Here is a 98,576-nt window from a genome sequence, read left to right as displayed (position 1 = left end):
AGAACGAGTGAAACGTTATATTCTTCCAGAAAAAAGAAAACGGCCCAAAAGTAGGACCGTTCGAATTTCAAAAACTCGGTACACCATTAAGTCAAAGCATGCTTAACTGAATGGTGTTAACTGAAAAGTGGCTTTTTTTTGCTTTAAAGCATGCTAAATTAGCTGAAATTTATAAATGGAGAAACCAGTTGGAATTTTTATACGAATACGGTTTGTTTTTTGCTAAAACAGTTACTTTTGTTATCGCTATCGCAGTTGTTTTAATGCTAATAGTTGGCGCTGCAGTTAAGCCAAAGGCCAAAAAAGGTGAAATACAAATTGATGATATATCAGAGCAGCTAGTTGAACTTAAAGAAAGTTTTTTACAAAATACGTTGGGTAAAAAAGAGCTTAAAGCGCATCAAAAACAACTTAAATCAAAGAGTAAAAAAGCAGATAAAGATGAGCCTAAACCTCGTTTATATGTAATTGACTTTGTGGGTAGTATGGACGCTCACGAAGTAGAAAGCTTACGAGAAGAAATAACGGCTATTATCTCTATTGCCGATCCAAGTAAAGACAAAGTACTTATTCGTTTAGAAAGTGGTGGCGGTGTTGTACATGGCTACGGACTTGCTGCATCTCAGTTACAGCGTATTAAAAGTGCGGGTATCCCTCTAAGTGTTGCAATTGATAAAGTGGCAGCAAGTGGTGGTTACATGATGGCGTGTGTCGCGGACGAGATACTTGCAGCGCCTTTTGCAATAGTTGGATCTATTGGTGTGATAGCTCAAATACCTAACTTTAATAAAATATTAAAGAAAAATGATGTTGAATTTGAGCAAATAACAGCAGGTGAATTTAAACGCACACTTACTTTATTTGGTGAAAACACAGATAAGGCCCGTGAAAAATTTCGTGAAGAAATTGAACAAACACATGATTTATTTAAAACGTTTGTAAGCACTCAACGTCCAAGCTTAGATATAAGCTTAGTTGCGACAGGTGAGCATTGGTTTGCAACTCAAGCGATTGATAAAGGCTTGGTAGATGTTATAAAAACAAGTGATGATGCATTGCTAGAGCAGCAACATGAGCGCCAAATTTATAAGATTAAATACAAAGTTAAAAAAGGGTTGAGCGATAAGCTAGCTCTTGGCTTGAGTAGTGGTGTAAATAAAGTGGGAATAAACTTACTTTCTAAGTTTAAGTCGTTAAATCCTTAGATTAGAATCTTTTTCAGGATTCAGTTTAATTATTTTTACTCGAAAAAAAACCTTGATGGATTGCATCAAGGTTTTTTATAGCTATATAAATGTAGCTTATGAATCAATAGATTTATGATAATCTTCTAAGTCTTTAGCTGCATTAGGGTCGTTAAAGATGCTCTCATCTAGCTCACCTTCAGACTTGGCAACAACACAGGTAACCATACAATCGCCGGTTACATTAACTGCTGTACGTGTCATATCAAGTAATCTATCTACACCGATAATAATTGCAATCCCTTCTACAGGTAAGCCAACTTGGTTAAGTACCATTGCCAGCATTATTAAACCAACACCAGGTACGCCTGCTGTACCTACAGAGGCAAGTGTTGCTGTTAATATAACCATTAAATAATCAGATATTGTCAAATCGACACTAAACACTTGTGCAATGAACACGGTAGCCACACCTTGCATGATGGCAGTGCCATCCATGTTAATGGTAGCACCCAGTGGGATAGTAAATGAGGCAACCGAGTTATTAGCACCTAACTTTTTAGTAGCAGTTTCAAGTGTAATAGGCATAGTTGCGCTTGAGCTCGAGGTACTAAATGCAAATAAGCATGTGTGCTTCATTTTTGCTAAGAAAATAAGCGGGTTTAAGCCCGTTAATATTTTTAAAAGCAATGTGTAGTTTACAAAAGCATGTAATAACAGTGCAAGCACTACAACGCCAAAGTACTTCGCTAAGCTCACAATTAAGTTAAGCTCAATTGTTGTAAACAGTTTTGCCATTAAAAAGAACACGCCATAAGGGGCAATATTCATTAAAAGCGTAACTAGTTTTAAAATCACAGTGTTTAAATCTTCAAATACGGTAGCAACACGTTTTCCTGCTTTACCACTTAATGCCATTGCTACACCAAATAAAAGTGCAAACACAATAACTTGAAGCATATTGCCTTTGGCCATTGCTTCAAAAGGATTTGTAGGAAACATATCTATAATTACACGTGCAAGGGTAGGTGCTTCTTTAGCATCGTAGGTTGCATTAGATGGCAAGCTTATACCTTCACCAGGGCTAAATAATAAGGCAAGTGTAATCGCCACTGTTATAGCAATAGCTGTAGTTAATAAATATAAACCAATAGATTTACCACCTAGGCGGCCTAGCTTTTTAGGGTCGCTTAAGCTACAGGTACCACAAACAAGCGATACAAAAACAAGAGGCACAACTAACATTTTCAAGCTGGCAATGAATATTTGACCACCAACATGGAAAATACCATCAACAAAAAAGGCTTTAATTGGCAAAGAGAATAACCCAAGTGGTATTAGATAATCGTCTTCACCAGCTAATATAGCCTGAAATATAAAACCTACTGTAACCCCAAGCGCCATACCAATCATGATGCGAGTGGTTAAACTCATTGAACGGATTTTTGACATATTTCCTGATCTACATTTTATAAATTTGCCATAGACTACCAGCAAGGAAATATTTACTACAGAAAAAGTTAGTATTTATTTAAAAATATTTTGCACAAAAAAGTAATAAAAAACTGTGATTTTAGACTAAGTTATAGGTTAATATTAAGTGTAAATTAATTTTAATTATAATAACAACGCTAGGGAGAGGTTCATGCCTTTAATGCGACTGCTCGGCATTTCATTGCTAAGTTTTTTACTCACAGCCTGTGGTGGCGGTGGGTCACTTGAAAAAGACGGCTCTATTAGTGATGGTGATTCCACGACGGAAACATCAACCTATACAATAAGTTTGAAAGGTTATTTGAAAGCGAGTGATACTGAGTCGAATAGTGTGACTGTTAATGCTCCTTTAGAATTAAGAGCTAGTTTAGTTAATGAAGATGGTGATGCAGTGTCTGGCGAGCGTATTACATTCACGTTAGCGGATTCTATTGGTTTACTTGACCCAGTCTCTGGCACGGTTTTAACTAACACTGAAGGTGTAGCATCGATCACTCTTACGGCAGGCGATACTGCGGGGGCGGGTATTATTACTGCTACCTATATTAACGGTGTAGACACCTACAGTGATTCGTTTGGATTTGCATCAGATGGTTCTGAGAATGATGACTCAAGTGTGAGTGGAAGTATTGAACTAGATATTTCAATTTTAGATATTACTGGTTCGCCATTTACAGCTGAAAATCCAGTCAGTAAAGATAATAAAGGGACGGTTACCGCTACCTTGTTAGATGAAGATGAACCTTTACAAGGCCAGCTAATTTCTTTTACAACTAACTACACAGGTAAAATCACACCTGTGTTAGGTACGGCATTAACAGACGGGAGTGGTAAAGCTTCCGTAACGCTCAGTAGCGGTGATTCAAAAGGTGCGGGCCAAGTCGTTGCCATCTATACGGATGAAAGCGGTAATAGCATTACTAAAGTTGCAGGCTTTATTTCAAATGGTGATGATGCACCTGTGGAAAGTGCTGAAGCAGAGCTTGATATCAAGTTATTACAAGGCTGTACAAGTGATTGGGATGCTAATCGCAACACAACATCCCTCGAAAGCACATATCTAGCATCTGGTTGTAATGTTGTAAATCAATTCTCTTCTGATGAACTTATTGACGTTATGATTAAAGTCACAGATACAAGTTCAGGTGATGGTATTGATGGCATTATAGCTGAGTTATCTACAGACCTTGGTGCCTTGTTACCAGAATCAGGTAAAGCACTAACAGATAACTTTGGTTTTGCAATTTTAAAATTACAGCCAGGAGCAAACAGTGGTGCGGGAGAAGTATCTGTTACTGCTAAATCAGTTACTGCTTCAAAAGCATTTGAAATCGCTACAGCAGAATTAAGTGTTGAAATTTCGAATGGTTTATATAATAAATTAGATGATGCTGGCAATGTGATTGATAACGAATTTGTGCCGCTAGCAGCTGGAGCTACAACGGTTATTTCAGTAAATATTTATGATGCAAATGGAGATTTGTTTGTGACTCCACTAGATGTTGAATTTACATCTGGTTGTGTTGAATCTGATCTTGCTGTTATGGATGATACTGCAACGAGTATTAGTGGTATTGCAACAGCGACATACCGAAGTAATGGCTGTAACACATCACAAGGCGATACGGTTACAGCGACAGTGCTTACTGGTGGTACACCAAAAGTTGTTACAGTTAATGTACCTGTATCGGCTGCCGCAGTAAGCTCGATTGAATTTGTTGAAGCATCAGAAAATGTAATTGCACTAAAAGGGACTGGTGGAGTTTCTCGTAAAGAAATCAGCCAACTTACGTTCAAATTAACAGATGAAATAGGTAATACTGCTAAGCAAAAGCGCTTAGACTTTCGTTTAAGCTCGACTAATGGTGGCATATCACTTTCTGAAGTTACAGATGCAACCGGTTATTCGCATGCTAGTGTTTCAACAGACTCTGAAGGTTTAGCACGTATTCAAGTGAACTCTGGTTTTGTTCCTCAGGGTGTGCGTGTGCAAGCTTGCTACATCCCAGACGAACTTATTCCAGCTGACCAAAACGACAACGTTACATGCTGGAAAGAACTTTATGATGAGTGTCTTCTTGATGACGCAGAGCGTGATGTTAATGTTTCATGCCCAACCGGAGAACTCTCATTAGTTTCATTAGATGAGCAAGTAATAACAGTATCTGATTTAGTTTCGATTAGTTCGGGTTTACCTGATGGCAATAGTTTCACTGCTGCACCAACTAACTTCAATATTGAAGCGTTAAATTATACCGGTGATATTGAAGAAGTTAATGTTTATTTAGCTGATCATTTTAACAACCCTGTTCCTGATGGTACATCGGTATACTTAACAACTGAAGGGGGTGCTATTGGTACCATTGATGGTACAGAGTTTAATGCGCAGCTTGAGTGTAATACAGTCGACGGTCAATGCGTCGCTCAATGGCGTTCACAAAACCCAAAACCATTCACAGATGCAAAATGGGGCAATAAGATTAACAGCATTAACCCTAAAAGTGAAACTAATGAACTTAACTGTGATCTTTACTTTGGTTCTGCAGCACCTTGTATGGCCGGTATTTTAAATGCTGCTTTCAATGAAAATGGCGTCCCGCTTGGTGGTCGTGCAACAGTGCTTGTTACCGCTAAAGGTCAAGAATCGTTCATTGACATTAACGGAAATGGGCGTTTTGATACCAACGAATATTATAGTGGCTATGATCTAACAGAAGCATTTATCGATCACAATGAAAACGGTGTTTATGATGGCTTAGCTGGTATTTATGATCCTGTTACAGCGACAGTGATAAAAGCCGCTGATAACTGTCAAGAAGGCGATAGTGATGATCCATGTAGCCCAGAGAATACAAATGCTGGACATTTTGAAGAAAACTGGGATATTGACCTCAATGGTATGCACACGCTAGCTGATGGAAAATATAATGGTTTAGTATGTAAAGCGGAAGCAACAACACCAACTGATGGTGACACATTTGAAAGTCTGTGTACTAAAGAACTAGTTGATATTCGTGATTCTTTTGAAATTATTATGTCGGGTAGTACCGCATACAGTAGATTTGTGGTAACAAAAAGTGAACTACGTAATCGCTTTGCTGAAGCATTAGAAGAAACAGTTATAGATGACCCTACAGTATTTACTGATAACGCTATGCAGCTCGCGCAGGATATCGAAGAGTGTAATTATATCTATCGTCAAGCAGATACTCAGTCTGGCGCTATTATCTTGAGATTAGAAGCAACTGATAATACAGATTACTGTGATGTGGGTTCAATTAACATAACTACTGCAGATTCAGGGAATCAGCTATCAGCGTTAACTTTCGCTGTTTATTACTCTGATATATATAATAACCCAATGCCTGCAGGTACCAGCGTAGCTATATCTACTGATAATGGTGAATACAGCGGTACAGATGGTTTTGATATTCGCAATTCAAATGCAACGTTTGCATTTGGTGAAGCTCTATCAGTTAGCCGCGAAGCAGAAGGAAATGATAAAACTGAAGGCTTCTTAACCGTCGAATTTACGACAGGGAAAGGCAACATTTCAACAGCTCAAATTGCAATAAGTGATGATAGTTGATTGCTAATGAGTAGTTTAAAATAAAAAATGCCAACCTTTAGGTTGGCATTTTTGTTTCTGTTCTATATATTCCACATCAATTAATCTAAAAACACTAGTTTGTTTAATTTAACGACAAAAATTGTTCGTTTATTCAGTAAATACTGAAAAGTTTGTATTAAAAGCTTGTAACAACTAGTGTTTGTAGATATACCTATAAATATTCGCGCCGCTTATGTCGGCAAAACACATTTTCAATATTTGGTTAGAAATAGGCAACTATGGGCAAATCGCTAGTAATTGTAGAGTCTCCTGCTAAGGCTAAAACAATTAATAAATATTTAGGTAATGACTTCATCGTAAAGTCCAGTATTGGGCATGTACGAGATTTACCTACTTCAGGTTCGAGCAAAGCTAAAGTGCCGGCAACTAAAACGCCAGCAGAAGTTCGTAAAATGGAACCTGAAGAGAAAGCAGCGTATAAAAAGCAACGAGATTATACAAACTTAGTCGCGCGTATGGGTATAGACCCAAACCAAGGCTGGGATCCGCATTACGAAATACTGCCTGGTAAAGAAAAAGTTGTTCAAGAATTACAAAAGCTGGCTGAAAATGCAGACCAAATATATCTCGCAACGGATTTGGATAGAGAAGGGGAAGCAATTGCTTGGCACCTTCAAGAAATCATTGGTGGTGATCCTGCTAAGTATAAGCGCGTAGTTTTTAACGAAATTACTAAAAACGCAATACAGCAAGCGTTTGAAACACCTGGCGAGCTTAATACTGATATGGTTTATGCTCAGCAAACACGTCGCTTTTTAGATCGTGTTGTTGGCTTTATGGTATCACCTTTGTTGTGGGCTAAAGTGGCCCGTGGACTTTCTGCAGGACGAGTTCAGTCTGTTGCGGTACGTTTATTAGTAGAGCGTGAGCGTGAAATTAAGGCGTTTATCCCTGAAGAATTTTGGGATATTCACGCTGACGTTAAAAATACTGAGTCTGAGTTACGTTTAGAAGTAGCCAAACAAGCAGGAAAGCCTTTTAAGCCTGTAAATGAAGCTCAGGCTAGCGCAGCGGTTAAAAGCCTTGAGAATGCAGAATACAAAGTAATTAGCGTTGAAGAAAAACCAAGTAAAAGTCGCCCAAGTGCGCCATTAATTACTTCAACCATGCAGCAAGCAGCAAGCACACGTTTAGGTTATGGCGTTAAAAAGACCATGATGCTTGCTCAGCGTTTGTATGAAGGCGGGTATATTACGTATATGCGTACTGATTCAACTAATCTTTCGAAAGATGCCGTTGAAATGTGTCGTGAGTATGTAACAAACGAGTTTGGTGCTAAATACTTACCAAAAGATCCAATTAGCTACAGCTCTAAAGGCAATGCACAAGAAGCGCATGAGGCAATACGTCCTTCAAGCGTTACCGTGTTATCTGGTCATGTTGAAGGTGTAGACGCCGATGCTAAAAAGCTGTACGAGCTAATTTGGCGTCAATTTGTAGCGTGCCAAATGGTACCTGCTGAATACGATTTAACAACACTAACTGTTGCAGCTAACGACTTCCAGCTTAAAGCGAAAGGCCGTGTGCTCCGCTTTGATGGTTGGACAAAAGTACAACCTGCAATACGTAAGAAAAACGAAGAAGATCAATCACTACCGGCTGTTAAAGAAGGTGAAGTCCTTACTTTAATCGAACTTGATCCTAAGCAACATTTTACTAAACCGCCAGCGCGCTTTAGTGAAGCAAGTTTAGTAAAAGAGCTTGAAAAACGCGGTATTGGTCGTCCATCTACTTATGCGTCAATTATATCAACGATTCAAGATCGTGGTTATGTACGTGTAGAAAACCGCCGTTTCTTCGCTGAAAAAATGGGTGAAATAGTTACCGATCGCTTGGTTGAAAATTTCACTGATTTAATGAACTTTGATTTTACAGCTAAAATGGAAGGCCGTTTAGATGATATCGCTGAAGGCGAGCGTGTATGGACTCAAGTTCTAGATAAGTTTTATGCTGATTTTTCAACGCAATTAACTGTTGCTAAAGACGAGCCAGAGAACGGTGGCATGCGTCTTAACGAGATGGTTGAAACCGATATTGAATGTCCTACGTGTAGCCGAAAAATGGGTATACGAACGGCATCAACTGGTGTTTTCCTAGGGTGTACTGGTTACAGCCTTCCGCCAAAAGAGCGTTGTACTACAACAATGAACTTGGTGTCGGGTGATGAAGCAGTTGCAGCTGATGTAGAAGATGTAGAAACTGAAAAGTTAATGCAGATGAAGCGTTGTCCTATTTGTGAAACTGCAATGGATTCATACCTAATCGACGAAACCCGTAAATTACATGTGTGTGGTAATAACCCGGCATGTAAAGGGCATATAGTTGAAGAAGGTACCTTTAAAATTAAAGGCTATGACGGACCAATTATCGAATGTGATAAATGTGGCTCTGACATGGAACTTAAATCGGGTCGTTTTGGTAAGTATTTTGGCTGTAATAATGACGAGTGTAAAAACACACGTAAACTACTTAAAAGTGGCGAAGCTGCTCCACCAAAAGAAGATCCTGTTCACATTACTGAGTTAGAGTGTGAAAAGTCAGATGCGTATTTCGTATTACGTGATGGCGCCGCTGGTATATTCTTAGCTGCAAATACTTTTCCTAAGTCTCGTGAAACACGTGCACCTAAGGTAGAAGAGTTAAAACGCTTTAGAGACCGTATCTCGCCTAAGTTTTATTACTTAGCAGATGCACCTGCTAAAGATCCTGATGGTAATCTTGCTGTTGTACGCTACAGCCGTAAAAATAAAGCTCAGTATGTTATGACTGAAGTTGACGGTAAAGCTACTGGCTGGACTGCTCATTATGAAGCAGGTAAATGGACAGAAGAAGCGAAGAAAAAGGCAGCACCTAAAAAGAAAGCTGCTGCAAAAAAGGCACCAGCTAAAGCAAAGCCTAAAGCGAAAGCTAAAAAAGAAGATGAATAAGCACGTTATCGCTTATTCATAACTTTTTATAGGTTTTAAAAAACCATAAAAAAACCGGAATGCACAGCTTGTGTCTATTCCGGTTTTTTTGTGCCTAGTTAAATGTTTTCGCAACGGCTTTATTAGCAGTACATTCAACTAAGCGTATTGGAGATACCAATTTTATTAAAAAATGGTCATTATATTGCACTAAATAACCCACTCACTGCGTTAAAAAACATTCATATAAAACAACTATATGTCATGCTATTTCACTTGCTATTGAGCTATTTTCTTAGCGCTAAAATAGATCACTAATTTAATGCAATTGGTATGATTAAATCTTAACAGAAGATACTTTTTTATAGCCTTCAGATTCAAGCTCATCATTTACGCATTTTAATACGTAGGCATTTAGCTCTTCATTGCTTACGTCATCATCTTTAGCCCAGTTAACACACATTTCTGTGTATTCTTTTACCATTTCGGCTGAAGCTGTTGGCGCATCGTCTGCTACCGCGTAAGTCGCAGATACTGCAAATAGTGGAGCTACGATTAATGCTAGCAATGCTTTTTTCATTCGTTTATTCCTAAAAAAATGGTGTGATGACTGATTTACCCAGTTTAAGATTAGGTTTAAATCAGTAGTGCCCAATCCAGAACAACTCTGTTGGTATACTGATTTTTAAACGAAAACGAAATAAAAGATAACGAAATTTTTTTATCGTGAGGATGAGTAATTTACTTGTCAGGATTTCGCAGCTTTGTGTTGCAGTGGTTTATAAGCTAAGGTCGCTTTTTTAATTAAAAGACAAATCAATGTCATCACACACCCCTAATAAAAAACCACGCCAAGCTAATAAAGTAGAGCATGCATTAGAATCTTTTATTTTTAAAGGGCGTTGGCTACTAGCCCCATTTTTTGTGGGTTTACTATTTGCAGTTGTACTGTTGTTAATAAAGTTTTTTAAGCAGCTTTATTTAATGGGTATTGCGACATTTACAGCAACAAATCAAGAGTTACTTGTCGGTATTCTAACTTTAGTTGATACGGCATTATTAGCGGGGTTATTGCTGATCATTATATTTAGCGGTTACGAGAACTTTGTTTCTAAGCTTAATATTGATAATCATGAAGACAGACCATCTTGGATGGGAAAAGTTGGTTTTTCAGGTCTAAAGATGAAATTAATAAGTGCGATAGTCGCTATTTCTGCTGTTGAGTTATTAAAAGTATTTATAAACTCAGGCGCATATCCAAGTGATGAGCTACTTTGGAAAGTGACTATTCATGTTACGTTTGTAATGTCAGGCGTTTTATTTGCTTTAACTGACTACTTAAACAGTAAAACCCAAAGTCATTAGAAAAATTAAACGCACAAAAAAGCCCAAGTAATTTACTTGGGCTTTTTATGTTTAGAGCTTAGCTGTAATATTAAGTGTAATTATTGATGTCATTAACACTTTGCATAAAAGCAAGCGAAAGGCTCAAGCGTAAGTGTGTCTTGGCTTAATTTTGCGCTGTGGTGGCTAAGCTCATTATATTCTTTAACGATTGATGTGGGCATATCAATACTTGTTTGTTGAGAGCTTAGATTAAATATGCACAGCATTTTTTTCGGTCCAAGCGTTCTATAAAAAGCAAGCACAGGCTCAGGCGTTTCAATAAACTCAATATCACCCTCTAGTAAAACAGTTTGGCTTTTGCGCCACGCCATAAACTCACGATAGGCGTTTAAAATTGAGTTGCTATCATTAGTTTGCACAGCGACTGATTGCTGTTTGTGTGCATCATCAACAGGTAGCCAAGGTTTTACGTCACTAAAACCCGCATGAGGTGAATCAACTTGCTCCCAAGGCATTGGCGTTCTACAGCCATCACGCCCTTTAAAGTTAGGCCAAAATGTAATGCCGTATGGGTCTTGTAAGTCTTCAAAGGCAACAGATGCTTCACCTAAACCAAGCTCTTCACCTTGGTACATACACACACTGCCACGAAGGGAAGCAAGTAGGGCGGTTAGCATTTTACATTGCTGAGGGTTTATTTCGCCATTTTCACTCCAGCGACTTGCTACGCGCTCTACATCATGGTTGCTAAATGCCCAACACGGCCAACCCTCAGTCATACGTTGTTCAAGAGTTTGAACCGTAGTTCTAATATATTCACTTGAATAATCATTTGTTAAGAGCTCAAAGCTATATCCCATGTGCAGCTTATCGCCACCTTGGGTGTACTGCGCCATTGTCGCCAATGAATCTTCTGATGAGATTTCGCCAAGCGATACAGTACCTGGGTATTTATTAAGTAATGTGCGAATGTCTTGCATAAACTCAATATTTTCTGGCTGAGTGTTGTTGTAGTAATGATACTGAAATGCGTATGGGTTATCTTCACTAAAACCACGACCCTGGCGCTTATCTTTTGGTTTAGCTGGGTTATCGCGAAGTTGTGCATCGTGATAACAAAAGTTAATAGCATCTAATCTAAAGCCATCAACGCCTTTTTTAAGCCAAAACTCTACGTTATCAAGTACAGCTTGTCTTACGTCAGGATTATGAAAGTTTAAATCGGGTTGTTCGGTTAAAAAGTTATGCAAATAATATTGCCCACGGCGAGGTTCCCACTGCCACGCGCCACCACCAAAAATAGACAGCCAATTATTAGGTGATGTGCCGTCATCTTTAGCTTCAGCCCAAACATACCAATCCGCTTTATCGTTATTTTGATTTTCGCGGCTATCTGTAAACCATTGGTGTTGATCTGATGTATGGCTTAGTACTTGGTCAATTATAATTTTAATGTTGCGATCGTGGGCTTGGCTAATAAGTTCATCAAAATCGTTTAAATCACCAAAAAGCGGGTCAATGTCACGGTAGTCACTAATATCGTAGCCAAAGTCTTTCATCGGCGATTTGAAAAAAGGTGAAATCCAAATTGCATCAACGCCTAAGCTTTTAATGTAATCAATACGATTAATAATCCCTTTTAAGTCACCAATACCATCGTTGTTGCTATCTTGAAAGCTACGCGGATAAACTTGATAAATAACCGCACCTTTATACCACTGCTTTTGGGTCATGCTTTTCTCCGTCATTCCACACAGTATTTAGACTATTCTTCATTGTGATTACGATTAATCACGTTATTTTCAAAAAGCATACGTGAAGCCTGTAATTCTGTAAAAAGTCTGCATACGTATGCACTAAAAATAATGCAATAAAATTATTTAAAATAAGCGCTTAGCGCATCTTTAGCGGTGTTCGTTTTGTGTGTTTAATGTTTACCAATTATGTTATTCATTAATTTTTTAGTTAAATTTAACCTAACAGTTTGTACTATAAAGGAAATATACCCTTGGTTTTACTAGAAATGGTCTGACCAATTTAACACTTAGTAAATGTGCAATTATTTAAACGTTATATAACAGTGCCAATTAATTTCATCTTGTTTACATTCCAGTAGAAAGGCTATTAGTTTTCTACAAAATAGATTTAATCTGTCATGCTCTTTCAGTGTTTTTTGCTTTGTTTATTTTTAATAAAATCATATGGTTAAAATTATATGTGTGTAATGTATGTTAATGTTAGGCTACATTGAAATTGTTGAATACGTATGCATAAAGTTGTTAATAAAATAAATCTGGCGTTAATATTCATCCTGACAACAAAATTAGCTCGCCTTGTTTAACTATCACTTAAACATTGAACGCGGGTATCACAATATGGGTAACGGGAAAACATTATGTCTATGTTCAAACCAAGTATATTAACTTTAGCATTAACAGCTGCAGGCTTATCAAGCTTTGCTACACAGGCTGCTCAAGAAGATACAATAAAAAAAGATGATGTAGAAGTTATCGAAGTTAAAGGCTTTCGTGGCAGTGTTGTAGAATCAATCAACACAAAACGTTTTTCTACACAGGTTGTAGAATCTATTTCTGCAGAAGATATAGGTAAGCTGCCAGACTCTTCAATTGCTGAATCAATTGCACGTTTACCAGGCTTAACAGCTCAGCGCTTAGATGGCCGAGCAAGTCGTGTCTCTATCCGTGGTTTTGGCGAGAATGAAAGTGGTACTACGTTTAATGGTCGTGAACAAGTATCGATTGGTGATAACCGTGGTGTAGAGTTTGACCTTTACCCATCAGAAATAATGAGCGGTGTAACTGTTTATAAAACGCCAAATGCAAGTATAGATGCTGAAGGCATTGCCGGTGTTATTAATATGCAAACCGTGCGCCCTTTAAGTAAAGGCGAGCGTGTTGTGCAAGTAAATGGGCAGTATGAGCAAACCAGCTTTGGTAAATTAAATCCAGACGGTAATGATGACGGCTATCGAGGCACTATCTCATACATCGATCAGTTTGCTGACGATACAATTGGTGTTGCCTTTGCTTTAAATACAATGAGTTCACCAAATCAAGAAAAACGTTGGAACTCATGGGGCTACCCAGAATTCACCGAAAATGGTAACGATTATTCAATTCTAGGCGGCGCTAAACCATTTGTACGTTCATCAACCCTTGAGCGTGATTCGGCAATGCTAGTACTTGAAGCCGCCCCTACAGACAAATTAAACATGACGTTTGATGCGTTATATGTAGATTTTACAGATGAAAAAATTCTACGCGGTATTGAAGTTCCATTTGCATGGGGTCAAGGTAGTATTGATGCAAATAGTGTTGTAGTTGATGAAGCATCTGGCTTTATAACAAGTGCAGTAACACAAGGCCAACGTGTAGTAGTTCGAAACGATTATGAAGAACGCGAAGCGGAACTTACAGCTTTTGGTTTTAATACTAAATATGATATTGACGATTCGTGGTCAGTAGAGTTTGATGCAAGTTATTCACAAGTAGACCGTAAAATCTGGAGTGTTGAGAGCTACTCAGGTACAGGGCGTGGTGATGCTCGCGGTGTTGCAGATAACTTAGGTTATACATTTAATGGTGGAAATACCGGCGCAAGTTTTACTCATGACTTAGATTATAGCGATTATGGTTTAATACAGTTAGGTGGCCCGCTATCGTGGGGTGCAAGCTCTGCACTTAACGATAAATATGGTTTAACTGGTACTGAGTATGAAAACCAAGCGCAAGATGGTTTTATTAATGCACCGACCATTGAAGATGAGCTGTCAACATTAAAAATAGCGGCTTCAAAGGTATTAGAAAACGAGTACATAAGCTCTATTGAATTTGGTATGTCTTACAAAGAACGTGAGAAAACAAAAGATTCAGAAGGTTACTTTATGACGTTATCTAGCTTTTCGCTTGATAACCCAGGCATGCTTAATGTGCCAGAACAGTACCGTAACGGAAGTGTTGATTTAGGCTTTATAGGCATGGGCGATATGATTGCTTATGACGTAAATGGCTTAGTTAACGACGGTTATTACGACTTACTGGCAGAGAGCTTAACAAATACAAGTCATGCGACTAAATCGTGGACTGTAAAAGAAGAAATTACTTCTGCATTTGTTCAAGCTAATATTAATGCTGAAGTAAGCGGCCTTGCATTAACGGGTAACGTGGGCGTGCGTTATGTACAAACTGATCAATCATCACAAGGTAATGCATTTAGTACTGTTGATGGTGTGGTTGTTACATCACCTACAAACATAAGTCATGATTACTCGCACGTATTACCTAGCTTAAACTTGTCACTTGCGATTGATGAGCAACAAACGATACGTTTTGGTGCTGCTAAAACAATTTCTCGTGCACGCTTAGATGAAATGAATTCATCAGTTAATGCTTCATATAATCAAACACCTGATGAAAATGGCAACTATTGGTCTGTATCGGGTGGTAACCCAAATTTAGAACCTAAAGAAGCAACCGGCTACGATTTTACTTACGAGAATTACTTTAGCGATGAAGGTTACTTCTCTGCTGCGTTTTTCTATAAAGATTTAACTCAGTGGATTTTTGACGGCACGTATGCAATTGATATGTCAGGCGTAGCTGACCCTTCAACAGGTGAAGTTCCTGCAACAGCATCAGGTACAGGCAGCGGTAAAATAAATGGCGGCGGTGGCGATTTATATGGTTACGAGCTTTCACTAGCGTTACCATTTAAAATATTTCATCCATCTCTTGAAGGTTTTGGTTTAATTGCCAGCCATACTGGTATTGAGTCTGATATTGAAGATCAAAACGGTAACGATTACGAGCTACCAGGTCTTTCGGATAAAATTCAAAGCTTAACAGTTTACTACGAAATGCATGGTATGCAATTACGTACCAGTATGCGCAAACGCAGTGCCTTTAAAGGTGATGTATATGGTTTAGGTTTTAACACTGAACAAGTTGATATTTTAGGTGAAACTATTTGGGATGTTCAAGCAGGTTATGACTTCTCTGAGGCCGGTATTGAAAGCCTTGAAGGTTTATCTGTTCAGTTTCAAGTACAAAACTTAACTGAAGAACCGTTTACGTCACTTTCTGGCGATAATGCTCTACAAGTACGTGACTACCAAGATTACGGTCGTACTTACTTGTTAGGCTTTAGTTACAAGCTATAATAAAAGTTGTGTGTAGAAGCCCTTGTGATTTGTTTTACAAGGGCTTTTTTATAGCTAGTTTATCAAACACTGATTAATACCAATTCGCTTAATTAAGTTTATTGAGCGCTGTATTAAAGCGTGGGCAATAATATGAAACCAATAAAACATGTCGTAATTGCAGGCGGTGGTACCGCAGGGTGGATAACAGCAGCACTGCTTAATAAAGTGTTAGGTAAAGTAATTAATATCACACTAATAGAATCATCAGCTATTGGTACGGTAGGAGTGGGTGAAGCAACGATACCGCCCATTATTCAACTTAATAACGCGCTGGGTATAAACGAGCAAGATTTTATTAATGCCACTAATGCTTCAATAAAATTAGGTATAGAGTTCGAAAACTGGAAAACGCCAGGGCATAGCTACATGCATGCGTTTGGCTCGTTAGGTAAAGATTTTCCCTTTTGCGATTTTTATAACTTTTGGGTAAAAGGTCAAATTACGGGTTGCGAAGACGACTTATGGGATTTTTCACTCAATTACCAAGCGGCTAAACAGCATAAATTTGCACCCCTCAATACAATTCCTAATACCCAACTACCTGGGCTGAGTTACGCATATCATTTTGATGCGACGCTTTACGCTGAATACTTAAAAAAGTTGGCTATATCGCGCGGTGTTAAACACATAGATGCAAAAATAAGCCATGTTGAACAATGCGATACAGGCAATGTTAAAAGCCTAGCACTGGATAACGACAGTCAAATTAGTGGGGATTTATTTATAGATTGCACCGGGCTGCGTGCACTATTAATTGAACAAACACTAAATACAGGGTTTATTGATTGGTCTCATTACTTACCATGCGATAGTGCAGTAGCCGTACAAACAAAAAGTACTCATGAGCTTAAGCCCTATACGCGATCTATTGCACATAGTGCTGGTTGGCAATGGCAAATACCACTGCAAAATCGTATTGGTAATGGCCTTGTTTATTGCAGTAGATACTTGTCAGATGATGATGCTAAGCAGTTACTGCTAAAAAGCTTACCCGCTGAGCCAATTACAGAGCCCCGTATTATAAAATTCAAAACAGGTCGGCGTTTAAAGCAATGGCATAAAAATGTGGTGTCGGTTGGCCTCTCAAGTGGTTTTTTAGAGCCGCTAGAGTCAACCAGTATTCATTTAATTCAAACTGCGGTTACGCGTTTAATTAAGCTATTTCCACACAACGGTATTAGCGATGCGTTAGTAACGGAGTTTAATAAACAAAGCGTTATTGAATTAGAGCACATACGTGATTTTATTATTTTGCATTATAAACTCACCGAGCGAGAAGACTCACCGTTTTGGCGTCAATGCATGCAAATGGATATACCAAATTCCCTTACCCATAAACTGAATTTATTTAAACACACAGGCAAAGTAATACGTGAAGATGATGAACTATTCGCCGAAGTTGCTTGGCAGCAAGTCATGATAGGGCAAGGGCTTATCTCTGATGACTATAACAGTATTGTTGATTCACTAAGTGATGATCAACTGAGCGATTTATTCTCTACTTTAAAAACGTTGATCAGCTCAACTGTAACGCAGTTACCAACTCACCAGAATTTTTTAGCCAGCATTAAAAAGGTATAACAATGCGATTTTTAAACACACTTTTACTAGTAAGCGTATGTAGCTTACCAAGCTTTAGTTATGCACTTAATGTAGAGCCTGCCAATTGGTGGGTAGGCATGAATAAAAATAACATTACAGTTCTAGTGCATGAGCAAAATATAGCTAACGAAGAATTTAAATTAGATCAGTATAAAGGGGTTGAACTTAATAACGTAACACGCACTGACAACCCTAATTATGCTTTTCTACATTTAAATATTAGCGATAACGCTAAAGCGGGAACGCTTCAATTTAAGAGTAGCGATCCAGTACATAGCTTTGAATTTCCTTTACTTACCCGAGATAAACACAGCGCGCAACGTCAAGGTTTCACAAATGCAGATGCTTTATATTTAATTAACCCAGATCGCTTTGTAAATGGTGATGAAAAAAACGATACAGTTAGAGGTATGCTAGAGAGTGAAAATACAAGCTTTAAAGGCGGGCGACATGGAGGGGATATTCAAGGTGTTATTAACGCATTACCGTATTTAAATAATTTAGGTGTAACACAGCTTTGGCTTACTCCAGTGCTTGAAAACAACATGCCAGATTACTCTTATCATGGTTACGCGATTACAGACTTTTACAACGTTGATCCGCGAATGGGATCAAATAATTTATACAAAACGTTATCAATAAAGGCTAAAGAGCAGGGCATTGGGCTTGTTATGGATATGGTGCTTAATCACTTTGGTGCTGAGCACCCGTGGATGAAGGATAAACCAACTCAAGATTGGATTAACTTTAATGGGCAGTTTGAAAATGGTAAAAATGCCACAAGCCATGCGCGCCAAACAATTCAAGATCCACACGCAAGTAACTACGATAAACGCCAGTTTAGCGATGGTTGGTTTGTCGCTAGCATGCCCGATTTAAACCAGCGCCAACCATTATTAAATGAGTATTTAATTCAAAATGCAATTTGGTGGATTGAATACGCAGATTTAAGCGGTATTCGAGTTGATACTTACTCTTACTCAGACAAAGCATTTTTAAGTGATTGGACCAAGGCCATTATGGATGAATACCCACACTTTAATATTGTTGGCGAAGAGTGGACTTCAAACCCTGCAATAGCGTCGTATTGGCAGCGCGGTAAAGTAAATCAAGATGGGTATGTGTCAAGCTTACCCAGTGTGATGGACTTTTCGTTGCAAGAGGCGGTAATTCGAGCTTTAAATGAAGACGAGGGTTGGAGCACAGGCTGGGTTAAAGTATATCAGTCATTAGCTAACGATTTTTTATACCCAGACACCAATAACATTATGGTGTTTGCTGATAACCACGATATGAGCCGTGTATATACGGAGCTTGGGCAAGACTTAGCTAAAACTAAAATGGCGATGACTTTGTTTTTAACAACGCGCGGCATTGCTCAAATATATTATGGAACCGAAATATTATTGGATAATACGCCGAGTAAAGATCATGGTGATATACGCATTGATTTTCCAGGTGGGTTCAAAAATCAAAACGCTAATGCGTTTACTGGAGTCGGGTTAAGTAAAAATCAGCGCGATATGCACGAAACTATAAGCACGCTACTTAACTTTAGAAAGCAAAGCCCGGCGCTTGCAAAGGGTAAGCTCGTTCATTTCAGTCCGAACAATGGTGTTTATAGTTATGCTCGCGTTAGTGATACGCAAACAGTATTAGTTTTTATGAATAAAAACAAAGTAACACAAAAGCATAATCTTGATTACATGCAAGAAGTTATACCAAAAAATGCCAATGCGCAGGCATTATTCACACAACACACTTTTAAACTAACTAACAGTATTAACTTAGAGCCAATGACTGCTACGGTATTAGTGATTAATACGCCGTGAATGTTTAAGTGAATACGTATGCAGCAACTGTATGCTTGCTGCAGATATCTTTAGTATAAAGCTATAACACTACTGACAAAAAGACACACAATGAAAAAATCAGTTTATGTACCTGCATTACTGTGCAGCGCACTTATAACAAGTGCGTGCTCAGACAATAATGAAACCGAACAACAGCAAGCGCCTAAACAGGCGCAAAATGAGTTAACAAAGCCTGTTGTATACCAAGTATTTACACGCTTATTTGGTAACACACAGACCGCGAATGTGCCCTGGGGTACAAAAGAGCAAAATGGCGTAGGTAAATTTGCCGACTTTAACGATGCTGCACTTAAAGGTATTAAAGAATTGGGTACGACCCATGTTTGGTATACCGGTGTTTTACATCATGCGCTAGTGGGCGATTATACCGAGTATGGGATTACGCAAGACGACCCTGATGTAGTTAAAGGCCGTGCAGGTTCACCTTATGCAATAAAAGATTACTACGACGTAAACCCAGATTTAGCTATAAATGTGACCAATAGAATGGGTGAGTTTAGTGATCTGATTGAGCGTACTCATGAGCATGGCATGAAAGTGGTTATAGATATTGTACCTAACCATGTGGCTCGTAATTATAAATCAGTAGCAAAACCCAAAGGAATAAAAGACTTTGGTGAACAAGACGACACCAGCAAAGAGTACGATAAAAATAATAACTTTTATTATGTCCCGGGTCAGTCTTTTCAGGTTCCAACATCACAAAGCTATACAGTTTTAGGGGGTAATACTCACCCTTTAGCTGACGGTTTTTTTGATGAAACGCCAGCAAAATGGACGGGTAATGGTGCGCGTGCACCCAAGCCAGATATTAACGATTGGTACGAAACCGTAAGAGTGAATTATGGCGTTAAGCCTGATGGTAGCTATGACTTTCCTGTATTACCTAAAGAGTTAGAAAACCAAGATTATCGCGCTCATTATGCGTTTTGGCAAAATAAAGAGCTTCCTAATAGTTGGTATAAATTTAGAGACATCACTTTGTACTGGCTTGATAAAGGCGTAGATGGCTTTAGGTACGATATGGCCGAAATGGTGCCGGTTGAATTTTGGAGCTTTTTAAATTCATCAATAAAAATGCAAAAGCCCGATGCGTTTTTATTGGCTGAAGTTTACAACCCACAAATGTACAGAGCGTATATTCAGCAAGGAAAAATGGATTACTTGTATGACAAAGTCGGCTTTTACGACACATTAAAAGCCATTATGCAGGGTAAGCAAGCTGCTAATACTATTTTTGCAGCCCAAAGCCAAGTGGCTGATATTGAAGCGCACATGCTGCACTTTTTAGAAAATCACGACGAACAACGCATTGCGAGCACTGATTTTGCAGGTGATGCACGCTGGGGTAAACCAGCAATGGTCGTTTCTAACTTAATGAGTCGCGCACCTACTTTATTATATTTTGCCCAAGATGTGGGTGAGGACGGATCTGAAAACGCAGGTTTTGGCACATCTACTCGCACCAGTATTTTTGACTATATTGGTGTACCAGCGCATCAAGCATGGATGAACAACGGCAAATTCGACGGCGCTAACTTATCGAGCGAGCAAGCATCACTTCGTGATTATTATAAATCAATAATGGCTCTCAATAGTTTGCCCGCTGTTGTAGGTGGAACCATGTCAGAGCTTTCACTTAGCAATAGCGAACGCGTTGTTGGTTTTGTACGCTCGCTGGGACAGCAATCTGTTTATGTTTTTAGTAATTTTAGTGAGGAGCCACAAACGGTATTAATTAATTTAACACCAGAGCAAGCAAATACCTTTGAGCGAAATAAACCGCTACACGACTTACTTGAACAAAACACGGTAAAGATCATCACTGACAAAGAAGTTACAAAGCTTATGCTTTCGCTAGATGCATTTAGTAGCGCAGTTTTAACTAATAAGGCTAATCATGAATAATCAAAATAATAATTATGACAGCAACAAACCAAATCTAAGTTTTTGGCAAATATGGAATATGTGCTTTGGCTTTTTAGGTATTCAATTTGGTTTTGCACTACAAAACGGCAATGTGAGCCGTATTTTTCAAACCCTAGGCGCACAAGTGGATGATATTCCTATTTTATGGGTTGCAGCACCGCTAACGGGCTTAATAGTGCAACCAATAATTGGTTATTGGAGTGATAAAACATGGGGGCGTTTTGGTCGTCGTCGTCCATTCTTTTTCATAGGGGCGGTACTTACTACTATCTCACTCTTTATCATGCCGCATTCACCAACCCTTTGGATTGCTGCAGGTATGTTATGGATTATGGATGCCTCAATCAATGTCACTATGGAACCTTTTAGAGCACTTGTAGGCGATAACCTGCCAGAAAAACAACGCGCTACAGGTTACGGGTTACAAAGCTTTTTTATTGGTATTGGTGCGGTATTAGCCTCAGCGCTACCATGGATGATGACCAATTGGTTTGATGTAAGTAATACCGCTGCGCTAGGGCAAATTCCTGAATCTGTTAAATATTCATTTTATTGGGGTGGAGTCGTATTGCTAGTCGCAGTTCTTTGGACAGTTATGCGAACCAAAGAATATAGCCCTGAGCAATTAGCTGCTTTTGAAAAGCAAAGCGCTCAACCTACTACAAGCAAACTGGTTGATATTAACTTTAATAAAGGCGCCATTATTTTTGTAGTGTTGGGTTTAGCAACCCTTGCATTAGTAATGGGCTTATCGCTTGAAAAAGAATTATACCTATTAGCTGGTGGTTTATTAGCGTTTGGTATTGTGCAGTGGATTGCAGCAGCGCTTAAAAGTACTAACAAAATACAAGGCGGTTTTTACCAAGTAGTACAAGATGTATTTACCATGCCAGAGGCAATGAAGCAGCTTGCTTGGGTGCAGTTTTTTAGCTGGTTTACGTTGTTTGCTATGTGGATATACACCACAGCCGCAGTAACAAGCTTTCATTACGGCAGCAGTGATGCAACAAGTAAAGCCTTTAACGATGGGGCTGATTGGGTCGGTATTTTATTTGCAGCTTACAATGGCTTTGCGGCTATTGCCGCTATGTGTATTCCATTCTTAGTTAAAAAGATGGGCTTAAAAGGCGCACATTGCTTTAACTTACTACTAGGTGCATTGGGCCTTGCGAGCTTTATGTTTATAACAGACCCAAAAATGCTTCTTATTCCAATGATAGGCGTTGGTTTTGCATGGGCTTCTATTTTATCGCTTCCTTATGCAATGTTAAGTAATGCACTACCGAGTAATAAAATGGGCGTGTATATGGGTATTTTTAACTTCTTTATTGTTATACCGCAATTGCTTGCCGCTAGTATTTTAGGGCTTATTTTACGCCACGTATTTTCTAACCAGCCTATTTACGCATTATTAATTGGTGCTGCATCATTCGTTGTTGCTGCGATTGCTGTAATGCGCGTTAAAAATTCAAACTAAGGGTCACACAATGAAAAAATATAACCTTATTACCACCGCTCTTTTAACTTTGGGTTTAACAGCCTGTGGTGCACAAAATACGAATAACGAAAATATTGACGCTACAGTTTCAGCAGCTCCTGGCGCACCAGGTGCTGAACCATATTGGGCTTACGCGGGTAAAACCGGAATTGGTACTTCTTTTGAGCAATACCAAAACGGCCAATATAATAACAACGCTGCGACAGGTGAAGTATCAAAAGTATGGTTTTCAATTGCCAAAGGTATGATCACCGAAACTATGTTTGGACTCATTCACCAAGCTCAAATTAAAGATATGCAGTTTGTAGTAACCGGTAAAGATTTTACAGTCACTGAAGCTGACGACTTAGACGTTACAATTGATTACTTACATAAAGACGATAAAGGCAGACCACTATCGCTTGCTTACAAAGTAACAAGTACAGATAAGAAAGGGCGTTTTACCCTCGAAAAACACATATTCACCGACCCTGACGGACAAACATTGTTTGTACGCAGTATTTTTAATACATCACTTAAAGGCGTGAAAGCGTATGTTGCTGTTAATCCTTATATAAACAACAACGGCTTAGGTGATTTTGCAAAAACCACTGAGCAAGGCTTAGTAGCATGGGAAGATGATAATTTTTTAACGTTGCAATCATCTACGCCATTCAAAATGCAAAGTGTAGGCTTTACAGGTGTGAGCGATGGCATCACCTCACTTAAAAAACAACACACACTAAGCAAAAAATATTCAAACACCGGCGATAAGGCCGGTAATGTCACTCTGCTGGCAGAGCTTGGTAATATCGATAGTAATACCACATTTGATTTAGCACTAAGCTTTGGTAAAACGCAGCAGCAAAGCCAGCAACAAGGTGCACAGAGCTTATCTAAAGGTTATCAAAATGTGCTTGATGCCTACAACGGTAAAGGTGAAGCGCTAGGTTGGGAAGATTATTTACAAAGCCTTGAACCATTAAATACAATGGTTAAGCAAACAGCCGATGACGGTAAATTGCTTTACACCAGTGCAATGGTACTAAAAGCGCAAGAAGACAAAACTAATGCGGGTGCGCTCATTGCCTCACTTTCTAATCCTTGGGGTGAAACTGTTTCAGCCAAAGAGGGTTCGACTGGTTACAAAGCAGTATGGGTTCGTGATTTTTATCAAGTAGCTATGGCATTTATGGCCTTAGGCGATACAGCGACTGCAAAAACGGCCTTCGAATACCTTGAAAAAGTACAAGTTACTAGCAAAACCCCGGGTAACAATGGTGATACAGGATGGTTTTTACAAAAAACACATGTTGATGGTGAACTTGAATGGGTAGGGGTACAGCTAGATCAAACGGCTATGCCAATTATGCTTGCGTGGAAGTTACATCAAGCAAACGTACTAAGTGATGACGAACTTAAAGATTGGTACGCACGCATGCTAAAACCGGCAGCTGACTTTTTAGTTGATGGCGGAAGAGCTAAAATTTTATGGAACGACATGCAAATCACTCCACCTGCTACACAGCAAGAGCGCTGGGAAGAGCAAAGTGGTTATTCTCCCTCTACAACGGCTGCCGTTGTTGCTGGCCTTATAACAGCCAGTGACATAGCAACACTCAGTGGTGATACTCAAAATGCAGATCGTTATTTAGCAACGGCTAAAAAGTACAACAGTGATATAGAATCGCAAATGTTTACCACCGAAGGTAATTTAAAAGGTGATAGCACCGATGGCGAGTATTTTATTCGTATAGGTCAAGACACCGACGCTAACTCTAATACTAAAATTAACGCCAACAATGGCCGTGAAGGTTTTAACAAAAAGCAGATTTTAGACGGTGGTTTTTTAGAATTAGTCCGCTATGGAGTAAGAAGTGCCAACGATTCAAGTATAGTTAAAACCCTGCCTGAGTATGACGACGAAACGCTTGAAGATAACTTACAAGTTAAATACAGCTTTAACTTTACCGATGGTAGCGGCACATTTGCAGGCTATCGCCGTTATGGCAACGACGGTTACGGCGAAGATGAAACCACAGGTACTAATTACGCCGAAAGCGGGATCAACACGCCAGGCCAACGTGGTCGTGTCTGGCCATTTTTTACAGGCGAACGCGGACACTATGAAATAGCGGCCGCAAACGCAAATAATACGCTAGATGATGCAAAACAAGCGGACATTAAAAATAGTTACGTAAAAGGCTTAGAGCAGTTTGCTAATAGCGGCATGATGCTACCTGAGCAAGTATGGGATGGCGTTGGCGTAAATAAAGCAGGTTATGCGTTAGGCGAGGGCACAAACTCAGCAACACCTCTAGCTTGGACACATGCAGAATACATTAAGCTTGTACGCTCACTCAGTGATAAACAAGTTTGGGACTATTATCCGGTGGTTGCCGAATCGCTTAAAGACTAATATAAAACATGCTGTAGTTATTAAAAAAGGCTTCTAAATAAATTTAGAAGCCTTTTTGTTATGTTGAAGTCTTATTAGGATATTTAATTTTTAACTGCTACTTTTTCGAGAAATTAATACAGGTGGGAGTAAGGTACTTTGCACTTCTTCACCACGTATCAGCTTTAATAAGTTCTCTACGAGCATTTGCCCTGCAACAGTGGTGTTTTGCTCTATCGTCGTCAGCGGTGGGTTTACATAACTAGCAATGGCTATGTTATCAAAGCCGACTACCGCAACATCTTTTGGCACGTTAATATTTGCTTCTTTAAGTGCACGTATAGCCCCAATAGCAATTAAGTCGCTTGCAGCAAATAAGGCGTTAAATTTAATATTATTAGCGATAAGCGAACGAGTGGCGTGATACCCAGATTCTTCGGTAGATATAGCATTAGCCATTTTTCGCTCGTTTATTTTAACGTTGTTAGCCAGTAGCTCATCTTTAAAGCCCTGAAAGCGACTAAAGAATTCAGGGCTATGATCAGATGCATCCCCAATAAAAGCGCAATCAGTTCTACTGTGAGCAATAAAGTGCTCAGCGGCGAGCTTACCGCCACCGTAGTTATCACAACAAACAGTTAAATCTGGGCGATTATCAACCGTTGCCCCCCAACAAACAAACTTAGTGTTTTGTTCAAGTAAGGTGTTAAATTTTGGTTGGTAATCAATGTAATCGCCATAACCGAGTAAAATAATACCATCGGCTCTGTGGCTATCTTCATAGTCTGCTTGCCAATCAGCACTGGCCGATTGAAATGATACTAATAAATCGTAACCTTCTTTAGCGCAAGCACGGGTAATGCTGCCAAGCATGGCTAAAAAGAAAGGATTAATTTGTGATTCATCAGAAGTAGGGTCTTCGAAAAGAAGTAATGCAAGTGTGCTGCTTTGTTGTGTACGCAAGTTGCTGGCATTTTTATCAACTTTATAATTAAGCTTTTTAGCTATATCGAAAACACGCTTACGTGTTTCTTCATTAACAAGATGGCTGTTACGTAAAGCGCGAGATACAGTTGATTGAGATACCCCTGCATAGTGGGCAATATCAAATGAGGTGGCTTTACCTTTCATTGTTACAACTTAATTAATTTGATAAATAATTGTGTCATTTTCGTTTATTAATGAATAATTTCAAGCTTTTTGTGAATTAACGTATATTTTTATTGATAAACGGCTGACACCGGTGTCATAATATAAATGTTTTATCATTTTGTTGTCAAAACGTATTCGCTGTTTATATATTTTATAGGCAGCATTTTTTACTGTGATAGCTACTTTGAGGTGATAGCTCAAAGTATAAATAACAATGGTATACCATTGTAAAATAATAAGCACGAGTCGCTTAACAAAAGAGATAATACTATGAGCCTAAACTCTTCTGCCCAATTTGATCCCATCTTAGTTGCTGATGTTGGGGGCACTAATGCCCGCTTTGCTTTAATAACTGCTTTTAATGAACATACTAACCAATTTGTAATAGAGCACATTAATATTTTTCCTAGTGCTAATTTTGGTTCACTTGAAAGTGCGCTTGAGCAATATTTACAAACAGTCTCGCATATTACACCTAAACGCGCATGTTTAGCCGTTGCAGGTCCAATAAAAGCTGGGCAGGTACATTTAACCAATTTAGGTTGGCATTTTAGTGTTAGTGAATTTAAAACTCATTTTGATTTACAGCAACTAGAGGTCATTAACGATTTTGCTGCTTTTGCATATGCGGCTCCTTACTTAGATCCTAAACAAAATGTCATTGTTAAATCAGGCCAAGCTGATGATAATGCAAACATTGGTGTTATAGGTCCCGGTACTGGTTTTGGTGCCGCGTGCTTAGTTAGAACGTCGCAATCTACCGCTGTTTTAAGTTCAGAAGGGGGGCATATATCGCTTGCACCAGTTAATGAACTCGATACTTTACTATTAAATGAATTACGTAAAGATCATCCCCATGTTTCTATCGAAACTGTATTTTCAGGCCCTGGCATAACGCATTTATACAAAGCGATGTCTGCGGTTAAGGGTGTAACAGCTAAAAATTTAGATGCTGCGCAAATAAGTAGTCTAGCAAATAGCGGTGAATGTGCTGTGTGTGATGCAACGCTTAATCAATTTTGTGATTGGATCGGCAGTGTAGCTGGCGATTTAGCCGTTGTTTACGGTGCTTTAGGCGGACTATTTATTGGCGGTGGAATACTGCCTCGTATGCAAGCAAGACTTCTTGAGAGTCGTTTTGTTGAACGATTTTCTCAAAAGGGTATTATGTCGCAATACGCAGGGCAAATTCCTGTAATACTTGTAACACAAGATAATATTCCACTAATTGGTGCCGCAGCGTGTTTGCACAACAGCAAATAAGGAGCTTTCCTTGTTCGCATTTGGAAAAATAGAGTGATGAAAAAAGTAACAATAAACAGTGTGGCAAGTCATGCTGGTGTTTCTAAAAAAACCGTATCACGCGTTTTAAATAACGAGCCTAATGTTAGTGCTGCAACCCGAGAAAAGGTGCTTGCGGTATTTAAAGAACTCGATTACACCCCAAATCCAATTGCACGAGGCCTCGCACAAAATCGTAGCTTTATTATTGGGTGTCTTTACGATAACCCAAGTAAAAGCTACATTACTCGCGTGCAAACGGGTGCTCTAGAAGCATGCAAAGAAAATAACTATAATTTATTGATACACCCTTGTGAGTTTCGTGGTGAAGCCCTTATAAATAATATTGAGCAATTACTACAGACTTCTCGATTAGATGGCATTGTGCTAACACCTCCTTTTGGTGATTTTGCTGAGCTTGTTGCTTTTTTAAAATCTAAAAAAATTCCTTACGCAAGAGTTGCGTCAGCTTTACTTCAAGATGATTCTATTTCAGTTCGTAGTAATGATGAGCAAGGCGCATTTGAAATTACTGAGCATCTAATTAGCCTTGGGCATAAATCTATAGCGTTTATTAAAGGGCACCCGGATCACAGTGCCACGCAACAACGCTTTAAAGGCTACAGGCGTTCACTTGCAAGCCATGGAATAGAGTTTGATGAGCGCTTAGTAGAGGAGGGTAACTTTAGTTATCACTCAGGTGTAGATAGTGCACGCAGTATTTTAGATTTATCTCCTAGGCCAACAGCTGTATTTGCATCAAACGATTACATGGCGGCAGCGGTATTAAAATTAGCTACCCAGCGCCAATTAAAAGTGCCTGATGATATTTCAATAGCTGGCTTTGATAATGCACCCATTGCACGTCATATTTGGCCTGGTTTAACGACTATTGCACAGCCCGTTGAAGAGATGACTAAACAAGCCGTAACTCAACTTATTTCACACATCGCTCAACCGCAAGAACAGCCGTATCAGGTAACGCTTGAGTCACGCTTGATTACACGCGAGTCTACCTCTGCGATAAAATAGTGAGTTAAAAACACTTTCACAGTAGCCCGAATATGAGTGACGCTTATTCGGGCTTTTTTTTGCTCTGAACTTGCTAAAATATACTTTGTGCCTAAAAATCAATTAGGTCATTATTCGGTCATGTTAAAATATTAAACTATTTTTGTTACCCGGGGTTGACACCGGTGTCATTGCTATGCGTTAATACAGTGACACCGGTGTCAGGGCTGTTGTGAGAGGCTCCCTGGTAGCGTACCTTTGAACGGGTAAATCAAAGATGCTCAGTACAGTTATTTACGTGGAGTCTGTAGTTGCTACTGAGCCTTTATCCTCTAACTAATAGAGATGAGTTAAATTATGTTACATCCTCGTATTCAAGAAGTTACCCAGCGCGTTATCGAACGCAGTAAAAATACCCGTCAAGATTATTTAGAACGTATTTCGCACGCAAAAAAACAAACAAGAGTTCGTGCCGGTTTAGGTTGCGGAAATATAGCCCATGTTATGGCTGCATGTAGCAGTGATGACAAAGCGCGCTTAAAGGCTGATGAGCAGCCAAATCTTGCTATTATCAACTCATATAACGATATGCTATCGGCTCATGTGCCATACAAAGACTACCCAGATTTAATTAAAGACATTGCTACCAAATACGATGCTACAGCACAAGTTGCTGGTGGCGTTCCTGCAATGTGTGATGGTGTTACGCAAGGGCGTGACGGCATGGAACTTTCGCTTTTTTCTCGTGATGTAATTGCTATGTCTACGGCAATATCGCTTTCACACGATGTGTTTGATGGCGTTTTTTGTTTAGGCGTTTGCGACAAAATCGTCCCGGGTTTATTAATTGGTGCATTGTCGTTTGGTCATTTACCTGTGTTCTTTTTACCAGCAGGTCCAATGCAATCAGGTATTCCTAATAAAGAAAAAGCACGTATTCGTCAAAAATTTGCACAAGGTCTAGTAAGTCGCGAAGACTTATTAGAGGCTGAAAGCGCGTCTTACCACAGCGCAGGTACTTGTACGTTCTACGGTACTGCAAACTCAAACCAAATGTTAATGGAAATAATGGGCTTGCACCTTCCAGGTAGTTCGTTTATTAATCCTTACACTGAGCTTCGCGATGGTCTTACAGGTAATGCTGTAGAAACTATGCTTAAGCAGCTTACAGATGATAAAGAAAGCCCGTGTTTGGCCGATGTGATCAGCGAAAAAACGATTATAAACGGTTTAGTAGGTCTTCTTTCTACAGGTGGTTCTACTAACCATGCAATTCATATTGTTGCGATAGCAAAAGCGGCGGGCATTCAGGTTACGTGGAAAGATATGTCTGATTTATCTGAAGTTGTACCACTACTTACACGTATTTACCCTAACGGCTCTGCAGATGTAAACCACTTCCAAGCAGCCGGCGGTATGGGTTTCTTAATGCGAGAGCTAGCAAGCGCTGGTTACTTACACACAGACGTTAAAACAATGCTAGGCGATGGTTTAGCACCTTACATGACAGAGCCTCGTTTGGATAAAGACGATAGTCTGATCATGAGCAACTCAACCGGCCCAACTAAAGTTAAATGGGTAGATTGCCCAGCAAATTCTCATGACGAAGAAGTACTTCGTCCAGTGAGTAACCCTTTTAGTAAGCAAGGTGGTTTGCAACTTCTAACGGGTAACTTAGGTAAAGCTGTTATTAAAGTGTCAGCTGTTGCTATTGAACATCAGGTTGTTACTGCTCCTGCGAAAGTGTTTAGCTCACAAAGTGCTCTGCAAGATGCATACACGCGTGGCGAATTAAACCAAGACTTCATTGCCGTGCTAAAAGAGCAAGGCCCTAAAGCGAAAGGTATGCCAGAGCTACATAAATTAACGCCAGTAATGGCAACGCTTCAAGATGAAGGCTTTAAAGTAGCCATTGTTACTGACGGTCGTATGTCGGGTGCATCAGGTAAAGTACCAGCTGCTATTCACTTAGCACCAGAGGCAGTAGAAGGCGGCATTATTGCTAAAATCCGAGAAGGTGATTTAGTGACACTTGATGCGCCAAACGGAATATTAAAAGTACACGTTAGCGACGAAGAACTTGCTAAACGTGAAGCAGAACTTAGCCTGCCAAGTGCAACATTTGGTACAGGTCGCGAATTATTTACTGGATTTAGAAATATCGTAAGCAGTGCCGATTTAGGCGCGAGTGCTTTTGGACTTGAATAAATATTAGCCATACTGGGTAATGAGGAACAAGTAATGAGTATTGAAAAAATCTTAGCATCGGCACCCGTGGTGCCAGTGGTTGTAATCGAAAAATTAGAAGATGCAGCACCACTTGCAAGAGCGTTATATAACGGTGGCTTAAAAGCCTTAGAAATAACACTACGTACACCTATTGCTGCAGAAGCTGTAAAGCTGATGAAAGCAGAAGTACCTGAAGCCTATGTAGGTACTGGTACGGTAGTAGATAAAGCAAGTTTTGATCTTTCGGTTGCCGCAGGTGCAGATTTTATGGTGAGTCCAGGTGTGAGCGATGAGCTTATTGCTTTGGCTAAAACATCAGATATACCATTTTTACCAGGCGCTGCAACTGCAAGTGAAGTTATGCAACTTGCGTCGCATGGTTTTAAGTATTTAAAATTCTTCCCTGCAGAAGCTGCAGGCGGAACAGCAATGCTTAAATCAATCGGTGGCCCATTACCACATATTACTTTTTGCCCAACTGGCGGCATTAGCCTAGCAACTGCACCGAACTATTTAGCGCTTAACAACGTTATTTGTGTTGGTGGTACGTGGATGCTAGATAAACAACTAATTGAAAATAAAGACTGGCAAGCAATTGAAGCGCTTGCTCGCCAAGCAAGTGAACTTAAATAGGAGTCTAAAATGATTAATGTAGCAATTAACGGTTACGGCCGTATCGGTAGAAATGTTTTACGTGCACTTTATGAGTCAGCTCAAAACAGCGAAATTAAAATTGTAGCAATTAACGATTTAGCACCAGCTAACGTAAATGCACATTTAACGCAATATGACTCAGTTCATGGTCAATTTTCAAAAAAAGTAACACTTGAAAATAACACCATGTTAATTGACGATGACGTAATTACGTTAACGCAAGAACGCGACCCTGCAAATTTACCGTGGAAAGCACTAAACGTCGATATCGTTTTAGAATGTACTGGTTTTTTCACTAAACGTGATGACGCTGCTAAGCACATTACAGCGGGTGCTAAAAAAGTAATCGTTTCTGCTCCAGGTAAAGATATGGATGCAACAGTGGTTCATGGTGTAAACAGCGATGTAATTAACGCTGATAGCCAAATCATCTCAAATGCATCGTGTACTACTAACTGTTTAGCACCACTAGCAAAAGCAATAAACGACACAGTAGGTATTGAAAAGGGGAGTATGACAACGATTCATTCTTATACGAATGATCAAAACCTATCTGACGTATACCACCCAGATCTATACCGTGCTCGTAGTGCAACTCAATCTATGATCCCAACTAAAACAGGTGCTGCGGCAGCTGTTGGTTTAGTACTACCAGAACTTGCTGGTAAATTAGACGGTATGTCGGTACGTGTACCAACAATCAACGTATCTTTAGTTGATTTTACGTTTATTACTAAGCGCGATACGACTGCAGAAGAAATCAATGCAATCATGAAAGAAGCGTCAACGGGTTCAATGAAAGATATTTTACAATATAATGAGCTTCCGCTTGTTTCTATCGACTTTAACCATAACCCAGCGTCATCTATCTTTGATGCAACGCAAACTAAAGCCGATGGCAATCTAGTTAAAGTAATGGCTTGGTACGACAACGAATGGGGTTTCTCAAACCGCATGTTAGACCAAGTTAAAGCATTAGGTGCGTTTTTATAATACAGCCCTAATGATGTAAAGTTTTAGCTTTATCCAACCAAGCCACGCATTGCGTGGCTTTTTTGCGTTTGGTTTATCTGTATATTTGCAACTCAGACTATGGAGGGAACTATTTGTATTTTTTATACCCTAAATTTTGTTAATATGTGGGTGTGTAAATCAATGGAATTTCGTTGTATTTAATCAACTCAACGAAGCAAGGAATAATAAAAATGATCAGAGCTTTATCACGAAAGGTATTTCGCACAAATCATCTTCAGATAGGTGAGGGCAACATAAGTGGCTACATAGCCTGCTTTTTAGCAATACTGAGTTGCTTAGGCGTATTAGCGTTTCACTTTCCGGAATACTTAACCACACCAGAACTACGCAAAAGCTACGATGTTAGTTTTTTGCGTCAGCTTATGTTTGCAGCATTGCTAATATCTGGCAGTTTAGGGTTACTTAACTTTGTACGTAATACTAATAAGCGTTTAGGTGCTACAGCATGGTGTTTTATTACATTAGCTATTATGTTTGGCGGCCCTAACGTTGAGGTTAACGAGTTTGCAACGAATACACCCTATATAGGGCTTGATTGGTTTATTTTAGATTTACTCGGTTCAACACTTATATTTATTGTGATTGAAAAGCTATTACCGCATCGAAAAGAGCAAAAAATATTGCGTAGTGAGTGGAGAGGTGATTTAAACCACTTTTTTGTAAATCATTTAATTATTGGTTTTGTATTACTTGTTACTAACCATTTTGTACATTATGGTTTTGGTTGGGCTGTATCATCAACAATTCAAGGCGTTATTGAACAAATACCATTTGTTGCGCAGCTGTTTTTAATAATACTCGTGGCTGATTTAATGCAGTACTGGGTGCATCGTGCCTATCACGAAATTCCTTTGTTATGGCGCTTTCATGGCGTACATCACAGCGCTAAAGAAATGGATTGGTTAGCGGGTTCTCGCCAGCATATTCTTGAAATACTAATAACACGCAGCTTAGTGCTTACACCGATATTTGTACTTGGATTTTCACAGCAAATAATTAGTTTGTACGTAATTATTGTGGGTTTACAGGCAGTGTTTAACCATGCAAACGTAAGAGTTAAATTTGGTTGGCTTAAATATTTTATGGTCACACCGCAGTTTCATCATTGGCATCATGCGTCAGATAAAGCCGCAATTGACCGCAACTACGCTGCGCATTTCTCGTTTTTAGATTATGCGTTTGGTACTGCTGTTAAAGGTCAAAAAGAGTGGCCTGAAGCATATGGCGTAGTTGGGGATTACATGCCGGTAGGTATGCTTAAGCAACAGGTTTATCCGTTTAAGCGTACTAAATGAGTTTGCTTAATTGAATAAACATAAACTAAAAAAAGAGCAACGTGTTAAACGTTGCTCTTTTTTATGACTCTACTCAATTATATGTTCAGCTCTTCTAATAACTCAGTAAATGTAGGTCTTTGATTTAATGAAGGTTGCATAGCACACTTTGCCATATCGGACATTTCACCAAATAGCTCACTTTGCCTATCATCGCCGGTTACCGTGCCTAATAAGTCTTCAATTAAACAGCCCAAAGCTCTTACTTCTATCCACTCTAGTTGCTTTTGTTGATACTCACTTAGCATCGTTAAATTAGTTGCAGCACCAAAATCACCAAACAGAACGTCATGGTTTTGGTTAACCATAGTGTTATGCGCATAAATGTCGCCGTGACTTACTTTACGAACATGTAAGTGATGCAGTGTATTTACCATTTGCTGTGCAATTTTTAAAATAGCGTGAGTTGAGTAATGGCAATCATCATTAAAGGTATCACGCGTACAGGTTTCAAGGCTTGGAGGCAGGCCTAAATTAGTAAAGCTTTTATCTATTAGCTCCATCACTAAACCTAGCTGATCACTTTGCTCTATGTAGGCAAGTACCTTAATTAAATTAGCGTGATCGCCTGCTTGTAAGCAGCAATTTACTTCATCAAGCGGGTAGCCGTCGCTGGTAATTGCACCTTTAAATAATTTAATCGCTACAGCGCTATCAGCAGCTTGTGCTAAATGAATAACGCCCGATGCACCTTGGCCAATAACATGACTAAGTGTGTAATCGTTAAGAAGTTTATTTTCTAAGCTGCATTTTGTAAGGCATTGGGCTTTATTAAAATTGTTACCGGCAAACGCAAGCCAAGCAAGTTTAGGCAATTCAAACAGCCAGTCGTCTACGTGTGTTAAGTTATTAGCAGAGAGCCTAACAAGCTCAAGATTTTTGCACTGCGCCATACTACTTGGCAGTTGCTTAAGTTGATTGCCCGCAAGCGCGAGCTTTTTAAGCTGTGTGTAATTACCAAAGTCTTCAGGCAATTCGCTTAACGTATTATCGGTGAGTATGAGCCACTCAATATTTTCTGGCAGGCTGTTTAAGGCAAATTCAGAAATTTGGTTACCTTTAAACGCAACCATAATTAGAGCAGGGCATTTAGCTAAAACCTTAGGAATATGCTTAAACTGATTAAACGATAAAAACAAACGCTTAAGGTGTATTAAACAGGCAAATTCATCAGGCAGTGTTGATAAGTTATTATTTGATAAATCGAGTACTTCGAGCGTGTCAGCTAAGCTAAAAATTTCTTCCGGGAATATTGTTAACTCTTCTACTAATTGCAGGTGAGTAGCACCAGCAATTTTGCCACTTTTAAGCTCTTTAAGGGAGTTCATATTTATACCATGTTCTAAAAATGAAAAAGCCAACATAGCTGTTGGCTTAAAGTCGTTCTAACTTACTAAATCGCTCTTTAGAATTGCGCGTTATGGTAAACGTTTTGTACGTCATCGCAATCTTCTAACATGGCTAAAAAGCGTTCCATAACTTCAACGTCTTCGCCCTCAATCGGCGTTTCAATTTGTGGCACAAAGCTAATTAGGTCTTCGTCAAATTCAGTCACGCCCATTTCTTCAAGCGCTGTACGTGTGTTGTTGTACTCTGTGTGAGGAGCAAAAACAGTAACTTTACCGTCATCAACTTCTACGTCAGTTACATCAACATCAGCCATCATTAATGCTTCAAGTACTGCTTCGTCGTCATCACCGTCAAATACAAAAATAGCAAGGTGATCAAATAAATGTGAAACAGAGTTTTGAGCGCCAATTTTAGCATTTGCTTTGGTAAAACAAACACGTACATCAGCAAAGGTACGCTTGTTGTTGTCTGTTAAACAGTCAACAATAATCATACAGTTACCAGGGCCGTAACCTTCGTAACGTGTTGCTGAGTAGTCTTCGCCGCCGCCACCTTTTGCTTTGTCGATTGCGCGGTCAATAACGTGTGCTGGTACTTGGTCTTTTTTAGCGCGTTCAATTAAACGACGTAATGATAAGTTACCATCTGGATCTACACCGCCGTTTTTAGCACAAATATAAATTTCTTTGCCGTACTTAGAATAAACTTTAGTTTTAGCACCCGCAGTCTTAGCCATTGAATCTTTTTTGTTTTGGTAAGCTCTTCCCATCTGCGTTTCGCCTTAATATATGTAAATAATAGAATAAAATTATAATGCGTATTCTAAAGGTAAATGCATTCAAGGGCTAGTAAGTATTAAAGCCGATTAAAACTGTAGCGTTTAAAGTCCATCTAAAGTGTATTATATTGAGGCGTTTTGGCGCTGATTTAAAGGGGGTTTTCAGAGCAAATTTAATCAAATAAAAAGGCAACTTATTTAATGAGTTGCCTAATTGAGTAATAAAATTAAACGAGGCAAATTAATAGCCTCATATATTACTTACCAAATACGTACACGTTCATCTTCAGGAAGGTATAACTCATCGCCTGGTTTTACATCAAACGCTTTGTACCATGCATCGTGGTTACGCGGCGCTTGTGCTCTAAAGCGACCTGGGGCATGTGTGCCACCACGCAGTTGGTTAAGCATGCTTTGCTCAGTACGTTTTTCTTTCCATACTTGTGCCCACGCAAGGAAGAAACGTTGATCCCCAGTAACGCCGTCAATAACAGGCGCTTCTTTACCATTTAAACTTAGCTTGTAAGCGTGATAGGCCATTGATAACCCACCTACATCACCAATGTTTTCGCCAAGGCTATTTCGACCATTAACAAAATTACCTTCAATTGGCTCGTATTTACTGTACTGCGCAGCCAGTTGATCGGCTTTTTTGTCAAATGCAGCGCGGTCAGCATCAGTCCACCAATTACGTTGCACACCGTTTTCGTCTGATTTTGAACCTTGATCGTCAAATCCATGACCCATTTCATGACCAATTACAGCGCCAATACCGCCATAGTTTACAGCCGGATCGGCATTTGGATCGAAAAACGGCGGTTGTAATATCGCAGCCGGAAATACAATTTCATTAAACGAGCTATTGTAGTAAGCGTTTACGCGTTGTGGCGTCATGCCCCAGCGGTTACGGTCTGTTTTTTGTAGCTCTTTTTCAACACTTTCTGCGTGGAAAAACTCACGCATGTTTTTCACATTACCAATCAAATCGTTTTTAGTAATGCTTAAACCTTCATAAGACTGCCAAACATCGGGGTAACCAATTTTTGGTACAAATGCAGCAAGCTTAGCGCGCGCATTTACTTTAGTTTCATCGCCCATCCATTCTAGATTATCAATACGTTCACCAAGGGCTGTACGTAGGTTTTCAACCAGCTCTGACATTTGTTGTTTTGATGACTCAGGGAAGTAACGCGCTACGTATATTTTACCAATAGCAAAACCAAGCGAACTTGTGCCCGACATTTCACTTATTGCACGTTTCCAACGAGGGCGAGGCTCTTGCTGTCCGTTTAGTTCTTTACCAAAAAAAGCAAAGTTAGTATTAAATACGTCTTCTGATAGTAAACCTGCGTTACCGCTAATAGCGTGATACGTTAGGTAGTCTTTCCATACTGCAATATCTTCTTGATTGATTAGCTCAATCATCGCTTTTATAGGTTCAGGCTGAGAGACATTTAACTGAGGTACTTTATAACCTGTTTGCGCAAAATATAAATCCCAGTTAAAGCCAGGGTAAGCAGTGCTTAAATCGGCGCGTTCAATTTGGTTTAGCGTTAAATCACGATTACGGCGCTTTTCGCGAGGCCAGTGACCTTGTGCAATTTTGGTTTCAAGGTCTAAAATAGCTTGAGCACGTTCAGTTGCATTTTCAGTGCCTGCAAACTCAAGCATGTCAGCAATGTGGGCAACATAAGCTGTACGGGTTTTAACAAAGCGCTCAGCGTCTTCAAGGTAGTAAGAGCGATCTGGTAAGCCTAACCCACCCGCACCTAGTGACATTTCATATTTGTTAGGGTCTAGGCGATTAAACCACATACCGCCGCCAAAAGGGGCTTTATTACCGGTTAACCAAGACTTACCAAACATTTCAGCTAAATCGTCAGTCGACGATATATCACTAATTTCACTTAACAATGGCTTGATAGGCGCTACACCTAGTTTATTAAGTGTTTCGGTATCCATATACGCATTGTAAAAATCAGCGACGAGTTTTTCTTCTGCGTTTAAATCTTTACGTGCGGCTATTTCTTCAATAATAGCTTTAACATCGTCTTCACTGCGCTCAGCTAATCCTGAAAATGCACCGTAGCGGGTTTTATCTGCAGGCATTACGTAGTTGTCATACCACGTGCCACTGGCATACATAAAAAAATCATCGCCTGGTTTAACGGCTTCGTTACGTGCTGTTAGGTCAACACCAAAACTACCTAACTCTGCTTTTTCTGTTACTGCTGCAGTGGCTACTTTAGGTTGTTGCTCGTCTGTTTTTGTTGTTTGCGGCTCTGAACAACCGGTAATAAATGTGGCAGCTAGTGCTGCGGCAATTAAACTCTTTTTCATTACTTACTCCTGAGTATCACTGATTGAATTAAAGCAGCAGTGAATCATTTTTATTGTTACGAATATTTAACTTATCGATTGTTATTGATATTAATCATACAAACAAACCTTTTGAGGTGAATCACCACAGTGCTCGATAAAACTAATATAGAGGAAAAGAGAAAGGCTAATAGGCGCTATAAAAGCTTTATTTAGCTCGAATACTTGAAAGTATCCGAGCTAAGAGGGGGCACACACTATTTATTTTTTATGCTGAAGCTCCCACATACGGGCATATTCTCCGGCGAGTGTAAGTAACTCGTCGTGCTTACCTTGCTCAATAATTTTTCCGGCTTTGAGCACAATAATAGTGTCTGCATCGGTAATAGTAGAAAGGCGATGAGCAATAACAACGCTCGTATGGTTACTGGCAACTTCACGCATTGCTGCGAGTATTGCTTGCTCAGAATGAGAATCGAGTGCAGATGTTGCTTCATCAAAAATTAAAATAGGGGACTTTTTCAAAATAGCGCGTGCAATGGCAATACGTTGTTTTTCGCCGCCAGATACTTTTAAACCACGTTCACCAACCAGCGTTTTATCGCCTTTATCAAGTGTTGCTATAAAGTCTTTTAAATGCGCCATAGCAATGGCTTCGTCAATTTCAGCATCGCTTGCTGATGGTCTACCGTAAGCGATATTTTCACGAATTGTGGTGTTAAACAGCACAGTGTCTTGCGGCACAATAGCAATGGCTTTTCGTAAACTATTAAGTGTTACTGAGTTTATTGCTTGATTATCGATACTAATTTCACCGGCGCTTACATCATAAAAACGATAAAGCAGTCGCGCTAATGAGCTTTTACCAGCTCCGCTGGCACCAACAATGGCTACTTTACTGCCTGCTTTAACGCTAAAGCTAAGGTTATTAAGAATAGGGCGATGGGTATCGTAACTAAAATTTACATTATTAAATGTTATTTCACCTTGGCTAATATTGAGCTCTTTAGCATTAAGTGCATCGGTTATTTGTGGTTTTTTGTTAAGTAGCCCAAGCATGTTTTCAAGGTCGGTTAGCGCACGCCTTATTTCGCGGTACACAAAACCTAAAAAGTTAAGCGGTAAAAATAGCTGAATCATATACGCGTTAATCATTACAAGTTCACCAATAGAAAGCGTGCCTGCAACTACTTCGGTTGAGCCCAACCACATTAACGCGGTAATAGCACTGGCAATAATAAGTGCTTGGCCTGAGTTGAGGGCGAGCAACGACATTCTATTTTTCAAACGGGCTTTTTCCCAGTTTGCTAAAAAGGTGTCGTATGTTTTTGCTTCAAACTGCTCATTATTAAAATACTTTACCGTTTCGTAATTAAGTAGGCTGTCTATGGCGCGGGTATTACTTTGATTGTCGGCAGCATTTGCTTCTCTAATAAAGCGGTTTCTCCACTGAGTAACCACCACAGTAAAGGTAATATAAATAGCGACTGCCAGTAATGTAATAAGCGCAAACCAAACAGAAAACAACGTGCCAAAAATAATCGCAACGGTCAGTATTTCAAACAAAGTAGGCACAATGTTAAACATTAAAAAACGCATTAAAAAACTTAACCCGCTAGTACCGCGTTCTATATCGCGGCTAATGCCACCGGTTTGCCTATCTAAATGAAAAGCCAGCTCAAGTGAATGCAAATGCTTAAATACCTTTAAACCAATATCGCGCATGGCGTGCTCGGTTACGCGAGAAAATACAGCATCTCTTATTTCACCTAAAAATACGCTAGCAAAACGAAGCGCACCGTACATCAATAACAATAAAGCAGGAATAACTAACAGTGGGTTAATCGACTTATCTACCGAGTCTATTATTTCTTTAAGCGCCCAAGGCATTAAAAGCGTGGCACCTTTTGCGCCTATAAGCGCCATAAGTGCAATAAAAACACGGCCTTTAAATTTTGTAAGGTAGGGCCACAGTGTTTTTACACTTTGGCGTAAATTCATGGCGTCTGGTCGTTTTTCACTGCTTTGTCTGGGGCGCATTAAAAGTCTCAGTAAAATTAAATTAGATAGTAAATAGCTAAGGACTATTGTATTTCAAATACTAGCCCTTATATACTACGCATCCCTTATTTTAGTTTTAAAACGTGAATGTTTAAATTTAGAGTGTTTTTAACTGCCTTTTTGCTACTTGCTGCACTTTTTAGTGTGCAGAGCAATGCTATGGGCGCCTCACAAAATTTAAATATCAATGTTAGTACGCAGGTTTCGCTTACTGATATTGGCGATTTAACTAAAATACAGCCTATTAGTAAGTCTGTAGATACTACGCAGCATAAAAAAACGCATCAAACCGATTTTGACGCGCACCAACCAAGGTTAACTGCCAATAATTCATCATTGTTTTTGCACACTGTTCAAAGTGAGCCAGAATACGATGTGGTTTTTGAATTTTTTGCTCAAAATTTTATTAGGCATATATTCTTACGACCAAGAGCGATTAATCCTATACAGCCTTGGTATACGTTTGTAACTAATAGTAAAAAGTCGCGCTTGAGTGGCTGGAAAGACGTTAACTTACTCTACAAAGCTGTAACTACCTACCACGCTTAATTTTCCTTATTTAATTTTATTAGGTTTTAACTTTTAAAGTTTTAACCTGCAGATTAATTGTGCTTTTAAAAAGTACGTCGCTAGCTTTGCTGGCAATAAGGATTCAACATGTTAAGTTTTAAAAAAGATAAAAAGCCGTCTACGGCTAAGTTCAAATTAAGCTATATAGCCATGCTAATAGTATTGGTTTTATTAGCTATCAGCGCATTACCAAATTTATACCCAAATAAATCGTGGTTGCACATCAGTGCTGCTTCGCACAGCGAAACGCAATCTTTACCGAGCACTAAAACGCTAGTTACTTTTTTAAATAAACAAGGGCTAGAGGTTGAGCAGGGTTTAGATAAGCAATCGACTATTAATGTACTTTTAAACGAGCCAACTAAAAGCGCTCAGGCGCAAGCGGCTATAAAAGCGCAATACCCAAACATGCAAGTTAAAATTGTTGAGCATGCAACCAGCCCAACATGGTTACAAGATTTTGGTTTATCACCAATAAAGCTGGGCCTTGATTTAAATGGCGGTGTGCTATTTGTACTAGACGTAGATTTAGATAAAGCCGTTGATGAGCAATTAGTCAGTGCGTATCAACAAGCTAAATCAATCATCATTAAACAAAAAGCACATGGCGTAAAAGCGCAGCAAACTCAGCACGGGTTTGAAATAAACGCATTGCCTAATGCAACCGACAAGTTAACCCCCGTTATTGAAGAGCTACAAAGCCGATTTGCTAATTTAGCCGTTGTAACAAGCAATAACGGCAGCGTTAAAACTGCCAAATTTAGTTATTCAGAGCAAGGCCGCAGCAGCTTTGATAAAGAAGTAATGGGGCAAACACTCACAACCCTTCGTTCACGTATTGAAGAGTTAGGCATTAACGAATCGGTAACACAGCGCCAAGGAAAGCACCGCATTCGTATAGAGCTACCAGGCGTGCAAGATCCAACCGAAGCAAAACGTATTATTGGTGCAACAGCATCGCTTGGTTTTTATCAATTAAAAGAAATTGGCGGGCAAACATTTAATATGCAATCGGGCGGAACGATAAAGCTCGATCCTGTGCCAATTTTTACAGGCGATCATATTAATAATGCAAACATAGGCCGCGACGATTGGGGTAAACCATTGGCACAACTAAGCCTAGACGGCCAAGGCGGGGATGCAATGTCGGCGTTTTCAAAAGCCAATATTGGTAAGCCAATGGCGACGGTTTACTCTGAATATTCTCAAAACGCTAAAGGCGAAGTCGTTAAAAAAAGCGAAGTTATTAATGTTGCCAATATTGCTCAGCATTTAAGTTCGCGTTTTAGTATTACCAATATGAAAAGCCAACAAGCCGCAGCCGATCTGGCATTATTACTACGTGCAGGCTCGCTTACAGCGCCCGTTACAATTGTGCACGAACAAACAATAGGGCCAAGCCTCGGCAGCGAAAATATTAGTAATGGCTTAGCCGCGCTTATGTTAGGCATGGGTATTACCCTTGCATTTATGGCGCTTTGGTATCGCCGTTTAGGCCTTATTGCAAACGTAGCACTTATATTAAATTTAACGTCGCTTGTGGGCTTAATGTCATTATTACCAGGGGTTGTGTTAACGCTTCCGGGTATTGCAGGCTTGGTGCTAACCATAGGTATGGCGGTAGACACTAACGTAATAATATTTGAACGCATTAAAGAAGAACGTCGCCAAGGCCGTGCACCATATCAAGCTATTCAAGAGGGTTATAAACAAGCCGCAAATACAATATTTGATGCCAATATAACCACCATGATCACCGCACTTATCTTATACGGCATAGGCTATGGGCCCGTTAAAGGTTTTGCCATTACACTCGCACTGGGGCTTTTAACGTCTGTATTTACAGGTGTGTACGTATCAAAAATATTAAGCCAAACGTTGTATTTAAAAATGGGTAAAAAAGTAGGAGAAAAAGCACATGCTTAATTATTTTTTGAAAGGTGAAAAGGGCACACGTTTACGCTTTATGGGTATGCTTTTAAGTGCCATTTTAGTGCTGCTATCCGTATTTACGCTTACGCAAAAAGGTCTAAATTTTGGCCTAGATTTTACTGGCGGTTATTTAACTGAGTTTACAACTAGCCAAAGTGTTGAGCTAAAAGAGCTTCAATCGTTTATTGCTAAAAATCACAACGGTGAGTTTGAGCTAACCGCGCAAGGTAATAGTCATTTTCAATTAAGAGAAGCGCCAAGTGCATCAACTACATCAACAACAGCTAATAGCCCTGATTGGCAAAGCGCCGTTACACAAAACGATTATATAAACGCACAGGTATTATCGTCAGCTTATATTGGCTCACAAGTGGGCGATGAGTTATTTGATCAAGGCTGTTTAGCAATGTTTGCTGCAATGATTGCGGTAATGATTTACCTTGCAGTGCGTTTTGAATGGCGCTTAGCACTCGGCTCTGTGGTAGCGCTAGTCCACGATTTAATACTTGTACTTGGGTTATTTTCACTATTACAAATTGAGTTTAACCTAACCGTGCTGGCAAGTTTACTGGCGATTATTGGTTACTCACTTAACGACTCAATAATAGTAGGGGATAGAGTGCGCGAGCTTTTACGTGTTCAATCAAACAATATACTTAGCCCAGCAACTATTATTAATAATGCGATTAAAAGTACACTAACACGTACCTTAATAACGTCGGGTACCACACTTGCAACGGTTGCGAGCGTTTGGTTGCTTGCAGGTGCACCACTGCAAGGCTTTGCTATTGCATTATTTACCGGCATTGTAGTGGGTACGTTCTCGTCTATTTGTATAGCGGCAACCTTGCCGGAGCTATTGGGCTTAAGCGCTAAAAACTACGAAGTTAAAGTAGATGCCCACACGCAAACATTATTAGATATGCCATAAGGTTTTTAATAAAACACAAGCAAAGAGCTGCACCAACCAACGGCCCTTTGTTTGTTTAATGCAAATTTAAGTTCCGCAAGTATTCCCACCAAACTTGCGGGGTTTAAAACAATGGTTTTAAGCCCCGCAAAAATGTTAAACTAGCTGCCTTATTTTTACAGCCTGTATTGTACTAATCCCCATGAATAAAACCCACGTTATCGAACATCTTCGCTTTGCGCTAGAAGCGCAGCTTACAACAGCAAAAGTAGCGGCAAAAACTGCGCACGACACCGCCACACATGAAGAAAACATAGCCGAAAATAAATACGATACCCTAGGGCTCGAAGCCGCTTATTTAGCACAAGGCCAAGCCCAGCGCGTAAACGATTGCTATAAAAGTATAGAATTGTTCGAACCTGCCTTTAACGAAAAACCAACCGACAAAATAGCTATCGGTTCGCTGGTGTGTTTAGAAGATGATAACGCAGCCCAAAAATGGTTTTATTTAGGCCCCGCAGCTGGTGGTTTAACAGTAAACGTTAAACAGCACGCAATTGCTGTTGTAACACCCGGCGCACCAATGGGTAAGCAGTTACTAAATAAACAGATTGATGATGAAATTACGTTAACAATTGCAGGTAAAGCCCACGAATATGTGGTGGTAGAGATTTTATAAAGCTTTGGTTTTTTAAGAGAAGCTTTTGCTGGCAGAGCTATGCCAACGTAATAATCGCTTATTTATATTCATAAATTAATTGTCGGATGGCATGTCTTCACCATTTATCCAACCTATAGCTATGTTTTTATAGCGTAACGTGGTGTGTATTTCAATTTCTACAAAGGCATATAATGAGAAGTACCTAATAGTTTAAAAGTGAGCAGGGTTGACGTTAGGTGCTCCCTTTTTAATTGATTTTAGTGGTTATACAGCCTCGTTAGTTGTATTTCCCAAGTTGGCTACTCGGTGCTACTATAGTGATACATTTGTTTGGGGATTATTATGAGAGTAGAACTAGTAACAACATTGAAGCGTCAAGCAACGAAGATATTATCTGAACTTCATTCCTCTAAAGAACCTGTGTTGATAACTGAACATGGACAACCATCTGCATACTTAGTAGATGTTGATGATTATGAATTTATGCAAAAGCGTATGCAAATTCTTGAGTCTCTTGCAAAAGGAGAGCAGGCAATAAGTCGTGGTGAAACCATGTCGAATGTTGAAGCTAAAGATAAAATGAATAAATGGCTGAAATAATTTGGACTAATCCAGCTTTGGATGATCTTAACGATATCGCTGAATATATCGCATTAAGCAATTTGCAGTCAGCGAAAAAATTGGTTTCCAAAATATTTGAAAAAGTTGAACGTCTCAAACCCTTTCCTGAATCAGGTAAAAAACCAATTGAGTTAGCTAACCTAAATTATCTTGAACTGGTCGTGAATCCTTGTCGTATATTTTACAAAAAAGATAACAATAAAGTATATATTTTGCACGTAATGAGACAAGAGCGAGACTTACGAAAATTTTTGTTGCTAACGCAATATACAGCTAACAAGTAGGTAATCCCTGAGTGAAATTAGTATGACCCCCATACTAATTATTATAAAAAGCAATTATTAAAAAGCCATCCAAACATCTATAAAAATTCCAACTTAACCAATATAAGAACTAAATTATGGTTTGTTTATTAAAAAAATTGCTACACACGTTCCTTAAGTGTTTAATATACCGTACATAAATAATATGGAGGTTGAAATATGAGACATAACAATTGGTCTTGCTCTAAGTGTAATAATAACGAATTTGATACCGGTGAAATAAGAGTTTCGGGTGGCTTTTGGTCAAGAATTTTTGATGTTCAAAATAAAAAGTACACCGCTGTGACATGCAGTCGATGTAGTTTTACTGAATTTTATAAAGGTTCATCATCAACACTTGGTAACGTATTTGATTTCTTTACTGGGTAATCGAAGCTTAAAAAGCACTTTAACTGAAATGTAAACCGATCAGTTCAAGAGATACCTCCTCATTAAGGTGAGGAGGTTAAATGCTTAAACACACCTAAGCGATAATTCACCTTATTAAATGTAGGTGGACCTTTAGATATACACCAACTAATAGCAGTTAAACAAAATCTATTACACGCACTAATAATAAGCTTCAATAACAGACCATAAGGCTTGGATGAATTTATTTTTATGATTTTTCATCTAACATCCTTATATTTTAAATATCTAATTTTAGGTAGCTTTTTTCACAAACTTTGCTGTTACCATCATTTCGCCAATGCCTTCTACTTTACAATCAAGTTCGTGATCTTTTTTATCAAGCACTCTTCTAACTACCGCTTTGGTGCCAATTTTAATTACTTGCGAGCTGCCTTTAATTTTTAAATCTTTGGCTACTGTCACTTTGTCACCATCATTTAGCAAAGTGCCATTGGCATCTTTAACTAAAATTGCGTCTTCATCGCTTGTATTATTAGGGTTCCACTCATGGGCGCACTCGGGGCAAACAAGCAGTTGTTGGTCCTCGTAAACATATTCACATTGGCATTTTGGGCAAGCAGGCAGCGACACTTTTAACTCTCATAAGGTACTGTTTTGCGTATTTTAATCTGCGTTATTAGTTAATCAATATTTTTTATCTTCACGCTAAAAATATCTCGTTTGTGCGTTTTTAAAAAAGGGCATATAAAGCACATGTCGCTTAAGCAATTTAAGCGCTAACTCGTACAGTAGGTACCTGTTAAAGCACCCATCATATTAAGTGATTCGCGCAATGCCCACTTAGTACGATGGGTGTTTCTATTTATAATGCTTAGTATTTTACTAAGCATGCTTTTTATATTTTGACTTAACTAGGAAAAGTCGTGTTTAAAACCTTAATTGTGGTTGATAACAACGAGCAAACGCTTGCTCAATCGTTCGAAAATGTAATTACGTTTAATACCTATTTACGTGATTACCCAAAACATAACGAACCAAAAACACGCATTATTAATCTGTGCGACTCAAGCCAATACTTGAGCAAAGGTTACTATTGCTCGTTACTTGCAGAGGCGCGCAAGCACCAAGTTTTACCCAGTGTAAAAACCATTAATGCTCTTCGTAGTGGCCAAGCACCTATGTTAAATGTGGGCCAAATAGATGGCACACTTTACTTTGGCAATGCCCAAAATGATTTACAATCAAAAGCAGCAAAGTCGGTATTTAAACAATACCCAGCGCCTATTTTATTTGTTGATGAGCAAGGCTTATTACAACAAGGCTCGATGTCGTCTTTAAGCGAGCAACAGTACAGCGAATTTGTAGCCAAGCTAGATAACTTTACTAAAACGCAGTGGCGTATTAGTTCGGTACAACGTCGTTTTAGATGGGACATGGCAATACTTGTTGATCATAACGAAAAAGTACCACCGAGTGATAAAGACGCCATTGCACGTTTTATTAAAGCAGCGGCTAAACATGGTATTAATGCACAAGCATTAAGCTTTGACGAAATTGATAACATAGCCCAGTTTGATGCGTTATTTATTCGCCAAACTACAGCGATTGACCATCCAACGTATCGCCTTGCAAGCAAAGCGCAAAGCCTTGGTTTAGTGGTTATTGACGATGCTGAGTCTATTTTACGTTGTTGTAATAAAGTGTATTTACACGATGCGTTTAATTACCAAAAAGTGCCAAGTTTAAAAACGGTTGTAGTGGCTGATCAAGCAAATGAAACGCTTGAGCAATTAGAAGAAGCGTTTATGTATCCGCTTGTTTTAAAAATGCCTGAAGGGTCGTTCTCAAAAGGTGTATTTAAAGTTTCAAACCGTGATGAGCTTGCCGCTAAGCTTACAGAGCTGTTTGAGTTTAGCGCATTAGTGCTTGCACAAGAGTACATGTATACCGAATACGATTGGCGAGTGGGTGTGTTAAATGGCCGTGCAATTTATGCATGCCGCTATTTAATGGCGCGTAACCATTGGCAAATTTATAACCACGACGCTAAACGGTTTTTCTCTGGTGGCTTTGAAACCTTGCCAACCTTTGAGTTACCAAAAGCGGTATTAGATGCAGCATTAAAAGCATGTAAAACAGTGGGTAGGGGTTTATATGGCGTAGATGTTAAAGAGCATCAAGGCAAAGCATACGTGCTTGAAGTAAACGATAACCCAAGTATTGATCACAAAGTAGAAGACGGCTATTTAGGCGATGAGCTATACATGATCATTATGGATGAGTTTAAACAACGCTTAGAAGCACGAGGCCGTGGGTAATAACATGAGCAACCTTGTTATTCGAAAGGCGCTTAGCAGTGATTTAAACGCACTGATTGACGTTGAAAACGCCTGCTTTAATAACGATAAATTGAGCCCGCGCAGTCTAAAACGCTGGCTAAGTGCAAAACACGGTATTTTACTCGTTGCAGAAAGTGGCGAGCAAATATGCGGCTATGGGCTAGTATGGTGCCATAAAGGGACTCGCTTAGCGCGTTTATATTCGCTTGCTGTAAAACCCACAATGCAAGGTAAGGGGATTGCAAAAGCACTGCTTACTAGCCTAGAAAAAGAAACGTGTGAGCGGGCTCGTATTTACCTTCGTTTAGAAGTGGCTGTAAATAACGAAGGTGCGATTGGGCTTTATAAAAGCTTAGGCTACAGAGTATTTGGTCAATATAGCGATTATTACGACGACCACAGTGACGCACTACGAATGCAAAAAAACATTCGACAAACGAGTGAGTTAAAAGTGGCGCGTTTAACGCCGTGGTATCAGCAAACTACCGAGTTTACGTGCGGACCTGCTGCACTATTAATGGCAATGGGCGCACTTGAGCCTACTACTGAGCTTAGCCAATCACATGAGCTGGCACTTTGGCGTGAAGGTACCACCATTTTTATGACATCGGGTCATGGAGGGTGCCATCCATTTGGTTTGGCACTTGCCGCTAATAAGCGTGGTTTTAAAAGCGAAGTAATGGTTAATACCACCGAGCCTTTGTTTTTAGATGGCGTACGCAACGAGAACAAAAAAGTGGTACTTGCCACCGTGCATCAACAATTTGTAGATGGTATTGCACAGGCAAATATACCGCTTACACATAAAGATGTAGAGCTTGAGCATATTGAGCAGTGGTTAAGTAAAGGCTTTAGTGTGCTGTTATTAATTAGCACATATAGTTTTGATGGTAAAAAATCGCCACATTGGGTGTGTGTAACGCACCTTGATGAGCACTGCGTGTATGTTCACGATCCGTTTTGTGAGCCCGGTAACGATAAACAGCTCGCAATAGATTGCCAGTATGTACCTATTGCACGAAGTGATTTTAGTAAAATGTCAGCGTTTGGTAGCCAACGTTTAAGAACGGCGGTGGCTATAGCTAATAAAATATAAGGTTAACAGTGACTTTTTTAGATTTAATTGATGTAGCCCCGTATTCGTGGGCAGCTATTGGTACTGCGGCTTTTTGCGGTGCCATTATTGGTATAGAGCGCCAGTTGCGCGGCAAACCTGTAGGCATTCGTACCTCTGCGTTAATAACCTTGGGTACGTATTTGTTTTTATCCACTGCGTTTAATTTACAAGGGGATGTAATAGATCACTCTCGTGTAGTTGGGCAAATAATTACAGGTATCGGCTTTTTAGGGGCTGGCGTTATGCTCGCAAAAGATGGTGCGGTAGTTGGCGTTACATCAGCTGCAACCATCTGGGTGCTTGCATCAATAGGCGTTATGATAGCGACCGAAAACCTTGGCGCTGCAATAAAACTTTCGGTTCTGGTGGTCGGTATTTTATACGGTGTAGACGTACTCGAAGCTAAATTTAAAAGCTTAAGCAAAGGCGTTCACACTAAAGTAAAAAACTATCAAAAGCGCTATTATCGAAAAGAATTTAACGACACAGAACGCCACTAAAAGTGGCGTTTTTTAATTAGAGCGTAATTGTTTGATATTGGATGGCATCTTTAATAGGAGCTGGGCGCCCAATAAAATAGCCTTGCACGTTATCAACGCCTAGTTTTCTGAGTGTGTTTAATTCATCTTGATTTTCTATACCCTCAGCTACAATTGAGCAATTAATAGCTTTAACAAATCCGCATAGTGCTTTAGCTAATAAAAACTTCCTACGGTCTGTGTTTATATTTTGAGTGAGGCTTATGTCTAACTTAATGATATCAGCCTCTAATTCTAAAATATGCTGAAAAGATGAAAATCCAGCACCTACATCATCGATAGCTAGCTTTACACCCCGGTTTCTTAATGGTCGAAGTGCGGTTCTCATAGCTTGGTAGTCTAAAATAGGTGAATGTTCAGTCACTTCTAAAATTATTCTATTACAATCGATGCTTTGTAATACTTTGTCTATTGAGCCTGATAAAATATGCTGAGGTGAAGTATTTATAGTGATATAAGCTTTTTCATCAAATTGATCTAAGCAATGTAATGTATTTTGTATAGCAAGTATTTCTAATGCTTCTCCTAAACCTAGCTTTTCAGCATCTTTAAACCAAATATCAGGTGTTTTATAGGGTTCAATAAAAAAGCGTGACAGAGATTCATAACCCGAAAGTTGGTTGGTTGATAAATTAAATATGGGCTGAAAATAAATCGTAATATCGTTTGTTTTTATAATATTTTCAATAAGCGACTTTGACTCATTATTTAAAATGTCAGATTGAACTTTTTTTTCGATTAACTCAGTAGCTATTTCAGAAATCAGTCTAAGAAATGACAAATCTCTGTCGTTCAAGGTATTGTCTAATACGGTTTTATAACAGCAAAAAGTTCCATAAATCTTTCCGGTGGATAAGATAATGGGTACACCAATATAAGAGCCAATATTTAGCTTTTCTGTGACTGGCATGTTGCGGGTTATTGGGTGCTCAAGAGTATTAGGGATTATTTGTTCTAGCTCGTTATCGGATATTTTTTTACAGTAAGTTTCGCAAATTGGATCTGAATTACCTACTGATACGCAGGTATTTGTAGTTTGGTTATCTACCACTTTAAAAACGCGATCAGTATTGGTGAATTCTGAAATAAACGCGACTTCCATACTCAAATGTTTTCGTACAAGTGAAAGTAACTTTAATAACTTTGATTCAATAGAAGCATCGCTTTGTGGATCAAAAAGGTGCTTACTAAGTTTATCTCTCATGCAGTTACCTTGGTATAGCGTAAATTATATTATTGATAAGAGTATAATTTATGTATAAAAAAATGCCAATTTAGAGTGTCGTCGCTGGTTATCCAAATAACTTTCGTCTAACTACTTTTCTATAACCACTAGGTGTTTGGCTTAATACTTTTTTAAACACGCGTGTTAAATGACCTTGGTCGTTATATCCCACTTCTAAAGCCACTTCTTGAATTGATAAATTTGATGATGCTAATAACTCCTTCGCACCTTCTACGCGTAATTGTTGCCAATACTCAATAGGGCTTTGATTAGTGGCGGCTCTAAAACGGCGGGTAAAAGTACGGTAGCTCAAGCTAAATTGGGCAGCGACTTCTTGCAAGTTTAGCTCGGTGGCTAAATTTGTTTTTAGCCAAAACTGAATTTGCGCAATTAGCTCGTCGGGGTGACGGTCAACTGCACCTTCTAAGTAGCGTTGATCTTCGTAGGGTTTACGTATTTCGTGCGAAAAGTTTCGCTCTACATGTTGAGCGGCGGCTTTTCCATAGTACTGACTAATAATATGTACGATCACATCTGCAAGGGCATTAAGGCTTGCTACGGTGTACATGCGTTCTGACTGGGTTATAAAAAAGTCGGGTTTTAAACGCACTAACGGGTAGTCGTGGCTAAATTGATTGGCGTAGTGCCAATGGGTTGTAGCAGGGTGCCCATCAAGTAAGCCAGCCTCAGCTACTAAGCAGTTGCCAGTGCCTACACCAATTATATGACTGCCTGCGCTAAAGCTCTCGCTTAGCCAATCAACTACGCCTTGATTTGTACGCACTACAGGGCGCGGGTTTCGCCAAATTCCGGGCACTATAATTAAATCACTGTAGGGGGCGTTAGTTGTTATGCAATCAGGAATTATCGCAAGGCCTGCGCGAGTAGCTATAGATTCAGCATTTTTAGCCACTAAATTTATAGCAAGCGGTCTAAAGCTTTGCTTATCAATATGGCCTTTAGCAAAGGCCTCGCCGGCTCTTAACATCTCAATAGGCAGCGTTAAACTGGTAACTAATAAATGCGGATATACCGCTATAGCAATGTTTAGTGGTGGATTAGTGTTTTTTTCAGTCATATAAATGCTCCGACCAGTACATTTTGGCCTTTTGTGCTGAATATTTGGCTATTAAAGCACAATGCATAGTGCATAATCCATTTAAACTGCCTCTTCTTCTAATAACACGTTTTTTAAAGGTAAATTATGACTGCATTACCCGTTATAGTAGGCATGGGTGGCATTAACGCCGCTGGCCGTACTTCTTTTCATCAAGGTTATCGCCGTATCGTGTTAGATAGTTTAAATGCTCAAGATCGCAGTGAAACATTTTTAGGCCTCGCCACACTGATGAATCTAGTAAGTGTTGTAAACGGCCAATTACAAGATACTCAAGGTAATAATGTTGAGCAAAGCGACATAGAAGCACGTTTTGGTGAGCAAATTATTGCTGGTACGCTTATTCGTAAAATTGAAAAAGAACACTTTGATGCCGATGCCACACCGTGGCAGCAAAAAATGACGCTAAACGCATCAAGCGATAACGCAATTGTGTTTGAAACGCGCGCTCGCGACTTACCTACACCTGTTCCAGCTAGCTGGCAAGTTGAAGAACTTGAAGGCAAAAAAGTAAAAGTAACTATTGCAGCCGACTTAGATGTTAAGCATGACTCAACACGTGATAATCCAATTAAATCTGCAGGGCAATTCCCGACTGGGTTTGATCCGTCTGTTATGTATAACAGCCGCTATCAGCCTCGTGGTTTGCAAGCTACTATTTTTGCAGCTACCGATGCTATTAAATCAACAGGGCTTGATTGGCAGCATATTATGAATAGCGTAGAGCCAGATAAAATTGGTACCTATTCAGCATCGGTAATTGGCCAAATGGACGACAAAGGCCTAGGCGGTTTAGTAAAGGCGCGCCAACAAGGCGACCGTGTTAGTACTAAGCAGTTAGCACTGGGTTTAAATACAATGTCGACCGACTTTATTAACGCGTATGTTACGGGCAATGTAGGGACTACGTTTTCGACCTCGGGGGCCTGTGCTACGTTTTTATACAACTTACGTGCAGCGGTTAACGACATACAGGCAGGGCGTACACGCGTTGCGGTTGTCGCAAGTGTTGAGTGTGCTATTACACCAGAAGTGATTGAAGGCTTTGGTAACATGAGCGCACTTGCAAATGTTGAAGGTTTGCGCCGTTTAGATAACTTATCAAGTGATGAAGAACCAGATTATCGCAAAAGTAGCCGACCATTTGGCGACAACTGCGGCTTTACATTAGGTGAAGGCGCACAAGTTGCTATTTTAATGGACGATGCTTTAGCCCTTGAACTAGGCGCCGACATTATGGGCTGCGTACCGGATGTATTTGTAAATGCAGATGGCATAAAAAAATCAATTACGTCACCTGGCCCTGGTAACTATATTACCATGGCTAAATCGGCTGCTTTAGCAACGAGCCTTTTAGGCAAAAAAGCCTTGCAAGAACGTAGCTTTATTTTAGCGCATGGCTCAAGTACACCGTTAAACCGCGTAACAGAGTCGTTGATATATCACAAAGTGGCACAAACGTTCGCTATTGATAATTGGAAAGTGACAGCGCCAAAAGCCTATGTTGGTCATACTATAGCTCCTGCAAGTGGCGACCAATTAGCGATAGCTTTAGGTGTATTTAGCCATAATATTATGCCGGGTATTACCACAATTGATAAAGTGGCTGATGATGTTTACACCGATCATCTTGATATTCGTAATAGCCATTACGAATGCGCCAATATGGATATTGCTTTTATAAATTCAAAAGGCTTTGGCGGTAACAATGCAACAGCTACCGTACTTTCACCAAAAGTAACAATGCAAATGCTCGCTAAGCGCCATGGCGATGAAGTTATGAGTAGTTACGCGCAGAAAAACGTGGCAATTAAAGCCGCGCAACAAACGTATCAAGCTCAAGCTGATTTAGGCCAATATGAGCTTATTTACCGCTTTGGCGACGGACTTATTGACGACAACGACATTGTAATAGACGAGCAAAGTATTCAGTTACCTGGCTTTGAAAAAGCAATTACATTTAGCACAACAAATTCCTATCAAGATATGTTTTAAGCACACATACTTGTTAGCAAGGCGCTTTTTAAGCGCCTTTTTTAATGCCTATTGAATAAGTCACTCCGTTTATAAATTACTTAAACTTTTTTACATACCTAAGCGTTATAAAATTAATAATGGCAAGTAAAATTGCTATTTCGTAGCGGCTGTACGCTACGGCTATACCAATTAAGCCCATATTCCAAATACTGGCTGCGGTTGCTGTGCCGGAGGTTGATTTGTTATTTTTCAAAATTGCGCCACCGCCAATAAAACCAATACCAGTAATGATGCCTTGCAACATTTTTGATTGAGCTTCTGCGCCATCTAAAACCGACATAGCAATTAATGCATACCCACACGATGCAACAGCAACAAGAGGAAAGGTACGAAGGCCTGCGCCATCATTACTTCGCTCTCTGTCGTAAGCCATGGGTAGTGCAAGTAGGTATGCAATACCTAAGTGTATTAAGTTATCGATGATTTCATTCCACTGTAAATCAATTTCCATTATTGAGCCTGTGCTGGTTAACTTTGTTAATAATAAGCAAACAGCAAGCCATGGCATAAATTACTATTAATCAATGAGTTATTGTTAATGCCTATATTTAACAAGAATTATTGAGGAAACTTTTACATGTTTTTATTACTATTTTACGCAATAGTTAATTTGATCTGAGTTTTAAAGCCCCGTATTCTTTTATCCAGACTAAAAGACACCTATGTGAATCTCTTGCCTTTAAATAAAACATTAAGCACCCCCACTAAGCTTGAAAAAACAGCCTTACTATTTTGCGTTGGGTTATCTGTTATTGCTTTTTTATTTCCTGAATTACTCACAGAGCACTTACAACCCGCTATTAATAAAATTTTAGGTTATTTAGGGTCGCCATTTTTTATATTGGTAAACTTGTTACTTTTTTCCGTGATAGCTATTGCTATAAGCCCATTAGGGCAACGAAAAATAGGAGGAGCGCAAGCACTTGTTGAGTTTAGTACCTTTGGTTGGCTTTCTATGTTGTTTGCAGCAGGAATGGGCTCAGGACTTATATTTTGGGGAGTAGCAGAGCCTGCACTACACACGGTTAACTCGCCTTTAAAGCAAACCTTGTATCCCAACCACCAAAGAAGTGGTTTGGCGCTTACCTTAGTTAATTGGGGCGCGCATGCATGGGCGCTCTATGCAGTATTTGGCTTGGTATTAGGTGGGCTTACTCGCAATAGTGGTAAAGCGGGCGATATTAGTGCTCCAGTGATCAGTGCAACTAAAGGCGTTATTAATCGGGCTTGGCAGTTACAGCTGAGCTTTAGCATTAAATTAATTGCCATACTTGCAATATTTTTTGGTGTCGTGGGCACAATTGCTAATTCAACTTTATTACTGCGTAAGGGGCTCGAGCTTGAGCTAGGGGTTGAATCGGCTTTATTTTCGGGGTTTATTATAATTTGTTTAATTGCGCTGCTTTATACTATCTCTGCAAAGTTGGGGCTTAAAAAAGGAATTCAAACTCTTAGTAAATTTAATGTGTTTTTAGCATTTGCACTTATAGCATGGCTATTAATTTTTGTGCCTATAGAGCCAATTATAGACATAGCAATAGGCGGTACATGGGGTTACATTCAGCTCATAACCACAGGAACATGGCAGTTTGAAAGCGTACTTAATGACCCAGCATGGGCAACAGGTTGGACATACAATTACTATTTTTGGTGGTTAGCTTGGGGCCCGTTTGTTGGTGTGTTTTTGGCAAAAATTAGCCAAGGACGGCCGGTTTGGCAATACATTTTAGGTGTTGTATTTGTACCAACTTTTGTGACAATTATTTGGTTTAGTGTGTTTTCTGGCTCTGCAATTGCGTGGGATCAAACGCACAATGCAGGCATTTTAGCGGCTATTAAAGCCGATTATACGCAAGGGCTGTTTGTATTCTTCGAGCAATTAGGGTGGCAAGGCGGTTTATTAATTTGGTCAAGTTTATTGCTTCTACTCATTTTTGTAGCCACATCAGCAGACTCTGCTGTTTTGGTTATTCGCCAATTAAGTGGTGCAAGTGAAGCTCAGACATGGAGCTTGTATGCTTGGTCGTTTGCACTAGGTTTATGCGCTTTTGTTTTGTTAGTACAAAACAATGAACCATTAAACAGAAGCGTTGCTATTATTGGAGCGCTTCCTTTTTTAATTATATTTATATTGCAATTAATTGGTTTTATTAAAGAGTTTACAAATGAACTAATCAATGAAGAATAAGTATTCATTTAAATATGCCATTACCCTTAACACATTTTTACAGAGTTATTTTAAAAAAAGGCTAAAATTAAGGTATTAGCCAGTAGTTAGCATTCAAGATGAATTATGCGTATTTTAGTTATTGTTGTTTTTTTACAAAGTCTACTCGGTTGTACCGCTGTAGGTGTATTGCTTGATAATTCAGCACGCTCGAGTAGTAGCTCAACGAACTCTGGTACTTTTGTAAAAGACGAAGAGAGCTTGAGTTTCTCAAAAATGGGATATGCAGTTGACTCCGCTATAGTGGAATTTGTAAAAGACGAGAGCAATCCAAAACAAACATGTAGGCAAGTAACAAAGAGTTTAAAAGAGTGTGTAGATGTTGATAAATCTAATCTACACACTAACGAATCTCATTCTAAGCTGTTAAAAACTGATGATGAAATAATAAGTGTTGGTCAATAAAGCTACTTATAAAAAAGTAGCTATGATCGTAGCCTGCTTGCATTTCAAGTGTAAGCGGGTAGCCTTTTTTATCAGCAATAGCGACTAAGTTTTCTGGCTTAAGTTGCTCTTGTAAAAAGCCATCAGCATCACCTTGACTCACTAACATGGGTAAGTAATGAGCTTGCTCTGCGTTTTTCATCAGCTCGCAGCTATCATACTGTGCCCAAAGCGCCTTATCATTTCCTAAATAGCCAGTAAATGCTTTTACACCCCAAGGACATTCAATCGGATTTACAATAGGGCTAAAAGCCGAGGCACTTACAAACGCAGTCGGGTTTTTAAGTGCAACCATTAATGCACCGTGCCCGCCCATAGAGTGACCACTAATTGCTTTTGTGCTTGTTATCGGAAAATGTTGTTCAATAAGTGCTGGTAACTCACTAACAACATAATCGTACATATTAAAATGAGTGTTGTAAGGAGCTTGCGTGGCATTTACGTAAAAGCCTGCGCCTTGTGCAAAGTCGTAGCTGTCTTCATTGGGGACGTTTTCGCCGCGCGGGCTAGTGTCAGGCGCTACAATAGCAATACCCAGCTCAGCTGCTTTTTTAAATGCGCCGGCTTTTTGCATAAAATTTTCGTCTGTACAGGTTAAACCTGATAGCCAATAAAGTACCGGAACTTTGTTTGTCTCACTTGCGCCAGGTGGTAAAAATACGGCAAAACGCATAGTGCTATGTGTACTTTGCGAGCTGTGAGTATATTGTTTATGCCAACCGCCAGACACTTTTACACTTGAGATATTTTCTAACATACTTAATCCTTAAAAGCCGTAAACTTAAAAGTATTACGGCTTATTAATAAGCTATTTTACGAATGCAGTTTATTAGTAATGAATGACTGTACGAATACTTTTGCCTTCGTGCATTAAATCAAATGCTTCATTAATATCTTCAAGGCCCATTGTGTGAGTAATAAAGTCGCTAAGAGCAAATTCCCCCGCCATGTAACGCTCAACAATTTCAGGAAGTTGTGAACGGCCTTTAACGCCACCAAATGCACTACCACGCCATACACGCCCAGTTACTAGTTGAAACGGGCGGGTTGATATTTCTTGGCCTGCACCCGCCACACCAATAATGACTGACTCTCCCCAACCTTTGTGGCAACACTCAAGCGCTGAGCGCATTACGTCAACATTACCGATACATTCAAACGAATAGTCAACGCCGCCGTCTGTCATTTCAACAATAACTTCTTGAATTGGCTTGTCGAAATCTTTTGGGTTAATTAAATCAGTTGCACCTAGTTTTGTAGCTAAATCGAATTTAGTGGTGTTTATATCAACACCAATAATACGACCAGCACCGGCCATTTTTGCGCCAATAATCGCAGACAAACCAATACCGCCTAAGCCAAATATAGCAACCGTGTCGCCAGGCTTTACTTTAGCTGTGTTGGTAACTGCGCCCATGCCTGTTGTTACACCACAGCCGAGTAAGCAAATCTCTTCTAGTGATGCTTCTTTATTTACTTTAGCGAGTGAAATTTCTGGCAATACAGTGTACTCAGAGAACGTTGATGTCCCCATGTAGTGATAAATTGGTTGGCCGTCTTTAAAAAAGCGTGTAGTGCCGTCTGGCATTAGGCCTTTACCTTGTGTTTCGCGCACGGCTGAACACAGGTTAGTTTTACCTGAAGTACACATTTTACATACGCCACATTCTGCAGTGTATAAAGGAATAACATGATCCCCAACTTCAACACTCGTTACGCCTTCGCCAACAGCATAGACAACACCAGCGCCTTCGTGACCTAAAATAGCAGGAAATATGCCTTCAGGATCTTGGCCCGATAATGTAAATGCATCGGTATGACACACACCTGTAGCGGTAATTTTTACCATTACTTCGCCTTTTTTAGGCATCATCACATCAACTTCTTCAACACTAAGTGGTTGATTAGGACCCCAAGCAATGGCAGCTTTTGATTTAATAAATTCAGACATGTGTTTTATTTCCTTTAACTGGCTATTAAAAAATAATTGTAGACCCAATTTGCTTGGGTGATGTGCTTATTGTATTTGTTTCTCAAATAATGATAATCTCAATTTTATTAAAACACTTTTACAGTATGGTAATAATGGCGCGTTGGGATGGAATTGATGAGTTTATAGCGGTTGGGGAGGAGGGCAGCTTTACTGCGGCTGCAAAAATGCTTGGGCTTTCGGTTGCGCATATTAGCCGCCATGTCACAGCGCTTGAGCAACGTTTAAATACCCAGCTTTTAACCCGTACTACTCGTAAAGTGGTTTTAACCAAAGAAGGCGAAGTGTATTTACATCAAATAAAGCACTTACAACACGCTATGGACGAGGCAACTCAAGGTCTTGCTCAACAACAAAGTACACCTAAAGGTAAAATAAAGCTCACAGCACCAGTTATGTACGGAGAGAGCTTTATTATGCCCATAGTACATAACTTTATGAAGGATCATTCTGAGGTCGAAGTTGTTGCCACATTAAGTAATGAGCAAGAAAACTTATTAGAGGGCGGATTTGATTTAGCAATAAGGCTTGGGCACTTAAAAGATTCGAGCTTAAAAGCGCGTAGATTAAGTGCGCGGCGTTTTATTATGTGCGCGGCGCCACAGTATTTAACGCGATTTGGTGAGCCGCATACTTTAGGCGAGCTAAACAGCCATGAATGTTTAATTGGTAATAGCAGCTACTGGCGCGTAAACGAAAATGGGCGCGATAAACACATTAAAATAGCGGGGCGATTACAGTGTAATAGTGGTTGGGCGCTGGTGGATGGCGCAAAAAAGGGGCTCGGTATTGTACAGCTCCCAGACTACTACATTGAAAACGAAATTAACTCAGGGCAATTGGTGCCTATTTTAACACCCTATCAACCACAGCAAGAAGGGGTATGGGGCGTATATCCACCAAGGCAGTTTGTGGCCACTAATGTACGGGTATTGCTCGATTATTTAGTCAGCGGGCTTAAAGCTTAACCGCGAGTTAATGGTTAAATACATATTGCTGTAAATATAGCCAAGTATCAGATTTTTAAATTATTTCTTACATTTTACGCCATACCCAAAGGCACTTTTTTCGTGCTACTATTGCTCAATACTTTTACGATAAGTGTTAAAAATAATATGTTTCAACCGGTTAGCTTATTTATAGGGCTTAGATATAGTCGCTCCTCTAAAGGAAATGCGTTTATATCGTTTATTTCGTTTTTTTCTATTGCCGGTATCGCTATTGGTTTAATGGCATTATTTACGGTAAGCAGTGTAATGAACGGGTTTGAAAATAGCCTAAAAACCAATATGCTTGGACTTATTCCGCATGTTGAAGTTAGCGCAGGTAAACACACTGCCACCCAAATGAACACCCTAAAAACCGACCTCGAACAATCTCCTTATGTTGATCATGTAAGCTTATATCGCCACGGCGAAGCTATTTTGCAAACGAATAAAGACTTGCACGGCGTTTTATTACAAGGCCTTTATAACGATAGTGGTTCTTTGTATAGAATTACCGATAAAATAGTGCAAGGCGATTGGAAAACTGTATTAAACAAAAATTACAACATTGCTATAAGCCGTTATTTGAGTCGTAAATTAGGCGTTAGCGTGGGTGATAAGCTTCGCGTTATTATGCCTAATGCTTCAACGTATACACCACTTGGGCGAGTACCCAGCCAGCGTTTATTTAAAGTTGCCGCAATATACGAAACCGGATCTGAGATAGATATGGCACTTGCGTTTACGAGTGGCGCTTCACTACAACGGATGTTAAAGCTGGATAAAAACACTGCCCCAAATTTAAGTGTTTCATTGCACGAACCTTTCGAACTAGATGAGTTTATTGAAGCAAGCCAGCGTATTTTACAAGATCATAATTATAGTGATTGGCGCAGTACCCAAGGTACTCTATTTGCAGCCGTTGCTATGGAAAAGCGCATTATGTCTATGTTGCTTGCCCTCATTGTATTGGTGGCTGTATTTAATATTGTATCGGCATTAACCATGATGGTAAGCGAAAAACAAGGTGAAGTAGCCATACTACAAACGTTAGGTTTAACACCTTCGCAAGTGCAAAAAGTGTTTATGGTGCAAGGCCTATATAATGGCGTAATTGGTACCGCAATAGGCGCATTTTTAGGTGTAATATTTAGTTTATATATAAATGAGCTACTTGCATTAGTGGGCTTAAACTTACTGGCGGGTATAGAGCTTCCGGTAAAGTTTGATATTTTGAGTTTAGTAATAATAGCGTTTGCCAGTATTGCTATGAGCTTTTTAGCTACCTTATATCCTGCGCGTAAAGCCGCAAAAGTAAAACCAGCAGAGGTATTACGTTATGAATGATTTAGTAATTAGTTGTGAAAATTTAAGTAAGGTTTATCAAGATGGCAGCAACCAAGTTGAAGTATTAAAAGGCGTTGATTTAGCGCTTCAGCAAGGTGAAATGCTGGCTATTGTGGGGAGTTCTGGCTCTGGTAAAAGTACGCTTTTACACATACTTGGCACATTAGATACCGCAAGCTCAGGTAGCGCTAAAATTAAAAACCAAGAAGTTGCAAAACTTTCGCGAACAGAGCAAGCCGCATTTAGAAACCAAAATTTGGGCTTCATCTATCAATTTCATCACTTATTAATGGAGTTTAGCGCAGTTGAAAACGTGGCTATGCCATTATTAATTAAAGGCTTGAGTGCAAAAGAAGCCAAAGCTCAAGCGCTCGATATGCTCGAAAAAGTAGGCCTTGCACATCGCAGCTCGCATAAACCGTCTGCGCTTTCTGGTGGAGAGCGCCAACGCGTGGCTATTGCCCGCGCGCTGGTTACTAAACCTGCGCTTGTGCTTGCTGATGAACCAACCGGTAATTTAGATAAACAAAATGCGATTAAAATTTACGATTTAATAAATGAGCTTAACCAAAGCTTAAACACCAGTTTTGTGGTAGTTACACACGATTTAGAACTTGCCGATAAGCTAGGCAAAATAGCTTATTTAGACGATGGAAAACTAGCTATTAAAGAGTCGCAGCATGTTGCTTAGTGCATTTTTAAGTAAACGTTTTAGAGCCTATTCAGGCCACAAAGATGAAAAAAACGGCTTTGTTAGTTTTATCGCTAAAGCGTCGACTATTGGTATTTTATTAGGTGTCGCGGTTTTAATTGTGGCGCTGTCGGTAATTAATGGTTTTGAGCAACAACTAGTACATAGATTGCTAAGCGTTGTGCCGCAGGTGGAATATGTAGCACCAAGTAGACCCATCGCGAATTGGTCGCAAAAAGTTGAGGATTTACAAACACAACCGCATGTAACAGGGGCTGCGCCATTTATTGCAGTGAATGGGATGGCGCAATATAAAAGCCAGCTAAAAGCGATAGAAATTCGAGGTGTTGAGCCATCGCTAGAGAGTAATGTATCGGCGGTAAACCAGTTTACCAGTGGTAAATTGGTCAGCCAGTTAGGCCTTGACGATGTAATTTTAGGTAAGCAAATAGTAAAACAGTTAGATGCAAAAGTAGGCGACAACATTACGTTACTTATTCCGCAAATAGGCCAAAAAGGTCAGTCATTATTAGCGCCTAAACGCGTAACACTTAACCTTGCAGGTGTTATAGAAATGGGAGGCCCCATTGATAGTACAGCTGCGTTTATACATCTTAATAAAGCGCAGCAAACATTGGGTTACGATGAAACTCAAGTAACAGGGCTGCGGTTAAGTGTTGATGATGTGTTTTCGGCGCACCAAATAGCGCTAAAAGTGGGCCAAACTATTGACGACTACGTGTATGTTTCCAGTTGGTTCAGAACCCAAGGCAGCCTTTATCAAGATATTCAAATGGTACGTACCATTGTTTATATTGTGGTGTTTTTAATTATAGCGGTAGCCAGTTTTAATATTGTGTCCTCCTTGGTGATGGAAGTACGCGAAAAACAAGGCAATATCGCAATTTTAAAAACCATGGGCGCGAAAGACAGTACTATTTTAGCCACCTTTGTGATGCAGGGCTTAATGCAAGCATTTGTAGGCGTGGCACTAGGAACACTAATTGGCGTGGTATTAGCGCTTAATATAAGTGAGCTTTTTACGTGGATAAGCCAATCATTTGGAGCCAATCCACTTGAGGGCGTTTATTTTATAGAGTTTTTACCAAGTAAATTAGTACTTGAAGACATTGGTATTACAGTGATTGTTACGTTTGTGCTTGCGATACTTGCCACTATTTATCCTGCATGGCAAGCAACACGCGTAGATCCTGCCAAGGTGCTTGGTAATTAAGCTCAGATAAAAATTAATAGGGTGGTATTAGTAAACCTGTTAAACTAGGTGCTTATTTAAAATTAAGCAATAACTGCTTGGTTGCTATACCTCACTTTGGGATTTACTTTGACTAATAACGATATTTTACGCCGCATTCGCTACACTTTTAACTTAACTGATACTGCTATGGTCAATGTTTTTGCATCAGCAGAGCATACGGTCACCAAAGAGCAAGTAATTGCATGGTTAACTAAAGAAGGTGAAGAGGCTTTTACCCCAATAAGTGATACTGAGTTTGCTAGCTTTTTAAATGGGTTTATTAATACCCAACGTGGCAAACGCGAAGGTGAGCAACCAGAGCCTGAGAAAAAGCTAAACAACAATATTATCTTTATGAAGCTACGTATTGCTTTAAATATGAAAGCAGAAGATGTTATAGCAACACTTGCACTTGTTGATTTTGATCTGAGTAAACATGAGTTAAGCGCGTTTTCTCGAAAAGTAGATAACAAACATTACCGTGTTTGTAACGATCAAATATTACGCTTGTTTTTAACCGGCGTACAAAAGCAGCACCGTCCAGAAGAGTCTGCTGAGTAACTGGTTTTAGCTAATTAGCTTTTAGTTAATGGGTTTTTTGCGAGCGCAATGCAGTATAAAGCCCATTAATTGTTATATTTTTTAAAAAATCCACACCTAACCTAATACTTCTAAAACTCCTTTTTGAAAATATAAAAATTCGCTTGGCACTGTTCTAATTTTAAATCTGTGAATTTAAATTCATCTTTAATAAATAAAAATCAAACTTCTAATCAAAAATAATTCACGTAGCTCGCGTTAAGTATCTTAATTTTTCATGCTAAGGTAATAGTTAATTATATTAAATTAAGACCTTAAAGCATGAATCATAAACTTGATCACGTTTACTTTAACATCTGATAAATACTTTTATTATTAACACGGAAGAATAATTATGAATTATATCCATAGCACAATCGCACAATTAAAAAATAGTAGTCCTGCACAATGCGAGTTTTATCAAGCTGTTGAAGAAGTACTTGAATCACTCGAACCTATCTTAGAAAACTCAGAAAAATACAAAAAAAATGCCATTATACAACGCTTAGTTGAACCCGAACGTCAAATTATGTTTAGAGTTCCCTGGGTTGATGACGAAGGCAATATTCAGGTAAATAAAGGCTACAGAATTGAGTTTAACTCTGCACTTGGCCCCTATAAAGGTGGCTTACGTTTTCACCCAAATGTAAATGCCAGCATAATTAAATTTTTAGGGTTTGAGCAAATATTTAAAAATGCTTTAACAGGTTTACCAATCGGTGGTGGTAAAGGCGGGGCAAACTTTGATCCAAAAGGGCGCTCAGATGCTGAAATAATGCGTTTTTGCCAATCATTTATGAGCGAGCTCTATCGCCATATTGGCCCTACAACCGACGTACCCGCTGGAGACATTGGAGTAGGGGCAAGAGAAATAGGTTACTTGTTTGGTCAATATAAGCGTTTGACTGGGCGCTATGAAGGTGTTTTAACAGGTAAAAGCTTATTGTGGGGTGGATCGCTTGTACGAAAAGAAGCCACTGGATACGGCGCTGTTTATTTTGCTGACTACATGCTGCAAGCGCGCGGCGATAGCCTACAAGGTAAGCGCTGCTTGGTCTCGGGCGCAGGTAATGTTGCTATTTATGCTATGGAAAAGCTTTATCAAATGGGGGCAACACCAGTAAGTTGCAGCGACTCTCGTGGCACTGTGTATCATGAGTCGGGTATAGATTTAAATCTTATTAAATGTTTGAAAGAGCAATCGCGTGATTGCTTGAGCGTGTATAAAAAAACTCACCCCGATGCTATTTATATTTCTGCAATTGACTACCCTAAAGATGGGCACGCTGTTTGGCGCTTTAATGCTGCCGCTGCTTTTCCGTGCGCCACACAAAATGAATTAACACAGGCAGACGCTAACGCATTATTATCCGGCGGTTGTTTATTAGTAAGTGAAGGCGCAAACATGCCTTCAACAAAAGAGGCTATTGATTGCTTTATTGCTGCAAAAATTGCGTATGGGCCAGGTAAGGCCGCCAATGCCGGCGGCGTTGCAACAAGCCAATTAGAAATGGCGCAAAATGCGAGCATGCAAAGTTGGACCTTTGAAGAAGTTGATGAAAAGCTAAAACAAATTATGAAAAATATATTTGTTACCGCTAACGACACCGCTACAGAATTTGGTGAGCCTGGAAACCTTTTATTAGGCGCTAACATTGCAGGCTTTAGGCGCGTCGCCGATGCAATGATTGAGCAGGGTGTCGTTTAATATTAAAGCTGAACAATAAGGCTTTAATATAATGTGATTTTAAAACTAGCCATAAAATTGAGTATATTATGGTTAGTTTTAAATATTAACGCCATTAGTGAACTATAACCCTATAAAGCTGGGCTATAACAGCGTAGGATCAAGTTACTTTCGAATGAAAATTAGGTTTGCACTTTAGGTGCATTAAGACAAAAAATTATGCAACTAACTGCAAAACCATCACTTCCTAATGCGTTACTTATTTCTATTAGTACACCACAATTTAAAGGTGACGAAGCAACAGAGTCGCTAGCAGAGCTTGCTCGTTTGGTAACTACGTTAGGCTTTAAAGTAGTAGGTACACAATCGCAAAAGCAAAGTTCTACCCAAAAAGTTAATGTACTGGGCTCAGGAAAACTAGCTGAAATAGCACACCTTACCGGCAATAAAGGGATGGTTGAAAACGAGCAAGAAGATGATTTACTTGATGAAGGCCCTTTAACCGAAATATCCTCAGAAATCCCATCAGACGAACTTGATTTTGCATGTGCCGATGTAGTGGTATTTGACTGTGATTTAACGCCTTCTCAACTACGTAATGTTGAGAACCAGCTGGGTGTGGAAGTATTTGATCGCACCGGTATTATCATTGAAATATTTAGCCGTCATGCGCGTACTAAAACTGCAAAATTACAAGTTGAAATTGCTCGCCTTAATTATGTCGCGCCACGACTGCGTGAAACATCAACAGGTGATAAAGAACGCCAAATGGGTAAAGGTGCGGGTGAAACCACACTTGAGCTTAATCGCCGTAAGGTGCGCGATCAGTTAGCAGAATTAAAGCGCGAACTTGTTAGTGTTCAAGATGTAATGATGGACAGACGTACGCAGCGCTCTGAGCTATTCTCAGTGGCTTTAATTGGTTATACCAATGCGGGCAAGTCATCAATGATGCGCGCAATTACAGGTAGTGATGTAGAAGGCGAAAACAAACTTTTTGCAACGCTAGATACCACTGTTCGCGCACTGTACCCGATTACGCAGCCACGTATATTGGTTTCAGATACGGTTGGTTTTATTAAAAAATTACCTCATGATTTGGTGGCTTCATTTCATTCAACGCTCGCTGAGGCACATGATGCGTCGTTATTGCTGTATGTTGTAGATGCTTCAGATCCTTCTTTTCGCTCACAACTTGAAGTAGTACATAAAGTACTGGCAGAAGTTGGGGTGGAAGGCAGCAAAAAATTATTAGTACTGAATAAGTCAGACCAATTAAGTACTGAGCAGCAGCAGTCGCTAATGGATGAATTTCCTGATGCGATGATGACCTCTACGCGTAATCCAGATGATATTAGTAAATTGCACAAATACATTATTGGCATTGCTCAAGAGGACATGATTGAAGAAGAGATTGTTATACCGTACACAGCCAAAGGTATCGTGGGCGAAATTCGATCTAGTATGAGTGTTGTTAAAGAAGAATATGAATACAGCCACATTAAATTAACAGTGCGCTCGAGTGCGATTGATTTAGAACGTTTAAAAAAGAGAATGTTAGATTTATAATAAATTTAGTATACAAAAAGCACAGCCAATTGGCTGTGCCTTTTAATCGTTACTTGAGGTAGATTTATTATTCAGAGTTCAGATTTTTTGTAGAGAAAAATTAGGAGAAGGCTTTGTCGCTTAGCTCTTCTTGCATTTGCTCACGCATTTTAAATTTTTGCAGTTTACCTGTTACTGTCATTGGATAGTTTTCTACAAAACGGATATGTCGTGGCATTTTAAAATAGGCTAGTTTGTCTTTTAAAAACTCACGAATTGCTTGCTCATCAAGCACAGCGTCTTCTTTTGGTTGGATCCAAGCGCACACTTCCTCGCCATACCTTTCATCTGTTATACCAAATATGGCAGCATCTTGAATGCCCGGGTAGGTGTAAAGCACTTCTTCTATTTCGCGCGGGTAAATGTTTTCGCCGCCACGAATAATCATATCTTTAATACGGCCAACAATAGTGACAAACCCTTCTGTATCCATGACACCTAAATCGCCAGAGTGTAGCCAACCGTTGTCATCTATTGTGGCTTTTGTTTTAGCATCGTCATTCCAATAGCAGCGCATTATACCTGCACCTTTACTACACACTTCGCCAGGTTGACCAATTTGTTGAATGTTACCCAACTCGTCAATAATTTTAACCTCGGTATGGGCAAGTGCGCGGCCAACCGTTGTTACTTGCCGCTCTATTGAAGAGTCTGTTTCGGTAATATTGTTTATGGGACTGCACTCCGTTTGCCCGTAAGCAATCAGTACTTGATGCATGTTCATTTGTGTTTGTACTTTGCGCATTACTTGCTCTGGGCATGTAGAGCCTGCCATTACACCCGTGCGTAAAGTAGTTAAGTCATAATCGTTAAAATTACTTAGCTCAAGCTCACTAATAAACATAGTAGGTACACCGTGCAGCGCTGTACATCCTTCTTGTTGAACTACATCTAGTGTGGTTTTTGCATCGAACGAATCGCCTGGGTAAACGGCTGCTGCACCTTTACTAACACACAATAAGCTACCCAATACCATTGCAAAGCAATGATATAACGGGATAGGGATACATAACTTGTCATCGCTCGTAAAGTGCATAGATTCGGAGACGAATAGCGCATTATTTAAAATATTTTTATGAGTGAGCGTTGCGCCTTTTGGGTTGCCTGTTGTGCCTGATGTAAATTGTATATTGATGTCTTGCTCAGCATTTAAGTTTGCACCTATTGCTTTTAATTCAAGCTCATGTGCCGATGTTGGCAAGTTAATAACATCATTAAAAGAGTACATACCAGGAGATGCTTCATCGCCAATGCGGATTATATTTTTAAGAGTGGGCAGTGCTTTTAAATTAAGTGTGTCTTTATCGCAAGTTGCAAGTTCTGGAGCCAAACCATTGAGCATTTCTAAATAATCACTGCCTTTAAAGTTTGATGCTGTGATTAGAGTAGAGCATTCAACACTATTTAAGGCGTATTGTAATTCGTTAGGGCGATATGCAGGGTTGATGCAAACCATTATTGCGCCAATTTTTGCGGTTGCAAATTGGGTTAAGCACCACTCAATATTATTAGGAGACCAAATACCAACACGCTCGCCTGGTTTCACGCCAAGTGCCAGCAACCCCATAGCAAGTTGATTAACTTCTTTTTGAAATTCTTTATACGTTAAGCGAATACCCTGGTGATGAACTACAACAGCTAACGCCTCTGGATTTTTGTCGACAATAAAGTCAAAGTACTCGCCTATAGTTGAATTTGTTAAAGGTGTGCTTTGTATACCTTTAAAATAGCTTTGCGATAAAGGTAAGTGATTTATTTGTTCTACTTCTTTTACCGCAATAGTGTGTGTGTGCATTGCTCTCTCCATGAAAATGTGTGTGAGTTATGTAAACTACAAAGTTAAAATAAACACATATTGTCGACAAAGAGAAGTGCAGTTAGACTAATGTATGATTAGATTAATAAAATCTAATCATGTTTTTTAGATACAAAAAAACGCGTCTTACACTGTAAGTACGCGTTTTTAAACGAGCAATAAATTTACATTTCGTCGCTGCGGTATGTTTTTTTCATTATGTAAACGTAAGCGTTTACAAAAGCATTTTCTTGGTACTTTTTAAGGCCTGTTTCTTCAAAATCAATAGGAATAGGATTACGCTTTACCTGTTCTTTAATTTCAGTTGTGGTAAATAAACGTACGTCTAAATTGTCGATTAATTGAATCGCAGTTTCCATTTTGAATCCCTTTGCGCTGCCAGCAAATTTACCTTTAGGCTGACGCTCACGGATTGCAACAGAATCAATTTGGTAATCTTGCATTAATTTTGCAAAATCGAATTGAAATTTACGCATTACTTCAGTGTCGTTACCGTTACCTAAGGTAAAGCGTGTTTGGCGCACATCGCGAATATCAAATACGTCATTATCTTTACTTAAAATACAAAGTAGTACATCACTACCGGTAATTTCTACACCACATGTTCTCATGTCTATTCTCTAAAATAACTTAATTACGCAGTATTATACGCAACACACATTAAAATGCGAGTGTAGGTATAGTTGTAGGTGCGTAATTAGTGCGTTGATGCTTTTATATTTTAATGAAATGATTTTTTTTGCTCTAAAAGTTACATTTTGTGCTCAAAACGGGTGGATTTCACCCCTTAAAACTTGTAATTAAATGCGCAGCACGCGACAATATATCTTTGTAGTTGAATAGACTCTGCATCTACATTTATTAGTCAATGCTTATTCGTAAAAGCGTTGTCGAGTCATTCTCATTTAATTTATTAAAAATACACGTGATACATTGTAGGTGTCACCACTGTAGCAAGGATTTATAATGCCAGTTATTACTCTTCCAGACGGAAGTCAACGTAGTTTTGAAAACCCTGTAAGCACGCTTGATGTTGCAAACGATATTGGCCCTGGTTTAGCTAAAGCGACCATTGCGGGTCGTGTTAATGGCGACCGTGTTGATGCATGTGATTTAATTAGTGAAGACTCTCGTCTTGAGATCATTACCGCTAAAGACGATGACGGCCTTGAAATCATTCGTCACTCTTGTGCTCACTTAATTGGTCATGCAGTTAAGCAACTTTTCCCAGACGCAAAAATGGCAATTGGTCCTACCATTGATAACGGTTTTTACTACGATATCGATATGGAACATTCATTATCACAAGATGATCTTGAAGCAATTGAAAAGCGTATGCTGCAACTTGCAAAAACCAACTACGACGTAGTGAAAAAAACAGTAAGCTGGCAAGAGGCACGCGATACATTTGAAGCGCGTGGCGAAACATACAAAATAGAAATACTGGACGAAAATATCGCTAAAGATGACCGCCCAGGGTTATATCATCACGAAGAATATGTAGACATGTGTCGTGGACCTCACGTTCCTAACATGAAATTTTGCCAAAACTTCAAAATAATGAAAGTTGCGGGTGCATATTGGCGTGGTGATTCAGAAAACAAAATGCTACAACGCATTTACGGCACAGCGTGGGGCGATAAAAAGCAACTTAAAGCGTATTTAAAACGCCTTGAAGAAGCTGAAAAACGCGATCACCGCCGTATTGGTAAAGCGCTTGATTTATGGCATTGGCAAGAAGAAGCGCCAGGCATGGTATTTTGGCACAACGATGGTTGGAGCATTTACCGCGAGCTTGAAGAATTTGTACGTGAAAAGTTACGCGAATATGAGTACGAAGAAGTAAAAGGTCCAATGATGATGGACCGTTCACTTTGGGAAAAATCAGGTCACTGGGAAAAATATTCAGAAGCAATGTTTACCACTGAGTCTGAAAAGCGTGAATACGCGATTAAACCAATGAACTGCCCAGGACACGTGCAGATCTTTAACCAGGGTTTAAAATCGTACCGTGATTTACCACTTCGTATGGCTGAATTTGGCTGTTGTCATCGTAATGAACCATCAGGTGCACTACACGGTTTAATGCGTGTACGTGGCTTTACACAAGATGATGCTCACATTTTCTGTACCGAAGAGCAGATAATGGACGAAGTTTCAGCGTGTATTAAGATGGTTTATGATACATATGAAACATTCGGATTTGAGAAGATTGTAGTTAAGCTATCTACTCGCCCAGAACAACGCATTGGTGAAGACCATATGTGGGATAAAGCAGAGCTTGCTTTAGCCGAAGCACTTAAGCTAAACGATATTGAATTTGATTATCTTCCGGGTGAAGGCGCGTTTTATGGTCCAAAGATTGAATTTACTTTATACGATTGTTTAGACAGAGCGTGGCAGTGTGGTACAGTGCAATTAGACTTTGCATTACCGGGTCGTTTAGGCGCTACTTATGTAGCAGAAAATAACGAACGTCGTACACCTGTAATGATACATCGTGCTATTTTAGGTTCTATTGAACGCTTTATTGGCATTTTAACTGAAGAGTACGCTGGTTTATTCCCAACGTGGCTTGCGCCAAAGCAAGTGGTAATTATGAATATTACCGATAAACAGGCTCCTTATGTTAAAGAAGTTGTACAAAAATTAAATAAACTTGGAATTAGAGCCGCTGCTGACTTGAGAAATGAGAAGATTGGCTTTAAAATCCGTGAGCATACACTGAAGCGTATTCCATACTTGCTTGTTGTTGGCGATAAAGAAGTTGAACAACAAGAAGTAGCAGTGCGTACTCGCACAGGTGAAGACCTAGGCAAATTTAATGTCGATGATTTTGTAGCTAAAATTAGCGAAGAAATTAAAAATCGACAGTAAAAATCGAGCGTGTAAGGCATTAACAAACAGCCAATTACACGCTTATATTATTGATATTCTTGGAGGAACGTACTATTAGAGGCGGCAAGAAAGGGCAACAAACAGCTCAAAAAAATCGTATTAACGAAGAAATTACAGCGCAAGAAGTTCGTTTAATTGACATTGAAGGCGAACAAGCTGGAATTCAGTCATTACAAGACGCGCAAACTATGGCCGATGCAGCGGGTGTTGATCTTGTTGAGATCAGTCCAAACGCTGAGCCGCCTGTTTGTAGAATCATGGATTACGGTAAGTTCATCTTTGAAAAAAGCAAAGAATTAAAAGAGCAGAAGAAGAAGCAAAAGCAAATCCAGATAAAAGAAATCAAATTCCGTCCTGGTACGGATGAAGGTGATTATCAGGTTAAGCTTCGCAACTTACGTAAGTTCTTAGAAGCTGGCGATAAAGCTAAGATTACTATCCGCTTCCGTGGTCGTGAAATGGCTCACCAAGAAATTGGTATAGAATTATTAAACCGTATCAAAGCCGATTTAGAAGAACTTGCAGTAGTTGAGTCTTTCCCAAATCGTGTTGAAGGTCGCCAAATGGTTATGATGATGGCGCCTGTTGCTAAAAAATAATTTTTAAGCGATAATACGCACCGAAATTAGCTCAGGTCTGCAAGTAATATGCGAATATTCACCTGAGTTAACCGGTATTAAAGTAAGATTGCGGCATTTATGCTGGGTCTTCACCGGAACATGGCAGTAAGTTAGGCCTAAAAGTGGAGCTATAGAAATATATCTCACGCCTGCTTACTAATTTAAAAGCAATACAATTTGGAGTTATTGCAATGGCTTATAAGCTAAAAAGTCACAGTGGCGCTGCTAAGCGTTTCAAAAAGACTGCTTCTGGCGGTTTCAAGCGTAAACAAGCGCATCTTCGTCATATTCTGACTAAGAAAACTTCTAAGCGTAAGTTACACCTACGTCCTAAGATGATGGTTCATAAAAATGACCATGGTCTAGTTTCACGTATGTTACCGTTCGCTTAATAGGGGTTTTTAGAAATGGCAAGAGTTAAACGCGGCGTTGTCGCACGTGCACGTCACAAAAAAGTTTTAAAACAAGCAAAAGGTTACTACGGAGCACGTTCACGTGTTTACCGCGTAGCTTTCCAGGCTGTTACTAAAGCGGGTCAATACGCTTACCGTGACCGTCGTGCGAAGAAACGTACTTTCCGTCAATTATGGATTGCACGTATCAATGCTGCTTCACGTCAAAATGGTCTGTCTTACAGCCGTTTTATCAATGGTCTTAAAAAGACATCTGTAGAAATCGATCGTAAGATCCTTGCAGATATCGCTGTTTATGACCAAGTTGCATTCGCAGCGCTTGTAGAAAAAGCAAAAGAAGGCCTAGCCGCTTAAGCTTTTTCATATAAGTATTAAAAAAGGAGCCTATGGCTCCTTTTTTTGTGCCTGTAATTTAATAACTTACACTTTTTTATAGCTGAGCTAAATTGGCTTTTTCAAATTAATACCCATCTACTTATATGAGCTCTATTTAGCGATAAAAAATTACGTTAGAGCAGGGCGAAATTCACTATTTAGTTGTTCTTGGGAATTGCTCCATCATTACTCACTCTCCTGGATCCATGCAGACGTATATCAGACATTTTTGACGCTGTTAGCGTCAGATGTAATCCCTTAAATTGATTAAGTATTTTTACGAGTTGGTATAAATAGTTATGTAATGAATTACTGTACATTAATAATGTTATATAGCCTTAAAAGACAGGTGTGAATGAGTGAGATGTAGTTGGCTGCATTTTTTTGTTGAATCACCGCAGTTTCCTCATTATAAAAAATTTAGTTGATATAATTTATATAATTAAGGCGTTTGTTAGAGAATTTTATGTTTGCAAGTTTACTAGTTTTATCTGCAAGTGTGGCGTATGACGCACACTTACCTCCATTAATTGAGTGGCAGGGGAAAAGCGTAGAGCTTTTACAAAAACAAGGGCCGTTAACTACTGATTTTGAGTTGTCAGAAGGGGAAGCGTCGCCAGATTATGCAAATACAATGGCATTTGTAGATAGGTTAGTTGCTGCAAACCCTACTCAGTTTCAATCTCAAACCATAGGCTATAGTAATAGCAAGCGTGCAATAAAAATGTTGATTGCCAGTGAGCAAGGCTTTTTTGAAGCAAGGCAAATGGCTAATAGTACTAAGCCAACTATTTTTATCCAGGCAGGAATACATTCTGGTGAAATAGACGGTAAAGATGCCATGTTTATGTTACTCAGAGATATAGCGACGGGTAAGCGCCGTGACATTTTAAAAAAGGTAAACATATTATTTATTCCTATTTTAAATGTAGATGGACACGAACGTAGCAGTGCATTCAATCGCATCAATCAACGGGGCCCTGCAAAAATGGGCTTTAGAACAAATGCTAATAACCTTAATTTAAATCGCGATTTTACTAAATTAGATACCCCAGAAGTTAGAAGTGTTTTAAAGGTTATTAACGACTACAACCCAAATTTATACATTGATGTACACGTAACCGACGGCGCAGATTACCAATATGATGTGACTTATGGCTACAGTCCGGTATTTTCAAGCGAGTCGCCTGCGGTATCTGATGCACTAAACCAGTTTTTTAAGCCTCTGATTGACGATACGCTAGCTAAGCAAGGGCACATGCCAGGGCCACTTGTTTTTGTTATGGACAAGCGCGACTTTAAAAAAGGATTAGCGGGATGGGTTGCTACGCCGCGCTTTTCAAATGGTTGGGGTGATTTAAAGTCATTACCGACTATTTTAGTTGAAAATCATTCATTGAAGCCTTACAAGCAACGTGTATTAGGAACTTACGTATTTTTAGATGGTGCTATTACTGCGCTATCAAAGCACAGTCATGAATTAGCTAATGCAGTAAAAAAAGAACAGGAATTTGTTCCTAAACAGTTAATAGTAAAGCGTGGCTATGCCAAGCAAGCTGATACGATTGCGCAGTTTAAAGGTATTGAGTATTCATCAAGCATGAATGCGCTCTCAGGCCAAAATGAAGTGAAGTATTTGGGTAAAGCACATACATATACCGACTTACCTATTTATTGGCAAAAAGATGTACAACATACAGTTGAAGTACCTAAAGCTTTTTTTATTCCGCCTGTATATCGCAATATTATTAAGAAACTAAAGTTACATGGTGTCTCTATTAATAAACTTGAAGGGGCAAACACACAGCCTTTAAAAGTAGCAAAGGTGGCAGACTACACGTTTGATAAAGCACCATTTGAAGGCCGTTTTAGAGTGTCAGCAAGTTTTGATTATGTCCCTGCAATAAATGTAGATTTAGATGGTTGGTATCAAGTCAATACTCAACAAAAAGCAGGTGAGCTTGCTGTGCATTTATTGCATCCTGAAGCACCAGATTCGTTTTTTGCATGGGGGGAATTTAATACTATTTTTCAGCGTACTGAGTATATGGAAAACTATGCACTAATTCCGTTTGCACGCCAAATGCTAAAAGACAATCCAAAGCTAGCGCTTAAGTTTGATGAAAAGCTTAAAGATAAATCGTTCGCAAGCGACGCTGATGCGAGATTAAACTGGTTATATGAGCAAAGTCCATTTTATGATCAAGCGTACTTAAAGTACCCAATATTGATGTCATTTGAAGAAGAAGTTGTTATTCCGGATCAAAAAAGTAAAGAAATCTAATATGCAAATTATAACCATACCCGTCACTGCATTTGCACAAAATAGTCGTATTATTTGGTGTAGTGAAACTAAACAAGCCGTAGTCATAGACCCAGGTGGCGACCCTGATAAAATAGTAGCAGCCCTTAATGAGCATAAACTAGAATTAAGTGCTATTTGGTTAACGCACGGGCATTTAGATCATGTGGGTGGGGCTGATATTTTACGTAATCAATTTAACGTACAAATTATTGGCCCACAAAAAGATGAGTACTTCTGGTTTGAAAACTTACCTATGCAAGCACAAATGTTCGGGTTTAAACCCATTGAGCCTTTTTATCCGGATATTTGGCTAAACCATAACGACACTGTGAGCGTAGGTAAACTTAGCTTTTTAGTGAAGCATTGCCCAGGGCATACACCTGGTCATATTGTGTTTTATCAACAAGACAATGAATGCGTTATTGTAGGTGATGTTATTTTTAAAGGCTCAGTAGGGCGAACTGATTTCCCTAAGGGGAACAGCGAACAACTTATAGAGTCGATTAAGACGCATATTCTAACCTTACCTGATAATACTAAAATATTGGCAGGGCATGGGAGCGACACTACGGTTGGATTTGAAAAAAAAACAAATCCTTTTGTGAGTGGTAAGTTTGGTTAAGTTACTTATTTGAAGTTTGGCAAACTGCATAAAAATTAAAAATAAGCAGACTGAGTTTTAAAATGGTTGTATAATTTAACCAGTTTATTTGATAAATAAGAAATAAAATGTCTCTAAATCACGTAGATCGCCAAATATTGGCACTTTTACAACAAGATGCTAGTTTATCAACCGCAGAAATTGCTGATAAAGTAGGCTTGTCTCAGTCTCCATGCTGGCGTCGAATTGCCAAGCTAGAGCAAGATGGTTATATAAAAAGCAAAGTGGCTCTTTTAGATGAGAAAAAACTTGGCTTTGATATGCTTGTATATGCACATGTGCGCTTATCAAATCACGGTAAAAAGAACCTTGCTGAATTTGAAAAACTTATAATGAGTTATGATCAAGTAACAGAGTGTTACACCATGGCCGGAACAATGGACTTTATGCTACGCATAATTTCACAAGGCATAGAAGGTTATGAGCACTTTGTACGCGATAATTTACTAAGCTTAGAATATGTACAAGAAGTACATTCTAATGTAACAATGACATGTGTAAAACGCAGTACTTCCCTCCCTTTATAAAAGCACTTCTTTTAAAAGCTAAACCTCTTTTAGTTTAGTTTAACCACATAATGACAATTGTTAACTGAGCGCTAATTTGGTAGAATTTAGCGCTTTTTTTGATACCCATTACACCATTTGAGGAACTCAATGTTTAACTTACTCAGTAGGGCGCCTAGCTCTGCTAAAAACGATATTCTATCTGGATTAACTGTGGCGCTAGCCTTGGTGCCAGAAGCTGTTGCGTTTGCCTTTGTTGCAAATGTAGAACCTTTAGTTGGTCTATATGCCGCGTTTATCGTTGGTTTAATCACGGCTATATTTGGTGGCCGCCCTGGTATGATTTCAGGTGCAACCGGTGCACTAGCTGTTGTTATGGTAAGTTTAGTGCTTGATCATGGTGTTGAGTATTTATTTGCGACCGTATTGCTCATGGGCATACTGCAGATACTCGCGGGTGTATTTAAACTCGGTAAGTTTATCCGCATGGTTCCTCATCCGGTAATGCTTGGTTTTGTAAACGGCTTAGCTATTGTTATTTTTCTTGCTCAGTTAGGACAATTTAAAGTGCCTGATGGTATGGGCGGACAAGAATGGATGACGGGTAACCCGTTATATATTATGCTTGGTTTAGTGGCTTTAACCATGGCTATTATTCAGTTTTTACCTAAACTAACAACGGCTGTACCCTCTACATTAGTCGCTATTATTACAGTGACTGCTTTAGTCATTGGTTTGGATTTAGAAGCGCATACTGTAGTTGATTTCTTAAAAGGAATGACAGGCGACGAAGCTGCAACAATTGCAGGCGGTTTACCTCAGTTTCATATTCCTATGGTGCCGTTTACTTTCGAAACGCTACAAATTATTTTTCCTTATGCACTTATTTTAGCGGCTATTGGTTTAATTGAATCATTATTAACGCTTAGCTTAATTGACGAGATTACAGAAACTCGCGGTCATAGTAATAAAGAGTGTATAGGCCAAGGCGCTGCAAATATTACTTGTGGTATGTTTGGTGCTATGGGTGGTTGTGCAATGATTGGTCAATCAATGATCAACATTAACTCAGGTGGTCGTTCTCGCTTATCGGGTATAAGTGCTGCATTGATGTTGCTTGCGTTTATCATATTCGCTTCAAGCTTAATTGAGATGATCCCACTAGCTGCACTTGTTGGTGTTATGTTTATGGTTGTATTAGGTACGTTTGAATGGGCCAGCTTTAAAATGATGAAGCGTGTGCCTCTATCAGACGCTTTCGTAATAGTACTTGTATCGGGTGTGACTGTTATTACCGATTTAGCGATTGCAGTATGTGTAGGTGTTATTGTATCTGCATTAGTATTTGCTTGGCAGCATGCTAAGCACATATACACAACTAACTATATTGATGAAGAAGGCGCTAAAGTATATGAGTTACATGGCCCGCTTTTCTTTGGTTCAGTTAAAAACTTTGCAGAGTTATTTGATGTTAAAAATGACCCTAAAAATGTAATTGTTGAATTTAAGCATAGCCGCGTATCTGATCACAGTGCAATAGAAGCAATTGACACACTTGCTGATAAGTACACAAAAGCAGGTAAACAACTTCACTTACGTCACTTAAGTAAAGACTGTACGCAGTTGTTGCATAAAGCACGTGATTTGGTTGAAGTGAATGTGATTGAAGATCCAACATACAAAGTAGCATCAGACAAACTAGCTTAATTTACACAAAGCTATTTATATTTAAAAAGCGAAAGGTGAATAACCTTTCGCTTTTTTAGTGTATCTACTATTTGTTTGCGGTAAGACTATTAAAAAGCAAGGTAGGCTGTAGTGCTATGCAAACTCATAAATCTATATAATAAGACTATCTAATTTTATTAAAATTAGCCCTACATAGGTAAAAATAATAAAGAATAATAAGCGCCTATTTTATGGAATTAGTCTTTAACTATACGGAGTAAACATCTATTTTGAACTGGCAATCTTTAGTCGATAACAGACAACGCTTTTTTTGGCTTTTGCAAATTGCAGGCTGGATTGGTTATGCGTTAGTAAATTATATTGGCTCTAAAGTATTTGAAATGCGTGATATATACGTATTTGTTATTTTATTAAATGCTTACGCTGGTTGCTTAATGACAGTACCGCTTAGGTATATTTACCGTAAAATTTGGAATGCCTCGCCTTGGGTATTAATGATTGTGGTATTTGGTGCCTCTTATGTAACAGGTACTTTATGGGCTGTCGTTCAAAAATTTAATTTGTGGGAAATATACCGCCATGGTTATAGACCAGAGGAGTGGTTTTATTACCTGCAGCAAGGCTTAGATTCTGTATATATTATTTTATGTTGGAGTGGTTTGTACTTTGGTGTTAAATATTATCAGTTATTACAAAGTGAGCGACAAAAAGCACTAAAAGCCACAACTATGGCACACGAAGCGCAATTAAAAATGCTTAGGTATCAGCTCAATCCCCATTTTTTATTCAATACACTTAACGCTATTTCTACTTTAATTTTGGTTAAAGAAAACAAAGATGCTAACTTAATGGTAGCAAGGCTAAGTGACTTTCTACGTTATACATTAAATACCGATCCAATAAAGAAAGTACCGCTAGAGCAAGAGTTACATGCACTCATGCTTTACTTAGAAATAGAACGTGTACGTTTTGATGAGCGATTAAAGGTAAATGTAGATATAAGCGAGCAGGCTAAAGAGGCTTTAGTACCGAGCTTAATTTTGCAACCTATTATAGAAAACGCGATTAAATATGCTATTGCCCATCTAACAGAAGGTGGAGTAATTGATATAAAAGCACAGGTATTTGCGAATGAGTTATTACTAGAAGTGGGCGACAACGGCCCAGGTACTGACATACTCGATGGCCAATTAGTTAACGCTCAAGGCGTAGGTGTCGCTAATACCAAAGATAGATTAAAAACGTTGTATGAAAATAATTATTCGTTTGTATTATCACATAATACGCCAAGTGGATTAAAAGTTAATCTGCGAGTACCTTTTGAGAAGGCTGTGAAAAATGACTAAAATAAAAACACTCATTGTTGATGATGAACCGTTAGCACGAAAAGGTTTAGCGGTAAGGCTCGAAGAATACTCTGATATTGAAGTAATTAAATTGTGTAGTTCAGGCGCTGATGCAATTGAAATGTGTCAAAGCGAGAAAATTGATTTGGTTTTTTTAGATATTCAAATGCCAGGTATGAATGGCTTTGAAGTAGCAAGAGCCCTTAGCGAAAGCTCAAAAGCATTACCAGCGATTGTATTTGTAACGGCCTTTGACCAGTTTGCTGTAAAAGCGTTTGAAATTCATGCTCTCGATTACATTTTAAAACCCGTTGATGATAACAGACTAAAACAGGCGGTAGAAAAAGTGCATACCTACTTAAAAACGCAGCAAGACAACGCCCATAAGAAAAAACTAGCGAGTTTTGTAGCCGGTATTACTGGTAACAATTGCGAAGAAATACTTAAAAAATTAGCCACTGGCGATATGCTAACAGACAGACGTTACCCAGAATCGCTTGCTGTAAAAGAGCAGGGTGAAATTATACGGGTACCTGTAGCGACTATCCAATGGGTTGATGCAGCAGGTGACTATATGTGTTTACACTGTGAAGACGGACAAACGCATATTCTACGTAAAACAATGAAAGAGCTTGAGCAAGAGCTCGACCCTCAGTTATTTGTGCGTGTGCACCGCAGCGCAATAGTAAATACAAAACAAATTAGTAAACTGGTTACACAAGTAAGTGGTGAGTATTTATTAGTACTTGAAAATGGCCAAGAATTAAAAGTGAGCCGTAGCTACCGAGATAAGGTTAAAGCGGCATTAGCAAGTTAAAGCCAACGCTTTTATTACAGACACAAAAAATGCGAGCTAAGCTCGCATTTTTTATATTCGGCGTTTAATTACGCAACAGTTACAATTTTCATTGTGTTAGTTGCGCCCACAGTTTCCATTGAGTCACCGTGAGTAATAATTACTGTATCGCCAGACTGTAAAGACCCTTGAGAAACTAAAGTATCAAGCGCGGCTTTTACCATACCGTCTTTTTCAGTTTTTGTAGAATCAAAAAATACTGGGTAAACACCACGATAAAGTGCTGTTTGACCTAATGTACTCGCATGACGTGAAAGCGAGTAGATTGGTAAGCCTGAGCTGATACGCGACATTAATTTAGCCGTACTACCAGATTCAGTAAGTGTGATAATTGCTTTAACAGAATCTAAGTGATTAGCTGCATACATAGCAGAAAGCGCAATTGATTCAGCATTGTTAGAAAAGCGACTATCTAAACGGTGTTTAGAAACGTGCGTTTCTTTTTGCGATTCAGCACCTAAACAAACGCGTGCCATAGTCGCAACTGTTTCTTCAGGATAATCACCTGCAGCTGTTTCAGCTGAAAGCATTACAGCATCTGTTCCATCAAGAACAGCATTTGCAACATCCATAACTTCTGCACGTGTAGGCATAGGGTTATCGATCATCGATTCCATCATTTGCGTTGCTGTTACTACAGTACGGTTTAATGAACGAGCACGACGAATAATTAGTTTTTGCTTGCCCATAAGAGCAGCATCACCAATTTCAACACCTAAATCACCACGAGCAACCATTACAGCGTCAGACGCTAAAATGATGTCATCAACAGCTTCTTGGGTTTCAACGGCTTCAGCACGTTCAATTTTAGCAAGTAACTGTGCTTTTGAACCAGCAGCTTCAGCAAGTGAGCGTACGTAGCGCATATCGTCGCCACTACGTGGGAATGATACGGCAATGTAATCTACGTCAATTTCAGCGGCAGTTATTAAATCTTCTTTGTCTTTTTCAGTAAATGCTGGAGCAGTTAAGCCACCACCTAAACGGTTAATACCTTTATTGTTAGATAAAACACCGCCAACAGTGACTGTACAATGCACTAAATGCCCAGCTACTTCATCAACACTTAATTGAATAAGGCCGTCATTTAGAAGTAGTAAATCGTTAGGGCTTACATCGTTAGGTAATTCTTTATAATCAATACCTACAGAGTTTATGTCGCCTTCGCCTTTTTCCATTTTTGCATCAAGGGTAAATTTTGCACCCACAGCAAGCGTTACTTTACCTTCTTTAAAAGTAGAAACGCGGATTTTAGGGCCTTGAAGGTCAGCAAGGATAGCAATATGCTTGCCTAATCTTTTTGCAATATCGCGTACAGCTTGTGCACGGTCTTTATGATCTTGGGCAACACCATGTGAGAAGTTTAAACGTACTACATTAGCCCCAGCGATAATAATTTTTTCTAAGTTGTTATCTCTATCGGTAGCAGGTCCAAGGGTAGCGACTATTTTCGTGCGTCTTAGCATCAATTTCTCCTGTTTGCTTGGTGAAAGCATGTTGACGTTATTTTGTTGACTTAAAATATCTATATTAGAATAAAATATTTTAGTTATGTGCAAACTTCAAAGGTTTGCCACTATTTTATACAAAACTATTGTGTCATCATTATGACACCGGTGTCAGAATGCGTCAATGATCTTAATTTCAATTAGCTTTGCTTTTAGTCACCCCGAGACCATTGATGTTTGATATAATTACGTAGCTTATTTATCTGTAATAAAAAAGCATGTTGTATTGACTCATAATTAGTATTTTATGACTGTATGAGTATAATGCACGCGGTATTATTTAATTTATACACTGAATTTTCTAACCAAATAGTTGTTACCGAGGAGGACACTAGATGCAAGTTGCATTAGTAGGGTTAGGCGTTATGGGAAAAAATCTTGCCCTAAACTTGATTGAAAAAGGGATAACGCTAGTCGCTTATGACAAAAACCCACATGCGGGTGAAGAGTTACTAAGTTGTGCTAAATCTCAAGGCATGGCTGATAGGCTTCACATTGTCTCTGATTTAAGAGACATGGTAAGGCGTTTAGAGGCACCTCGTTCTATTTTATTACTTGTTCCTGCTGGTGAGTTAGTTGATACAGTTTGTAATGAACTTGTAGAGGCCGGCGTTAACTGTGACGATATGATTGTCGATTGCGGTAATAGTAATTATAAAGACGGTATAACGCGTAAACTTAAATACCAAAATAAATTTGAATTTGCCACTATGGGAATTTCTGGCGGTGCAGAAGGTGCTCGCCATGGTCCTGCAATGATGGCAAGTGGTTCTGAGGGTGGTTGGGAACGTATTGAGCCATGGTTTGAAAAAGTAGCTGCTAGCTATAATGGCGACTCGTGTTTTGCACGTGTAGGTCAATCAGCAAGTGGTCATTTTGTAAAAATGGTTCACAACGGTATTGAATACGCACTTATGCAACTTATTGCAGAAGTGTACCAATTACTTCGTTTAGGCACTAATCGTTCTCCAAAAGAAGTGGCTGAGATATTTAATGACTGGTCAGAAGGTCAATTAAATAGCTACTTACTGTCTATTTCTAGCCACATATTGTCACTTGAAAATCATAATAATGTACCGCTTGCGGACTTAATTGATAATAAAGTTGGCGCTAAAGGTACTGGTCTTTGGACTGCGCAAAATGCACTAGAACTTGGTATTGCAGTTCCTTCACTTGTTGCTGCTGTACAAGCTCGTCATTTAACTAATGCATGTAATACAACGGCTGCACAAGAGATGACGTATGCATCTAAATCAACTAACAATGTTGAAATTGATTTAGAAGAGCTAAAAGAAGCGTTCTTACTTGCAAGCTTACTAGCGTATCGCCAAGGTTTAGCGTTAATTAAAGGTGCATCACGTACTCATCAGTGGAAAGTTGATTTATCTAAAACGCTTCAAACGTGGCGTGCTGGTTGTATTATTCGTGCTGACTACCTTGATAGCGTTGCACAAGGTGTTGAATTTATTGATACCCTTGAGAAAGAGTCTAACTCTTTGCGCAAAATTACCGGACAAGCAATAATGACTGGTTTAGCATTCCCTGTATTGGGTGCTACACAAACGTATTTAGCAACATTAACCACACCGAGTAATGGGCATTTAGTTCAAGCCCAGCGTGATTACTTTGGTGAGCACGGCGTTAAAACCCATAGCGGTGAAACATGCCATTTAACTGACCTAGTAGATATCGACGCTAAAGTTAGATAATAAACAGTTGTTTAAAACGATAAAGGCACGCTATTTAGCGTGCCTTTTGTATTTTTGGTGCTGTGAGATTTAACGGCTTAACTCACCACGTAAATTGTCTTGCATTAAATGACGAATCGTCTCTACTTCTAGCTTTTGGCTAAATAAATAATGTAATTTAGTTAAACATGCTTCAAGGGTCATATCGTACCCACTAATAACACCAATATTTAACAGTGCATTACCCGTTGCATAGCCGCCCATATTTACATGGCCTTTTAAGCACTGGGTTAAATTAACAATAACGACGCCACGTTTACTTGCCTCTTCAAGTATTGATAAAAAGTTAGGATCTTGCGGTGCATTACCTACACCAAAACTAAGCAACACCAGTGCTTTAATATTGCCGTTAACTAAGCTTTTAACCACTTCTTGACTAATACCAGGGTATAAATAAAGCACACCAATGGGTTGAGGTGTAATAGGGGTAACTTGCAGCTCATTTTCAACATAAGGACTAAGTTGGCCTTTAATAAGTTGAATACTAATACCCGATAACGCTAAGGGATCAAGATTAGGCGACGCAAATGCATTAAATCCATCGGCGTGGGCTTTAGTTGCTCTGTTACCTCTAAACAGTTGGTTATTAAAAAATAGACTTACTTCTGCAATTGGATAATTTGCCGCTAAATACATTGCATTCAGAAGGTTTACTTGACCATCTGAGCGTAATTGAGAAAGCGGAATTTGTGAGCCAGTTACAATTACAGGTTTAGTTAGATTTTCGAACATAAACGATAGTGCTGAGGCTGTATACGCCATTGTATCGGTGCCATGAAGCACAACAAAACCATCATAATCTTGGTATTTATCTTTAATGTCATCAGCAATAAGTTGCCAATGCTCAGGAGACATATCTGAAGAATCTATAAGAGGGCAGTATTCGTGAATATCAAACAAAGGCATTTCATCACGGTTAAACTCTGCGTTGTTTACTACGGTTTCTGTTAAAAAACCTTCAGCAGGAATATAACCTCGACTCGATTTTTTCATACCTATAGTACCGCCAGTATAAGCGATATAAATGCGTTTACGTTTCATAAAAAAAGCCCAGTAAAAAAACTGGGCTTAGTATAACGTTAAGTAACTTTAAATACAGCTGATTAGGTAAAGCTATGCACTTTTATTGTGCAACGTTACACACTAAACAGCGTGCATATACACCTTGTGGATCGTTGTAATCTTTAAGGTTTTCAACTTCAGTACTTAATTGGTTAATAACGCTTTGCAAGTTAGCTTGCGTTGCTAACACAGATGTTTTTTGTGTTTGTAAACCAAGCATCGATTTAATAGACGCGTTACCAAAAATGTTTTGAATCATTTTTTCTTGCGAGCTTAAATCTTGTTTAATGGTTTTAACTTCATAGTGATTAAGTTTTGCAAGTGCTGCGGCTGCTTTTATAGCATCTTGTTTATCACCAAGTTTGTCTACTAAACCTAGTTCAAGTGCTTGAGATGCAATCCATACGCGGCCTTGGGCAATTTTATCAACTTGCTCAGGCGTCATATTACGGGCATCAGCGACAACATTTAAAAAGCGACCGTATGCTTCTTCAACGCTCATCTGAATTACTTGACCCATTTTTTCGTTTAGGGGACGAGTGATAGAAAAACCAGCCATTTCGGTTGTTGCAACGCCATCTGAATAAACACCAATTTTAGATAAGGTTTTTTCAAATGTCATAAACGTACCAAACACACCAATTGAACCTGTAATAGTACTCGGTGCTGCCCAGATTTCGTTTGCAGCAGAGGCAATCCAATAACCACCTGATGCAGCTACAGAGCTCATAGAGGCAATAACAGGCTTACCAGCAGCTTTAAGCGCTAATACTTCTGCACGAATAACTTCAGAGGCAAACATACTACCGCCACCTGAATCAATGCGCAGTACAACCGCTTTAACTTTGTCATCAAGGCGTGCTTTACGAAGTAGGGCTGCTGTAGAGTCGCCACCAATTTCGCCAGCTTTACGCTCACCATCCACAATTGTACCTTTAGCAACTACAACGGCGACTTTTTCAGTAATAGGGTTATCAAACTCAATCGGTGGTTTAACCAAGCTTAAGTATTCACGAAATGAAACTTGCTTAAATGTTTTGCCATCTTCTTGTGCGCCAACTAAATCAATTAATTGTTTGCGAACTTGTTGATTTGTTTTTAAAGAATCAACCCACTGGTGGTCAAGTGCATATTTACCTGCATCACCATCTGCAGCTTTCATTTTTTCAAGATATACGTCCATTGTCTCGTCGAAATTTGACTCATCAAATGGGCGAACCGCAGCAACATCTTGTTTGTATTCGCTCCAAAGAGCGCCTAACCAAACACGGTTAGCTTCTTTGGCTGCTTCAGACATGTCGTTACGAATGAAAGGTTCTACTGCTGACTTAAATGTACCAACACGGAAAATATGCTGCGTTACTTCAAGCTTTTCAAGTGCATCTTTAAAGTAAAGCGGATACATGCCGTAACCTTCAATACCTACGCTACCGTATGGGTGCATAGCTATTTCATCAGCATGTGATGCAATATAGTATTGTGCTTGGGTATAGTAATAACCCGATGCAATCACTTTTTTGCCAGCTTGTTTAAATGCATCGATAGCATTGGTAATTTGCTTAAGTTTGTTTAAATGCGCTTTAGGCATTTCTTGTAAATCAAGCAGCATCACCGTAATGCGATCGTCTTTAGTCGCTTCGTTTATTACTTCAACAATATCGTCGAGTAATATTTCGCTTGGCGCTTCAGAACCAGAAGTTGCATCACTAATTGCAGCTTCGACCGGATCTATGTATGTTTTTTCTTCAACAATAGGGCCATTTAGGTTAAGCCTAAGCACAGAGCCATTTTCAACTATTATTTTATCGTCGTCACTTGAGAGTGACACTAAGAAAACAATTACCAGTAATAAAAACAGAATGTTGAGTATTAAACGACGAGAAAAGTTAATTCCAGTCCAAATACCTTTAAATACCTTTGCTATCAAAATAGCTCCTTAATTTGGTACAGTTAATACATTAGTTCCATCTTAGCCTAGAATAAAAATAAATTTAACTGCTAAATCGTAACGAAGTGTTTATGAGGTGCTATTAATACATGTTTTTATGGCTTTTTTTAATTAAATGAAGGCACATATTGCTTATTACTTGCCATTAAAGCAGAATTAGCTAATGTATACAGGTTAGACCAGTTAACGGGGCACAAGATGTTAGAACAACAATTACAACTAAAACACACACAATTACGTAACCGCTTAGTGATGGGCTCAATGCATACAGGCCTTGAAGAGGGATGGCATAACCGCAAACGCTTACGTGCATTTTACGAAGCACGTGCAAAAGGCGGCACTGCAATGTTAATTACGGGCGGATACAGCCCTAATTTACGTGGCAAATTAACACCTATTTCATCTTCATTTAATAGTTATTACGATGTATTTAAGCACCGCGCTTACACAGATGCTGTGCATAAACACGGCGGAAAAATTTGTTTGCAATTATTACATGCTGGACGTTATGCGTACCATCCATTCAATCAGGCACCAAGTGCAATAAAAGCACCTATTAATCCTTATAAACCTAAAGCTATGACGCTTGGCTCGATTAAAAAAACAATTAAAGACTTTGCGCACTCTGCCTATATGGCTGAAAAAGCCGGCTACGATGGCGTTGAAGTTATGGGTTCTGAAGGGTATTTGATTAATGAGTTTATGGCGCCGCACACCAATAAACGTGAAGATGAATTTGGTGGCAGCCTAGAAAATAGAATGCGACTTGCGCTTGAAATAGTTAAAGCTGTAAGAGCAAAAGTATCTGAGCAATTCTTAATCATTTTTAGATTGTCGGTTATTGATTTAATTCCAAACGGCTCAACGCCAGAGGAAGTTGTCATTCAAGCTACCGAGCTTGAAAAAGCGGGCGTTGATATTTTTAACACAGGTATTGGTTGGCACGAAGCGCGTGTACCGACTATTGCGAGTATGGTGCCGCCAGGTGCATTTAAAGAAGCATCAAAACGTTTAAAAGACGTGGTGAGCGTGCCAGTTATTGCTGTTAACCGAATTAATACTCCAGAAATAGCTAACGATATTTTAAATGCAGGCGAGGCTGATTTAATTTCTATGGCAAGGCCGCTACTTGCCGATCCAGAGTTTTTTAATAAATACGCAAATAATCAATCTAAGCAAATTAATATTTGTATAGGGTGTAACCAAGGTTGTCTAGATCACGTATTTAAAAATAAACGTGCTACGTGTTTAGTTAATCCACAAGCTGCATTTGAGCTAGATTACCCGTTAGAGCAAGCAACCAAAGCTAAAAACGTATTAGTAGTCGGTGCAGGCCCTGCTGGTTTATCGGCAAGTTGTTACTTGGCTCAAAAAGGGCATAACGTCACGTTAATTGATCAAAAACCGCAAATGGGTGGCCAATTTAATTTAGCTATGCAAATACCGGGCAAAGAAGACTTTAACCATACTCTTACTTACTTCACTAATGAGCTTGAGCGATTAAAAGTAACTGTAGAGCTTGGTAAAGCTTACGACGATTCAATGCTTAAAAACTATGACGATATTGTATTTGCAACTGGCGTTCGCCCACGTGAAGCATCAATTAAATGTAGCGATGATAAGCGTGTGTTTGCTTATGACGAAGTTATACGTGGCGAAGTAGAGCTGGGTAAATCAATTGCTATTTTAGGTGCCGGTGGTATAGGTTTTGATATGGTTGCGTTTTTAAGCGAACATAAATCGCAAACTATTAGCGAGTTTAAAACGCAATGGGGGATTGAGTGTCAAGCCCAACCTCATAAAGATGAACGTCAATTGTATATGTTAAAACGCAGTGCGGGTCGTTTTGGTAGCGAACTTGGTAAAACAACGGGTTGGATACATCGCCAAGTTGCTAAGCAGCATGGCGTTAAGCAAATTGCTGATTGCCAATACCAAAGCTTTGATAAAAGCGGACTTACTATTAATGTTGCTGGTGAAACTCAAGTACTGCCAGTAGACACGGTTATTGCTTGTATCGGTCAGGTTTCTAATAACGAAGTGCTAGAAAATTACACAGATAACGCAAATGTACATGTTATAGGCGGCGCTAAACTAGCTGCCGCTATTGATGCCAAACGCGCTATTTTTGAAGCACTTCAGGTAGCTAGAAGTATTTAAGCTTTGTAAACAAGTTGAAATAGTTTATTAATTCGTGCGGTCATTGCTGTTTATAGTCTATAACTTAATAAACATTGAACACACAGGATACGCATGAATAAACTAACCAGCCTTTACGATGCAATATTGAGTAAATTATTATTTTTAGATGGTTTACCTGCATTGCTATTTCGCTTAATTTTAGCCCCTGTTATGATCATTGCAGGTTATAACAAACTTGCTATAAGCGGTGAGACAGAAGGTTTCTTTGATAACTTTTTAGCATCTCCAGATGTAGTTCAATGGTTTGGTAATAATGAATGGGGTTTAGGATTACCGTTTCCTGACTTACTAGCTTTTTTAGCTGGCTGGAGTGAATTTTTAGGAGGTTGGTTTTTATTACTTGGCCTTTTAACTCGCTTGGTCAGTATCCCACTTATGTTCACAATGGTTGTCGCTGCAACCTCAGTGCATTGGCATAATGGTTGGTTTGCAATAGCACCAACTAATCCAGAAACAAGTGCTGCGCAAGTGCTCGATTGGTTATCAATTCCGGGCGCTAAAGAAAGCCTTGAAAACTCACTAGAAGTACAAGACCGAATAGGTAAAATTCGTGGCTTAGCTGAAGAACACGGTTTTCCTGATTACCTATACGAAAAGGGCAAGCCGTCTATTTTAAACAACGGTATAGAATTTTCGGCAATTTATTTTGCTATGCTTCTTAGCTTGTTTTTTATGGGCGGTGGGCGTTTTGTTAGTATAGATTACTGGTTAAGGCGAAATATTGTAAAAGAATAACGTATTTAATCTACTTTACTAACGGCCGCATAGCTTAACCCTTTGCGGCCGTTTTGCATTTTAATTTCTCGGTATTTATTTTTTAAGGGTTTAAATGTTACTCTAGCGTTTTGAATTTTGAGGAATCGTTATGAACGCTATCGAGCTTTTACTTACCCGCCAATCAGACTCTAAACTAACAGAGCCGGGCCCTTCCCCTGAGCAGCTCGACATAATTAAGCAAGCAGCATTACGCGTTCCCGATCATGGTTGTATTGCCCCTTGGCAGTTTATTGTTGCTCAAGGTGATGGACGCAATAAACTAGGTGAAATTTACCATCAAAGTGCGTTAGCAGAGCAACAAGAAGAAAAAGTAATTAACCGTGCTAAAGAGCTTCCCCTTCGTGCGCCTATGATTGTAATAGCAATTGCTAAATATCAAGAACACCCAAAAGTTCCTCGAATAGAACAAGTACAAAGCGCAGGGTGCAGCGTACTTGCGATGCAACAAGCTGCATTTGCCCAAGGGTTAGGCGGTGTTTGGCGCACAGGCTACTTTGCACAAAGTAGCGCGGTTAAAAAAGCGCTTAACTTACATGAGCAAGATGAAATAGTAGGGTATTTATATATAGGTACACCCGAAGTCTATTGTAAAAAGTCGCCTCGCCATAAGCCAGAAAACTATTTTAGTGATTTGTGAAATAGTATGAACTTTGCGCAATTTACATAGTCATAATTCATTAAGGTTACAAAGAGTATTATTCAAAAGTTAATGGCTTGGCTGTAAGAAGCGCTTGGAAGCACTAAATTTACTAAATCTTCTTCAGTTTGTTTTTTAATCGGTTGTTTTTTGATACATTATGGAAAGTCTTAATAAAAATAACGATAAAGAAGACGAAAACTATGGGAAATTTATTTTTACGTGAAAAAGAGAATTGGCTAGCATGGTCAATTTGGGGAATCATTGGTGCTTTTGTAACACTGTATGTTGCAATGAGCACAAATGCATCACACTTTATAGCCGGTTCAGCGATGGGTATGCTTGTGTTGTTAACATGGTGGATGCACCAGTCCAAACGTTTCGACTTTGGGCGTGCATTTAAAGTATGTTGCTACGTTTTATCGCTTAGTGTGCTACCAGCTTTTATGTTTGTTGTAGTACCAAGTGATGATTTAAATCGATTTGATTTAATTTTTCAAGGCGTTACCTTTACTGCACTGAGTATATTGGCTTGTTTAATTTGTTCTTGGATTGCTCGCAGACCAAAACAATATTATTAATGCGTTTAACTTTAGTCCATTAACTACACTTTTATTAAAGTGAATAGCTTAATAAAATAACAAAGTGGATGTATTTCATCCAATAAATTAATGTTTTATATTAATTTATATTTAGCTCTTTACAAGTTACGTATTTAACCATATTATTCGCGCCGTGCGGAGAGATGGCAGAGTGGTCGAATGCACCGGTCTTGAAAACCGGCATGGGTTTATAGCCCATCTAGGGTTCAAATCCCTATCTCTCCACCATTATTTAAAAAAAACCGCCTTATGGGCGGTTTTTTGCTTTGTGGAGTTTCTAAATGACTAAAGCAACAAACCTACCAACCTCGCAGAAATTAATAAAACATCTTTTATTATGGACGGTATTTGGTTACTGCTATCAAAGTGCTATTAGCTTATTAGCAAAAATGGCTATAGACGCTCATCCAGAGTATCCATTAATTACCGCTTTAATTTATGGTGTTGGTTTTAATGTTTTAGCTGCCCATCTTATTACCAAATACGATAAGCATTGGCCAGTTATTGGCTCTGTTTTTATTGGTTGTATAGGGCTGCTTGTAGTGCCATTTTTACTGTTTGGCGAATCAGGATTACTAACAATGCCTCTACTTGTTGGAATTTTATTCAGTTTGCCGCTTTGTAGTTATATTGTTGGCCTAATTAAGCTAAAACTCAGCAAAAACTAGCCCCAAACGCGGTTTATTTTGTGATAGCATAGTCGCGTCTTTTAACTAACAAAACGTGAAAAACACATTATGTCAGATAATTTTACTACAGATGCTGAAAAAGCAAGTTACGGTATTGGCTTACAAATGGGTGAGCAACTTAAGTCTAATCCTTTTGAAGGCTTAAACCTAAATTCAGTATTTGAAGGCATGAAAGATGCGTACGCTGGTAGCGCATTTCAAGTTGAGATCCCAGAGATCCAAGCTGCATTTGAAAAAATAAACGAAGAGATTCAAGCTCGTCGTGAAGAAGAGTCTAAAGTACTTTCTGCAGAAGGTATTTCATTCTTAGAAGAAAACGCAAAACGTCCTGAAATCACAGTAACTGAGTCTGGTCTTCAATACGAAGTACTAGCAACTGGCGAAGGCGAAAAGCCAACAGCTGAGTCTACAGTACGTGTTGATTACCACGGTACACTTATTAACGGTACTGTGTTTGATAGCTCATACGAGCGCGGTCAACCAGCTGAATTTCCAGTTGGTGGCGTGATCAAAGGCTGGACTGAAGCATTACAAATGATGCCTGTAGGTACTAAATGGCGTATCTACGTTCCTCATGAGCTTGCTTATGGTGAACGTGGCGCAGGTGCTGCAATCGCACCTTTCTCAACGCTTGTATTTGATGTTGAGCTACACGAAATCATTTCTTAAATTAAATAAATTTTAATTTAAGAATTTAAAAAGCCGTATTCAATTTGAATACGGCTTTTTTGTGTTTGTAATTTAAGAGTTTTATACCAATTAGCTTAATTAAGTGATCTACTTTTCGCTAAGAAAATTGTGTCGATAACAAGGCAAAAATTTCGTTGTTTAGTTGTTACCACTAATTGCTCTTGCATTGCTCTACCTCCAGCATCCATGCAGTCGTATATCAGAAATTCTTAACGCAGTTAGCATCAGGTTTAATCCTTCAAATCGATTAAGTATAACTGCGTGTTGATATTATATATTCTAAAAATAAAAAAAACCGCATTAATAAAATGCGGTTTGTAAATATATAAACTAAAAACTATTTTTAATTATTAAAAATAACCACGAACACCAAAGCGGAAGTTTCTGCCAGGTAGTGGGGCTTTATCTTTAATAAATGAGCTATGCACAAAGCCTAACTCATCAGTAATGTTATCCACGTTTATATAAAGCTGTGCATCTACACTGCCTAAACCTAATTGGTAATTAGCTTGTGCATCAAATAACGTATAGCCGTCCGTTTTTGTTTCAAATGCAGTTACATCGTTTTGATCAAAGTAATGAGTACCCGTCAGTGTTAGTTGTAAGTCACCTAAATCGTACTGTAACTCAGAGCCTAATTTATTGGCAGGGATACGCGGTAAGTTGCCTTCGTCGTCTTTTAGTTTTGCACGAGTTGAGTCACCAAATACTTTAACCATAGCGCTTGGGGTTACTTGGTAATGTGCGTCAAACTCAATTCCATAAAGCTCTGCGTCTTTACTTGTAAACTGATAAACCGCAACAGCATCGTCATGTGCACCAATAGCTGATTCTAAACCATCTTCTTCATCGTAAACTAAACCCGTATTTTCTTGGAAATAAAAGTTTTTAATATCGTTATAGAAAAAGTTAACGGTGTAACCAAAGTCTCCGCTAAAACGTCTAAAGCTTAAATCTAGGTTTGTTGAGGTTTCTTGCTTAATATTTTCAGGCTCAAAATGCGCTTCATTATCTTCAATGTTGTAACCAAGACCTAGCTCATAAGTGCCAGTTGCAATGTGTAAACCGTTTGATAAAAGCTCTGCCGAAAGTGGTGCTCGTTCTGAATGAGAAATACTTGTCGCAATACTATGACCCGGCCTGTATTGCCAAATGGCACCGGCAGAGGTGCTTAAATTGGTAAAGCTTTTATTGTACCCAATGGTCTCTTCGTCGCTATGATCTATTTCTACTTCATCGTGGCTATGTTCGTGTGCCGTGATTTGGCTTTCAATTTTGTAATCTTCTACACGTGCACCAAGCTCTATTGTCACGTTGCCAAATTCACGCTCTTCTAGTAAATATAATGCGTTAGTTGTAGTTACACTCGCGGGTGTAAATGCTTCTTCACCAATTGCATCGTAGTCAGAATCGCTGTAGTGATAGCCCATCATTCCGTGCCAATCAGCAAACTTATGCTCTACATTTAGACGTGCTTCAGTCGTTTTATTTTTAAAAGTAGTACCAATTTCGCCATCTTCAATTTCGCTGTGTGAATAATCTGTATAGCCAACACGTAGGTTGATGGTTTCAATCCAGTTATTATGAAGGGCGTAACTTACAAGCCCTTGCCAGCGATCTTGCTCTAAATGTGCGTAAACCGGCTCTTCAGCTGCTTCATCTTCATGTTCTGCATGCTCTTCTTCAGTTTCACCTTCGTGATCGTGATGATGCTCATGCCCAGGAATACCGTAATCAGTATCAATATTACCGTAAGAAAAACCAATCGTTAAATGATCGCCAACATAGCTGGTACCAAAGTTGAGTGTTTCGCTATCAATAAAAGTATTTTCTACCGAGCTTTCGGTTTCAACATCGCCATCATCGTCGGCAATAGTAAAGGTCGGTGTTTGGTAATCATCGCCGCTGCGCTTAGTACCATCAAAATGAAAGTTAAAGCCTTCATTACCTGTTTCAAGTTTTGCTGCTACGGTGTTTGAATTTGACACCGTATCGTGGCTGTATTCAGCAGCGCCTGTAAGCTCGTCGATATTGCTAGTAGGAATACGGTTATCAACCACGTTTACAACGCCACCAATTGCACCAGAGCCATAAAGTAGGGTACTTGGACCGCGCAACACTTCAATTTGCTCTGCCGCTAGGCTGTCGCTTGATGTCGCGTGGTCTGGGCCAATACGCGACGCATCGCTGGCATCTAATCCATTTTGTGTAATTTTAACGCGAGGGCCATCTAAACCACGAATAATTGGGCTTGATGATACAGGGCCAAAGTAACTTGCATTTACGCCTGGTAAACCTTTAAGAGTTTCGCCAAGTGTTGGTTTAGATTTATTTCTTAATTCATCACCTGAGAGCACGCTTACTGGCGATATCATTTCTAGGCTGTTCTTATGAAGTGCAGAGGCATAAACAACCACTGTTTCAACCGATGTTGGTTTAAGTGACACAGACAGATTATTTGAAGATTCGGTAACAGTAATACGAGAGTCTATGTAGTTGTCTTTACTAATATGTAATTGGCTGTTTGCATCTATATCGATAGCAAACTCGCCTAAATCATTACTTTTAACGCTTTGGTTTTTGCCATGGACATGGATAGAGGCATTTTTAATTGGTTGATTTTTATCATCCATTACTTTACCAGTAACGGTTGCAGCCAAAGCTGATTGAGAACATAAAACAGAAAAAATAGCAGAGGAGATTAATGTTAACTTTGTCATGGATATATTGGTTCGTGGTTATTATGTTGTGATATAATATAACACCGCAAAATTAACGAATCAACAATGTTATAGTATAACTTTGTGTTTTGCGATGAATAATCAAAAAATGACGATTAAGCCAATATTATAAAAATTCAAATAATAGGTTTGTGAATAGGAAACTTATCTATTTGATCGAAGAACTCATAGCGCTAGCCGGTAAATCTATGTATTTAATAGCGGCTATCTATCATTATCGCATCTAGTTTATGCTGCGCTCTTGTCTGATTTGTTATATCTACAGATTCAATCATTTCGCATTCGTCGCGGATCATCTCTGAAATAAGACTAGGGTAGTGGCGGCAGTCTTCTGGGCGGTCGAGGTAAATACTGCAGGTATACATGTTTTTAGCGAGAGGATCTTTTTTAGGCGCAATTTCTAAAAATGGGCACACTTGAAGTCTTAAGCCTGTTTTTGGGTCAAACCAAATTTCGTTGTTTTTAACGTATTCATAAATTTCGGGGTTAAAAAGCTCCCATAAATCTATTTCTTCTTTTGTTGCGCTTAAATCGCCGCCGCCATATTTAATACAGCATTTACCACACTGGTTGCATTCTTTCATAATTGGCTAATTTAGTTGGCTGTTAACGAATTTAAGTTAGTTATTAGTGTAGCACCAAATTTATTATTAACGCTCTACTGAATTTACCCATCCTTTAATTTTTGGGTGTGTAAACAATAGTTAGATACAATAACTTAAGTTAAAACCCCTTGTTACATTTTATATAGTACAGGTTTTATTTAATGGTTTACTCTAAAGGTAGCGAAAAATGTTACAAACCCCGCTTGAGCAACTGTGTGATTGTTAAATGTTGCTGAGTGCAGATACCTAAGCAGGGCGTTATTATGAAAGAGGCTGTCACTAAGTTAAAAACAGAATTTAATGCAAAGTTATTGTATTGGAACAATCTTAAAAGTAGCAAAGCTAAAGCGGCAATCATCCTATTATTTTCAGTTGTCATTGCACTTAAAGTGTTTACGACCATTTTTACGTTGGATTGGGTTGCAAGTTTATTCAGCGTTTAAGTTTACCAAGAGTAATTGCGATAAAGTTTAATCACAGAGTGTTTAACGCCTACGCGATGTTCATTATTAATGTATTATTACGCTATACACCAAATTAAATAAATCAGTTGTTTAAATACGTTTTATAATGACTGTAATGATACATTTTAGCTAAATTGAGTGAGTAAATGAGTTTAGCTGCATTAAAGGATAACCAGTGATGATGAATACAAAAGTATATAAAGCGGTACATGATCTAGCAGAAGATTTAATGGCGGCGGCTAACAAAAATAACCGTGAAAAGTTTGAGTCGTTATTTGCAGAGTTAAAAGCTATTTGTATTGAAAACGAAAACACTTCAAAAGATCACCCTGTACAATGGGAAACTTTAGCTGATTTTACCGAAGAGTTAGAAGAGGCAATTACTACTTACGAAAAAGCATTAGAAAAGTCGATTGCGATTAATAACAAAGATCACATGTCGTCGGTTTCTTTTTCAATGGCTACATTACAGCTTGAGCTTGGCCAAAAAGATGAAGCTATTAAAAACCTTCAAAATGCTAAAGTCAGCGCCAATAAAATTGAAGACAAAGAGCTTAAAGCTGAAATACACGACCTACTAGAGTCGCTTATTGAAGAAGAAGGTTAAATACATAACTTATCCATATTAAATGTGATTTATGTGGATTTAGCTTGAGCTTAATAAAGCGCTGATGGTTTATACCCTCAGCGCTTTTTTATGTTTGCTATAAATACTAAACCAAAAGAAAAGGCTTACTATTGAGCTAGGTTATTCATAAAATCGACAATGTACTTTGCAATTTCTACTGGTTTTTCTTCAACGCTAAAGTGCCCTGAATCGAGTAAATGCAGTTCAGCGTTCGGTACATCTTTTAAGTATGCTTTAGCGCCTTCGGCTATAAACGCAGGGTCGTTCTTACCCCATACAATTAACGTTGGTGGTTGGTACTTGCGTAAATAAGCTTGCCACTTTGGATAGTCGAGAAGGTTGTTGTAGTAATCTTGTAGCAATTGCACTTGAATTACTCTATCAGCTTTGGTTTGTAAAAAGTGAAGATCATGCGTCCAGCTATCTGGGCTCATCACTTCAGGGTTACTTTGTACGTCTCGTAAATACTGCTTATTAATAATGGCTTGTTCAGACGTGAACGAATAAATTTTATCTTGCTGAGCTTTCGAACTATCTTCATTCGCGGCTTTAAAAAATGCTTGCCTCGGTAGGGTTAGCCCCTCTAAATACGCATTACCATTTTGTACAATAAGTGCATCAAGTTTATTAGGGTTATTTAACAACATTCTAAAGCCTACAGGTGCTCCAAAGTCTTGTATATATAGGCTGTAGCGCTTTACTTTAAGCGTTGTTAGTAACCTTTCAACGTATTGAGCTAGTAATTCAAAAGTATATTTTTGAGTTTCTGGGTTTGGGCGTTCGCTGTATCCTGAGCCTAAATAATCGGGTGCAATTACATGATAACGACCTGATAAAAGCGGGATCAATTCTCGGTAGCTGTGTGAAGACGACGGATAGCCATGTAAAAGCACAATGGTTTGCTTATGCTGGATGCCAGCTTCTCGGTAAAATATCTTTTTACCGTTTACATTTGCATATTTGTAAGCGGTTTTTGAAGGCCATACAGCATCAGCGGCATATACCTGAGCGGTAAGCGTAGACATTGAAACTAGTAAAAACACAATAAAAGAGACGATGTGAGCAGGTTTTACTTTAAGATTTTTTTGTATATCTGGGTGCATAAGTAAACTCGTTATTTTTGGTAATGACGCTTTATTAATTTACCAGACCCGTTATTTACACAATTGTATTCAGATAATAACGTTGTAGTTTCACAGCAAAGAAGTGTACAGCAGGAGTAAGTGCAGCTTTGGACCTTACAAGATACTTATGAGCCAACAGTGGGCTAGGGCGTTAGCTCTTTATTGGCCGCTTTTTTGTATTTGAAATAGCTTATTAAATAAACGGCTATTGGAATCGTTGGGCTTAAAAATATGTGAGGATGAAAATAGATACCACGTTCGTCATATAGAAACACATATAACACGACCGCAAACGTTGAAGGTAAGGGGAAGATGATTGCGCCGTGCCCAACAGCAGCAAATAGTGTCCACGAGAAAACACTAGGCCAAAGCACTGCTCTGATGTAAGCACCTTTATTAGTCGCTTTAGCCTTTTTAGCGTAATTACGTGAAACAAAATAAGATATTACCGTTGGAAACAAAGTTAAAATGATACTTAGCAGTATAAGCATAGTGATTCAATTCCTTTTGATATTATTTGCATAACCCAGTTTTTCACAATGTGTTAATTGGTTTGAGTTAATACCGTTTTTAAAGCAACAATTTGCTTAATTTCATCAGCTGTTAATGCTTTATATAACCTAGGATAGGGCCAACTATAGCCCCATCTGAAAGTCGATGGTATATAAGGGCTGCCACCAAATCGAACTCCAGCAAGCATAAGGTTCGCTATACTCGTTTCGCCGGCTTCAATAACACACTGTTGCAAGGCTTTATCTGCTTCTAAACGTTGCCAATAAGTGCCACCTTGCCAGTAGGCGTAGTCATGCGCTTTACAACATGCAAGCCACAACTTTTTATCTT

The 98,576-nt window shown here is 39.1% G+C and carries 79 protein-coding genes and 1 tRNA gene (1 of these 80 only partly in view); 56 read left to right on the top strand and 24 right to left on the bottom strand.

Translation table 11 applies throughout. The annotated features are described in order from the left end of the window. Nucleotides 1-188 precede the first annotated feature (188 nt). The gene (gene sohB / locus I6F44_RS07950; protein ID WP_121955497.1) at nt 189-1,205 is read left to right on the top strand and encodes a protease SohB; all 1,017 of its coding nucleotides are present in this window, start codon (nt 189-191) and stop codon (nt 1,203-1,205) included. 96 nt (nt 1,206-1,301) lie between these two features. Here sohB and I6F44_RS07945 read toward each other — a convergent pair whose 3' ends face one another. Next, the gene (locus I6F44_RS07945; RefSeq protein WP_007582590.1) at nt 1,302-2,636 is read right to left on the bottom strand and encodes a dicarboxylate/amino acid:cation symporter; all 1,335 of its coding nucleotides are present in this window, start codon (nt 2,634-2,636) and stop codon (nt 1,302-1,304) included. A 193-nt stretch (nt 2,637-2,829) separates the two neighbouring features. Between I6F44_RS07945 and I6F44_RS07940 the strand changes: the two genes are divergently transcribed. Both I6F44_RS07940 and topA read left to right on the top strand, forming a co-directional pair. After that, nucleotides 2,830-6,267, top strand: a complete 3,438-nt coding sequence (locus I6F44_RS07940; protein WP_121955494.1) for a hypothetical protein — start codon at nt 2,830-2,832, stop codon at nt 6,265-6,267. Between the two features lie 260 nt (nt 6,268-6,527). Then, a complete protein-coding gene (gene topA / locus I6F44_RS07935; protein WP_024592543.1) occupies nt 6,528-9,236 on the top strand; it encodes a type I DNA topoisomerase in 2,709 nt (902 codons plus the stop codon). 316 nt (nt 9,237-9,552) lie between these two features. Here topA and I6F44_RS07930 read toward each other — a convergent pair whose 3' ends face one another. Continuing rightward, nucleotides 9,553-9,795, bottom strand: coding sequence for a hypothetical protein (locus I6F44_RS07930; RefSeq protein WP_007582596.1), 243 nt, complete (start codon nt 9,793-9,795; stop codon nt 9,553-9,555). A 239-nt stretch (nt 9,796-10,034) separates the two neighbouring features. Here I6F44_RS07930 and I6F44_RS07925 point away from each other — a divergent pair, with 239 nt between their 5' ends. Next, entirely contained in the window at nt 10,035-10,580 is a 546-nt protein-coding gene (locus I6F44_RS07925; RefSeq protein WP_121955495.1) for a TIGR00645 family protein, read from the top strand. 92 nt (nt 10,581-10,672) lie between these two features. Here I6F44_RS07925 and I6F44_RS07920 read toward each other — a convergent pair whose 3' ends face one another. Next, nucleotides 10,673-12,295 carry an alpha-glucosidase family protein gene (locus I6F44_RS07920; protein ID WP_121955496.1) on the bottom strand — a complete coding sequence of 541 codons (1,623 nt, stop codon included), beginning with the start codon at nt 12,293-12,295 and terminating at the stop codon, nt 10,673-10,675. A 662-nt stretch (nt 12,296-12,957) separates the two neighbouring features. On the opposite strand from I6F44_RS07920, the gene I6F44_RS07915 reads away from it, so the two are divergent. From I6F44_RS07915 to I6F44_RS07890, 6 genes are all read left to right on the top strand, one after another. Continuing rightward, entirely contained in the window at nt 12,958-15,741 is a 2,784-nt protein-coding gene (locus tag I6F44_RS07915) for a TonB-dependent receptor (RefSeq protein WP_121955274.1), read from the top strand. A gap of 132 nt (nt 15,742-15,873) precedes the next feature. Beyond that, complete coding sequence (locus I6F44_RS07910) at nt 15,874-17,364, top strand: tryptophan halogenase family protein (protein WP_121955275.1); 1,491 nt, start codon at nt 15,874-15,876, stop codon at nt 17,362-17,364. Between the two features lie 2 nt (nt 17,365-17,366). Then, nucleotides 17,367-19,217, top strand: coding sequence for a glycoside hydrolase family 13 protein (locus tag I6F44_RS07905; RefSeq protein ID WP_121955276.1), 1,851 nt, complete (start codon nt 17,367-17,369; stop codon nt 19,215-19,217). Nucleotides 19,218-19,307: 90 nt separating this feature from the next. Then, complete coding sequence (locus I6F44_RS07900) at nt 19,308-21,167, top strand: alpha-amylase family glycosyl hydrolase (RefSeq protein WP_121955277.1); 1,860 nt, start codon at nt 19,308-19,310, stop codon at nt 21,165-21,167. Next, complete coding sequence (locus I6F44_RS07895; RefSeq protein WP_121955278.1) at nt 21,160-22,665, top strand: MFS transporter; 1,506 nt, start codon at nt 21,160-21,162, stop codon at nt 22,663-22,665. Before I6F44_RS07900 ends, I6F44_RS07895 begins: the two co-directional genes overlap by 8 nt. Nucleotides 22,666-22,675: 10 nt before the next feature. After that, the gene (locus I6F44_RS07890; protein WP_121955279.1) at nt 22,676-25,084 is read left to right on the top strand and encodes a glucan 1,4-alpha-glucosidase; all 2,409 of its coding nucleotides are present in this window, start codon (nt 22,676-22,678) and stop codon (nt 25,082-25,084) included. A 90-nt stretch (nt 25,085-25,174) separates the two neighbouring features. Here I6F44_RS07890 and I6F44_RS07885 read toward each other — a convergent pair whose 3' ends face one another. After that, the gene (locus I6F44_RS07885) at nt 25,175-26,194 is read right to left on the bottom strand and encodes a LacI family DNA-binding transcriptional regulator (RefSeq protein ID WP_165735095.1); all 1,020 of its coding nucleotides are present in this window, start codon (nt 26,192-26,194) and stop codon (nt 25,175-25,177) included. Between the two features lie 291 nt (nt 26,195-26,485). Between I6F44_RS07885 and glk the strand changes: the two genes are divergently transcribed. The 6 genes from glk (at nt 26,486) to I6F44_RS07855 (ending at nt 33,720) form a co-directional block, all read left to right on the top strand. Beyond that, entirely contained in the window at nt 26,486-27,478 is a 993-nt protein-coding gene (gene glk, locus I6F44_RS07880) for a glucokinase (RefSeq protein ID WP_010555044.1), read from the top strand. A 36-nt stretch (nt 27,479-27,514) separates the two neighbouring features. Further along, complete coding sequence (locus tag I6F44_RS07875) at nt 27,515-28,528, top strand: LacI family DNA-binding transcriptional regulator (RefSeq protein ID WP_010555045.1); 1,014 nt, start codon at nt 27,515-27,517, stop codon at nt 28,526-28,528. Between the two features lie 336 nt (nt 28,529-28,864). Then, the gene (edd, locus tag I6F44_RS07870; RefSeq protein WP_007582619.1) at nt 28,865-30,715 is read left to right on the top strand and encodes a phosphogluconate dehydratase; all 1,851 of its coding nucleotides are present in this window, start codon (nt 28,865-28,867) and stop codon (nt 30,713-30,715) included. Nucleotides 30,716-30,748: 33 nt separating this feature from the next. Then, a complete protein-coding gene (gene eda, locus I6F44_RS07865) occupies nt 30,749-31,369 on the top strand; it encodes a bifunctional 4-hydroxy-2-oxoglutarate aldolase/2-dehydro-3-deoxy-phosphogluconate aldolase (RefSeq protein ID WP_002959756.1) in 621 nt (206 codons plus the stop codon). A 9-nt stretch (nt 31,370-31,378) separates the two neighbouring features. Next, the gene (gene gap, locus I6F44_RS07860; protein ID WP_007582622.1) at nt 31,379-32,383 is read left to right on the top strand and encodes a type I glyceraldehyde-3-phosphate dehydrogenase; all 1,005 of its coding nucleotides are present in this window, start codon (nt 31,379-31,381) and stop codon (nt 32,381-32,383) included. A gap of 212 nt (nt 32,384-32,595) precedes the next feature. Beyond that, nucleotides 32,596-33,720: a sterol desaturase family protein gene (locus I6F44_RS07855; RefSeq protein WP_121955005.1), complete on the top strand. Its 1,125-nt coding sequence runs from the start codon at nt 32,596-32,598 to the stop codon at nt 33,718-33,720. Nucleotides 33,721-33,797: 77 nt separating this feature from the next. Here the strand turns inward: I6F44_RS07855 and I6F44_RS07850 are convergent, their stop codons facing one another. From I6F44_RS07850 to I6F44_RS07835, 4 genes are all read right to left on the bottom strand, one after another. Beyond that, nucleotides 33,798-35,123 carry a leucine-rich repeat-containing protein kinase family protein gene (locus I6F44_RS07850; RefSeq protein WP_197173547.1) on the bottom strand — a complete coding sequence of 442 codons (1,326 nt, stop codon included), beginning with the start codon at nt 35,121-35,123 and terminating at the stop codon, nt 33,798-33,800. A 41-nt stretch (nt 35,124-35,164) separates the two neighbouring features. Beyond that, nucleotides 35,165-35,878, bottom strand: a complete 714-nt coding sequence (locus I6F44_RS07845; RefSeq protein WP_010555049.1) for a YebC/PmpR family DNA-binding transcriptional regulator — start codon at nt 35,876-35,878, stop codon at nt 35,165-35,167. A 270-nt stretch (nt 35,879-36,148) separates the two neighbouring features. Beyond that, complete coding sequence (locus I6F44_RS07840; RefSeq protein ID WP_121955007.1) at nt 36,149-38,227, bottom strand: M13 family metallopeptidase; 2,079 nt, start codon at nt 38,225-38,227, stop codon at nt 36,149-36,151. 240 nt (nt 38,228-38,467) lie between these two features. Continuing rightward, complete coding sequence (locus tag I6F44_RS07835) at nt 38,468-40,246, bottom strand: ABCB family ABC transporter ATP-binding protein/permease (protein WP_121955008.1); 1,779 nt, start codon at nt 40,244-40,246, stop codon at nt 38,468-38,470. Nucleotides 40,247-40,354: 108 nt separating this feature from the next. Between I6F44_RS07835 and I6F44_RS07830 the strand changes: the two genes are divergently transcribed. From I6F44_RS07830 to I6F44_RS07800, 7 genes are all read left to right on the top strand, one after another. Next, nucleotides 40,355-40,816 carry a hypothetical protein gene (locus I6F44_RS07830; protein ID WP_121955009.1) on the top strand — a complete coding sequence of 154 codons (462 nt, stop codon included), beginning with the start codon at nt 40,355-40,357 and terminating at the stop codon, nt 40,814-40,816. A gap of 108 nt (nt 40,817-40,924) precedes the next feature. After that, complete coding sequence (secD, locus tag I6F44_RS07825; protein ID WP_197173546.1) at nt 40,925-42,763, top strand: protein translocase subunit SecD; 1,839 nt, start codon at nt 40,925-40,927, stop codon at nt 42,761-42,763. Continuing rightward, entirely contained in the window at nt 42,756-43,700 is a 945-nt protein-coding gene (gene secF / locus I6F44_RS07820) for a protein translocase subunit SecF (protein ID WP_121955011.1), read from the top strand. The genes secD and secF overlap by 8 nt, the downstream gene beginning before the upstream one ends. 181 nt (nt 43,701-43,881) lie before the next feature. Next, a complete protein-coding gene (locus tag I6F44_RS07815) occupies nt 43,882-44,358 on the top strand; it encodes a GreA/GreB family elongation factor (protein WP_007582643.1) in 477 nt (158 codons plus the stop codon). Nucleotides 44,359-44,682: 324 nt separating this feature from the next. After that, nucleotides 44,683-44,940 carry a type II toxin-antitoxin system Phd/YefM family antitoxin gene (locus I6F44_RS07810; RefSeq protein ID WP_010555056.1) on the top strand — a complete coding sequence of 86 codons (258 nt, stop codon included), beginning with the start codon at nt 44,683-44,685 and terminating at the stop codon, nt 44,938-44,940. Next, a complete protein-coding gene (locus tag I6F44_RS07805; protein WP_010555057.1) occupies nt 44,928-45,245 on the top strand; it encodes a type II toxin-antitoxin system RelE/ParE family toxin in 318 nt (105 codons plus the stop codon). The genes I6F44_RS07810 and I6F44_RS07805 overlap by 13 nt, the downstream gene beginning before the upstream one ends. A gap of 198 nt (nt 45,246-45,443) precedes the next feature. Continuing rightward, complete coding sequence (locus tag I6F44_RS07800) at nt 45,444-45,653, top strand: zinc ribbon domain-containing protein (RefSeq protein ID WP_007582647.1); 210 nt, start codon at nt 45,444-45,446, stop codon at nt 45,651-45,653. 273 nt (nt 45,654-45,926) lie between these two features. Here I6F44_RS07800 and I6F44_RS07795 read toward each other — a convergent pair whose 3' ends face one another. Continuing rightward, nucleotides 45,927-46,265, bottom strand: a complete 339-nt coding sequence (locus tag I6F44_RS07795; RefSeq protein ID WP_010555058.1) for a zinc ribbon domain-containing protein YjdM — start codon at nt 46,263-46,265, stop codon at nt 45,927-45,929. Between the two features lie 293 nt (nt 46,266-46,558). Between I6F44_RS07795 and I6F44_RS07790 the strand changes: the two genes are divergently transcribed. Genes I6F44_RS07790 through I6F44_RS07780 form a run of 3 tightly spaced genes read left to right on the top strand, consistent with a single transcriptional unit; the run spans nt 46,559 to nt 49,591 of the window. Continuing rightward, nucleotides 46,559-47,953, top strand: a complete 1,395-nt coding sequence (locus I6F44_RS07790; protein WP_121954837.1) for a RimK family protein — start codon at nt 46,559-46,561, stop codon at nt 47,951-47,953. A gap of 4 nt (nt 47,954-47,957) precedes the next feature. Beyond that, nucleotides 47,958-49,070 (top strand): GNAT family N-acetyltransferase/peptidase C39 family protein, encoded by a 1,113-nt coding sequence (locus I6F44_RS07785; RefSeq protein ID WP_121954840.1) that lies wholly within the window; start codon nt 47,958-47,960, stop codon nt 49,068-49,070. 8 nt (nt 49,071-49,078) lie between these two features. Further along, nucleotides 49,079-49,591, top strand: a complete 513-nt coding sequence (locus I6F44_RS07780) for an MgtC/SapB family protein (protein WP_007582656.1) — start codon at nt 49,079-49,081, stop codon at nt 49,589-49,591. Between the two features lie 16 nt (nt 49,592-49,607). On the opposite strand, the gene I6F44_RS07775 is transcribed toward I6F44_RS07780, so the two are convergent. Both I6F44_RS07775 and I6F44_RS07770 read right to left on the bottom strand, forming a co-directional pair. Further along, on the bottom strand, nt 49,608-50,834 hold the full coding sequence (locus I6F44_RS07775) for a sensor domain-containing phosphodiesterase (protein ID WP_121954836.1): 1,227 nt from the start codon (nt 50,832-50,834) through the stop codon (nt 49,608-49,610). A gap of 88 nt (nt 50,835-50,922) precedes the next feature. After that, complete coding sequence (locus I6F44_RS07770; RefSeq protein WP_121954835.1) at nt 50,923-51,933, bottom strand: GlxA family transcriptional regulator; 1,011 nt, start codon at nt 51,931-51,933, stop codon at nt 50,923-50,925. Between the two features lie 126 nt (nt 51,934-52,059). On the opposite strand from I6F44_RS07770, the gene I6F44_RS07765 reads away from it, so the two are divergent. Beyond that, the gene (locus I6F44_RS07765; protein WP_121954834.1) at nt 52,060-53,967 is read left to right on the top strand and encodes a beta-ketoacyl synthase; all 1,908 of its coding nucleotides are present in this window, start codon (nt 52,060-52,062) and stop codon (nt 53,965-53,967) included. A 76-nt stretch (nt 53,968-54,043) separates the two neighbouring features. On the opposite strand, the gene I6F44_RS07760 is transcribed toward I6F44_RS07765, so the two are convergent. Continuing rightward, nucleotides 54,044-54,460, bottom strand: coding sequence for an MgtC/SapB family protein (locus I6F44_RS07760; RefSeq protein WP_024590122.1), 417 nt, complete (start codon nt 54,458-54,460; stop codon nt 54,044-54,046). A 213-nt stretch (nt 54,461-54,673) separates the two neighbouring features. Here I6F44_RS07760 and I6F44_RS07755 point away from each other — a divergent pair, with 213 nt between their 5' ends. Together I6F44_RS07755 and I6F44_RS07750 are read left to right on the top strand one after the other, a co-directional pair. Then, the gene (locus tag I6F44_RS07755) at nt 54,674-56,197 is read left to right on the top strand and encodes a BCCT family transporter (protein WP_257983219.1); all 1,524 of its coding nucleotides are present in this window, start codon (nt 54,674-54,676) and stop codon (nt 56,195-56,197) included. A gap of 105 nt (nt 56,198-56,302) precedes the next feature. Continuing rightward, nucleotides 56,303-56,641, top strand: a complete 339-nt coding sequence (locus I6F44_RS07750; protein ID WP_121954833.1) for a hypothetical protein — start codon at nt 56,303-56,305, stop codon at nt 56,639-56,641. Here I6F44_RS07750 and fghA read toward each other — a convergent pair. Continuing rightward, complete coding sequence (gene fghA, locus I6F44_RS07745; RefSeq protein ID WP_121954832.1) at nt 56,595-57,437, bottom strand: S-formylglutathione hydrolase; 843 nt, start codon at nt 57,435-57,437, stop codon at nt 56,595-56,597. The two genes, I6F44_RS07750 and fghA, sit on opposite strands and share 47 nt — an antisense overlap. 72 nt (nt 57,438-57,509) lie before the next feature. Then, entirely contained in the window at nt 57,510-58,631 is a 1,122-nt protein-coding gene (locus tag I6F44_RS07740) for an S-(hydroxymethyl)glutathione dehydrogenase/class III alcohol dehydrogenase (protein WP_007375333.1), read from the bottom strand. A 134-nt stretch (nt 58,632-58,765) separates the two neighbouring features. Between I6F44_RS07740 and I6F44_RS07735 the strand changes: the two genes are divergently transcribed. The 7 genes from I6F44_RS07735 (at nt 58,766) to hflX (ending at nt 66,784) form a co-directional block, all read left to right on the top strand. Further along, a complete protein-coding gene (locus I6F44_RS07735; protein ID WP_180961406.1) occupies nt 58,766-59,638 on the top strand; it encodes a LysR family transcriptional regulator in 873 nt (290 codons plus the stop codon). Nucleotides 59,639-59,785: 147 nt separating this feature from the next. After that, a complete protein-coding gene (locus I6F44_RS07730; protein ID WP_197173545.1) occupies nt 59,786-61,003 on the top strand; it encodes a lipoprotein-releasing ABC transporter permease subunit in 1,218 nt (405 codons plus the stop codon). After that, complete coding sequence (gene lolD / locus I6F44_RS07725) at nt 60,996-61,694, top strand: lipoprotein-releasing ABC transporter ATP-binding protein LolD (RefSeq protein ID WP_007375330.1); 699 nt, start codon at nt 60,996-60,998, stop codon at nt 61,692-61,694. The genes I6F44_RS07730 and lolD overlap by 8 nt, the downstream gene beginning before the upstream one ends. Next, complete coding sequence (locus I6F44_RS07720) at nt 61,684-62,928, top strand: lipoprotein-releasing ABC transporter permease subunit (RefSeq protein ID WP_024590128.1); 1,245 nt, start codon at nt 61,684-61,686, stop codon at nt 62,926-62,928. The genes lolD and I6F44_RS07720 overlap by 11 nt, the downstream gene beginning before the upstream one ends. A gap of 108 nt (nt 62,929-63,036) precedes the next feature. After that, complete coding sequence (locus I6F44_RS07715) at nt 63,037-63,510, top strand: DUF1456 family protein (protein WP_002960721.1); 474 nt, start codon at nt 63,037-63,039, stop codon at nt 63,508-63,510. Nucleotides 63,511-63,883: 373 nt separating this feature from the next. Beyond that, the gene (gene gdhA / locus I6F44_RS07710; protein WP_121954830.1) at nt 63,884-65,236 is read left to right on the top strand and encodes an NADP-specific glutamate dehydrogenase; all 1,353 of its coding nucleotides are present in this window, start codon (nt 63,884-63,886) and stop codon (nt 65,234-65,236) included. A gap of 198 nt (nt 65,237-65,434) precedes the next feature. Beyond that, nucleotides 65,435-66,784 (top strand): GTPase HflX, encoded by a 1,350-nt coding sequence (hflX, locus tag I6F44_RS07705; RefSeq protein ID WP_121954829.1) that lies wholly within the window; start codon nt 65,435-65,437, stop codon nt 66,782-66,784. Nucleotides 66,785-66,884: 100 nt separating this feature from the next. On the opposite strand, the gene I6F44_RS07700 is transcribed toward hflX, so the two are convergent. Together I6F44_RS07700 and I6F44_RS07695 are read right to left on the bottom strand one after the other, a co-directional pair. Further along, a complete protein-coding gene (locus I6F44_RS07700; RefSeq protein WP_197173544.1) occupies nt 66,885-68,618 on the bottom strand; it encodes an AMP-binding protein in 1,734 nt (577 codons plus the stop codon). Nucleotides 68,619-68,803: 185 nt separating this feature from the next. Further along, nucleotides 68,804-69,250, bottom strand: a complete 447-nt coding sequence (locus I6F44_RS07695; RefSeq protein ID WP_007582681.1) for a DUF3010 family protein — start codon at nt 69,248-69,250, stop codon at nt 68,804-68,806. A gap of 355 nt (nt 69,251-69,605) precedes the next feature. On the opposite strand from I6F44_RS07695, the gene thrS reads away from it, so the two are divergent. The 10 genes from thrS (at nt 69,606) to I6F44_RS07645 (ending at nt 80,269) form a co-directional block, all read left to right on the top strand. Continuing rightward, nucleotides 69,606-71,516, top strand: a complete 1,911-nt coding sequence (thrS, locus tag I6F44_RS07690) for a threonine--tRNA ligase (RefSeq protein WP_007582683.1) — start codon at nt 69,606-69,608, stop codon at nt 71,514-71,516. A 59-nt stretch (nt 71,517-71,575) separates the two neighbouring features. Next, complete coding sequence (gene infC, locus I6F44_RS07685) at nt 71,576-72,136, top strand: translation initiation factor IF-3 (RefSeq protein ID WP_002960714.1); 561 nt, start codon at nt 71,576-71,578, stop codon at nt 72,134-72,136. Between the two features lie 212 nt (nt 72,137-72,348). Then, nucleotides 72,349-72,549 (top strand): 50S ribosomal protein L35, encoded by a 201-nt coding sequence (gene rpmI / locus I6F44_RS07680; RefSeq protein ID WP_002960713.1) that lies wholly within the window; start codon nt 72,349-72,351, stop codon nt 72,547-72,549. A gap of 15 nt (nt 72,550-72,564) precedes the next feature. Continuing rightward, the gene (gene rplT / locus I6F44_RS07675) at nt 72,565-72,924 is read left to right on the top strand and encodes a 50S ribosomal protein L20 (RefSeq protein WP_002960711.1); all 360 of its coding nucleotides are present in this window, start codon (nt 72,565-72,567) and stop codon (nt 72,922-72,924) included. A 487-nt stretch (nt 72,925-73,411) separates the two neighbouring features. Next, complete coding sequence (locus I6F44_RS07670) at nt 73,412-75,229, top strand: M14 family metallopeptidase (protein WP_197173543.1); 1,818 nt, start codon at nt 73,412-73,414, stop codon at nt 75,227-75,229. Nucleotide 75,230: 1 nt separating this feature from the next. After that, nucleotides 75,231-75,872: an MBL fold metallo-hydrolase gene (locus I6F44_RS07665; RefSeq protein WP_121955414.1), complete on the top strand. Its 642-nt coding sequence runs from the start codon at nt 75,231-75,233 to the stop codon at nt 75,870-75,872. Nucleotides 75,873-75,979: 107 nt separating this feature from the next. Further along, nucleotides 75,980-76,438 (top strand): Lrp/AsnC family transcriptional regulator, encoded by a 459-nt coding sequence (locus I6F44_RS07660; protein WP_007375323.1) that lies wholly within the window; start codon nt 75,980-75,982, stop codon nt 76,436-76,438. 129 nt (nt 76,439-76,567) lie between these two features. Further along, nucleotides 76,568-78,124, top strand: a complete 1,557-nt coding sequence (locus I6F44_RS07655; protein ID WP_010554472.1) for a SulP family inorganic anion transporter — start codon at nt 76,568-76,570, stop codon at nt 78,122-78,124. Nucleotides 78,125-78,375: 251 nt separating this feature from the next. Then, entirely contained in the window at nt 78,376-79,452 is a 1,077-nt protein-coding gene (locus I6F44_RS07650; protein WP_007582687.1) for a sensor histidine kinase, read from the top strand. Continuing rightward, complete coding sequence (locus tag I6F44_RS07645; RefSeq protein ID WP_007582688.1) at nt 79,445-80,269, top strand: LytR/AlgR family response regulator transcription factor; 825 nt, start codon at nt 79,445-79,447, stop codon at nt 80,267-80,269. The genes I6F44_RS07650 and I6F44_RS07645 overlap by 8 nt, the downstream gene beginning before the upstream one ends. A 68-nt stretch (nt 80,270-80,337) precedes the next feature. Here the strand turns inward: I6F44_RS07645 and pyk are convergent, their stop codons facing one another. Next, nucleotides 80,338-81,774: a pyruvate kinase gene (gene pyk / locus I6F44_RS07640; protein ID WP_007582689.1), complete on the bottom strand. Its 1,437-nt coding sequence runs from the start codon at nt 81,772-81,774 to the stop codon at nt 80,338-80,340. A 377-nt stretch (nt 81,775-82,151) separates the two neighbouring features. On the opposite strand from pyk, the gene gndA reads away from it, so the two are divergent. Continuing rightward, nucleotides 82,152-83,525 carry an NADP-dependent phosphogluconate dehydrogenase gene (gene gndA, locus I6F44_RS07635; protein ID WP_010554474.1) on the top strand — a complete coding sequence of 458 codons (1,374 nt, stop codon included), beginning with the start codon at nt 82,152-82,154 and terminating at the stop codon, nt 83,523-83,525. A 69-nt stretch (nt 83,526-83,594) separates the two neighbouring features. Here gndA and ansA read toward each other — a convergent pair whose 3' ends face one another. Together ansA and sppA are read right to left on the bottom strand one after the other, a co-directional pair. Continuing rightward, the gene (gene ansA / locus I6F44_RS07630; RefSeq protein WP_007582693.1) at nt 83,595-84,605 is read right to left on the bottom strand and encodes an asparaginase; all 1,011 of its coding nucleotides are present in this window, start codon (nt 84,603-84,605) and stop codon (nt 83,595-83,597) included. An 82-nt stretch (nt 84,606-84,687) separates the two neighbouring features. After that, nucleotides 84,688-86,553: a signal peptide peptidase SppA gene (sppA, locus tag I6F44_RS07625; protein ID WP_121955108.1), complete on the bottom strand. Its 1,866-nt coding sequence runs from the start codon at nt 86,551-86,553 to the stop codon at nt 84,688-84,690. 219 nt (nt 86,554-86,772) lie between these two features. Here sppA and I6F44_RS07620 point away from each other — a divergent pair, with 219 nt between their 5' ends. The 7 genes from I6F44_RS07620 (at nt 86,773) to I6F44_RS07590 (ending at nt 92,150) form a co-directional block, all read left to right on the top strand. Continuing rightward, nucleotides 86,773-88,734 (top strand): oxidoreductase, encoded by a 1,962-nt coding sequence (locus I6F44_RS07620; protein ID WP_121955107.1) that lies wholly within the window; start codon nt 86,773-86,775, stop codon nt 88,732-88,734. Nucleotides 88,735-88,827: 93 nt separating this feature from the next. After that, on the top strand, nt 88,828-89,511 hold the full coding sequence (locus I6F44_RS07615) for an HvfX family Cu-binding RiPP maturation protein (protein WP_121955106.1): 684 nt from the start codon (nt 88,828-88,830) through the stop codon (nt 89,509-89,511). Nucleotides 89,512-89,641: 130 nt separating this feature from the next. Continuing rightward, nucleotides 89,642-90,190: an NAD(P)H nitroreductase gene (locus I6F44_RS07610; protein WP_121955105.1), complete on the top strand. Its 549-nt coding sequence runs from the start codon at nt 89,642-89,644 to the stop codon at nt 90,188-90,190. 203 nt (nt 90,191-90,393) lie between these two features. Further along, on the top strand, nt 90,394-90,771 hold the full coding sequence (locus I6F44_RS07605) for a hypothetical protein (RefSeq protein ID WP_007582705.1): 378 nt from the start codon (nt 90,394-90,396) through the stop codon (nt 90,769-90,771). Between the two features lie 158 nt (nt 90,772-90,929). Further along, a tRNA-Ser gene (locus I6F44_RS07600) sits at nt 90,930-91,020 on the top strand. Between the two features lie 53 nt (nt 91,021-91,073). Then, nucleotides 91,074-91,460, top strand: a complete 387-nt coding sequence (locus I6F44_RS07595; protein WP_121955104.1) for a hypothetical protein — start codon at nt 91,074-91,076, stop codon at nt 91,458-91,460. A 69-nt stretch (nt 91,461-91,529) separates the two neighbouring features. Beyond that, entirely contained in the window at nt 91,530-92,150 is a 621-nt protein-coding gene (locus tag I6F44_RS07590) for an FKBP-type peptidyl-prolyl cis-trans isomerase (RefSeq protein ID WP_007586200.1), read from the top strand. 371 nt (nt 92,151-92,521) lie between these two features. On the opposite strand, the gene I6F44_RS07585 is transcribed toward I6F44_RS07590, so the two are convergent. Both I6F44_RS07585 and I6F44_RS07580 read right to left on the bottom strand, forming a co-directional pair. Then, nucleotides 92,522-94,891, bottom strand: a complete 2,370-nt coding sequence (locus I6F44_RS07585; protein ID WP_121955103.1) for a TonB-dependent receptor — start codon at nt 94,889-94,891, stop codon at nt 92,522-92,524. A 215-nt stretch (nt 94,892-95,106) separates the two neighbouring features. Next, entirely contained in the window at nt 95,107-95,496 is a 390-nt protein-coding gene (locus I6F44_RS07580) for a YkgJ family cysteine cluster protein (protein ID WP_024590141.1), read from the bottom strand. Between the two features lie 284 nt (nt 95,497-95,780). Here I6F44_RS07580 and I6F44_RS07575 point away from each other — a divergent pair, with 284 nt between their 5' ends. Both I6F44_RS07575 and I6F44_RS07570 read left to right on the top strand, forming a co-directional pair. Further along, nucleotides 95,781-95,960, top strand: coding sequence for a hypothetical protein (locus I6F44_RS07575; RefSeq protein WP_024590142.1), 180 nt, complete (start codon nt 95,781-95,783; stop codon nt 95,958-95,960). A 199-nt stretch (nt 95,961-96,159) separates the two neighbouring features. After that, a complete protein-coding gene (locus tag I6F44_RS07570) occupies nt 96,160-96,588 on the top strand; it encodes a hypothetical protein (RefSeq protein ID WP_024600261.1) in 429 nt (142 codons plus the stop codon). A 128-nt stretch (nt 96,589-96,716) separates the two neighbouring features. Here the strand turns inward: I6F44_RS07570 and I6F44_RS07565 are convergent, their stop codons facing one another. The 3 genes from I6F44_RS07565 to I6F44_RS07555 form a co-directional block, all read right to left on the bottom strand. Beyond that, nucleotides 96,717-97,712: an alpha/beta fold hydrolase gene (locus tag I6F44_RS07565; RefSeq protein WP_121954989.1), complete on the bottom strand. Its 996-nt coding sequence runs from the start codon at nt 97,710-97,712 to the stop codon at nt 96,717-96,719. Between the two features lie 164 nt (nt 97,713-97,876). After that, the gene (locus I6F44_RS07560; protein ID WP_024590144.1) at nt 97,877-98,224 is read right to left on the bottom strand and encodes a hypothetical protein; all 348 of its coding nucleotides are present in this window, start codon (nt 98,222-98,224) and stop codon (nt 97,877-97,879) included. A 53-nt stretch (nt 98,225-98,277) separates the two neighbouring features. Continuing rightward, nucleotides 98,278-98,576: the 3' portion of a hypothetical protein gene (locus tag I6F44_RS07555; RefSeq protein WP_121954991.1), read on the bottom strand. 112 nt of this gene lie beyond the right edge of the window; only the last 299 of its 411 coding nucleotides appear in the window; the start codon falls outside the window, past its right edge; its stop codon occupies nt 98,278-98,280.

It is taken from the genome of Pseudoalteromonas sp. NZS11_1 (assembly GCF_015864275.1).
Classification (GTDB): Bacteria; Pseudomonadota; Gammaproteobacteria; order Enterobacterales; family Alteromonadaceae; genus Pseudoalteromonas; species Pseudoalteromonas arctica.
The sequence above is the reverse complement of the archived record's forward strand: the minus strand, read 5'-3'. Positions and strand labels throughout refer to the sequence as shown.

Excerpts from the sequence above, each read along its gene's own strand:
- I6F44_RS07945 (WP_007582590.1), bottom strand. The coding sequence starts at position 2,636 with ATGTCAAAAATCCGTTCAATGAGTTTAACCACTCGCATCATGATTGGT.
- I6F44_RS07940 (WP_121955494.1), top strand. The coding sequence starts at position 2,830 with ATGCCTTTAATGCGACTGCTCGGCATTTCATTGCTAAGTTTTTTACTC.
- topA (WP_024592543.1), top strand. The coding sequence starts at position 6,528 with ATGGGCAAATCGCTAGTAATTGTAGAGTCTCCTGCTAAGGCTAAAACA.
- I6F44_RS07930 (WP_007582596.1), bottom strand. The coding sequence starts at position 9,795 with ATGAAAAAAGCATTGCTAGCATTAATCGTAGCTCCACTATTTGCAGTA.
- I6F44_RS07925 (WP_121955495.1), top strand. The coding sequence starts at position 10,035 with ATGTCATCACACACCCCTAATAAAAAACCACGCCAAGCTAATAAAGTA.
- I6F44_RS07920 (WP_121955496.1), bottom strand. The coding sequence starts at position 12,295 with ATGACCCAAAAGCAGTGGTATAAAGGTGCGGTTATTTATCAAGTTTAT.
- I6F44_RS07915 (WP_121955274.1), top strand. The coding sequence starts at position 12,958 with ATGTCTATGTTCAAACCAAGTATATTAACTTTAGCATTAACAGCTGCA.
- I6F44_RS07910 (WP_121955275.1), top strand. The coding sequence starts at position 15,874 with ATGAAACCAATAAAACATGTCGTAATTGCAGGCGGTGGTACCGCAGGG.
- I6F44_RS07905 (WP_121955276.1), top strand. The coding sequence starts at position 17,367 with ATGCGATTTTTAAACACACTTTTACTAGTAAGCGTATGTAGCTTACCA.
- I6F44_RS07900 (WP_121955277.1), top strand. The coding sequence starts at position 19,308 with ATGAAAAAATCAGTTTATGTACCTGCATTACTGTGCAGCGCACTTATA.
- I6F44_RS07895 (WP_121955278.1), top strand. The coding sequence starts at position 21,160 with ATGAATAATCAAAATAATAATTATGACAGCAACAAACCAAATCTAAGT.
- I6F44_RS07890 (WP_121955279.1), top strand. The coding sequence starts at position 22,676 with ATGAAAAAATATAACCTTATTACCACCGCTCTTTTAACTTTGGGTTTA.
- I6F44_RS07885 (WP_165735095.1), bottom strand. The coding sequence starts at position 26,194 with ATGAAAGGTAAAGCCACCTCATTTGATATTGCCCACTATGCAGGGGTA.
- glk (WP_010555044.1), top strand. The coding sequence starts at position 26,486 with ATGAGCCTAAACTCTTCTGCCCAATTTGATCCCATCTTAGTTGCTGAT.
- I6F44_RS07875 (WP_010555045.1), top strand. The coding sequence starts at position 27,515 with ATGAAAAAAGTAACAATAAACAGTGTGGCAAGTCATGCTGGTGTTTCT.
- edd (WP_007582619.1), top strand. The coding sequence starts at position 28,865 with ATGTTACATCCTCGTATTCAAGAAGTTACCCAGCGCGTTATCGAACGC.
- eda (WP_002959756.1), top strand. The coding sequence starts at position 30,749 with ATGAGTATTGAAAAAATCTTAGCATCGGCACCCGTGGTGCCAGTGGTT.
- gap (WP_007582622.1), top strand. The coding sequence starts at position 31,379 with ATGATTAATGTAGCAATTAACGGTTACGGCCGTATCGGTAGAAATGTT.
- I6F44_RS07855 (WP_121955005.1), top strand. The coding sequence starts at position 32,596 with ATGATCAGAGCTTTATCACGAAAGGTATTTCGCACAAATCATCTTCAG.
- I6F44_RS07850 (WP_197173547.1), bottom strand. The coding sequence starts at position 35,123 with ATGTTGGCTTTTTCATTTTTAGAACATGGTATAAATATGAACTCCCTT.
- I6F44_RS07845 (WP_010555049.1), bottom strand. The coding sequence starts at position 35,878 with ATGGGAAGAGCTTACCAAAACAAAAAAGATTCAATGGCTAAGACTGCG.
- I6F44_RS07840 (WP_121955007.1), bottom strand. The coding sequence starts at position 38,227 with ATGAAAAAGAGTTTAATTGCCGCAGCACTAGCTGCCACATTTATTACC.
- I6F44_RS07835 (WP_121955008.1), bottom strand. The coding sequence starts at position 40,246 with ATGCGCCCCAGACAAAGCAGTGAAAAACGACCAGACGCCATGAATTTA.
- I6F44_RS07830 (WP_121955009.1), top strand. The coding sequence starts at position 40,355 with ATGTTTAAATTTAGAGTGTTTTTAACTGCCTTTTTGCTACTTGCTGCA.
- secD (WP_197173546.1), top strand. The coding sequence starts at position 40,925 with ATGTTAAGTTTTAAAAAAGATAAAAAGCCGTCTACGGCTAAGTTCAAA.
- secF (WP_121955011.1), top strand. The coding sequence starts at position 42,756 with ATGCTTAATTATTTTTTGAAAGGTGAAAAGGGCACACGTTTACGCTTT.
- I6F44_RS07815 (WP_007582643.1), top strand. The coding sequence starts at position 43,882 with ATGAATAAAACCCACGTTATCGAACATCTTCGCTTTGCGCTAGAAGCG.
- I6F44_RS07810 (WP_010555056.1), top strand. The coding sequence starts at position 44,683 with ATGAGAGTAGAACTAGTAACAACATTGAAGCGTCAAGCAACGAAGATA.
- I6F44_RS07805 (WP_010555057.1), top strand. The coding sequence starts at position 44,928 with ATGGCTGAAATAATTTGGACTAATCCAGCTTTGGATGATCTTAACGAT.
- I6F44_RS07800 (WP_007582647.1), top strand. The coding sequence starts at position 45,444 with ATGAGACATAACAATTGGTCTTGCTCTAAGTGTAATAATAACGAATTT.
- I6F44_RS07785 (WP_121954840.1), top strand. The coding sequence starts at position 47,958 with ATGAGCAACCTTGTTATTCGAAAGGCGCTTAGCAGTGATTTAAACGCA.
- I6F44_RS07775 (WP_121954836.1), bottom strand. The coding sequence starts at position 50,834 with ATGAGAGATAAACTTAGTAAGCACCTTTTTGATCCACAAAGCGATGCT.
- I6F44_RS07770 (WP_121954835.1), bottom strand. The coding sequence starts at position 51,933 with ATGACTGAAAAAAACACTAATCCACCACTAAACATTGCTATAGCGGTA.
- I6F44_RS07765 (WP_121954834.1), top strand. The coding sequence starts at position 52,060 with ATGACTGCATTACCCGTTATAGTAGGCATGGGTGGCATTAACGCCGCT.
- I6F44_RS07760 (WP_024590122.1), bottom strand. The coding sequence starts at position 54,460 with ATGGAAATTGATTTACAGTGGAATGAAATCATCGATAACTTAATACAC.
- I6F44_RS07750 (WP_121954833.1), top strand. The coding sequence starts at position 56,303 with ATGCGTATTTTAGTTATTGTTGTTTTTTTACAAAGTCTACTCGGTTGT.
- fghA (WP_121954832.1), bottom strand. The coding sequence starts at position 57,437 with ATGTTAGAAAATATCTCAAGTGTAAAAGTGTCTGGCGGTTGGCATAAA.
- I6F44_RS07740 (WP_007375333.1), bottom strand. The coding sequence starts at position 58,631 with ATGTCTGAATTTATTAAATCAAAAGCTGCCATTGCTTGGGGTCCTAAT.
- I6F44_RS07735 (WP_180961406.1), top strand. The coding sequence starts at position 58,766 with ATGGCGCGTTGGGATGGAATTGATGAGTTTATAGCGGTTGGGGAGGAG.
- I6F44_RS07730 (WP_197173545.1), top strand. The coding sequence starts at position 59,786 with ATGTTTCAACCGGTTAGCTTATTTATAGGGCTTAGATATAGTCGCTCC.
- lolD (WP_007375330.1), top strand. The coding sequence starts at position 60,996 with ATGAATGATTTAGTAATTAGTTGTGAAAATTTAAGTAAGGTTTATCAA.
- I6F44_RS07720 (WP_024590128.1), top strand. The coding sequence starts at position 61,684 with ATGTTGCTTAGTGCATTTTTAAGTAAACGTTTTAGAGCCTATTCAGGC.
- gdhA (WP_121954830.1), top strand. The coding sequence starts at position 63,884 with ATGAATTATATCCATAGCACAATCGCACAATTAAAAAATAGTAGTCCT.
- hflX (WP_121954829.1), top strand. The coding sequence starts at position 65,435 with ATGCAACTAACTGCAAAACCATCACTTCCTAATGCGTTACTTATTTCT.
- I6F44_RS07700 (WP_197173544.1), bottom strand. The coding sequence starts at position 68,618 with ATGCACACACACACTATTGCGGTAAAAGAAGTAGAACAAATAAATCAC.
- I6F44_RS07695 (WP_007582681.1), bottom strand. The coding sequence starts at position 69,250 with ATGAGAACATGTGGTGTAGAAATTACCGGTAGTGATGTACTACTTTGT.
- thrS (WP_007582683.1), top strand. The coding sequence starts at position 69,606 with ATGCCAGTTATTACTCTTCCAGACGGAAGTCAACGTAGTTTTGAAAAC.
- rpmI (WP_002960713.1), top strand. The coding sequence starts at position 72,349 with ATGGCTTATAAGCTAAAAAGTCACAGTGGCGCTGCTAAGCGTTTCAAA.
- rplT (WP_002960711.1), top strand. The coding sequence starts at position 72,565 with ATGGCAAGAGTTAAACGCGGCGTTGTCGCACGTGCACGTCACAAAAAA.
- I6F44_RS07670 (WP_197173543.1), top strand. The coding sequence starts at position 73,412 with ATGTTTGCAAGTTTACTAGTTTTATCTGCAAGTGTGGCGTATGACGCA.
- I6F44_RS07665 (WP_121955414.1), top strand. The coding sequence starts at position 75,231 with ATGCAAATTATAACCATACCCGTCACTGCATTTGCACAAAATAGTCGT.
- I6F44_RS07660 (WP_007375323.1), top strand. The coding sequence starts at position 75,980 with ATGTCTCTAAATCACGTAGATCGCCAAATATTGGCACTTTTACAACAA.
- I6F44_RS07655 (WP_010554472.1), top strand. The coding sequence starts at position 76,568 with ATGTTTAACTTACTCAGTAGGGCGCCTAGCTCTGCTAAAAACGATATT.
- I6F44_RS07645 (WP_007582688.1), top strand. The coding sequence starts at position 79,445 with ATGACTAAAATAAAAACACTCATTGTTGATGATGAACCGTTAGCACGA.
- pyk (WP_007582689.1), bottom strand. The coding sequence starts at position 81,774 with ATGCTAAGACGCACGAAAATAGTCGCTACCCTTGGACCTGCTACCGAT.
- gndA (WP_010554474.1), top strand. The coding sequence starts at position 82,152 with ATGCAAGTTGCATTAGTAGGGTTAGGCGTTATGGGAAAAAATCTTGCC.
- ansA (WP_007582693.1), bottom strand. The coding sequence starts at position 84,605 with ATGAAACGTAAACGCATTTATATCGCTTATACTGGCGGTACTATAGGT.
- I6F44_RS07620 (WP_121955107.1), top strand. The coding sequence starts at position 86,773 with ATGTTAGAACAACAATTACAACTAAAACACACACAATTACGTAACCGC.
- I6F44_RS07615 (WP_121955106.1), top strand. The coding sequence starts at position 88,828 with ATGAATAAACTAACCAGCCTTTACGATGCAATATTGAGTAAATTATTA.
- I6F44_RS07610 (WP_121955105.1), top strand. The coding sequence starts at position 89,642 with ATGAACGCTATCGAGCTTTTACTTACCCGCCAATCAGACTCTAAACTA.
- I6F44_RS07605 (WP_007582705.1), top strand. The coding sequence starts at position 90,394 with ATGGGAAATTTATTTTTACGTGAAAAAGAGAATTGGCTAGCATGGTCA.
- I6F44_RS07595 (WP_121955104.1), top strand. The coding sequence starts at position 91,074 with ATGACTAAAGCAACAAACCTACCAACCTCGCAGAAATTAATAAAACAT.
- I6F44_RS07590 (WP_007586200.1), top strand. The coding sequence starts at position 91,530 with ATGTCAGATAATTTTACTACAGATGCTGAAAAAGCAAGTTACGGTATT.
- I6F44_RS07585 (WP_121955103.1), bottom strand. The coding sequence starts at position 94,891 with ATGACAAAGTTAACATTAATCTCCTCTGCTATTTTTTCTGTTTTATGT.
- I6F44_RS07580 (WP_024590141.1), bottom strand. The coding sequence starts at position 95,496 with ATGAAAGAATGCAACCAGTGTGGTAAATGCTGTATTAAATATGGCGGC.
- I6F44_RS07575 (WP_024590142.1), top strand. The coding sequence starts at position 95,781 with ATGAAAGAGGCTGTCACTAAGTTAAAAACAGAATTTAATGCAAAGTTA.
- I6F44_RS07570 (WP_024600261.1), top strand. The coding sequence starts at position 96,160 with ATGATGAATACAAAAGTATATAAAGCGGTACATGATCTAGCAGAAGAT.
- I6F44_RS07565 (WP_121954989.1), bottom strand. The coding sequence starts at position 97,712 with ATGCACCCAGATATACAAAAAAATCTTAAAGTAAAACCTGCTCACATC.
- I6F44_RS07560 (WP_024590144.1), bottom strand. The coding sequence starts at position 98,224 with ATGCTTATACTGCTAAGTATCATTTTAACTTTGTTTCCAACGGTAATA.